Annotated in this window: 102 protein-coding genes (2 of these 102 cut by a window edge); 55 read left to right on the top strand and 47 right to left on the bottom strand. The window is 68.4% G+C overall.

Features of this window, described 5'->3' with window-relative positions:
- Together BLT45_RS00465 and BLT45_RS00470 are read right to left on the bottom strand one after the other, a co-directional pair.
- On the bottom strand, window positions 1-2,713 hold the 5' end (the start) of the coding sequence (locus BLT45_RS00465) for a DUF7507 domain-containing protein (RefSeq protein ID WP_139187839.1). The gene continues 3,035 nt to the left of window position 1, outside the view; the window shows 2,713 of its 5,748 coding nt (coding positions 1-2,713); the start codon lies at window positions 2,711-2,713; its stop codon lies off the left edge, out of view.
- Window positions 2,714-3,155: 442 nt separating this feature from the next.
- A complete protein-coding gene (locus BLT45_RS00470) occupies window positions 3,156-3,905 on the bottom strand; it encodes a GntR family transcriptional regulator (protein ID WP_056879880.1) in 750 nt (249 codons plus the stop codon).
- 123 nt (window positions 3,906-4,028) lie between these two features.
- On the opposite strand from BLT45_RS00470, the gene zwf reads away from it, so the two are divergent.
- From zwf to BLT45_RS00490, 4 genes are all read left to right on the top strand, one after another.
- The gene (zwf, locus tag BLT45_RS00475; protein ID WP_093293723.1) at window positions 4,029-5,507 is read left to right on the top strand and encodes a glucose-6-phosphate dehydrogenase; all 1,479 of its coding nucleotides are present in this window, start codon (window positions 4,029-4,031) and stop codon (window positions 5,505-5,507) included.
- 89 nt (window positions 5,508-5,596) lie between these two features.
- A complete protein-coding gene (pgl, locus tag BLT45_RS00480) occupies window positions 5,597-6,310 on the top strand; it encodes a 6-phosphogluconolactonase (RefSeq protein ID WP_093293726.1) in 714 nt (237 codons plus the stop codon).
- 167 nt (window positions 6,311-6,477) lie between these two features.
- A complete protein-coding gene (locus BLT45_RS00485; RefSeq protein WP_093293731.1) occupies window positions 6,478-6,996 on the top strand; it encodes a c-type cytochrome in 519 nt (172 codons plus the stop codon).
- A gap of 339 nt (window positions 6,997-7,335) precedes the next feature.
- Window positions 7,336-9,057, top strand: a complete 1,722-nt coding sequence (locus BLT45_RS00490; protein ID WP_093293735.1) for an ExeM/NucH family extracellular endonuclease — start codon at window positions 7,336-7,338, stop codon at window positions 9,055-9,057.
- Window positions 9,058-9,082: 25 nt separating this feature from the next.
- Here the strand turns inward: BLT45_RS00490 and BLT45_RS00495 are convergent, their stop codons facing one another.
- The 7 genes from BLT45_RS00495 to BLT45_RS00525 form a co-directional block, all read right to left on the bottom strand.
- Entirely contained in the window at window positions 9,083-9,628 is a 546-nt protein-coding gene (locus BLT45_RS00495) for a DUF1697 domain-containing protein (RefSeq protein ID WP_175455668.1), read from the bottom strand.
- Window positions 9,629-9,691: 63 nt separating this feature from the next.
- The gene (locus BLT45_RS00500; protein WP_093293745.1) at window positions 9,692-10,117 is read right to left on the bottom strand and encodes a hypothetical protein; all 426 of its coding nucleotides are present in this window, start codon (window positions 10,115-10,117) and stop codon (window positions 9,692-9,694) included.
- Window positions 10,118-10,121: 4 nt separating this feature from the next.
- Complete coding sequence (locus BLT45_RS00505) at window positions 10,122-10,352, bottom strand: DUF1653 domain-containing protein (RefSeq protein ID WP_175455669.1); 231 nt, start codon at window positions 10,350-10,352, stop codon at window positions 10,122-10,124.
- 118 nt (window positions 10,353-10,470) lie between these two features.
- Complete coding sequence (locus tag BLT45_RS00510) at window positions 10,471-10,902, bottom strand: hypothetical protein (RefSeq protein WP_093293749.1); 432 nt, start codon at window positions 10,900-10,902, stop codon at window positions 10,471-10,473.
- 9 nt (window positions 10,903-10,911) lie between these two features.
- The gene (locus tag BLT45_RS00515; RefSeq protein WP_093293753.1) at window positions 10,912-11,145 is read right to left on the bottom strand and encodes a hypothetical protein; all 234 of its coding nucleotides are present in this window, start codon (window positions 11,143-11,145) and stop codon (window positions 10,912-10,914) included.
- A gap of 10 nt (window positions 11,146-11,155) precedes the next feature.
- Complete coding sequence (ggt, locus tag BLT45_RS00520) at window positions 11,156-12,886, bottom strand: gamma-glutamyltransferase (protein ID WP_093298297.1); 1,731 nt, start codon at window positions 12,884-12,886, stop codon at window positions 11,156-11,158.
- A 54-nt stretch (window positions 12,887-12,940) separates the two neighbouring features.
- Window positions 12,941-13,555 carry a tetratricopeptide repeat protein gene (locus tag BLT45_RS00525; RefSeq protein ID WP_093293758.1) on the bottom strand — a complete coding sequence of 205 codons (615 nt, stop codon included), beginning with the start codon at window positions 13,553-13,555 and terminating at the stop codon, window positions 12,941-12,943.
- A gap of 180 nt (window positions 13,556-13,735) precedes the next feature.
- On the opposite strand from BLT45_RS00525, the gene BLT45_RS00530 reads away from it, so the two are divergent.
- A complete protein-coding gene (locus BLT45_RS00530) occupies window positions 13,736-17,443 on the top strand; it encodes an indolepyruvate ferredoxin oxidoreductase family protein (RefSeq protein ID WP_093293763.1) in 3,708 nt (1,235 codons plus the stop codon).
- 48 nt (window positions 17,444-17,491) lie between these two features.
- Here BLT45_RS00530 and BLT45_RS00535 read toward each other — a convergent pair whose 3' ends face one another.
- Complete coding sequence (locus BLT45_RS00535) at window positions 17,492-18,331, bottom strand: hypothetical protein (protein ID WP_093293768.1); 840 nt, start codon at window positions 18,329-18,331, stop codon at window positions 17,492-17,494.
- Window positions 18,332-18,542: 211 nt separating this feature from the next.
- On the opposite strand from BLT45_RS00535, the gene BLT45_RS00545 reads away from it, so the two are divergent.
- Together BLT45_RS00545 and BLT45_RS00550 are read left to right on the top strand one after the other, a co-directional pair.
- Window positions 18,543-19,265 (top strand): iron-containing redox enzyme family protein, encoded by a 723-nt coding sequence (locus BLT45_RS00545; RefSeq protein WP_093293776.1) that lies wholly within the window; start codon window positions 18,543-18,545, stop codon window positions 19,263-19,265.
- Window positions 19,262-19,693, top strand: coding sequence for a VOC family protein (locus BLT45_RS00550; RefSeq protein ID WP_254771755.1), 432 nt, complete (start codon window positions 19,262-19,264; stop codon window positions 19,691-19,693). Before BLT45_RS00545 ends, BLT45_RS00550 begins: the two co-directional genes overlap by 4 nt.
- 3 nt (window positions 19,694-19,696) lie before the next feature.
- On the opposite strand, the gene BLT45_RS00555 is transcribed toward BLT45_RS00550, so the two are convergent.
- Both BLT45_RS00555 and BLT45_RS00560 read right to left on the bottom strand, forming a co-directional pair.
- Window positions 19,697-20,296, bottom strand: coding sequence for a DUF938 domain-containing protein (locus BLT45_RS00555; RefSeq protein ID WP_093293779.1), 600 nt, complete (start codon window positions 20,294-20,296; stop codon window positions 19,697-19,699).
- Entirely contained in the window at window positions 20,296-21,132 is an 837-nt protein-coding gene (locus BLT45_RS00560; RefSeq protein WP_093293785.1) for an NYN domain-containing protein, read from the bottom strand. The genes BLT45_RS00555 and BLT45_RS00560 overlap by 1 nt, the downstream gene beginning before the upstream one ends.
- Window positions 21,133-21,256: 124 nt before the next feature.
- Between BLT45_RS00560 and BLT45_RS00565 the strand changes: the two genes are divergently transcribed.
- The 12 genes from BLT45_RS00565 to BLT45_RS00620 all read left to right on the top strand — a co-directional run bounded on the left by BLT45_RS00565 (window position 21,257) and on the right by BLT45_RS00620 (window position 40,536).
- Window positions 21,257-22,885 carry a TldD/PmbA family protein gene (locus BLT45_RS00565; protein WP_175455671.1) on the top strand — a complete coding sequence of 543 codons (1,629 nt, stop codon included), beginning with the start codon at window positions 21,257-21,259 and terminating at the stop codon, window positions 22,883-22,885.
- 183 nt (window positions 22,886-23,068) lie between these two features.
- Window positions 23,069-24,703, top strand: a complete 1,635-nt coding sequence (locus tag BLT45_RS00570) for a TldD/PmbA family protein (protein ID WP_175455672.1) — start codon at window positions 23,069-23,071, stop codon at window positions 24,701-24,703.
- Window positions 24,704-24,726: 23 nt separating this feature from the next.
- Window positions 24,727-26,061, top strand: coding sequence for a TldD/PmbA family protein (locus BLT45_RS00575; protein ID WP_093293790.1), 1,335 nt, complete (start codon window positions 24,727-24,729; stop codon window positions 26,059-26,061).
- Between the two features lie 47 nt (window positions 26,062-26,108).
- Window positions 26,109-26,819, top strand: coding sequence for a DUF4159 domain-containing protein (locus tag BLT45_RS00580; protein WP_175455673.1), 711 nt, complete (start codon window positions 26,109-26,111; stop codon window positions 26,817-26,819).
- Window positions 26,820-26,919: 100 nt separating this feature from the next.
- Window positions 26,920-27,912 (top strand): AAA family ATPase, encoded by a 993-nt coding sequence (locus tag BLT45_RS00585; RefSeq protein ID WP_093293796.1) that lies wholly within the window; start codon window positions 26,920-26,922, stop codon window positions 27,910-27,912.
- 13 nt (window positions 27,913-27,925) lie between these two features.
- Window positions 27,926-28,816, top strand: a complete 891-nt coding sequence (locus BLT45_RS00590) for a DUF58 domain-containing protein (RefSeq protein ID WP_093293801.1) — start codon at window positions 27,926-27,928, stop codon at window positions 28,814-28,816.
- Window positions 28,813-29,976: a BatA domain-containing protein gene (locus BLT45_RS00595; RefSeq protein WP_093293807.1), complete on the top strand. Its 1,164-nt coding sequence runs from the start codon at window positions 28,813-28,815 to the stop codon at window positions 29,974-29,976. Before BLT45_RS00590 ends, BLT45_RS00595 begins: the two co-directional genes overlap by 4 nt.
- Window positions 29,973-32,141, top strand: coding sequence for a hypothetical protein (locus BLT45_RS00600; protein WP_093293812.1), 2,169 nt, complete (start codon window positions 29,973-29,975; stop codon window positions 32,139-32,141). The genes BLT45_RS00595 and BLT45_RS00600 overlap by 4 nt, the downstream gene beginning before the upstream one ends.
- A complete protein-coding gene (locus BLT45_RS00605) occupies window positions 32,138-33,961 on the top strand; it encodes a hypothetical protein (RefSeq protein ID WP_093293817.1) in 1,824 nt (607 codons plus the stop codon). Before BLT45_RS00600 ends, BLT45_RS00605 begins: the two co-directional genes overlap by 4 nt.
- 58 nt (window positions 33,962-34,019) lie before the next feature.
- The gene (locus tag BLT45_RS00610) at window positions 34,020-34,385 is read left to right on the top strand and encodes an I78 family peptidase inhibitor (protein ID WP_093293821.1); all 366 of its coding nucleotides are present in this window, start codon (window positions 34,020-34,022) and stop codon (window positions 34,383-34,385) included.
- 239 nt (window positions 34,386-34,624) lie between these two features.
- Window positions 34,625-39,097, top strand: a complete 4,473-nt coding sequence (gene gltB / locus BLT45_RS00615) for a glutamate synthase large subunit (protein WP_093293824.1) — start codon at window positions 34,625-34,627, stop codon at window positions 39,095-39,097.
- A complete protein-coding gene (locus tag BLT45_RS00620) occupies window positions 39,094-40,536 on the top strand; it encodes an FAD-dependent oxidoreductase (protein ID WP_093293830.1) in 1,443 nt (480 codons plus the stop codon). Before gltB ends, BLT45_RS00620 begins: the two co-directional genes overlap by 4 nt.
- Window positions 40,537-40,609: 73 nt before the next feature.
- Here BLT45_RS00620 and BLT45_RS00625 read toward each other — a convergent pair whose 3' ends face one another.
- A complete protein-coding gene (locus tag BLT45_RS00625) occupies window positions 40,610-41,665 on the bottom strand; it encodes an NAD(P)-dependent alcohol dehydrogenase (protein ID WP_093293836.1) in 1,056 nt (351 codons plus the stop codon).
- Between the two features lie 148 nt (window positions 41,666-41,813).
- Between BLT45_RS00625 and BLT45_RS00630 the strand changes: the two genes are divergently transcribed.
- The 3 genes from BLT45_RS00630 to BLT45_RS00640 all read left to right on the top strand — a co-directional run bounded on the left by BLT45_RS00630 (window position 41,814) and on the right by BLT45_RS00640 (window position 44,563).
- Window positions 41,814-42,725 (top strand): methylglyoxal synthase, encoded by a 912-nt coding sequence (locus BLT45_RS00630; RefSeq protein ID WP_093293841.1) that lies wholly within the window; start codon window positions 41,814-41,816, stop codon window positions 42,723-42,725.
- 86 nt (window positions 42,726-42,811) lie between these two features.
- Window positions 42,812-43,981: a benzoate/H(+) symporter BenE family transporter gene (locus BLT45_RS00635; protein ID WP_175455788.1), complete on the top strand. Its 1,170-nt coding sequence runs from the start codon at window positions 42,812-42,814 to the stop codon at window positions 43,979-43,981.
- A gap of 126 nt (window positions 43,982-44,107) precedes the next feature.
- The gene (locus tag BLT45_RS00640) at window positions 44,108-44,563 is read left to right on the top strand and encodes a PepSY domain-containing protein (RefSeq protein ID WP_093293851.1); all 456 of its coding nucleotides are present in this window, start codon (window positions 44,108-44,110) and stop codon (window positions 44,561-44,563) included.
- Between the two features lie 55 nt (window positions 44,564-44,618).
- Here BLT45_RS00640 and BLT45_RS00645 read toward each other — a convergent pair whose 3' ends face one another.
- The 4 genes from BLT45_RS00645 to BLT45_RS00660 form a co-directional block, all read right to left on the bottom strand.
- Complete coding sequence (locus BLT45_RS00645; protein ID WP_093293854.1) at window positions 44,619-45,899, bottom strand: TCR/Tet family MFS transporter; 1,281 nt, start codon at window positions 45,897-45,899, stop codon at window positions 44,619-44,621.
- A 151-nt stretch (window positions 45,900-46,050) separates the two neighbouring features.
- Complete coding sequence (locus tag BLT45_RS00650) at window positions 46,051-46,917, bottom strand: D-hexose-6-phosphate mutarotase (RefSeq protein ID WP_093293856.1); 867 nt, start codon at window positions 46,915-46,917, stop codon at window positions 46,051-46,053.
- Window positions 46,914-48,221, bottom strand: a complete 1,308-nt coding sequence (locus BLT45_RS00655) for a lytic murein transglycosylase (RefSeq protein WP_254771756.1) — start codon at window positions 48,219-48,221, stop codon at window positions 46,914-46,916. Before BLT45_RS00655 ends, BLT45_RS00650 begins: the two co-directional genes overlap by 4 nt.
- 46 nt (window positions 48,222-48,267) lie before the next feature.
- Window positions 48,268-48,687, bottom strand: a complete 420-nt coding sequence (locus tag BLT45_RS00660) for a protease inhibitor I42 family protein (RefSeq protein WP_139187841.1) — start codon at window positions 48,685-48,687, stop codon at window positions 48,268-48,270.
- Window positions 48,688-48,756: 69 nt separating this feature from the next.
- Here BLT45_RS00660 and queF point away from each other — a divergent pair, with 69 nt between their 5' ends.
- From queF to BLT45_RS00680, 4 genes are all read left to right on the top strand, one after another.
- Window positions 48,757-49,572 carry an NADPH-dependent 7-cyano-7-deazaguanine reductase QueF gene (gene queF, locus BLT45_RS00665; RefSeq protein WP_093293860.1) on the top strand — a complete coding sequence of 272 codons (816 nt, stop codon included), beginning with the start codon at window positions 48,757-48,759 and terminating at the stop codon, window positions 49,570-49,572.
- 109 nt (window positions 49,573-49,681) lie between these two features.
- The gene (locus tag BLT45_RS00670) at window positions 49,682-49,981 is read left to right on the top strand and encodes a LysM peptidoglycan-binding domain-containing protein (RefSeq protein WP_093293862.1); all 300 of its coding nucleotides are present in this window, start codon (window positions 49,682-49,684) and stop codon (window positions 49,979-49,981) included.
- Between the two features lie 34 nt (window positions 49,982-50,015).
- The gene (locus BLT45_RS00675) at window positions 50,016-50,498 is read left to right on the top strand and encodes a hypothetical protein (protein WP_093293864.1); all 483 of its coding nucleotides are present in this window, start codon (window positions 50,016-50,018) and stop codon (window positions 50,496-50,498) included.
- 240 nt (window positions 50,499-50,738) lie between these two features.
- On the top strand, window positions 50,739-52,970 hold the full coding sequence (locus tag BLT45_RS00680; protein ID WP_093293866.1) for an NADP-dependent isocitrate dehydrogenase: 2,232 nt from the start codon (window positions 50,739-50,741) through the stop codon (window positions 52,968-52,970).
- A 139-nt stretch (window positions 52,971-53,109) separates the two neighbouring features.
- On the opposite strand, the gene BLT45_RS00685 is transcribed toward BLT45_RS00680, so the two are convergent.
- Window positions 53,110-53,349, bottom strand: a complete 240-nt coding sequence (locus BLT45_RS00685; RefSeq protein ID WP_093293868.1) for a hypothetical protein — start codon at window positions 53,347-53,349, stop codon at window positions 53,110-53,112.
- A gap of 109 nt (window positions 53,350-53,458) precedes the next feature.
- Between BLT45_RS00685 and BLT45_RS00690 the strand changes: the two genes are divergently transcribed.
- From BLT45_RS00690 to BLT45_RS00700, 3 genes are all read left to right on the top strand, one after another.
- Window positions 53,459-54,337 carry a LysR substrate-binding domain-containing protein gene (locus tag BLT45_RS00690; protein ID WP_093293871.1) on the top strand — a complete coding sequence of 293 codons (879 nt, stop codon included), beginning with the start codon at window positions 53,459-53,461 and terminating at the stop codon, window positions 54,335-54,337.
- A gap of 30 nt (window positions 54,338-54,367) precedes the next feature.
- Window positions 54,368-56,077 (top strand): bifunctional isocitrate dehydrogenase kinase/phosphatase, encoded by a 1,710-nt coding sequence (gene aceK, locus BLT45_RS00695; RefSeq protein WP_093293873.1) that lies wholly within the window; start codon window positions 54,368-54,370, stop codon window positions 56,075-56,077.
- Window positions 56,078-56,144: 67 nt separating this feature from the next.
- Window positions 56,145-58,850: a bifunctional acetate--CoA ligase family protein/GNAT family N-acetyltransferase gene (locus BLT45_RS00700; protein WP_093293876.1), complete on the top strand. Its 2,706-nt coding sequence runs from the start codon at window positions 56,145-56,147 to the stop codon at window positions 58,848-58,850.
- Window positions 58,851-58,865: 15 nt separating this feature from the next.
- Here the strand turns inward: BLT45_RS00700 and BLT45_RS00705 are convergent, their stop codons facing one another.
- On the bottom strand, window positions 58,866-59,894 hold the full coding sequence (locus BLT45_RS00705; protein ID WP_093293879.1) for an NADP-dependent oxidoreductase: 1,029 nt from the start codon (window positions 59,892-59,894) through the stop codon (window positions 58,866-58,868).
- Between the two features lie 143 nt (window positions 59,895-60,037).
- Here BLT45_RS00705 and BLT45_RS00710 point away from each other — a divergent pair, with 143 nt between their 5' ends.
- The gene (locus tag BLT45_RS00710; RefSeq protein WP_093293883.1) at window positions 60,038-60,907 is read left to right on the top strand and encodes a class I SAM-dependent methyltransferase; all 870 of its coding nucleotides are present in this window, start codon (window positions 60,038-60,040) and stop codon (window positions 60,905-60,907) included.
- Window positions 60,908-60,964: 57 nt separating this feature from the next.
- The gene (locus BLT45_RS00715) at window positions 60,965-61,501 is read left to right on the top strand and encodes a pseudouridine synthase (RefSeq protein ID WP_093293886.1); all 537 of its coding nucleotides are present in this window, start codon (window positions 60,965-60,967) and stop codon (window positions 61,499-61,501) included.
- 12 nt (window positions 61,502-61,513) lie between these two features.
- Here BLT45_RS00715 and BLT45_RS00720 read toward each other — a convergent pair whose 3' ends face one another.
- Together BLT45_RS00720 and hrpB are read right to left on the bottom strand one after the other, a co-directional pair.
- Window positions 61,514-61,891: a hypothetical protein gene (locus BLT45_RS00720; protein ID WP_093293893.1), complete on the bottom strand. Its 378-nt coding sequence runs from the start codon at window positions 61,889-61,891 to the stop codon at window positions 61,514-61,516.
- Between the two features lie 146 nt (window positions 61,892-62,037).
- Complete coding sequence (gene hrpB, locus BLT45_RS00725) at window positions 62,038-64,524, bottom strand: ATP-dependent helicase HrpB (protein WP_093293897.1); 2,487 nt, start codon at window positions 64,522-64,524, stop codon at window positions 62,038-62,040.
- A gap of 161 nt (window positions 64,525-64,685) precedes the next feature.
- Between hrpB and BLT45_RS00730 the strand changes: the two genes are divergently transcribed.
- Window positions 64,686-65,483 carry a TatD family hydrolase gene (locus BLT45_RS00730; RefSeq protein ID WP_093293900.1) on the top strand — a complete coding sequence of 266 codons (798 nt, stop codon included), beginning with the start codon at window positions 64,686-64,688 and terminating at the stop codon, window positions 65,481-65,483.
- Window positions 65,484-65,520: 37 nt separating this feature from the next.
- On the opposite strand, the gene BLT45_RS00735 is transcribed toward BLT45_RS00730, so the two are convergent.
- Together BLT45_RS00735 and BLT45_RS18245 are read right to left on the bottom strand one after the other, a co-directional pair.
- Window positions 65,521-66,774 (bottom strand): vanadium-dependent haloperoxidase, encoded by a 1,254-nt coding sequence (locus BLT45_RS00735; RefSeq protein ID WP_093293902.1) that lies wholly within the window; start codon window positions 66,772-66,774, stop codon window positions 65,521-65,523.
- A 100-nt stretch (window positions 66,775-66,874) separates the two neighbouring features.
- Window positions 66,875-67,198: a hypothetical protein gene (locus BLT45_RS18245; RefSeq protein ID WP_175455674.1), complete on the bottom strand. Its 324-nt coding sequence runs from the start codon at window positions 67,196-67,198 to the stop codon at window positions 66,875-66,877.
- Between the two features lie 181 nt (window positions 67,199-67,379).
- On the opposite strand from BLT45_RS18245, the gene BLT45_RS00740 reads away from it, so the two are divergent.
- On the top strand, window positions 67,380-69,329 hold the full coding sequence (locus BLT45_RS00740) for a winged helix-turn-helix domain-containing protein (protein ID WP_175455675.1): 1,950 nt from the start codon (window positions 67,380-67,382) through the stop codon (window positions 69,327-69,329).
- A 4-nt stretch (window positions 69,330-69,333) separates the two neighbouring features.
- On the opposite strand, the gene BLT45_RS00745 is transcribed toward BLT45_RS00740, so the two are convergent.
- The 4 genes from BLT45_RS00745 to BLT45_RS00760 all read right to left on the bottom strand — a co-directional run bounded on the left by BLT45_RS00745 (window position 69,334) and on the right by BLT45_RS00760 (window position 72,580).
- Complete coding sequence (locus BLT45_RS00745; RefSeq protein WP_093298311.1) at window positions 69,334-69,849, bottom strand: hypothetical protein; 516 nt, start codon at window positions 69,847-69,849, stop codon at window positions 69,334-69,336.
- Between the two features lie 66 nt (window positions 69,850-69,915).
- Window positions 69,916-70,845 (bottom strand): 2-dehydropantoate 2-reductase, encoded by a 930-nt coding sequence (gene panE / locus BLT45_RS00750; RefSeq protein WP_093293906.1) that lies wholly within the window; start codon window positions 70,843-70,845, stop codon window positions 69,916-69,918.
- A complete protein-coding gene (locus tag BLT45_RS00755; RefSeq protein WP_093293909.1) occupies window positions 70,845-71,615 on the bottom strand; it encodes an ABC transporter permease in 771 nt (256 codons plus the stop codon). The genes panE and BLT45_RS00755 overlap by 1 nt, the downstream gene beginning before the upstream one ends.
- Entirely contained in the window at window positions 71,612-72,580 is a 969-nt protein-coding gene (locus BLT45_RS00760; RefSeq protein ID WP_093293912.1) for an ABC transporter ATP-binding protein, read from the bottom strand. The genes BLT45_RS00755 and BLT45_RS00760 overlap by 4 nt, the downstream gene beginning before the upstream one ends.
- A gap of 100 nt (window positions 72,581-72,680) precedes the next feature.
- Here BLT45_RS00760 and BLT45_RS00765 point away from each other — a divergent pair, with 100 nt between their 5' ends.
- The 4 genes from BLT45_RS00765 to BLT45_RS00780 all read left to right on the top strand — a co-directional run bounded on the left by BLT45_RS00765 (window position 72,681) and on the right by BLT45_RS00780 (window position 77,030).
- Window positions 72,681-73,448 (top strand): ferredoxin--NADP reductase, encoded by a 768-nt coding sequence (locus BLT45_RS00765; RefSeq protein ID WP_256385782.1) that lies wholly within the window; start codon window positions 72,681-72,683, stop codon window positions 73,446-73,448.
- A 105-nt stretch (window positions 73,449-73,553) separates the two neighbouring features.
- A complete protein-coding gene (locus BLT45_RS00770; protein ID WP_093293917.1) occupies window positions 73,554-75,062 on the top strand; it encodes an alpha/beta hydrolase in 1,509 nt (502 codons plus the stop codon).
- Window positions 75,063-75,105: 43 nt separating this feature from the next.
- Window positions 75,106-75,852: an ABC transporter ATP-binding protein gene (locus tag BLT45_RS00775; RefSeq protein ID WP_093293919.1), complete on the top strand. Its 747-nt coding sequence runs from the start codon at window positions 75,106-75,108 to the stop codon at window positions 75,850-75,852.
- Complete coding sequence (locus BLT45_RS00780; protein WP_093293922.1) at window positions 75,849-77,030, top strand: ABC transporter permease; 1,182 nt, start codon at window positions 75,849-75,851, stop codon at window positions 77,028-77,030. Before BLT45_RS00775 ends, BLT45_RS00780 begins: the two co-directional genes overlap by 4 nt.
- Window positions 77,031-77,148: 118 nt before the next feature.
- On the opposite strand, the gene BLT45_RS00785 is transcribed toward BLT45_RS00780, so the two are convergent.
- The 5 genes from BLT45_RS00785 to rpmH all read right to left on the bottom strand — a co-directional run bounded on the left by BLT45_RS00785 (window position 77,149) and on the right by rpmH (window position 82,207).
- Window positions 77,149-78,144: an energy transducer TonB gene (locus BLT45_RS00785; RefSeq protein WP_093293925.1), complete on the bottom strand. Its 996-nt coding sequence runs from the start codon at window positions 78,142-78,144 to the stop codon at window positions 77,149-77,151.
- Window positions 78,145-78,379: 235 nt separating this feature from the next.
- Entirely contained in the window at window positions 78,380-79,720 is a 1,341-nt protein-coding gene (gene mnmE / locus BLT45_RS00790) for a tRNA uridine-5-carboxymethylaminomethyl(34) synthesis GTPase MnmE (RefSeq protein WP_093293928.1), read from the bottom strand.
- 88 nt (window positions 79,721-79,808) lie between these two features.
- Entirely contained in the window at window positions 79,809-81,521 is a 1,713-nt protein-coding gene (gene yidC, locus BLT45_RS00795) for a membrane protein insertase YidC (RefSeq protein ID WP_093293931.1), read from the bottom strand.
- Between the two features lie 13 nt (window positions 81,522-81,534).
- Window positions 81,535-81,975 carry a ribonuclease P protein component gene (gene rnpA, locus BLT45_RS00800; RefSeq protein WP_093293934.1) on the bottom strand — a complete coding sequence of 147 codons (441 nt, stop codon included), beginning with the start codon at window positions 81,973-81,975 and terminating at the stop codon, window positions 81,535-81,537.
- Between the two features lie 91 nt (window positions 81,976-82,066).
- Window positions 82,067-82,207, bottom strand: a complete 141-nt coding sequence (gene rpmH / locus BLT45_RS00805) for a 50S ribosomal protein L34 (RefSeq protein ID WP_027083663.1) — start codon at window positions 82,205-82,207, stop codon at window positions 82,067-82,069.
- A gap of 279 nt (window positions 82,208-82,486) precedes the next feature.
- Here rpmH and dnaA point away from each other — a divergent pair, with 279 nt between their 5' ends.
- The 12 genes from dnaA to BLT45_RS00865 all read left to right on the top strand — a co-directional run bounded on the left by dnaA (window position 82,487) and on the right by BLT45_RS00865 (window position 95,267).
- On the top strand, window positions 82,487-83,821 hold the full coding sequence (gene dnaA, locus BLT45_RS00810; RefSeq protein ID WP_093298313.1) for a chromosomal replication initiator protein DnaA: 1,335 nt from the start codon (window positions 82,487-82,489) through the stop codon (window positions 83,819-83,821).
- Between the two features lie 313 nt (window positions 83,822-84,134).
- Window positions 84,135-85,235: a DNA polymerase III subunit beta gene (dnaN, locus tag BLT45_RS00815; RefSeq protein ID WP_093293937.1), complete on the top strand. Its 1,101-nt coding sequence runs from the start codon at window positions 84,135-84,137 to the stop codon at window positions 85,233-85,235.
- 199 nt (window positions 85,236-85,434) lie between these two features.
- Window positions 85,435-86,538 carry a DNA replication/repair protein RecF gene (gene recF / locus BLT45_RS00820; protein WP_093293940.1) on the top strand — a complete coding sequence of 368 codons (1,104 nt, stop codon included), beginning with the start codon at window positions 85,435-85,437 and terminating at the stop codon, window positions 86,536-86,538.
- Window positions 86,539-86,650: 112 nt separating this feature from the next.
- Window positions 86,651-89,116, top strand: a complete 2,466-nt coding sequence (gyrB, locus tag BLT45_RS00825) for a DNA topoisomerase (ATP-hydrolyzing) subunit B (protein WP_093293943.1) — start codon at window positions 86,651-86,653, stop codon at window positions 89,114-89,116.
- A 10-nt stretch (window positions 89,117-89,126) separates the two neighbouring features.
- Complete coding sequence (locus BLT45_RS00830) at window positions 89,127-89,948, top strand: CPBP family intramembrane glutamic endopeptidase (RefSeq protein ID WP_093293946.1); 822 nt, start codon at window positions 89,127-89,129, stop codon at window positions 89,946-89,948.
- A gap of 69 nt (window positions 89,949-90,017) precedes the next feature.
- Entirely contained in the window at window positions 90,018-90,824 is an 807-nt protein-coding gene (locus BLT45_RS00835; RefSeq protein ID WP_093298315.1) for a M48 family metallopeptidase, read from the top strand.
- A 132-nt stretch (window positions 90,825-90,956) separates the two neighbouring features.
- Window positions 90,957-92,162 (top strand): tetratricopeptide repeat protein, encoded by a 1,206-nt coding sequence (locus BLT45_RS00840; protein WP_343123872.1) that lies wholly within the window; start codon window positions 90,957-90,959, stop codon window positions 92,160-92,162.
- Window positions 92,163-92,322: 160 nt separating this feature from the next.
- Window positions 92,323-92,997 carry an energy transducer TonB gene (locus BLT45_RS00845; RefSeq protein WP_093293949.1) on the top strand — a complete coding sequence of 225 codons (675 nt, stop codon included), beginning with the start codon at window positions 92,323-92,325 and terminating at the stop codon, window positions 92,995-92,997.
- Window positions 92,998-93,075: 78 nt separating this feature from the next.
- Window positions 93,076-93,825, top strand: coding sequence for a TonB-system energizer ExbB (exbB, locus tag BLT45_RS00850; RefSeq protein WP_093293952.1), 750 nt, complete (start codon window positions 93,076-93,078; stop codon window positions 93,823-93,825).
- Window positions 93,826-93,871: 46 nt separating this feature from the next.
- Window positions 93,872-94,297 (top strand): ExbD/TolR family protein, encoded by a 426-nt coding sequence (locus tag BLT45_RS00855; protein WP_093293955.1) that lies wholly within the window; start codon window positions 93,872-93,874, stop codon window positions 94,295-94,297.
- Window positions 94,298-94,300: 3 nt separating this feature from the next.
- Window positions 94,301-94,711, top strand: coding sequence for an ExbD/TolR family protein (locus BLT45_RS00860; RefSeq protein ID WP_093293957.1), 411 nt, complete (start codon window positions 94,301-94,303; stop codon window positions 94,709-94,711).
- A 157-nt stretch (window positions 94,712-94,868) separates the two neighbouring features.
- A complete protein-coding gene (locus BLT45_RS00865; protein WP_093293962.1) occupies window positions 94,869-95,267 on the top strand; it encodes an ExbD/TolR family protein in 399 nt (132 codons plus the stop codon).
- Window positions 95,268-95,289: 22 nt separating this feature from the next.
- Here BLT45_RS00865 and BLT45_RS00870 read toward each other — a convergent pair whose 3' ends face one another.
- The 3 genes from BLT45_RS00870 to cls all read right to left on the bottom strand — a co-directional run bounded on the left by BLT45_RS00870 (window position 95,290) and on the right by cls (window position 97,875).
- Entirely contained in the window at window positions 95,290-96,066 is a 777-nt protein-coding gene (locus tag BLT45_RS00870; protein WP_093293965.1) for a pyridoxine 5'-phosphate synthase, read from the bottom strand.
- 22 nt (window positions 96,067-96,088) lie between these two features.
- On the bottom strand, window positions 96,089-96,355 hold the full coding sequence (locus BLT45_RS00875) for a hypothetical protein (protein ID WP_093293967.1): 267 nt from the start codon (window positions 96,353-96,355) through the stop codon (window positions 96,089-96,091).
- A 65-nt stretch (window positions 96,356-96,420) separates the two neighbouring features.
- Window positions 96,421-97,875 (bottom strand): cardiolipin synthase, encoded by a 1,455-nt coding sequence (cls, locus tag BLT45_RS00880; RefSeq protein ID WP_093293970.1) that lies wholly within the window; start codon window positions 97,873-97,875, stop codon window positions 96,421-96,423.
- A 60-nt stretch (window positions 97,876-97,935) separates the two neighbouring features.
- On the opposite strand from cls, the gene BLT45_RS00885 reads away from it, so the two are divergent.
- Window positions 97,936-99,024, top strand: a complete 1,089-nt coding sequence (locus BLT45_RS00885; protein WP_093298319.1) for a PA0069 family radical SAM protein — start codon at window positions 97,936-97,938, stop codon at window positions 99,022-99,024.
- Window positions 99,025-99,106: 82 nt separating this feature from the next.
- Window positions 99,107-99,646 (top strand): nucleoside 2-deoxyribosyltransferase, encoded by a 540-nt coding sequence (locus BLT45_RS00890; RefSeq protein WP_254771757.1) that lies wholly within the window; start codon window positions 99,107-99,109, stop codon window positions 99,644-99,646.
- Between the two features lie 9 nt (window positions 99,647-99,655).
- On the opposite strand, the gene BLT45_RS00895 is transcribed toward BLT45_RS00890, so the two are convergent.
- Genes BLT45_RS00895 through BLT45_RS00905 form a run of 3 tightly spaced genes read right to left on the bottom strand, consistent with a single transcriptional unit; the run spans window position 99,656 to window position 101,989 of the window.
- Window positions 99,656-100,354 (bottom strand): 2OG-Fe(II) oxygenase, encoded by a 699-nt coding sequence (locus BLT45_RS00895; protein WP_093293972.1) that lies wholly within the window; start codon window positions 100,352-100,354, stop codon window positions 99,656-99,658.
- 16 nt (window positions 100,355-100,370) lie between these two features.
- On the bottom strand, window positions 100,371-100,901 hold the full coding sequence (locus BLT45_RS00900; RefSeq protein ID WP_139187843.1) for a hypothetical protein: 531 nt from the start codon (window positions 100,899-100,901) through the stop codon (window positions 100,371-100,373).
- A 56-nt stretch (window positions 100,902-100,957) separates the two neighbouring features.
- A complete protein-coding gene (locus BLT45_RS00905; protein ID WP_093298323.1) occupies window positions 100,958-101,989 on the bottom strand; it encodes a class 1 fructose-bisphosphatase in 1,032 nt (343 codons plus the stop codon).
- A 98-nt stretch (window positions 101,990-102,087) separates the two neighbouring features.
- On the opposite strand from BLT45_RS00905, the gene BLT45_RS00910 reads away from it, so the two are divergent.
- A complete protein-coding gene (locus BLT45_RS00910) occupies window positions 102,088-103,323 on the top strand; it encodes an MgtC/SapB family protein (RefSeq protein ID WP_093293976.1) in 1,236 nt (411 codons plus the stop codon).
- Window positions 103,324-103,428: 105 nt separating this feature from the next.
- Here BLT45_RS00910 and BLT45_RS00915 read toward each other — a convergent pair whose 3' ends face one another.
- From BLT45_RS00915 to phhA, 8 genes are all read right to left on the bottom strand, one after another.
- The gene (locus BLT45_RS00915) at window positions 103,429-104,058 is read right to left on the bottom strand and encodes a response regulator transcription factor (RefSeq protein WP_093293978.1); all 630 of its coding nucleotides are present in this window, start codon (window positions 104,056-104,058) and stop codon (window positions 103,429-103,431) included.
- The gene (locus BLT45_RS00920; protein WP_093293980.1) at window positions 104,055-105,161 is read right to left on the bottom strand and encodes a sensor histidine kinase; all 1,107 of its coding nucleotides are present in this window, start codon (window positions 105,159-105,161) and stop codon (window positions 104,055-104,057) included. Before BLT45_RS00920 ends, BLT45_RS00915 begins: the two co-directional genes overlap by 4 nt.
- Window positions 105,162-105,228: 67 nt before the next feature.
- A complete protein-coding gene (prpF, locus tag BLT45_RS00925) occupies window positions 105,229-106,422 on the bottom strand; it encodes a 2-methylaconitate cis-trans isomerase PrpF (RefSeq protein ID WP_093293982.1) in 1,194 nt (397 codons plus the stop codon).
- A 19-nt stretch (window positions 106,423-106,441) separates the two neighbouring features.
- Window positions 106,442-107,038, bottom strand: coding sequence for a hypothetical protein (locus tag BLT45_RS00930; RefSeq protein WP_093293984.1), 597 nt, complete (start codon window positions 107,036-107,038; stop codon window positions 106,442-106,444).
- A 9-nt stretch (window positions 107,039-107,047) separates the two neighbouring features.
- Window positions 107,048-107,512, bottom strand: a complete 465-nt coding sequence (locus tag BLT45_RS00935; protein WP_093293986.1) for an SRPBCC family protein — start codon at window positions 107,510-107,512, stop codon at window positions 107,048-107,050.
- A gap of 43 nt (window positions 107,513-107,555) precedes the next feature.
- Window positions 107,556-110,171 (bottom strand): Fe/S-dependent 2-methylisocitrate dehydratase AcnD, encoded by a 2,616-nt coding sequence (acnD, locus tag BLT45_RS00940; protein WP_093293988.1) that lies wholly within the window; start codon window positions 110,169-110,171, stop codon window positions 107,556-107,558.
- Between the two features lie 152 nt (window positions 110,172-110,323).
- The gene (gene azu, locus BLT45_RS00945) at window positions 110,324-110,779 is read right to left on the bottom strand and encodes an azurin (RefSeq protein WP_093293990.1); all 456 of its coding nucleotides are present in this window, start codon (window positions 110,777-110,779) and stop codon (window positions 110,324-110,326) included.
- Between the two features lie 45 nt (window positions 110,780-110,824).
- On the bottom strand, window positions 110,825-111,709 hold the full coding sequence (phhA, locus tag BLT45_RS00950) for a phenylalanine 4-monooxygenase (RefSeq protein ID WP_093293992.1): 885 nt from the start codon (window positions 111,707-111,709) through the stop codon (window positions 110,825-110,827).
- 129 nt (window positions 111,710-111,838) lie between these two features.
- On the opposite strand from phhA, the gene BLT45_RS00955 reads away from it, so the two are divergent.
- The 3 genes from BLT45_RS00955 to BLT45_RS00965 all read left to right on the top strand — a co-directional run bounded on the left by BLT45_RS00955 (window position 111,839) and on the right by BLT45_RS00965 (window position 113,422).
- Window positions 111,839-112,318: an Lrp/AsnC family transcriptional regulator gene (locus BLT45_RS00955; RefSeq protein ID WP_093293994.1), complete on the top strand. Its 480-nt coding sequence runs from the start codon at window positions 111,839-111,841 to the stop codon at window positions 112,316-112,318.
- A gap of 61 nt (window positions 112,319-112,379) precedes the next feature.
- Window positions 112,380-112,682, top strand: coding sequence for a putative quinol monooxygenase (locus BLT45_RS00960; protein ID WP_093293996.1), 303 nt, complete (start codon window positions 112,380-112,382; stop codon window positions 112,680-112,682).
- 128 nt (window positions 112,683-112,810) lie between these two features.
- A complete protein-coding gene (locus BLT45_RS00965) occupies window positions 112,811-113,422 on the top strand; it encodes an HD domain-containing protein (RefSeq protein WP_093293999.1) in 612 nt (203 codons plus the stop codon).
- 9 nt (window positions 113,423-113,431) lie between these two features.
- Here the strand turns inward: BLT45_RS00965 and BLT45_RS00970 are convergent, their stop codons facing one another.
- Window positions 113,432-113,562: the final stretch of a patatin-like phospholipase family protein gene (locus BLT45_RS00970; RefSeq protein WP_093294002.1), read on the bottom strand. The gene runs 901 nt beyond the window's last position; only the last 131 of its 1,032 coding nucleotides appear in the window; its start codon lies off the right edge, out of view; it ends in the stop codon at window positions 113,432-113,434.

Raw genomic sequence — 113,562 nt, forward strand, 5'->3', positions numbered from 1 at the left:
TGCTGTTCGGGGTGATCAGCGCATCGCTCATCACCACGTTGGCCAGGGTCGTGTTGCCCGTATTGGTCATCGTGACCGTGTAGGTCAGCACGTCGCCCACCGCGACCGCACCACCGGTGCTATCGGCGGTCATCGCCTTCACCAGGCTTTGGCCCGGCGTCTGCGTCGCCGTCACCGTCACCGTGTCCGTCGGCGAGGTCGTGGTGCCATCGCTGGCGCGGGCGATGTTCGTCACCGTGCCCGCATCCAGGTCCGCCTGCGTCACCGTGTACGTCGCCGAACACGTGATCGACTGCGTCGGCAACAGGCCACCGGCCGGCAGCGCCGGGCACGTCACCGTCGCGATCCGGTCGTCGACCACCGTGATGGCCGAGGTGATCGTCGTGTTGCCGCTATTGGTCACCAGGTAGCTGTACGACAGCACCTGGCCCACCGACGCATACGTCGGCGTGGTCGTGGTCTTGTCCAGCGTCAGCGCACGCGTCTGCGTCGCCGTCACCGTCACCGTGTCCGTCGGCGAGGTCGTGGTGCCATCGCTGGCGCGGGCGATGTTCGTCACCGTGCCCGCATCCAGGTCCGCCTGCGTCACCGTGTACGTCGCCGAACACGTGATCGACTGCGTCGGCAACAGGCCACCGGCCGGCAGCGCCGGGCACGTCACCGTCGCGATCCGGTCGTCGACCACCGTGATGGCCGAGGTGATCGTCGTGTTGCCGCTATTGGTCACCAGGTAGCTGTACGACAGCACCTGGCCCACCGACGCATACGTCGGCGTGGTCGTGGTCTTGTCCAGCGTCAGCGCAGGTGCCGACTGGAACGTATTGACGATCGTGCAGGTCGCGGTCTGTCCGTTCGCAAGCACCACCCGGTTGCCCGATAGGGTTCCGGCCGTGCAGTTCCAAGCGCCAGCGACGTAGTCGGCGGGGCCTGCGGATTCGGACAACGTATAGCTACCCGCGGAAACCTGCCCGGTTGCACCACCCGCTCCACTGATGGAAGTCGGTCCGGTCGCGGTCAACGTCCAGCTTGCCGGAGTCGCGGTGCCGCCCCCCGTATTCACGACCGTCTTGACCAACGTCAGCGTGGCGGCCTGATCATTGTTGGTGATCGAGCAGCTCGCGCTTTGGCCATTGGAAAGGGTCAGCTGATTGCCGGACAAGGTGCCAGCCGTGCAACTCCAGCTGCCGGCGGTGTAACCGGCCGCGGTCACTTCTGACAGCGTGTACACACCGGCGTTGACCGAAGCATTGGTCACGGCGGCCGCACCGGACACGCCAGTAATCGTCGTCGGACCGGTCGCCGTCAGCGGGAAGTTGCTGATCGTGGCGGTACCGCCGTTGTCGTTGATGACCGTCTTGACCAGCGTCAGCGTGGCGGCCTGATCATTATTGGTGATCGAGCAGCTCGCGCTTTGGCCATTGGCCAGGGTCAGCTGATTGCCGGACAAGGTGCCAGCCGTGCAGCTCCAGCTGCCGGCGGTGTAACCGGCGGCTGTCACTTCCGACAGCGTGTACACACCGGCGTTGACCGAGGCATTGGTCACGGCCGCACTACCGCTCACACCCGTGATCGTCGTCGGACCGGTCGCCGTCAGCGGGAAGTTGCTGATCGTGGCGGTACCGCCGTTGTCGTTGATGACCGTCTTGACCAGCGTCAGCGTCGCCGCCCGGTCGTTGTTGGTGATCGAGCAGCTCGCGCTTTGGCCATTGGCCAGGGTCAGCTGGGTACCGGACAGGGTCCCAGCCGTGCAGCTCCACGAACCTGCCGTGTAGCCTGCCGCGGCCACTTCCGACAGCGTGTACACACCGGCATTGACCGAGGCATTGGTCACGGCGGCCGCACCGGACACGCCAGTAATCGTCGTCGGACCGGTCGCCGTCAGCGGGAAGTTGCTGACCGTGGCGGTACCGCCGTTGTCGTTGATCACTGTCTTGACCAGCGTCAGCGTGGCGGCCCGGTCATTGTTGGTGATCGAGCAGCTCGCGCTCTGGCCATTGGCCAGGGTCAGCTGGGTGCCGGACAAGGTACCGGCCGTGCAGCTCCAGCTGCCGGCGGTGTAACCGGCGGCTGTCACTTCCGACAACGTGTACACGCCCGCGTTGACCGACGCATTGGTCACGGCGGCCGCACCGGACACGCCGGTAATCGTCGTCGGACCGGTCGCCGTCAGCGGGAAGTTGCTGACCGTGGCCGCGCCACCATTGTCATTGATGACCGTCTTGACCAGCGTGAGTGTGGCCGCTTGGTCGTTGTTGATGATGGTGCAGGTCGCGACATCGTTGCCGACCAGGCTGATGCTGTTCGCAGAGACCGCCGCAGCCCCGTTCTTGACGCAGCTCCAGGTGCCCGCCGTATAGCCCGCGGCTCCTCCGGTCTCGGAGAGGGCGTACGTACCCGCAGGAACCGTCGCATTGGTGACCGCCGCCGTGCCCGTGGCGCCTGAAATGGTGGTCGATGCTCCCGCCGCCACCAGCGTCCATGCCGCGGCCGCGGCCGCGCCCCCGTTGTCGTTGACGACCTGCTTGACCAGCGTCAGGCGGGGGAGCGCAAGCACTCCAACCGTGGCAGTGGACGTGTTGTTCGCAGGATTGCTGTCGACGACCGGTGCACCCGGGGGCAGCGCCACCGTGGCGGTGTTCTGGACCGACGTCTGCGCATGGGCGGGTGCAAGGAACGCCAATGCGGCAAGGAACAGACCTGATGCGGTCGCCACGCGGCGGCGGCGGAAAGCCGCTTTGAAGAAATGGGTCAGGCCGTGCACGGTGGTCCCTTGCGACTGGATCAGGAATAGCCAGCCAGGGACTGCCTCCCCCAAGGCTGTCTTGAAGTTGCTGCCCTCGTCCGCGCCGCCAGCGCGCGGATCAACGGGTCAAAGTCACAGCTCGCATCCGTGTGGTTAAAGCGGACATAGGTCCAGATAAATCGTGACGTTCACCCCAATTCACGTGATATTAACGTCAAGAAGTCGGCGCAGGCAACTACACGCGCGTACATCATCGCCCCAATAAGCGGGCGGGCGTCAAGATTTTGGCGTCCCGGGACGGCTTAGGGCACGCAAACGGCCCACCGGGCTGCAGCGCGGCGGGTTGGAACTCAGCGTCAGGGGGTCTTGCGTCGGCTCGGCCGGGCCGGCCGGGGCCGGTCGGGGCCGGTGTTCAGTCGCTCTGCAATTCAGCGACGAAGTCGTAGGCATCGCCGCGGTAGTAGGAGCGGGTGGATTCGACGACCCGCCCGTCCTCCAGGAAGGCGCGCCGCTCGACCAGCAAGCCCGGGGCACCCACGGGCAATTCGAGATGGCGGGCTGCCTCTTCATCCAGGGCGACCGCCCGCAGACGCTGCAAGGCCCGCTTGGGCCGGTGGCCGTAGGCGTCCAGCGCCTCGTACAGCGAGGTGGTGACGCTGTCGGGGTCCGGCAGCAGGGCGTAGGGCACGAGGGTGCGCTCGATGGCGATCGGCGACCCGTCCACATGGCGCAGGCGGTACATGCGCACGACGCCGCTGCCAGGCGACAGATTCAGCGCCATGGACTCTTCCGGGGTCACTTCACCCACCGTGCGCTCGAGGAACTTCACCTGCGGGTTGAGCCCCCGCTCGCGCAGGTCGTCGGTGAAGCTGGTCAGGCGGGAGAACTGCCGAAGGATCCGCTCGGCCACGAAGGTACCGGCACCCTGCCGCTGCACGAGCAGACCACTTTCGATCAACCCCGCCAGCGCCTTGCGAATGGTCACCCGCGACAGATCGAGCAACTGGGCCAGGTCGCGCTCGCTGGGAAGCGCCTGTCCGGGCCGCAGCACGCCGGCATCCATCAGGTTCTGCAGCGCGCGGCGCAGGCGCAGGTAGGCCACTGCCCGGGTGGACTCACCGGTCTGCAGCCGCTGGTATTCCTCGAGCAGGTTCGTTTGCATGACAAACAAGATACCAGTGACGTACCAATACCGCAACAATCCCTTCACGTTGCGGACCTGTTGGCATCACGTGGTACCGCGGTGGTATTGTGGCGGCTCTTTCCCGCTGCACCGAGATACCCCGTGACTGCGAAGACCTTGCCCGTCGACACCTTCGATCTCGTCATCTTCGGCGGCACCGGTGACCTGGCGTTGCGCAAGCTGCTGCCGGGCCTGCTGCGGCGCTATGCCGACGGTCAGATTCCGGAAGAGAGCCGCATCATCGGCGTGGCCCGCGACAAGCAGGGCGATGCCGAATACCGCGCGAAGGTCGGCGAAGCACTGGCCCGCGTCGCGGCCAACGACGACACACTGAAGGCCAAGCTGCCCGCATTCCTGGAGAAGCTGGGCTATGTGGCGCTGGATGCCACCAAGGACGAGGGCTGGGACGAATTCGCCGCTCGCCTGCAGACCAGCGGCGATCGCATCCGCGTCTTCTATCTGTCCACCAGCCCCACCCTGTTCGTGAACATCTGCGACCGCCTGCGCGCGCACGGCCTGAATACCGGCAACGCCCGCGTGGTCATCGAGAAGCCGATCGGCCACGACTCGGCCAGCGCCGCGGTGATCAACGACGCCGTCGGCAGCGCGTTCGCGGAAAGCCAGATCTTCCGCATCGACCACTACCTGGGCAAGGAAACCGTCCAGAACCTGCTGGCCCTGCGGTTCGCCAACATCCTGTTCGAGCCGCTGTGGAACGCCAGCCGCATCGATCATGTGCAGATCACCGTGGCCGAGACCGTCGGCCTGGAGAAGCGCGCCGGGTACTACGACACCTCCGGCGCCCTGCGCGACATGGTCCAGAACCACCTGTTGCAGCTGCTGTGCATGGTGGCGATGGAACCCCCGGCCGCCCTGCAGGCCGATGCCGTGCGCGACGAGAAGCTGAAGGTGCTGCGCTCGCTCAAGCCGATCCGCGGCGAAGACGTGGGCCATCTCTCCGTGCGCGGCCAGTACCGTGCCGGTGCCAGCAGCGGTGCCGCCGTGCCCGGCTACCTGGAGGAACTGGGCAAGCCCGATTCGCGCACCGAGACCTTCGTGGCGCTGAAGGCCGAAGTCGACAATTGGCGCTGGGCCGGCGTGCCGTTCTACCTGCGCACCGGCAAGCGCCTGTCCGAGCGCGTGTCCGAGATCGTCATCGCCTTCAAGCAGATCCCGCACTCCATCTTCGACGACAGCGCGGGCCCGGTTATGGGCAACAAGCTGGTGCTGCGCCTGCAGCCGGACGAAGGCGTGAAGCTGTGGATCATGATCAAGGATCCGGGCCCGGGTGGCCTGCGCCTGCAGCACGTGCCGCTGGACATGAGCTTCGCCGAGGCCTTCGGCGTGCACCAGCCGGAAGCCTATGAGCGCCTGCTGATGGACGTGGTGCGCGGCAACCAGACCCTCTTCATGCGCCGCGACGAAGTCGAGGCCGCGTGGGCCTGGATTGACCCGATCCTCGCCGCCTGGGAGGCCGGGCGCGAGACGCCCAAGGCCTACACCGCCGGCTCCTGGGGCCCCAGCGCCGCCGTGGCACTGGTCGAACGCGACGGCCGCACCTGGCACGAAGACACCGTCTGACGTCGCCGGCCCCGCCTTGCGGGGCCTTCACCCGGCACCCCCACGCCGGCCTGCCTTCCCCCGGGAAGCCCCCACTCCCGAGCCGCACCATGCCCCCCACCGATCTCTCGCTGCAGATCCAGCTGCACCCCTTCCCGGACGGCGACGCCGTCGCCCAGGCCCTGGCCCAGGCAGTAGCCGACGATCTGCGCGCTGCCGTCGCCCTGCGTGGGCAGGCCAGCGTGGCCCTGTCCGGTGGCACGACGCCGCGCCGCTTCCTGCAAGCCTTGTCCCGGCAGGTGCTGGACTGGGCGAACGTCACCGTCACCCTGGTCGACGAACGCTGGGTGGACGGCGCCCACGAACGTTCCAACGCCCGCCTGGTGAAGGAGTACCTGCTGCAGGACGCCGCCGCCAGCGCGCGCTTCGTCCCGCTGTACCGTGCCGCCGCCACGCCCGACGAGGCCCTGGCCGAGGTCGCCGCCGCCCTGCCGGCCACGCTCGATGTCGCCGTGCTGGGCATGGGCGGCGACGGCCACACCGCCTCGTTCTTCCCCGGCGGTGACCGCCTGGCCGAGGCGATGGATCCGGAAACCGCCGCGACCGTGCTACCGATGCGCGCCGCGGGCGCCGGCGAACCCCGCATCACCCTGACCCTGCCGGTGCTGCGCGATGCCGGCCGCCTGTACCTGCACATCGAGGGCGGCGAGAAGCGGCAGGTGCTGCAGCAGGCGCTGTCCGGCCAAGGTGCTGGTGCGGGCTATCCGATGCGCGCGGTGCTGCAGGCCCTGCATGCGCCGTTGCAGGTCTATCTGGCGCAGTGAGCCCGGATGCGCCGGTGTTGAGGCAAAGACGGCCTCACTGCTTATAATGTGCCCTTGCCCGCGGCGTCCCGGCGCCCGGTCCCGCCTGGAACGCGCATCGCGCGGACCGTCGGCCCCCGTTTTCGTAGCCATGCGCGGCCCCGCGGCCGTGCTGCCAAAGGTGGAAAGTGCGTAACTACGACCTCGAATTCCTCAAGCATTTCTCGATGGTGATCGGCTTCCTGGTGCTGGTCACCGGTGGTCTGATCGTCGGTGCGCATTTCCTGCATGACGCGATTCCGCCGGAAGTGAACCCGAAGACCGTCCAGATCACCGAGGGCCGCATCGCCCCGGCCGGCGCGGTCTATGCCGGCGAGACCGGTGCCGCGGCCCAGGCCGCCGCGGCCCAGGCCGCCAAGGCCGCCGCCGCCTCGCAGGTCGCCTACGGCGGCACCACCGACGGCAGCGTGATCTACCAGAACCTCTGCGGCGCCTGCCACACCAACGGCGTGGGCAAGGCCCCCACCCTGACCGCCGCCGGCATGGGCGCGCGCGCCAGCAAGGGCAAGGACACCCTGTACAAGCACGCCATCGAAGGCTTCACCGGTCCGGACGGCGGCATCATGCCCCCGAAGGGCGGCAATGCGTCGCTGACCGACGAGCAGGTGCATGCCACCGTCGACTGGATGCTGGCCAACATCAAGTAAGGCCTCGCGCCTTCCGCAGAAACGCCGCCTCCGGGCGGCGTTTTTGTTTTCGCGAAGAAGCTTCGGGGAGATTCCCTTCTCCCCGCCTGCGGGAAGAAAGTGCCTGGAGAGCGAATGAGGGACGAACGAAGTTCCATTCCCATGGTCGAAAGCGGCCCCCTGACGATCCAGACACCGCGGTCGCGAGGCCGCCGCGGCGACGTCGCCCCTCACCCGCCTTCGGCACCCTCTCCCCGTGGAGACGGGGAGAGGGAAGACCTGCATCCTGCCTCGCGACGAAAACCTGCCCGTCACCCAATCCGTTTACCCTTGCCGCCTCGATTTCCCGGTCGCCTCCCGATGACGCCTTCCCGCTCGCTGCTCACCCTCGCCCTGCTCGCCCCCCTCGCGCTGCCCGCCTGCGCGGCCACACCGAAGGAGCGCGTCACGCCCATCGGCGAGGTACAGGGTGAGGGCGCGCGCAGTGCACTCGACGGCCAGACCGTCACCGTCGAAGGCGTGGTCACCGGTGTCTTCGCCGATCTCGGCGGCTTCTTCGTGCAGGACGCCGGCGATGGCCAGGCGGCGACCTCCGACGCGGTCTTCGTCGCCTTCGAAGAGGGCGCTCCCGCGCCTTCCGTCTCCGTGGGCGACCGCATGCGCGTGCGCGGCATCGTCGGCGAGCGCAAGGCCGGCAGCGACGACACGCTGACCGCGCTGCATGCGCCGGTGGTGCAGGCACGCGGCAAGGGCACCATCGCGCCCCTCGTGCTCACCGCGCAGCCCGACGCCTGGGAACGCTACGAAGGCATGCTCGTCCGCATCGACGCCCCGCTCACGCTGAGCGGCACCGATGCGCTGGGCCGTTTCGGCGAACTCACCACCAGCTTCGGCGGCCGCCTGTGGCAACCCAGCGAAGTGGCCGCGCCGGGCAGTGCCGAGGCCAAGCGCCTGGCCGCCGACAACGCGCGCCGCACGCTGGTGCTGGACGACGGCAGCGCGAAGCGCGATCCCGCCACCGTCTGGTACGTGAAGCAAGGCCAGCCGCTGCGCACCGGCACCGTGCTGACCGGCGTGCAGGGCATCGTCGATGCGCGGCACGGCGGCTGGCGCCTGCAGCTCACCGTCGCGCCGACGATCGCCGCGCCGGAACGCCCGGCCGCGCCGCAGGTCGCGGGCAACGTGCGCGTGGCCGCGTTCAATCTGGAGAACCTGTTCAACGGCGACGGCAAGGGTGGCGGCTTCCCCACCGAGCGCGGCGCCAAGACGGCCGCGCAGTACCAGGCGCAAATGCACAAGCTGGTTGGCACCATCCGCGGCCTGAACCCCGACATCGCCGCGCTGATGGAACTGGAGAACGACGGCTACGGCGCCGACTCCAGCCTCGCCCAGCTCGTCACTGCGTTGAACGCCGGCGGCGGCACGTGGCGCTTCATCGATGCGAAACAGGGTCCGGGGCCGGACACCATCCGCGTGGGCATCATCTACCGCAGCGACAAGGTGAAGCCCACCGGCAAACCCGCCACGCTGCAGGAAGGCCCGTTCGGCGAACGCAGCCGCAGCCCGCTGGCGCAGGGGTTCGTGCACGGCAAGGGCGCAACCTTCGTCGTGGTCGCCAATCACTTCAAGTCGAAGGGCTGCTCGGAAGCCGCTGGCCCGGACACCGACCAGAAGGACGGCGCCGGTTGCTGGAACGCGCTGCGCCTGGATTCGTCCAAGCGCCTGGATGCGTGGCTGAAGTCCGATCCCACCCGCACCCGCAGCGATCGCATCGTCATGCTCGGCGATTTCAACGCCTATGCGATGGAAGCGCCGGTGCGCTGGCTGCGCGACGACGCCGGCTGGGTGGATGCCTTCAAGCAGGCCGGCATCGAACAGCCCTACAGCTACGTCTACAGCGGCCTCAGCGGCCGCCTCGACCATGCCCTGCTCAGCCCGACGTTGGCGAAGCAGCTGCGCGGCGCGGCCGAGTGGCACATCAACGCCGACGAACAGGACGCGCAGGGTTACGCCGACGGCGATCCGGCCGTGCCCTACCGCAGCTCCGACCATGATCCGCTGCTGCTGGGCTTCGATCTTTAAGCGGTAGGGACGCGCCCGCGAAGCGTCAGCCGTGGACCTTGTCCACCAAGGCCTGCAACTTCAGCACCGTGGCCCAGTTGCGGGTGGTGGCGGCCTTGCCGGCCTTGCCGACCAGTGCCTCGCCCGCCTTGCTTTCGAGGATGCCGCGCGCGCAATGCAGGTAGGCGGCTTCGCGCCCGACGAGGAATTGTTCCGGCGGCACCACCAGGGGCGCGATGGCGGACAGCGCGGGTAGCGCACCGGCTTCCTGCACGAACGCGACCAGCAGACGCGAAGGATCGTCTGCCGTTTCGGCCAGCGCGTTGCCGTCGAGGATCGTGGCCAGGTCCTTCGCCGACTTCACGATGACGGGCACGTCGATCTTCAATTGCGCGGCGATGGCCGCTGTGATCTCCACCGCGAGCTTGGCGGATGCCTTCTTGCTGGAGCGGAACACCACGTTGCCACTGTTGAGCAGCGTGGCGACGTCGGTATGGCCGAGCCCTTCCAGCAGCGCGCGCAGGTCCGCCATCGCGATGCGCTTGGCCTTGCCGACGTTGATGCCGCGGAGCAGGGCGATGTAGGTGGTCATGGACATGTTTCGGCGTGAGGTAGGAGCGACTTGCAACAAGGCGAGGACGCCCTTGATGAGCCATCAGCTGCCCAGCACATACACCCTCGCGCCCTTGGATGCGAAGGACACTCTATAGCCCCGCAGGTGCCTCATGAATTCTTCCGCCGCGATGCTTATTTCTGAGCGCGGCGATGCGCCCAGTGACTCGATACACACACTGTAAAGCTTGCTGCCGCGACGAGTCCGCTCGAGCGTCCCTAGGAACCGTCCGAGGGCATCGCACGAGGCTTTGCTCTGGTCGTCGCCAGGCGCATCTATGTCGAGAACGTCCCAACCACAGCCACATCCCGTATGCGGCTCGAGGTAGTAGACGTACCGGGAGCCGAGCACTGAACGAACCGCCTTCGCCTCGGGCGACGCTGACGGGACGAGGGTCAAAGAGAAGTCATGCGTTCTCACCTCGTCGAGTTGCTTGTCCACGCCAACGTAGAGCTGCGAGCAGTTCACGCGCTCACCCAACCGGTGCGAAGCGACGCACCGACTGCCCATCCACGATCACCTCCTCGCAGAACATCGCGTACGGCCGCACCCACAAGCCGCCTTCGCCATACAGCGCGCGATAGACCACCACCGGCTCCAGCGTCTCGCTGTGCCGCGCCACCGCGACCACTTCGTAATCGTTGCCCTTGTAGTGGCGGTAGAGACCGGGGGTGAGTTCGGGGAGGGCGGGGAGTGTGGCCATGTGTATCCCTGTTCGTGTTTCGTAGGATGGGTTGAGCGAAGCGATACCCATCATGTGTTTGAGGGTGAAGCTCCGGTGGGCCCGCTTTCTCTTTGAAGGCTGTTTCGCTCAATCCATCCTACACAGTCGTTCCGTCCCGGTTAGCGACTCGCCTGGCGGGCAACCCCGCCTCAATGGCGTCGCGCAGGCGCTCCAACGGGGGGCTTTGCAGGCGTGCCAGCAGTTGGTGCTCGGTGCGTCCCGTCTCCGGGAACAAGGGTGTCGCTCGCCTTGCCCAGGCGAGTAGTTTCGGCAGCGCTGGATAGCGTGTGGTGAGACGTGCCACCTCGATCCAGCCGTCGGCGTAGGGCTGGACATCCAGAGCCTGGCGGATTCCGCCCTCCCACCACCAGAGCTGCCAGTTGCCGGCGTCGTAATGGGTGTCGTGGGCGACAGAGATTCCGCGCTCGCGGGCGATGGACTCGATAAGCGGGCGGAGGGAGGGCGCGTTTTCCACAGTGCTCCATGAAGCGTCAACCGAAATGATGGGTGTCGCCTGCGGCTCAGTCATCCTATGCGACTAAAGGTTGTGACGCGGATACCACACGCCGCGGATCACCAAAGGCCCAGCGTTGGGCATGACGTGGGAGGCATCCAGAGCGTCCACGGCAACATCCTCGATGACGCCCGTGATCCTTTCATCGCTACGCGGATAACCGTACTTCGTGAGCAAGCCGCGCGCATCATCGACCGATAGCGCGGTCACGCCGTATCCAAGGCCACGGTCAACCTGGAACCAATAGCGTCTCAGCATCGTGAATCCCTCAATACCCCGCCGCCTGCCCGTCCTTGCGGCTCTCGCTGGCGCCGTAGTACACGCCGGTCTTCGGGTCGCGCTTGATGGCCTGATAGCCACCGTAGGGGCCGAGGGCCCATTCGACGTGGTGACCCTTGTCCATCAGCGCGCGGATGGTTTCGTAGGGATAGCCGGATTCCAGCTGCACCACGCCGCCATCAGTCATCGCGGTGGCGCTGCCGACCGGTTCGGTGGAACCGTCGTGCTGGATGCGCGGCGCATCGCCGGCCTCCTGCAGGGTCATGCCGAAGTCGACCAGGTTCATCACGATCTGCACGTGTCCCTGCGGCTGCATGGCGCCGCCCATCACGCCGAAGCTGACCCACGGCTGCCCGTCCTTCATGATGAAGGCGGGAATGATCGTCTGGAACGGCCGCTTGCCCGGCGCGTAGCAGTTGGGGTGCGGCGTGGCGCCTTCGCAGCCCTGCAGCACGAACATCTCGCCGCGGTCCTGCAGGATGAAGCCCAGGCCGGTCGGCGTCATGCCGCTGCCCATGCCGCGGTAGTTGGACTGGATCAGCGAGACCATCATCCCGTCCTCGTCGGCCACGGTCATGTAGATGGTGTCGCCTTCGTCCAGTTCCTTCGGCGTGCCCGGCTGCACTTCGCGCAGCACCTTGTCCGGCGAGATCAGCTTCGCACGCTCGCGCGCATACGGCTTGGAGATCAGGCGCGCGACGGGCGCCGGCTGGAACGCCGGATCGGCATACCAGCGGGCGCGATCGGCGAAGGCGAGCTTCTTCGCTTCGACGAACAGGTGCACGTGCTCGGCGCTGCCGAACGGAATCTTGCTGAAGTCGTAGCCTTCCAGCACGTTGAGCATCTGCAGCGCGGCGATGCCCTGCCCGTTCGGCGGCAGTTCCCACACGTCGACCCCGCGGTAGCGCGTGCTGACCGGCTCGACCCATTCGCCGCGGTGCGCCGCCATGTCCTCATACGCGAGGAAGCCGCCATTGGCCTTGAAGTACGCATCGATCGTGCGCGCGATGTCGCCGGTGTAGAACGCGTCGCGACCGCCGTCGGCGATCTTCTGCAGCGTGTTGGCCAGATAGGGGTTCTTCCACATCTCGCCGGTGCGGGGCGCGCGCCCGCCGATCGTGAACTGCTCGGTGAAACCGGGGAACTTCGACAACCGCGGCACCGAGCGATCCCAGTAATAGGCGATCGTCTGGTGGACCGGGTGGCCCTCGCGCGCATAGCGGATCGTGGGCGCCAGCAGGTCCTTCACCGGCAGCTTGCCGAAGCGGTCGTGCAGTGCGAACCACGCATCGACGGTGCCCGGCACGCTGACCGGCAACGGCCCGTGCGCGGGGATGTCCGTGATGCCGTGCTGGGTGAAGTAACCCAGCGTCAGCGCTTTCGGCGACCGGCCCGAGCCGTTGTAGCCGTGCAGTTTCTTCGTCTTCGGGTCCCAGACGATGGCGAACAGGTCGCCGCCGATGCCGTTGCCGGTGGGCTCCATCAGGCCGAGCGCGGCATTGGCGGCGATGGCCGCGTCCATCGCGGTGCCGCCCTGCTTCATCACGTCCAGCGCGATCTGCGTGGCCAGGGGATGCGAGGTGGCCGCCATCGCATGCGGCGCGATGACGTCCGAGCGGGTGGCGAACGCGCGGCCGGCGATGCGGTCGGCGGCGACGGCGGGCAACGCGGCGGCGACGGCTAGGGCCATCGCCACGCAGGACACAAGGCGGGTGCGCATCATCGACAGGCGATGGCGCGCGGCAGGCGCGCCTTCATCCGCCGATGGTACGCGTTACGGCCAGCGCGGCGGATTGGCCTGCCAGGCGCCGAGCACTTCGGCCAGCGTGTCGCGGTCTTCCTGCCGCCAGCCGGGCAACAGGCTGTCGTAGTTGCGGGCATCGGTCCACAGCAGCGGCTCGGTGCGCACGGCGGCGCCGTACCACGCCACCGCTTCGGCCTTGCGATCCAGCTTCCACATCGCCAGCGCCATCGTCGGCGGTATCCACGAAGGCCCGCCCGTCGTGCCCAGCAGGGTCGCCCACTGGCCCAGCGCGGCCTGGGGCTCGCCGTTGCGATAGAGGTCCCAGCCGTAGTTCCACCGGACGGCGCGGCCGAGGTTGCCGTTGGCGTCGCTGCTGCCCAGCAACTGCTGGTAGAGCTGCTTGCCCAGGTCCACGCGGCCCTCGGTGAAGGCCACGTGCGCCAGCTGCGCCGTGGCTTCGGTCGACTTGCGCCCGCGTTCGCGTTCGCGCACCAGCGCCTGCACGAGCGCCTCGCCCTCGCCCTGCACCACGACGATCTCTCGCGTCGCGGCCTTGTCCTCGTCGAAGTAGAACTCCTTCGGCTTCGGCACCGTCTGCGCGTGCGCGGACAACACCGCGGAGGCCAGCACGGTGGCCAGCAGCATGTTCTTAGCGAATTTCACGACATCCCCCGACACTTGCAATGGATTCCCCGGCCCCATCCTAACCGCTGCAATGCACAACGGCGAAGTGACCGGCGTCACACAAAATGCCCGCTGTTACAATGCGCGCCTTCACGCCCGAGGGGTTTATCGGGCCACGCCAGCCGCTTGCACGGGCCCGCCATGACCAGCACCGCCGAACTCACCTCGCCCTCGTCCGCCAACACGCCGCAGATCGGGGTGATCGACAGCGACTACACGCTGGAGCACAAATACACCCGCACCGACGGCCGCATCTACCTGAGCGGCGTGCAGGCGCTGGTCCGGCTGCCGCTGATGCAGCGCCTGCGCGACCAGGCCGCGGGCCTGAACACGGCCGGCTTCATCAGCGGCTACCGCGGCAGCCCGCTGGGTGGCTTCGACCTGGAGCTGTGGCGCGCGCGCAAGCACCTGGAGACGGCGGGGGTGAAGTTCACCCCCGGCCTGAACGAGGACCTGGGCGCCACCATGGTGTGGGGCACGCAGCAGACCAACCTGTTCCCCGGCGCCAAGGTCGATGGCGTGTACTCCATGTGGTACGGCAAGGGCCCCGGCGTGGACCGCTGCGGCGACGTGTTCAAGCACGGCAACGCCGCGGGCACTTCGAAGTTCGGCGGCGTGCTGGCGCTGGCGGCGGACGACCACAACTGCCGCAGCTCGACGCTGCCGCACGGCTCGGAAGACGAGTTCGTCAGCGCGATGATGCCGATCCTCAACCCGGCCGGCGTGCAGGACATCCTGGACCTCGGCCTGGTGGGCTGGGCGATGAGCCGCTACACGGGCCGCTGGATCGGCTTCAAGACGATCGCCGAGACGGTGGAGTCGTCGGCCTCGGTGCAGGTGGATCCGTTCGCGCGCGAGATCGTGCTGCCGGAGGATTTCGCGATGCCGGCGGGCGGGCTCAACATCCGCTGGCCGAACCCGCCGCTGGACCAGGAGATGCGCCTGCACAAGTACGCGGTGGCGGCGGCGCAAGCCTTCGCCCGGGCGAACAAGGTGGACCGGATCGTGCTGGATTCGCCGCGCGCACGGCTGGGCATCGTCACCACCGGCAAGAGCTACCTGGACGTGCTGCAGGCGCTGGAATACCTGGGCCTGGACGAACAGGCCTGCGCCGACATCGGCATCCGCGTCTACAAGGTCGGCATGACCTGGCCGCTGGAGCCGGTGGGCATCACCGAATTCGCCCGCGGCCTGGAGGACATCGTCGTGGTGGAGGAGAAGCGCGCCTTCATCGAGCGGCAGATGAAGGAGTACTTCTACAACTGGCCCGGCAGCGCGGGCACGCGTCCGTCCATCGTCGGCAAGTACGACGAAGCCGGCGAATGGATCCTGCCGAGCACCGGCGAGCTGACCCCGGCCACCATCGCGGGCGTGATCGGCAAGCGCATCCAGCGCTTCTTCACGACGGAGTCCATCGAACAGCGCCTGCGCTGGATGGAGGACAAGGAAGCCGAGATGGCGCTGCCGCGCGCGAACTTCCCGCGCGTGCCGCACTACTGCTCGGGCTGCCCGCACAACACCTCGACGGTGGTGCCGGAAGGCTCGCGTGCGCTCGGCGGCATCGGCTGCCATTACATGGTCACGTGGATGGACCGCGACACCGACACCTTCACCCACATGGGCGGCGAAGGCGTGACGTGGTCCGGGCAGGCGCCGTTCACCGAGACCGAGCACGTCTTCCAGAACCTGGGCGACGGCACGTTCTTCCACTCCGGCTCGCTGGCGGTGCGCCAGTCGGTCGCCACCGGGGTGAACATCACCTACAAGATCCTCTACAACGACGCGGTGGCGATGACCGGCGGCCAGCCGGTGGACGGCACGCTGTCGGTGCCGCAGATCGCGCACATGATGCGCGCCGAGGGCGTGGACACGATCGTCGTGGTCAGCGACGAAGTCGGCAAGTGGAGCAAGCGCGAGATCTTCCCGTCGGGCGTGGAGTTCTTCGACCGCAAGGAGCTGGACGACGTACAGCGTCGCCTGCGCGAGGTGAAGGGCGTCTCCATCCTGATCTACGACCAGGTCTGCGCCACCGAGAAGCGCCGCCGCCGCAAGCGCGGCAAGCTGCCGGACCCGGCCAAGCGCACGATGGTCAACACGCTGGTCTGCGAAGGCTGCGGCGACTGCGGCGTGAAGAGCTTCTGCGTGTCGGTGCTGCCGAAGGAGACCGAGTTCGGCCGCAAGCGCGAGATCGACCAGTCGAACTGCAACAAGGACTTCCGCTGCGTCGACGGTTTCTGCCCCAGTTTCGTCACCGTGCACGGCGGCAATCCGCGCAAGGGCAAGAAAGCCAATGCGGCCGACCTGCTCGCCGCGTTGCCGGCGCCGACGTTCAAGTCGGACCTCGATCAGCCCTGGAACATCCTCATCACCGGCGTCGGCGGCACCGGCGTGGTGACCATCGGCGCGTTGCTCGGCATGGCCGGCCACCTGGAAGGAAAGGGCGCCAGCGTGCTCGACCAGACCGGCCTGGCCCAGAAAGGCGGCGCGGTGACCACGCACATCCGCATCGCCCGCACGCCGGAGGACATCCACGCCGTGCGCATCGCCGCCGGCGAAGCCGACCTGGTGCTCGGCTGCGACATGGTGGTGGTCAACGACTACTGGGTGCTGTCGAAGGTGCGCGGCGAACGCTCGCAGGTGGTGTTGAACACCTACGAAGCGATGCCGGGCACGTTCACCACGCATCCGGACATGCAGTTCCCGGCCACCGACATCATCGCCGGCGTGAAGGTCGCCCTCGGCGGTCGCGACCCGCTGCTGGTCGATGCCACCCAGGTGGCGACCGCGCTGATCGGCGACGCCATCGGCAGCAACCTCTTCATGCTCGGCTACGCCTGGCAGCAGGGCCTGGTGCCGATCTCGTTCGACGCGATCATGCGCGCGGTGGAGCTCAACGGCGCCGCCATCGAGATGAACAAGACGGCGTTCGCCTGGGGCCGGCTGGCGGTGGTCAATCCGCAGGCCGTGCAGGAAGCCGCGGGCCTGATCCGCAATGCGCAGACCGAGAGCGAGCGCACCCCGCGCGCCCTGCAGGTGCTGCCGCCGGGCGAATGGGAAAGCACCGAGTGGGGCGCCAACGCCGCGCCGCGCAACCCGGGCAACGAAAGCGAACTGCGCGGCCTGCCCGAAGACGGCGCGCAGGGCGGCGACGTGGCCTTCCTGCCGCTGGACGACCTGCGCCTGTCGCGCTCGCTCGACGAGCTGATCGCGCGCCGCAAGGACTTCCTCACCGAGTACCAGGACGTGGCCTACGCGGCACGCTACACCGACCTGGTGACGAAGGTGCGCAACGCCGAGAACACCCGCGCGCCGGGTTCGACCGCGCTGACCGAAGCGGTGGCCCGCTATTTCTTCAAGCTGATGGCGTACAAGGACGAGTACGAAGTGGCGCGCCTGTACACCAGCGGCGAGTTCCAGCGCCGGCTGGAGCAGCAGTTCGAGGGCGACTTCGAAGTGCGCTTCCATCTGGCACCGCCGCTGTTCGCCAAGAAGGACGCGCAGGGCCGCCTGATGAAGAAGGAATACGGCCCGTGGGTGTTCAAGGCCTTCGGCCTGCTGGCGAAGCTGCGCTTCCTGCGCGGCGGCGCCTTCGACGTGTTCGGCTACACCGACGAACGCAAGGGCGAGCGCCAGCTGATCGCCGAGTACGAACGGACCATCGCCGAGCTCGTGGCTGCGCTGGACGGCGGCAAGCTGGGCCTGGCGGTGGAGATCGCCAGCATCCCCGAACACATCCGCGGCTACGGTCACGTCAAGGAAAAGCACCTGCACGACGCCAAGGCGCGCGAGGCCGAGCTGCTGGGCCTCTGGCGCAACCCGAAGGCCCTGCACATCGTGCAGGCCGCCTGACCGGAAACCCCGCTTCGGCTGGGTTTCTACTTTCAAGCGCGCGCGTGCCTACGCGCGGCTTCTTCGCAGCGACGTCCACGCCATGCGCAACGGCGGCTTGAGCGGCCGCGCGAGCAGCCGGTAGACGAACGACAGCACGCGACGCGTACGCGGCACCCGTCGGGCGAGCCCCTCCTCGATGGTGTAGACGCAGGGCGCGCAGAGCCCGCAGGGCCTGCCGCGCAGCGGCCGATGGCAGAACCACGTCATCTCCATCAGCGGCCCCCATCCGGCGAGGTGCGCTTCCCGTTCCATCGCGCGCTTGTCGATCGAGAACAGCGGGAAGCTGAAATAGCGGAACAGTGTGTGCTCAGGCGTGCCCGCCTGGCCCGGCGCCACGCGCACGCTGCGGTAGGCGTCGGCCTGCTGGAACGCGACCACGCGCGACGACAGCAGCGCCTGCACCTTGTCGTCCACGTGGACGCTCATCTCGATGCCGTCCACGCCGTGCTGCTTGCAGAACATCGGCAGCCACGCGTACTGGCTGCCGATGTACATCCGCGTCCGCACCTCGCGCAGGGCGTCGACGATGCCCGCATCGGGCTCCAGGTCGGCGACGCGGAAGCGGCGCAGCGGATGCAACAGGGCACGCGTATGCGGGTACTGCGCATGCAGGGCCGCAGTGATCCGCGCGATCGCGTCCAGCTCGGTGGCGGTGGAGGCGCGCGTCGCATCCTCGAGGTAATAAGGCGTTACCGGCAGGCGATGCAGCAGCACCACGCGCAACAGCTGGAACGTCGAATCCCAGCCGCTGGTCCACAACAGCCGGACACCGTCGTCGGCATGCGCCTCCGACGGTGGGCGTGCCCGCGGCGATACGCGCGCGGCGGCGGAGGACGGTCGCGTCATGGGCAAATGCTAGCAATCACACCGCCATGGGAACGGCGCTTCTCTTCACATCCATGAGCCCCGGCGCACACGTGCCGCGCAAGCGGATGTGCGGCGCCCCCTTCATCGGCACTGTGCACGCTCTACTCACGCCAGCCGTCTCCATCATCGTGACGACGGCGTGCACGCGCGTTTCCGCCGCGTCCGCCGCGCCCACCCCCAGGAGCGAGCAATGCAAGAACAACCCACGACCCGGGAGCAATTCTGGCGCTTCGCCGACGCCGCCAAGGAAGCGACGGAAGCGCTGGCCGCGCAGCGCATGCGGATCCTTCCCAGCCTCGACATCGCCGACCTGCGCGGGTTCTGCGTGCAGTACCGGTTCTTCACCATCGACTACATCACCGACCTCGCCCTGCTGGTCTCGCGGCTCCCGTTCGGTGGCCTGCGCAGCCTGCTCGGCCAGATCCTCGCGGAGGAACTCGGCGAAGGCGATCCGGCGCGCGCACATCCGACGGTCTACGACCGCTTCCTGGCCAGCATCGGCGTGGACGAACGCGACATCGAACATCCGCTGCCGGCGAACGCGCGCATCCTGCAGGGGCTGACCCGCGACATGACCCGCAACCCGGTTGCCTACGGCGTGGGCCTGCGCGGGATGGGAGGCGAATGCCTGTGCCAGACCTACCTGTCGGTGATGTTCGACCACATGCGCACGCATCCCTACCTGCGCGCGAACGAGGACCGGATCGATTGGGAGTTCTGGACCATCCACACCGGCGAGGAGGACATCGTGCATGGCGAGCTGACCCGTGCCGCCATCGATGAGTACCTGCGCCAGGATCCGAGCGTGCTGCCCGAGCTGGCGCGCGGCTACGAACGCAGCATCAGCGCGTGGAACCTGTTCTGGCAGAACATCCTCGATGCGCACGCGCCGCGGCTGGAGGTCGCCTCGTGAACGCGGTGGCCGCCGCGATCAGCCAGTTCCACCTCGCGTTCCCCGTGCGCGACCTGGACGAGGCGCGGCGATTCTACGGGCACACGATGGGCTGCCCGATGGGACGCAGCGACACGTCCTACCAGGACTTCGATTTCTTCGGCCACCACCTGGTCGCGCATATCGGCGGCGACGGGCAGCCGCTGCACGACGGGCGCTTCGACGGCGAGGCCGTGCCGGTGCCGCACTTCGGCATGAATCTGGACCGCGCCGCATGGGAGGCGCTGGCGATGCGCCTCAAGGCCGCCGGCATTCCGTTCCACGAGGAACCGCACCTGCGGCTCAAGGGGAAACCGGGCCAGCACGTCACCATGTTCCTGTTCGATCCCTCGGGCAACGCGCTGGAGTTCAAGTCGTTCGACGATCCCGAACAGACCTTCATCCCGTAAGCGTCAGGCCGCCCGCTGCCAGACGAGGCAGCGGTTGTTGGCCGGCATGGCGTTGTCCTCGATCAGGCGCAGGCCGATGCTGCGCGCCAGCGCATCGACGGCTTCGATATCGCGGATACCCGACGCGGGATCGCGGTCCTTCAGCCATTGCTCGAACGCGCGATTGCTCTCGCTAGTGAACTCGCCGCCGTAGTTGAAGGGGCCGTACACCACCAGCAGACCGCGCGGTTCCAGCACCGCGTCGACCCCGGCGAAGAACGCCTCCACCTGCGGCCAGCCCATGATGTGCAGGCTGTTCGCAGTGAACACTGTATCGAACGCCGCACGCGGCCAGGGCCCGTCGACATCCAGCACGATCGCTGGCGGCGTGTTCGGCAACGCCGCATCCTCAAGCCAAAGCGAGATGCCGGGCAGAAACTCCGCGCGATCGCTGCACTGCCAGGTCAGCCACGGCATCGCCGCCGCGAAATGCACCGCGTGCTGCCCCGTGCCGCTGCCGATTTCGAGGACGCGCCGCGCATCGCCGAGGTGGCGCTGCAGGACCTCCAGGATCGGGCCTTGGTTACGCTCGCACGACGGCGCGAAGGGCTTCTCCGCGGACATCAGCCCGCCGAACGCACGTAGATCCGCTTCACGCCGTTCTCGCCACCGCGCTCTTCCACGGTGAAGTGGCGCGGATGCGCCTTCAGCAGGTCGCTGAGCTTCTTGTGGCCGTACAGGCGCGTGTCGAAGTCCGGGCGCACCTTGTTGAGGTAGCTGCCCACGCTGCCGAGGAAAGCCCAGCCCTGGTCGTCGCTGGCTTCCTCGATGGCCTGGCGGATCAACCGCAGCGGCAGCGATTCATGCCGGCCGGCGTCCGCGGCGGGTGCTGCAGTGGGCTCGGCCTGCGCCGCCGGTTTCTTGGCGGCGGGCTTGGCGGCCTTCTTCGCCGGCTTCGGCGCCGGCGGCAACGACGGTTGTGCGGCGACTTCGCTGCGCAGCACTTCCACGTAGATGAACTTGTCGCAGGCCTGCACGAAGGCATCCGGCGTCTTGCGCTCGCCGAAGCCGTACACAGTGAGGCCTTCTTCGCGCAGGCGCTGGGCCAGGCGGGTGAAGTCGCTGTCACTGGAGACCAGGCACACGCCATCGAAGCGCCGCGTGTACATCAGGTCCATCGCATCGATGATCAGCGAGCTGTCGGTGGCGTTCTTGCCGCTGGTGTAGGCGAACTGCTGCACGGGATTGATCGAATGCTTCAGCAGCGCCTGCTTCCACTGGGTCATCCGCGTGCTGGTGAAGTCGCCGTAGATCCGCTTCACGCTGGCCACGCCGTACTTGGCCACTTCCTCCAGCAGGCCGCCGATCACCGCGGGCTGGGCGTTGTCGGCATCGATCAGCACCGCCAGGCGCGGTTGTTCGTCGTCGTACTCGGGCTTGGCGACCGGGCGGGATTTCATGCGCGCCGACTCCTGCGGGGAATGGTCCGCATTGTGCACCACGTCACCGGGCCATGACCGGCGTCACTTGACGCTGCGCGGCACGCCGACGACAGTCCGGTGCTTCCTCCGGCCGGACATGCGCATGCAGCGACGCGACTTCCTGACCCTCGGCGGCCTGGCGTTTGCCGGCCTGGCGCTGCCGGGCACCCGCGTGATCGCCGCCGAGGCCCTGCTCGAACCGGGCGACGTGGCGAAGAAGAAGCGCCTGGCCGAAGCCGCGCTGTCGGCCGCCACCGCGGCGGGCGCGAGCTACTGCGACGTGCGCGTCGGCCGCTACCTGCGGCAGTCGCTGATCACCCGCGAGGACAAGGTACAGAACGTGGTCAACACCGAATCCTCCGGCGTCGGCGTACGCGTGATCGCGCAGGGCGCATGGGGATTCGCGGCGACGAACGACCAGACCCCCGACGGCGTCGCCGCCGCCGCGCGCCAGGCCGTGGCGATCGCCCGCGCCAATGCGCGCATCCAGGGCAAGCCCGTGCAGCTGGCGCCCCTGCAGGGCGCCGGCGAGGTGGCCTGGCGCACGCCGATCGTGAAGAACGCGATGGCGGTGCCGGTGAAGGAGAAGGTCGGCCTGCTGCTCGACGCCAACGCCACCGCGCTGGCCGCGGGCGCCAGCTTCGCCGCCTCGCGCATGTTCGTGATCAACGAACAGAAGTACTTCGCCAGCACCGATGGCTCCTTCATCGACCAGGACGTGCACCGCATCTGGGTGCCTTTCACGGTGACCGTGGTGGACAAGGCCACCGGCAAGTTCAAGACGCGCGACGGCCTGTCCGCCCCGATGGGCATGGGCTACGAGTACCTGGATGCCGACGCGGCCGACAAGTTCGCCCTGCCCGGCGGCGTGGTCGCCTACGGCGCCTCGTACGACCTGCGCGAGGACATCGTCGCGGCCGCGAAGCAGGCGCGCGCCAAGCTGACCGCGCCCTCGGTGAAACCGGGCAAGTACGATCTGGTGCTGGACCCGTCCAACCTGTTCCTGACCATCCACGAGAACGTCGGCCACCCGCTGGAGCTGGACCGCGTGCTCGGCTACGAGGCCAACTACGCCGGCACCAGCTTCGCCACCCTGGACAAGCGCGAGCAGCGCTTCCAGTGGGGCAGCCCGATCGTCAACTTCACCGCCGACAAGACCGAGCCGCGCAGCCTGGGCGCGGTGGGCTTCGACGACGAGGGCGTGAAGACGCGGCGCTGGGACCTGGTGAAGGACGGCGTGCTGGTGAACTACCAGGCGACCCGCGACGAGGTGCACATCCTCGGCGAGGACGCCTCGCACGGCTGCAGCTACGCCGATTCGTGGAGCAGCGTGCAGTTCCAGCGCATGGCCAATGTGTCGCTGGCGCCCGGCAAGGCGCCGCTGACGGTGGCGGAGATGGTGAAGGATGTCGAGAACGGCCTCTACATCCACGGCCGCGGCTCGTACTCCATCGACCAGCAGCGCTACAACGCGCAGTTCGGCGGGCAGCTGTACTTCGAGATCAAGAACGGCCAGGTCACCCGGCAGGTCGAGGATGCGGCCTACCAGATCCGTACGCCGGAATTCTGGAACGCCTGCGCGGCCATCTGCGATGCGCGCGACTTCCGTCTCGGCGGATCGTTCTTCGACGGCAAGGGGCAACCCAGCCAGGTGTCGGCGGTGTCGCACGGTTCGGCCACCACGCGGTTCAACGGCATCAACATCATCAACACCGCGCGCAGCCTGGGCTGATCCGGGTCCGGTGGCGTTTTCCGGCAACGGACCACGCCACCCATGCCGAAAGTCATTTGACGCTGTCTCCACGCGGGCGCAAGAATCCGGGACGACCTGCGCGGCGGTGAAGACGCGGGCCGGAATGCTTCCGTCGCAGTGCCCCGCCTGCCCTCCGGCAGGCCCAACCGGTGGAGAATTGCCTTGCAACGTCGTGACTTCCTGGCCATGACCGGCCTCAGCCTGGGCGGCCTGATGGTGCCGTCCTTCCTCGGCAAGGCGATCGCCGCCGAGCAACTCCAGTCCACCCTCGACGTCGCCTTCAAGAAGCGCCTCGCCGATGCCGCGCTCGCTGCGGCCAAGCAGGCCGGCGCGACGTACTGCGACGTGCGCATCGGCCGCTACCTGCGCCAGTTCGTGATCACCCGCGAGGACAAGGTGCAGAACGTGGTGAACACCGAGTCCACCGGTGCCGGCATCCGCGTGATCGCCAACGGCGCCTGGGGCTTCGCGGCCACCAACACGTTGACCGCCGACGGCGTCGCCGCCGCCGCGCGCCAGGCCGCCGCGATCGCCAAGGCCAACAGCAAGACCCAGACCGCGCCGGTGCAGCTGGCCAAGGCGCCGGGCTTCGGTGAAGTGTCCTGGAAGACGCCGATCAAGAAGAACGCCATGGACGTGCCGATCAAGGACAAGGTCGACCTGCTGCTGGGCGTCAACGCCGCGGCGATCAATGCCGGCGCCGACTTCGTCAACTCGATGATGTTCCTGGTCAACGAGCAGAAGTACTTCGCCAGCACCGACGGCTCCTTCATCGACCAGGACGTGCACCGCATCTGGGTGCCGATGACGGTCACCGCCATCGACAAGGCCAGCGGCAAGTTCCGCACCCGCGACGGACTGTCTGCGCCAATGGGCCTGGGCTACGAGTACCTGGACGGCGACGCCGCGCAGAAGTTCACCTCGCCCAACGGCGTGATCAACTACGGCCTGTCCTACGACATGAAGGAAGACGCCATCGCCGCGGCCAAGCAGGCGCGCGCGAAGTTGACTGCGCCCTCGGTGAAGCCGGGCAAGTACGACCTGGTGCTGGATCCCTCGCACACCTGGCTGACCATCCACGAATCGGTCGGCCATCCGCTGGAGCTGGACCGCGTGCTCGGCTACGAAGCCAACTACGCCGGCACCAGCTTCGCCACGCTGGACAAGCGCGAGCAGCGCTTCCAGTACGGCAGCGAGCTGGTGAACCTGTTCGCCGACAAGACCCAGCCCGGTAGCCTGGGCGCGGTCGGCTACGACGATGAAGGCGTGAAGACCAAGCGCTGGGACCTGGTGAGCGCCGGCAAGCTGGTGGACTACCAGACCATCCGCGACCAGGCCCACATCCTGGGCAAGACCGAATCCGACGGCTGCTGCTACGCCGACTCGTGGAGCAGCGTGCAGTTCCAGCGCATGGCCAACGTCTCGCTGGCCGCCGGCAAGACCAAGCTGTCCGTGGCCGACATGGTCAAGAACGTCGAGAACGGTATCTACATCATCGGCGACGGCTCGTTCTCGATCGACCAGCAGCGCTACAACGCGCAGTTCGGCGGTCAGCTCTTCTACGAGATCAAGAACGGCAAGATCACCCAGCAGATCGAGGACGTGGCCTACCAGATCCGCACGCCGGAATTCTGGAACGCCTGCACCGCCGTCTGCGACGAGAGCGACTACCGCCTCGGCGGCTCGTTCTTCGACGGCAAGGGCCAGCCCGGCCAGGTGTCCGCGGTCTCGCACGGATCGTCCACCGCGCGCTTCAACGGCATCAACGTCATCAACACCGCCCGCTCGCTCGGCTGATCGGCGCAAGGAGACCCTAGAACATGAGCATCCTCACCGAAGCGCAGGCCAAGGCCATCCTGGACAAGGTCATCGCGCTCTCCACCGCCGACGAGTGCACCGCGTCCCTCACCGGTTCCGTCGACGGCAACATCCGCTTCGCCCTGAACAACGTCTCCACCAGCGGCATCGTCAGCAACACCGACCTGGGCGTGCAGGTGGCGTTCGGCAAGCGCGTGGGCATCGCGACGATCAACGAGTTCGACGACGCCGCGCTGGAACGCGTGGTCCGCCGCGCCGAAGACCTCGCCCGCCTGGCCCCGGAGAATCCCGAGTTCATGCCGGCCGTCGAGAAGCAGACCTACAAGGCCAGCGCCACCTTCAGCGAATCCACCGCCGCCATCACACCGGAGTTCCGCGCCCAGGTCGCCGCCGATTCGATCGGCCCCTGCAAGGCGGAGAAGCTGATCGCCGCGGGCTTCCTGGAAGACGGGCAGAGCTTCGTCGCCTTCGCCAACAGCAAGGGCAACTTCGGCTACCAGCGCGCGACCGGCTTCAACTACACCTGCACGGTACGCACCGAAGACGGCCGCGGTTCCGGCTGGGTCGGCCGCAACCTCGGCAACGCCAGCGACTTCAAGGCCGGCAGCGACATCCGCACGGCGATGCGCAAGGCCAGCGAATCGGCTGAAGCCAAGGCGCTGGAGCCGGGCAAGTACACGGTCATCCTGGAGCCGGCCGCGGCCGCGGGCCTGATCTCCTTCATGATGAACTTCTTCGACGCGCGCCAGGCCGATGAGGGCCGCAGCTTCCTGTCCAAGAAGGGCGGCGGCAACAAGCTGGGCGAGCAGGTCTACGACCCGCGCGTGAACATCAGCGCCGACCCGTGGCACCCCGGTGCGGAAGTGATGCCGTGGGACGGCGAAGGCCTGCCGCGCGAGAAGATGGCCATCGTCGAGAACGGCAAGGTGGCCAACCTGGAGTACTCGCGCTTCTGGGCGCAGAAGCAGGGCAAGCGCGCGATCGGTTCGCCCGGCAACCTGCTGGTGGCCGGTGGCACGAAGTCCACGGCCGAACTGGTCGCCGGCACCCAGAAGGGCATCCTGGTCACGCGCACCTGGTACATCCGCATGGTCGACCCGCAGACCGTGCTGCTGACCGGCCTGACCCGCGACGGCACGTTCTACATCGAGAACGGGCAGATCAAGCACCCGGTGAAGAACTTCCGCTTCAACGAATCGCCGGTGATCATGCTCAACAACATCGAGGAACTGGGCAAGCCGGTGCGCGTGGCCGGCGACGAGTCCAGCTTCGTGATGATGATCCCGCCGATGAAGCTGCGCGACTTCACCTTCACCTCGCTGTCCGATGCCGTCTAAGCGCGCCTGAGGATCCGCCCTCCCGCACGCCGGGAGGGCACCCCCCCATGAACCTCACGCGCGCGCAGTTCCTCCGCCTGATGACCGGCGGCCTGGCTGGCGCCCTGCTGGCCGGGCCCGTGCGCGGCGCACGCGCTGCCGGCGCCTACGACTTCTGGTTCACCCGCCTGAAGTACGACTCCGGCGACTGGGACGTGGACGCGCGGATGCCGTCCAACCTCATCACCTCGCTGATCGATTACACCAGCCTGCGCGTGGACCCGAAGGAGCACGTGCTCGCGTTGTCCGACCCGCGCATGCTCGCCGCGCCGTTCTGCTACCTGGCCGGGCACAAGCTGGTCGAGTTCAACCCGGTGGAACGGCGGCATTTCGAGCGCTACGTGCGCAACGGCGGCTTCGTGTTCGTCGACGACTGCAACCACGACATCGACGGCCTGTTCGCCAAGTCGTTCGAGGCGCAGATGGCGTCGATCTTCGGCGCGAAGGCGATGAAGCGGCTGCCGAACACGCACGCCGTCTACTCTTCGTTCTTCAAGTTCGACGGCCCGCCGGCCACCAGCTTCGAACTCAACGGCTGGGGCGACGACCTGGTGCACGAGTACCTGCAGGGCATCGAGATCAACGGCCGCCTCGGCGTGCTCTACAGCAACAAGGACTACGGTTGCGAGTGGGACTACGACTGGCGCAACAAGCGCTTCCTGGCCGAGGACAACACCAAGTTCGCGGTCAATCTCGTGATCTACGCGCTGACGACATGATGCCCCTTCCCCGTAGAGCGGAGCGTGCTCCGCCGATCCCCGCGACACGAACAGAACAGCAGCGGAGCACGCTCCGCTCTACGACCTCCATGGAACCCGCATGAACGCCATCACCGAATCCGACCTCCAGCACCAGCTCGCCAAGCTCGGCGAACTCCGTGCCGCCATAGGCCAGGCCATCGTCGGCCAGCAGGACGTGGTCGAGCAGTTGCTGATCGGCTTGTTGGCCGGCGGCCACTGCCTGCTCGAAGGCGTGCCCGGGCTCGGCAAGACGCTGCTGGTGCGTTCGCTGGGCCAGGCGCTGCACCTGCAGTTCCGCCGCGTGCAGTTCACGCCGGACCTGATGCCCAGCGACATCCTCGGTACCGAGCTGCTGGAAGAGGACCACGGCACCGGGCATCGCCATTTCCGTTTCCAGCCCGGTCCGATCTTCACGAACCTGTTGCTGGCCGACGAGCTCAACCGCACGCCACCGAAGACCCAGGCCGCGCTGCTGGAAGCCATGCAGGAACGCACCGTCAGCTATGCCGGCACCACGCATGCGCTGCCTTCGCCGTTCTTCGTGCTGGCCACGCAGAACCCGCTGGAGCAGGCCGGTACCTATCCGTTGCCGGAAGCGCAGCTGGATCGCTTCCTGCTGCACATCCGGGTCGACTATCCGACCGAGCAGGAAGAGCACGACATCCTGGCCCAGACCACCGGCCGTGCCGGCGGCGACGTGCCGCGGGTGATGGAAGGCGAGTCCGTGCTGGTGCTGCAACGGTACGTGCGCGACGTGCATGTCAGCGACGACCTGCTGCGCTGGATCACCCGACTGGTGCGCGCGAGCCGGCCCGGCGACGGCGTGCCCGAGGAGATCCGGAAGTACGTGCGCTGGGGCGCGGGACCGCGCGCCGGCCAGTCGCTGGTGCTGGCCGCGAAGGCGCGTGCGCTGCTGCACGGTCGCCTGGCGGCGACGCGCGAGGACATCCTCGCCCTGGCCAAGCCGGTGATGCGCCATCGCCTGTTGCTGTCCTTCGCCGCCGAAGCCGAGCAGGTCAGCGCGGACGACGTGATCGCCGCGCTGCTGCGCGGCGTGCCGCTCACCAGCTGAGCCCGCCCTGCCGATGGCGCACGACCTGATCCCCGCCGATGTCCGCAGCCGGTTGAAGGACCTGCGGCTGACCGCGCGCCGCGCGATCGGCGCGCAGGGGATCGGCGTGCACCACAGCCGCAGCCGCGGCGCGGGGCTGGAGTTCGCCCAGTACCGCGCCTATGAGCCCGGCGACGAGCTGCGCCAGATCGACTGGAAGCTGTATGCCCGCTCGGATCGTTTCTTCGTGCGCGAAGCCGAACGCGAAAGCCCGCTGACGGTGTGGATCGTGCTAGACGCGACCGCCTCGATGGCGCAGCGCGATGGCGTGCGCGGCACACGTTTCGACGCTGCGCGCAGCCTGGCGGCCTGCGTCGCCGAGCTTGCGCTTCGCCAGGGCGATCGCTTCGGCCTGCTGGTGCTGCACGGCGAGGGCGTACGGCTGGTGGCGCCGGGCAATGGCGCGCGCCAGCGCGACCAGCTGCTGCTGGCACTGCATGGTCTGCGCGCCGATGGCGCGTTCCCCGTACAGGACCGGCTGGGTCCGGTGTTCGAACGGATCGGTGCCGGCGACCTGGTGCTGGTGCTGAGCGACTGGTTCGACGACGCGATGCCGGCGCTGGCCGAACGCCTGGCATCCGCACGGCGCGAGGTACTCGCGATCCAGCTGCTGACGGCGGAGGAACGCGACTTCTCCTACACCGGCGGCCACCGCTTCCGCGATCCCGAAACCGGCGAGGAGCTGCTGGGCGATGCGGCGGCCCTGCGCGCGGACTACCTGCGCCGCTTCGCTGATGCGCTGCGCATGTTGGATGCGCGCCTGGACGCCGCCGGCATCCGCCACGCGCGCCACTACACCGACCAACCGCTGGACCTGCCGCTGCGCCGGCTGTTCGGCGCGCGCGACGCGGCGGAGTACGCATGAGCCTGGCGTTCCTGCTGCCGGCCGGCCTGGCCGCGCTTGCGGCCCTGTTGCTGCCGTTGCTGCTGCACCTCGCGCGCCGACACGAACAGACGCCGACCGATTTCGCCGCGCTGCGCTGGCTCCGGCAGAAGCCCAAACCCCGCCATCGCATCCGCTTCGACGAATGGCCGTTGCTGCTGCTGCGGTTGCTGCTGCTCGCGCTGCTCGCACTATGGCTGGCGCGACCGGTGCTGTCGGGCCTGGACGATGACAGGCCCTGGCAGGTCGTCGTGCCGGGCGTCGACGCCGGCCTCGCGCGGACGCAGGCCACCGATCCGCGCACGCGCCTGCACTGGCTGGCACCCGGCTTCCCGTCGTTGGACGCACCCGCACCTACCGACACGCCTGCCATCGGCAGCCTGCTGCGCCAGCTGGATGCCGAACTGCCACCGGGCGTGGCGTTGACCGTCGTGGTGCCGAGCACGCTGCAGGGCGCCGATGCCGAGCGCCCGACGTTGTCGCGCGACGTCGCCTGGAACATCGTCGACGGTGCGATGCCGGCGACGAACGCGGCCCCGCCTTCGCCGCTCGCCCTCGTGGTTCGCCAGGCCGCCGGCGATGAACGCGGCCTGCGCTACCTGCGCGCCGCGGCCCGCGCCTGGCAACCGGCGAACGCGACCGCCGCGCCGCTGCAGGTCGGCACGCCCGACGCGCCGCTGCCGGCGCCCACGCATCCGTTGGTATGGCAGGTTCCCGGTCCGGTGCCGTCGACGGTGATGCAGTGGATCGCCGCGGGCGGCACCGCGCTGCTGGACAGCGATGCCACGCTGGACGGTGTCGCGATGACCTCGGTGGCGTGGCGCGATGCCGACGGCACGCCGCTCGTCGAAGCCACGGCGCATGGCCGCGGTCGGGTAATGCGCTTCACCCGGCCGTTGCGGCCGGATGCCATGCCGGTGTTGGTCGACGCGGATTTCCCGCATCAATTGCGTGCGCTGTTCGACCCGCCGGCGGACGCACCGTCACGCGTGTCGGCTGCCGACTATGCCCCGGTCGGTGGCGGCGCGTCCTATCCGGTCGCGCCACGCGACCTGCAGCCCTGGCTCGCACTCCTGATCGCACTGCTCGCGCTGATCGAACGCTGGATGGCGACACGACGGACGCGGAGCGTGGCGCCATGACGCGCTCGGCCTTCGATCGCCTTGCCCAAGCCAGGCGCCACGCCGGCATCGGCCAGCTGCTGTTGGGCGTGGCGATGCCTGTCGCCGTGGGTGGCGTGCTGTGGCGTATCGCATCGCCCGCGCCCGCCCTCATCGTGGCCCTGGCTGGCATCGCGGTGTTGGCCGCGCTCGCCTGGCGGCGGTCGCGCGCCTTCGATACCGCCTGGCTGGTGCGCCAGCTGGACGCGCAGCGCAGGGATCTCGACGACAGCAGCGACCTGCTGCTTGCGCCACCCGCCACCCTGACCCCGCTGCAGCACCTGCAGCAGGCGCGCATCCGCGAACGGCTGCGCACCCAGCCCGCTCCCGACCTGCGTGCACCCTGGCCGTGGCCCCGCATCGTGGCCATGTGGCTCGCCGCCGCCGTGGTGGTCGCTGCCGCCGCCCTGTGGCCGGCACGCACATCGGATCCCGGCACGCTGGCACCCGCGGACGAGGACACCCCCGTCGTTCCCGGCGTGCCGCGCCTCATCGCGCAGCGGCTGCACGTGGCGCCGCCGGCCTACACGGGACAATCGCCGCGCGACGAGGCCACGCTGGATGCGAAAGCGCCTGCCGGTTCGCGCCTGGCCTGGACGCTGCGTTTCGTGCCGCAACCGACGCGGGCGGATCTCGTCTTCCACGACGGTCAGCGCATCGCCCTGGTCCGCGACGGCGACATCTGGCAGGCCACGCACGTGCTGGTGAAGTCCACGCTGTATCGCGTCGTCGCCGCCGGCACCGAAACGCAACCGCCCGCGAAGTTGCGCCGGCTCGATGCGGTACCCGACCGCGTGCCGCAGGTGAAGGTGCTGGCCCCCGACCGCGGCCTCAGCCTGGTGGCGGTCGGACAGACGCGCTGGGCCTTGGCCTTCGAGGCGCGCGACGATTACGGCGTCGCCTCGAAGGCCACGCTGAAACTGACGCTGGCGCAGGGCAGCGGCGAAAACATCGCGTTCAAGGAACAGGTGATGACGCTGCACGGCACCGGCCCGGCGACCGCGCGCCGCTTCGCCGCCTCGCTCGATCTGAAGGCGCTCGGCATGGCCGTGGGCGACGACCTGATTGCGCAGCTGACGGTGCACGATACGCGTGCGCCCTCGCCGCAGACCGCGCAAAGCCCCGGCTTGATCCTGCGTTGGCCGGCGGACCTCGGCCAGGAAAGCACGGGGCTGGAAGGGCTGGTGAAGAAGGTGATGCCGGCGTACTTCCGCAGCCAGCGCCAGATCATCATCGACGCCGAAGCGCTGCAGAAGCAGAAACGCGGTCTCGCCGCGGACACGTTCGTCACGCGGTCGGACGGGATCGGCGTGGACCAGCGCATCCTGCGCCTGCGTTACGGCCAGTTCCTCGGTGAGGAAGCCGAAGGCGAACCGCAGCCGCCCCCGACCAGCGACACCGATGACGACCACGCGGACGACGACGGGCACGACCACGCGAGCGAAACGCCCGCCGCGCAGGACGACCACGACCATGCGACATCGGCGACCGGCACGGGGTTCGGCCGCGAAGCCGACGTGCTCGAAGCCTACGGCCATACCCACGACCACGCCGAAGCGGCGACGCTGCTCGACCCCGAGACGCGTGCCACGCTGAAGAAGGCGCTGGACCAGATGTGGCAGTCGGAACTGCACCTGCGCCAGGGCCAGCCGGACCGCGCCCTGCCGTTCGCCTACAAGGCGCTGGAGTACATCAAGCAGGTGCAGCAGGCCACGCGCATCTACCTGGCGCGCGTCGGGCCGGAGCTGCCGCCGATCGACGAGACGCGCCGGATGGGCGGCGACCGCAAGGGCATCGCTTCCCGCGCGCTCGGCCCGCTAGCCCCGATGCCCGACGATGCGGATGCGGCGCCCGCACGCGCATGGCGCGCGCTGGCCGATGACGGTGCGCCGGCGGACGTGGCGGACCTGGATGCCTTGCAGGCGTGGCTGCACACGAACGAGGCGCGCGTGCCGGATGCGCTGGACCTGTTCGCCGCCATCGACGAAGTCCGTGGCGATCCGGCGTGCGCCTCCTGCCGTGCACGCCTGCGCGCAATGCTGTGGTCGGCCTCGCCCCAACCGCCAGCGCGGGTACCGCGCCGCAGCGCACCGGATGACGCCGGCCGCCGGTACCTCGATGCCCTGCAGCAGGAGCCCGCGCGATGAATCTGCACGCTTCCCTGCCCCTGCTGCTGGCCGGCCTGCTCGCCCTCGGCGTGCTGCTCGCCGGGACGCGACTGATCTTGCGTCGCCGTGCCGCAGCGCCCGGGCTGCGCGGGCCTCTCACGCGCTTCCTGCTGCTGTGTGCACTGCAGCCGGTCTGCGCGCTGCTGCTGTACTTCACCCTGCTGCCGCCACGCCAGGCGTCCACCGCCGGCACCCTGGTCGTGATCACGGCGAACGCCGGGCAGGTCGCCCTGCCTGTCGCGCTGCAGGGCCAACCCCGCGTCGCGCTGCCTGAGGCGCCCGCCTCCACCGGCGTCGAACGCGTGCCCGACCTGGGGACCGCATTGCGCCGGCATCCCGGCGTGCGCACGCTGCATGTCGTCGGCGACGGACTGGAAGCGCGCGACCGCGATGCGCTGGGCGGTCGGCATGTCGTGTTCTCGCCCGGCGCCCTGCCACGCGGCTTCGTCGAAGTGGCCGCGGTGGATGTCGTCGCCCCCGGCGACACGTTCGTCGCGAGCGGCCGCGTGAACGCGGTACCGCGGGCGACGGCCGTGCTGCGCGATCCCGCGGGCCAGCGCATCGATGCCGGACCGGTGGATGCGCAGGGCCGTTTCCGTCTGGGCGGCGTCGCCCGCCTGCCCGGCCCCGCGCTGTTCCGGATCGACGTGCAGGACGCGGGCGGCGCGGTCGCCGCTACCGTGTCGTTGCCGGTGTGGACGGAACCGGCGCCGCCGCCGCGCGTGTGGGTGCTCGCGGGTGCGCCGAACGCCGAAGGCAAGTACCTGCGCCGCTGGGCGATGGATGTGGGCATTCCGCTGCATCTCCAGGTCAGCCTGGGTGGTGGCATCCAACTGGGCGACGCGCCATTGCCCATGACCGCCGATACCCTGCGCCGCTTCGACCTGGTGGTGCTGGACGCCCGGAGTGCCGCGGGGCTCGGCGAAGGGCAGCGCGCCGTGCTGGGCGCCGCGGTGCGCGAGGGGTTGGGCGTGCTGGTGCGCGCGGATGGGCCGCTGCCGCTTCCCTTGCAACGCACGCTGGGCCTGTCGTCCGTCGGCAATGACGAGGCCGAGTTCCGCCTGCCGCGTCCCGCACCGGACGACGACGCCTGGCGCGCGCGACGGGGCGCGGGTACCGCCGACCTGCCGGTGGACGCCGATGCCGTGCCCGGTGGCGTGCCGGTCCTGACGCGCCGGATGGCGCGGATGCCGATGGGCGACCAGGTGCCGCTGCTGCGCGACGCCGGCGGCGTGCCGGTCGCGTGGTGGCATGCGATGGGCCGGGGCCGCGTCGGCCTGTGGACGCCCGGCGACACCTACACGCTGGTGCTGGCAGGCCATCCCGACCTGCATGCGGGGCTGTGGTCGCGGGCCTTCGCCACGCTGGCGCGCGTGGGCGCGCAGGGATCGGTTGCGGTGCCCGAGGGTGCGCGCGTCGGCGAACGTGCCTCCCTGTGCGGCATCGTCGACGTGGCCCGCATCATCGCGCCCGATGGCACCGCCGCACGGGTGCAGCACGATCCGGCAACGCGCGCACGCTGCGCCGGCTTCTGGCCGCGGACCGCGGGCTGGCATCACCTGAGGACGGGCGGAAGCGCGACGCCCTTTTTCGTCCGCGCGGGCGACGATGCCCCGTCGCTGCATCGCGCCGACGTGCGCGCGCAGACCCTGCAACGCGCCACGCGGGTGACCCCGCCCGAGCCGCCCCAGCCCGCCACCGAAGGGGCGCGGGGGCCGGCATGGCCGTGGTTCCTCGCCTGGCTGTCCGCGACCGCCCTGCTCTGGTGGCTGGAACGCCGGCGCACCGCGGCCGATTAACGACTCTCGAATGTCCGGTGCGTAATCCTCTCCTTCATCTCATCTTCCGGAGTTACGCATGATCCGAACGGCGATCCCCGCCCTGCTGCTGACCCTCTCGCTGGCCGCCTGCTCGTCGCCCGACACCGACGAACAGACCGCCGCCGCCGAACAGTCCCAGGCCGCCGCAAGCGAAGCCGCCACGCCGCCCGCCGCCGAACCCGCGCCGGCCGAGCTCGCGGGCACGTGCGACGACACCCAGGCGCAGTGGATCATCGGCAGGACGCCGGCCGAGAAGGACATCGAACAGGCGAAGAACGACAGCAAGTCCGAGGCCGTGCGCGCGCTGAAGCCGGGCGACGCCGCGACGATGGACTTCAATCCGAATCGCCTGAACATCATCCTCGACGAGAAGGGCGCGGTCGCCTCCGTCAACTGCGGCTGAGGCTTCGCGAAGACACCGCAGCACCCTGAAACGCCCGCGGCAGCGCGGGCGTTTTTTTGTTACCTGACGCACGCGTTTTTGCCGCGCGAAAAGTTGCCTTTGCAACCAATAAGTGGTGCGCCAGAGGTGTTGTTGCGGCGTCGCAGCATCTATGGTCTAGTCGGATTTCCGGTGACATTTCGAAGTGCCGCTGCGCGGGCAGGGCACGGTGTCGCCGTCACTCCGGTTTGAGGCAAGACATGGCCCCTCGCAATCGCCAAGGCGGCTCTGACCAGGGTCTCTACGACCCCAATGACGAACGCGACGCCTGCGGTTTCGGCATGATCGCGCAGCTCGACGACCAGCCCTCGCGCGCGCTCGTCGATACCGCCATTGCCGCGCTCTCGCGCATGACCCATCGCGGCGGCGTCGCCGCCGATGGCCTCACCGGCGACGGCTGCGGCCTGCTGATCCGCAAACCGGACGCCTTCCTGCGCGCGCTGGCCGCCGAATCCGGCATCGCGCTGGGCGAGCGCTTCGCTTCCGGCCTGGTGTTCCTGCCGCACGACGACGCGCTGGCCGCGCAGTGCCGCGCCACCCTGGAGGCGGAACTGTTCCGCACCGGCGTGGCAGTGAAGGGCTGGCGCGTGCCGCCGACCAACGACGCGGTGTGCGGCCAGCTGGCCAAGGACACCCTGCCGCGCATCGAACAGCTCTACGTCGAGGCCGGCGACGGCCAGAAGGACGAGGCGTTCGCGCTGGCGCTGTTCCTCGCCCGCCGCCGCAGCGAACAGCAGCTGCGCGCGTCGGTGCCCGACTTCTACGTGGTCACGCTGTCGCCGCACGCCATCGGCTACAAGGGCATGGTGCTGCCGGACAAGCTGGCGACGTTCTACCCGGACCTGCAGCGCAACGAGCTGGCCAGCAGCGCGGTGGTCTTCCACCAGCGCTTCTCCACCAACACGCTGCCGCGCTGGCCGCTGGCGCACCCGTTCCGCCTGCTGGCGCACAACGGCGAGATCAACACGATCGAGGGCAACCGTCGCTGGGCACAAGCGCGCAGCAAGGTGTGGAAGACGCCGCGCTTCGACATCGGCGAGTTCGACCCGGTCATCTCGATGCACGGCTCCGATTCGCAGAGCCTGGACAACATGCTGGAGCTGCTGGTCGCCGGCGGCATGGAGCTGATCCAGGCGCTGCGCATCCTGGTGCCGCCGGCCACGCAGTCGCTGGAATTCAAGGACGCCGACCTGGCCGCCTTCTACGAGTTCTACGGCCTCAACACCGAGCCGTGGGACGGTCCGGCTGGCATCGTGTCGATGGACGCGCGCTACGCGGCGTGCACCCTCGACCGCAACGGCCTGCGCCCCGCGCGCTGGATGCTGACCAGCGACCGCCATTTCATCGTCGCCAGCGAAGCGGGCGTGTGGGAAGTGCCCGCCGAACGCGTGACCCGCAAGGGCAAGCTGGGCCCCGGCGAAATGATGGCCATCGACCTGCGCCGCGGCGACCTGCTCGATAGCGAGGCGGTGGATCGCATCAACCGCGGCCGCGCGCCGTACAAGCAGTGGCTGCATCAGGGCGTCACCTACCTGCAGACCGAGTTGATCGATCCGTCGCTGGTCGAAGAACCGTTCGACGAACGCACGCTGCGCGGCTACCACAAGCTGTTCCAGCTCTCGACCGAGGAAGTGGAGCAGGTGCTGCGCCCGCTCGCCGAGACCGAGCAGGAAGCCACCGGCTCGATGGGCGACGACACGCCGATGGCCGTGCTCAGCCGGCAGACGCGTCCGCTGTACGACTACTTCCGCCAGGCGTTCGCGCAGGTCACCAACCCGCCGATCGATCCGCTGCGCGAAGACTGCGTGATGTCGCTGACCACCCAACTGGGCCGGGAGACCAACATCTTCCACGCCGGGCCGGAGACGGTGAACCACGTCATCCTCAACTCGCCGGTACTGAGCCAGCGCAAGCTGCGGCAGCTGCTGAAGATGCCGCAGTACGTCGAGAAGAATCGTCTGATCGATCTGTCCTATTCGCACGAGGAAGGCCTGAAGGCCGGCCTGGAGCGGATCTGCCGCGAGGCCGAACAGGCGGCGCGCGACGGCGACGTCATGCTGCTGCTGTCCGACCGCTACCCGCAGCCGGGCCGGCCGATGGCGCACGCGCTACTCGCCACCGGCGCGGTGCACCATCATCTCTGCCGCGTCGGCCTGCGCTGCGACGCCAACCTGATCGTCGAAACCGGCACCGCGCGCGATCCGCACCACATGGCCTGCCTGATCGGCGTGGGCGCCACTGCGGTGTATCCGTACCTGGCGTACCAGACGCTGTTCGACCTGGGCCGGCGCGGGATTCTGCAGATCAAGAAGGGCGGCGAGCAGACGCAGATCGGCCGCAGCTACCGCAAGGGCATCTACAAGGGCCTGTCGAAGATCATCTCGAAGATGGGCATCTGCACGATCAGCAGCTATCGCGGTGCGCAGTTGTTCGAGATCGTCGGCCTGGATCCGGACGTGGTCGACCTGTGCTTCGCCGAGACGCCGTCGCGGATCGGCGGCGTGGGCTTCGAGCGCCTCGACCTGGAGGCGCGCCAGTTGGACGCGCGCGCCTGGAACGACCGCGAATCGCCCGAAGTCGGTGGCCTGCTGAAGTACGTGCACGGCGGCGAGTACCACATGTACAACCCGGACGTGGTGATGACGCTGCAGCGCGCGACGCGCACCGGCGACGCCCGCGACTGGCAGGCCTATGCGGACGCGGTGAACTCGCGGCCGCCGTCGGCGCTGCGCGACCTGCTGCAGTTGAAGAAGGCCGAGACACCGACGCCGCTGGACGAGGTGGCCGATGCGACCGACCTGCTGCGCCGTTTCGACACCGCGGCGATCTCGCTGGGTGCGCTGTCGCCCGAGGCGCACGAAGCGCTCGCCATCGCGATGAACCGCCTCGGCGGCCGCAGCAACTCCGGCGAAGGCGGCGAAGACCCTGCGCGCTACGGCACGGAGAAGCGCAGCAAGATCAAGCAGGTCGCGTCCGGCCGCTTCGGCGTGACACCGGAATACCTGGTCAACGCAGAAGTGCTGCAGATCAAGGTCGCGCAGGGCGCCAAGCCCGGCGAAGGCGGCCAGCTGCCGGGCCACAAGGTCAACGAGCTGATCGCGCGCCTGCGCTACGCCAAGCCCGGCATCGGCCTGATCTCGCCGCCGCCGCACCACGACATCTATTCGATCGAAGACCTCGCCCAGCTGATCTACGACCTTAAGCAGATCAACCCGACCGCGCTGGTGTCGGTGAAGCTGGTCAGCCACGCGGGCGTGGGCACGATCGCCGCCGGCGTGGTGAAGGCAGGCGCGGACCTCATCACCATCTCCGGCCACGATGGCGGCACCGGCGCCAGTCCGGTGAGCTCGATCCGCTATGCCGGCGTGCCGTGGGAACTCGGCGTCGCCGAAGCGCACCACGCGCTGGTCGTGAACCAGCTGCGCGACCGCACCGTGCTGCAGACCGACGGCGGCCTGAAGACCGGCCTGGACGTGGTCAAGGCCGCGCTGCTCGGCGCCGACAGCTTCGGCTTCGGCACCGGCCCGATGATCGTGCTCGGCTGCAAGTACCTGCGCATCTGCCACCTCAACAACTGCGCCACCGGCGTGGCCACCCAGGACGAGCGCCTGCGCACGCAGTACTTCACCGGCCTGCCGGAGCGCGTGGAGAACTTCTTCCGCCTGCTGTCCGAGGAAGTGCGGCAGTGGCTGTCGTACCTGGGCGCGCGTTCGCTCGACGAGATCGTCGGCCGCACCGACCTGCTGCAGCAGCTGGACGTGTCGCCGCGCGAGGGCGTGAACGTCGACCTGTCGCGCCTGCTGAAGGGTGCGCAGTTCGACAGCAGCAGCTGCGCCGCGCAACGCCTGTACGAATCGCCGGACAGCCTCGCCACGCAACTCGACGGCTTGCTGGCGGAACCGATCCGCAAGAAGAGCGGTGGTGACCACCGCTTCCTGATCCACAACACCGACCGCAGCATCGGCACCCGCCTGTCCGGCGCCATCGCACGCCAGCACGGCAACCAGGGCATGGCCGATGCGCCGCTGACCCTGCGCTTCCGCGGCACCGCCGGGCAGAGCTTCGGCGCGTTCAACGCCGGCGGCCTGCAGATGGAACTGGAAGGCGAAGCCAACGACTACGTCGGCAAGGGCATGGCCGGCGGCCGCCTGGTGGTGCGTCCGCCGCGCGGTGCGCGCTTCGAGGCGCGCAACACGCCGATCATCGGCAACACCTGCCTGTACGGCGCCACCGGCGGCGAGTTGTTCGCGGCCGGTCGCGCGGGTGAGCGCTTCGGCGTGCGCAACTCCGGCGCGCTGGCCGTGATCGAAGGGGCGGGCGACCACTGCTGCGAGTACATGACCGACGGCATCGTGCTGGTGCTGGGCAAGGTGGGCCTGAACTTCGGCGCCGGCTTCACCGGTGGCCTGGCCTACGTGCTCGACCTGGACCGCGATTTCGTGGACCGCTACAACCACGAGCTCATCGACATCCACCGGATCAGCCCGGAAGGCTTCGAGAGCCACCGCCAGCACCTGCACACGCTGATCAGCCGCCACCGCGAACTGACCGGCAGCATCTGGGCGCAGCAGATCCTCGACGAGTTCCGCGACTACGTGGGCAAGTTCTGGCTGGTGAAGCCGAAGGCCGCGAGCATCGACTCGTTGAACGAAACCTTGAGGCGAGCGGCATGAGCAAGAAGCAGGTATTCCAGTTCCTCGATCTGCCGCGGACGATGCCGCAGCGCATTCCGCTGGAACTGCGCACGGGCGGCGATTGGGGCGAGCTGTACGGCAAGTTCGGCAAGGAGGAAGCGCAGTACCAGGCCGGTCGTTGCCTCGACTGCGGCAATCCCTATTGCAGCTGGAAGTGCCCGGTGCACAACGCGATCCCGCAGTGGCTGCAACTGGTGCAGGAGAACCGCATCGAAGAAGCCGCCGCGCTCTGCCATTCGACCAACCCGTTGCCGGAAGTCTGCGGCCGCGTCTGCCCGCAGGACCGCCTGTGCGAAGGCAGCTGCACCCTGGAGGAATTCGGTGCGGTCACCATCGGCGCGGTCGAGAAGTACATCGTCGACACCGCGTTGGCCAAGGGCTGGCGGCCGGATCTGAGCGACGTGCAGCCGACCGGCAAGCGCGTGGCCGTGATCGGCGCGGGCCCGGCCGGCCTCGGCTGCGCCGACCGGCTGGCGCGTGCCGGCATCCAGGCCGTGGTCTACGACCGCTACGAGCAGATCGGCGGACTGCTGCAGTTCGGCATTCCCAGCTTCAAGCTCGACAAGAGCGTCATCGCCACCCGCCGCGAGGTGCTGGAAGGCATGGGCGTGGAATTCCGTCTGGGCGTGGAAGTCGGTCGCGACGTGACCCTCGCGCAACTGCTTGAGGACTACGACGCGGTCTTCCTCGGCACTGGCGCGTACCGCTACACCGACGGCGGCCTGCCCGGCCAGGACCTGGACGGCGTGCTGCCGGCCCTGCCCTTCCTGGTCCAGAACGGCCGCATCGTCAGCGGCAACGATCCGTGGGGCCGCGCGATCGCCGGCTGGGAAGACAAGCTGCAACTGCCCGACCTGCACGGCAAGCGCGTCGTCGTGCTCGGTGGCGGCGATACCGGCATGGACTGCGTGCGCAGCGCGATCCGCCTGGGCGCGGCCAAGGTCACCTGTGCCTACCGTCGCGATGAGGCGAACATGCCCGGTTCCGCACGCGAAGTCGCCAACGCCCGCGAGGAAGGGGTGCGCTTCCTGTTCAACCGCCAACCACTCGGCGTCGTCGCGGGCGAGGACGGCACCGTCGCCGGCGTGCAGGTGGTGGAGACGAAACTCGGCGAGCCCGACGAACGCGGCCGCCAGAGTGCGGTGGCGATCGAAGGCAGCGAATCGGTGCTGGACGCGGACGTGGTGATCATCGCGTTCGGTTTCTCGCCGACGGTGCCGGCATGGCTGGCCGAAGTCGGCGTGGAAGGCACGCCGAACGGCCGCATCGTCGCCGGTGGCGGCGACCGCCTGCCGTTCCAGACCACCCACCCGAAGCTGTTCGCCGGCGGCGACGCCGTGCGCGGCGCCGACCTGGTGGTCACCGCGGTCGCCGAAGGGCGCGACGCGGCGGGCAGCATCGTCACCCTGCTCTCGTAGAGCGGAGCTTGCTCCGCTGCTCTTGCCCTTGAAATGATGCAGAGCCGAGCAAGCTCGGCTCTGCAGAGGGCGATCAGGCCTTCAGCGTCGCCATGTCGATGACGAAGCGGTACTTCACGTCGCCCTTCAGCATGCGCTCGTAAGCATCGTTGATCGCATCCATCCGGATCATCTCGATGTCCGACACGATGCCGTGCCTGGCGCAGAACTCCAGCATCTCCTGGGTCTCGCGGATGCCGCCGATCGCCGAGCCTGCCAGCGATCGGCGCTTGAGCATCAGGCCGAACACGTTCGGCGACGGATGCGGCGTGGCCGGCGCCCCCACCAGCACCATGGTGCCGTCGCGCGCGAGGGTGTTGAGCAAGGCATCCAGGTCGTGCGGCGCGGCCACCGTGTTGATGATGAAATCGAGCTTGGCCGCCTGCGCCGCCATCTGATCCGGATCGCGCGAGACCACCACCTCCGAGGCACCCAGGCGGAGCGCGTCCTCGCGCTTGTTCTCCGAGGTGGTGAAAAGGACGACGTACGCACCCATCGCCTTGGCGATCTTCACCGCCATGTGGCCCAGCCCGCCCAGGCCGACCACGCCCACCTTGCTGCCCGGACCGACCTTCCAGTGCGCCAGCGGCGAGTACGTGGTGATGCCGGCGCACAGCAGCGGTGCCACGGCGGCCAGCTGGTCTTCGTCGTGGGTGATGTGCAGCACGTACTTCTCGTCGACGACGATCTGGTCCGAGTAACCACCGTACGTGTTCTCGGTGCCGCCGAAGATGGACCCGTTGTAGGTGCCGGTGAAGCCGGTCTCGCAGTACTGTTCGTCACCTGCGCGGCAGGAAGCGCACTCGCGGCAGCTGTCGACGATGCAGCCGATGCCGGCCAGGTCGCCGACCTTGAAGCCCTTCACCGCATTGCCGATCGCACTGACGCGGCCGACGATCTCGTGGCCCGGCACCGACGGATACAGCGTGTTGTGCCATTCGTTGCGCGCGGTATGCAGGTCCGAATGGCAGACGCCGCAATACAGGATTTCGATGCGCACGTCGTGCGGGCCGGGTTCGCGCCGCTCGAAAGCGAACGCGGTCAGGGGCTGGTCGGCGCTCTGCGCCGCATAACCGTGAGCAGCACTCATGGGATTCTCCGGTCGGGGGATTGGGCTGGCCATTCTAGGTGGCTCCCTGTTACGGACAATGCCGAATTCCGGCGTGTCCTTGCCTGATCCTGCACGCCCCGCGGAGCTTGGCTTAGACTGACGCGGTCCCTCTCAACGACGTCGCCGCATGCGCCTGGGCCTGGCCGCCAACCGTCTGCACCACCATACCGAGGACGCGGCGCTGTTCCGCTGGCTGCGCGCCTGCGAGCCCGGCATCCGCGACCTGCAGCTGGCCTTGCATGCGGTCGGCCGCACCCACGACGCGATCGCCGCCGCTGGCATGCTCCGCGGCTACGACGGACTCAAACGCTATCCGTACGGCCGCGATGGCGGGCTGATGAAGCTGGTGGCGGAAGTCGTCGGCCTGGAAGGCGCGGAGCGCAGCCTGGACGGTGCGATCTACTTCATCGATCCCGTCGATCCGTCCTCGATCTTTCCCGAAGCCACCGCGCTGAAGCGCCAGTGCGTGATCCACGGCAAGCCGTTCCTGTCGACGGTGGCTTCGGCGCGCGACTGGGTCGAGATGGAGCGCATCCACGCCGGCTTCGCACCCGACCGTGGTGCGGACCACTTCCATGCGCTGGAATCGCAGACGCTGGCGCTGATCGCGCACGATGCGATGAAGCCCGAGATGCTGGCCTTCGCCGATACCCATTTCGACGTGCTCTCCCGTTTTGCCCACCGCATGGCGACCGGCACGACCGGCCTGCGCCTCAACGAACTGGCGTGGAGCCGCGGCTGGCCGCAGGACGTCCCGTGGGTGGAGCGTTTCCAGAGCGGTCCGCTCGGTGGCGACGCGCAGATCGCGGACCGCGTGCTCGAGCACCGCTGCCAACGCGTGATCTTCTTCGAGGACCCGCACGTGGCGCGCCAGCACGAGGCGGACATCCAGCTGCTGGAGCGCGCGGTCACCACGGTCACCGACGAGGCCGTGTGCACGACGTCGCTGGCGGTGGCGAAGCGCTGGTGCGAGGCGGTCGGCAAGCGCCTCGCCTTTGTGGGAGCGACGTCAGTCGCGAAAGCACAGGTGAAAGATTGAGGCCGACGTTGAGTGCGATCGAGACTCGGTGAGAAAGCGTTCGCGACTGACGTCGCTCCCACAGCACAGATGACCGCATGAACCCCATCCCATCCCGCCACCTCCTCAAAGACCTCTCCCTCTCCGCCATCGCCGCCGGCTTCGTCACCGTGCTGGTCGGTTTCGCCAGTTCGGCGGTGATCGTGTTCCAGGCGGCGCAGTCGCTGGGCGCGTCGCCGGAGGAAATCAGTTCGTGGATGTGGGCGCTCGGCCTGGGCATGGGCCTGACCTGCATCGGCCTGTCGCTGCGCTACCGCATGCCGGTGGTGACCGCGTGGTCGACCCCGGGCGCCGCGATGTTGATCAGCAGCGCGGCCGGCCTGCCGTTGTCGGATGCGATCGGCGCGTTCCTGCTGTCGGCGCTGCTGATCGTGGTGTCCGGCTTCTCCGGCTTCTTCGAGCGGATGATCAGCCGCATCCCCGTCTCGCTGGCTTCCGGCATGCTGGCAGGCGTGCTGCTGCGCTTCGGCATCGAGGCGTTCGCGTCGATGAAGACGCAGCTGGGCATGGTGCTGACGATGTTCGCCGTGTACCTGCTCGCGCGCCGGCTGCTGCCACGCTACGCGGTGATCCTGACGCTGCTGGTCGGCATCGCGATCGCCGGTGCGCTCGGCTTGCTGCGCGTGGATGGCCTGACGTTGCAATTGGCGAAGCCGATCTTCACGACGCCGACGTTCTCGTTCGCCGCCGTCATCGGCATCGCCCTGCCTCTCTTCATCGTGACGATGGCCTCGCAGAACGTGCCGGGCGTGGCGGTGATCCGCGCATCGGGATATCCGATCCCGATCTCTCCCGTCGTCGGCTGGACCGGCGCGGTCAACCTGGTGCTGGCGCCGTTCGGCGCGTTCGCGCTCAACCTGGCGGCGATCACCGCCGCGATCTGCATGGGCCGCGAGGCGCACGAGGACGCCGCGCGCCGGTACGTCGCGGCCATCGCGGCCGGCGTGTTCTATCTGATCGTGGGGCTGTTCGGCGCCACGGTGGCCGCATTGTTCGCCGCGTTCCCGAAGGAGCTGATCCTCGCGATCGCCGGCATCGCCCTGCTCGGCACCATCGGCAACAGTCTCGCCGCGGCATTGCGCGAGGAAGCGGAGCGCGAACCGGCGCTGGTGACGTTCCTGGTGACCGCATCGGGCCTGTCGCTCGCGGGCATCGGATCGGCGTTCTGGGGCTTGCTGGCGGGCGTGGTGACACTGCTGGTGCTGCGGCGCACGTAGTCCCCATTCGCGTACGGCTCATGCAGGTGAACACGGCGTGGAGTGTTCAGTTTCGAGGGCGCGGATTCACTTGCGGGTGATGGAGGCGTGGGCAGGATCGGCCCACCACCCTCACAGGAGACTCCCATGACTGTTCGCAACCGCCATCGCCTGCTCACCCTCGCCGCCCTCGCTGCGTTGTCGGGCGCTGCTTTCGCGCAGGCGCCTGCCCCGACGGCCGGCAAGGACGCGCTGAAGGAGCCGCAGGTGCGCGCGCTCCTCACCGAAAAGGGCTACACGAACATCGACGACCTCGACTTCGAGGATGGCCAGTGGGAGACGGATGCGACCAGCGCCAACGGCGAGCGTGTCGACGTGCGCATCAACCCGGCCAGCGGCGACATCGTGGCCGAGAAGCTGGTGTCCAACCTCAGCGAGAACGACGTCAAGGCCAAGCTGGCCGCCGCGGGTTACTCCAAGATCCATGACGTCGACTTCGACGACGGCGTGTGGAAGGCCGAGGCCGAGCGCGCCGACGGCAACGACGTCGAGATCCACCTGGCCGCCAACACCGGCGAGATCATCCACGTCGAGAACGACTGATCCATCGCGCATGCTGCGCAACGAAGAAGGCCGCCCGAGGGCGGCCTTCTTCTTTTCAGCGTGCCGATGCAGGCGATCTCGCGAATCGCCAGCCCACCAGCCATCCAATGGCCAGCAGCAGCGCCGCCAGCAGCCACGGCGCGCCGGGCAGATGCGCGGGCGCGGTCTTCCCGATGAACAGGGCGAACGTGCCCGCGAACATCATCGGCCCCACGATGCCGGCCAGGCTGACCAAGCTCATCAGCGCGCCCTGCACGCGGCCTTGCACGTCGGCCCCGACCTGCTGCGTGATCAATGCCTGCGTGGCCGGACCCGCGAGGCCCCACAGCGCGCTGATCGGCAAGCCGATCAGGAACATCCAGCCCAGGTCGGCCATGCCGTAGATGCAGAAGCCGAGCACGCCGCAGGCCAAGCCGAACAGCAGCGTGCGCCGCTCGCCGAACTTCGGCACGACGCGGCCGACAAGCCCGGCCTGCACGATCACGCTGCAGACACCGACCGCCGCCAGTACCCATGCCACCTGCTGTTCGTTCCAGCGGTATTGGTACTCCGCGAAGAGGACGAACACGCTGGGATAGACGTAGTGCGCGAGGTTGGCGATCAGCACCACCGCCGCCAGGCCGAACACCTGCGGGTAACGCTTCAGCAGCGCCATCGAGCCGATCGGATTGGCATGCGACCAATCGAACGTCGGCGTGCGGCGCTCCTTCGGCAACGACTCAGGCAGCACGAACCAGCCGTACAGGAAGTTCAGCAGCGCGAGTCCGGCCGCGAACCAGAAGGGCAGCCGCAGGTCGATGGCGCCGAGCTGCCCGCCGATGATCGGACCGATGATGAAGCCCACGCCGAACGCCGCCCCGATCATGCCGAACGCCTGTGCGCGCTTCTCCGGCGCGGTGATGTCCGCGATGTAGGCATTGGCGGTGGTGAAGCTCGCCGAGAACACGCCGGAGAAGATGCGGGCGACCAGCAGCCATGGCAGCGACTGTGCCAGCGCCATCAGCACGAAGTCGATGCCCAGGCCCAGGCACGACAGCAGGATGACCGGCCGGCGCCCGAAGCGGTCGGATAGCGCGCCCTGGATCGGCGTGCAGACGAACTGGATGGCGGCGAACAGCATGCCGAACGTGCCGACCCACCAGGCGGCCTCCACGAAATCGCCGCCGGTGAACTGCCGGACCAGGCCCGGCAGGACCGGAATGATCACGCCGAACGACAGGATGTCGATCAGCACCGTGACGAAGATGAAGACCAAGGCGGCGCGACGGCCGGCGTGTGCGGGAGCTTCGGCGTTCACGGAGCGGGACCGGCGAAAAGGTGCGCAAGTGTAGGGCATCGCCGGCGGGCCCGCCCCCCCTGTAGGAGCGGCGTCAGTCGCGACCGCGCACCACGACGGCCCTTGGTGTTCGATGGCCGCGGCCTCGACTCACCACCACGCTACCGGCGCCATCAAGGCGGCAAGCGTACGGTCGCGACTGACATCGCTCCTACAACGGAGCTGCGGAGATCACGTGGCTCAGCCGGTGGCGTTGGCCCGGTTCCAGTTCGATCGCATCCTCGCCGGCGTTGGCGGCTTCCAGGCAGACGAAGCTCCGCCAACCGTCGTCGGGCAGGTCCGCGATGGCGGCGGCACCGGCCTCACCCGGATTCCACACCACCAGCGAACGGCTGCCGAAGGTGTCCAGGCGGATGCGTCGGCCGCCGGCCGGATCGACCAGGTCGAACCGATGGCCGGTGCCGGTGTAGATGCGGTCGCTGCGGCCGGGATCGCGTGGATCGTGCAGTGTCCAGTCGCCGGCGTGCATATGCGTGCCACCGTCGAACTTGTCGGCATAGCGCAGGCCATCCAGCCCGGTGACTCGCACCTGCGTCGCATCGGCGACCCGGAAGTAGGTGTGCAGCGCCTGGGTCAGCGTGACCGCGGACTCGCCGCGGTGCACGGTATCCAGGCTTTGGCGCAGATCGCGACCGACGTGCACGGTCTGGACCAGCTCCAGCGGCACGCCATCGCGCAGCGGCAACGCCAGCTTGAGCACGACACTGCCGTCGGCTTCGCGCTTCGCGTCCGTCAGCGGCCAGCGCGACGTGCGCGCGTGACCGTGTTGCGGCACGCCATCAGGCTGCCCCTGGCGGCCGAAGTAGGGCCAGCACACCGGCACGCCACCGCGGATCGCGTTCGGCGGCATCGCGCTTGTCGGCGACAGCCAGAGCAGGTCGTCCGAGCCGGCCGGCACGAACGAGAGCACCTGCCCGCCCTGCAGGCTCACGCGTGCGGTGGAGAATGGCGTCTCCACCTGCAGCACGTCGATGCCCTGCCAGGTCTCTCGGGTCACGCCTTCGGGAAGTGCACTCACGGCTTGCGGGGCTCCGGCGGCGCGACGGGTGGCCCTTCCGCCTTCAACGCGGCGAGTATTTTCGCACCCGCGCGACCGTCCGCGGGTTGCAGGCCCAGGCGTTGCTGTTCGACGACGATCGCGCGTCGGGTTTGCGTCCCGATCATGCCGTCCGCAGCGCCGATCGCGTGTCCACGCGCGAGGAGCAGCGTCTGCAGTTCGCGTCGCTGCGGTCGGCCGAGGCCCGGATCGTCGGTGGGCCACGCGGTGATCAGGCCGGCACCACCGCGCAGGCGATCGGCCAGCAACGCGATCGCCAGCGCATAGCTTTCGGCCGCGTTGTACGAATAGATCGCGTCGTAGTTCTTGAATACGAGGAAGGCGGGGCCGGTGAAGCCGGTCGGCACCAGCACCGCGGCATTGCGATCGTCGACGGACAGCGGCTGCCCATCGACGCGGGCGATGCCTTGCGCGATCCACTGGGTCAGCGGCTTGCGACTGGTGCGCCCGGCCTGTCCGACATCGAAGCCCGGCGGCAGCGTCACTTCGTAGCCCCAGGGCTCGCCCGTGCGCCAGCCGGATTTCACCAGGTAGTTCGCGGTGGAGGCCAAGGCATCGGGAATGCTGTCGATGAGGTTGCGCCGCCCGTCGGCATCGAAGTCGACGGCGATGCGCTCATAGGTGCTGGGCATGAACTGCGTGTGGCCGAAGGCGCCCGCCCAGGAGCCGGTCAAGCCTTCGGCGCGGATGTCGCCGGCCTGCAGCAGCTTCAGCGTGGTGAGGAACTCGCCGCGGAAGAACGCCTGCCGCCGGCCGAAGCAGGAGAGTGTCGACAACGACACCAGCAACGGCCGCTTGCCGAACACGCGCCCGTAGTCGCTTTCCACGCCCCACACCGCGACCACGGTGGCGGCGTCCACGCCGTACGCCAGCGCCACCCTGTCCAGCAGGTCGCGATGGGTGGCCAGCATCGCCTGGCCATCGGCGACGCGCTGCTCGTCCACCAGCGCCGCCAGGTAGTCCCACAGCGGCGTGGTGAATTCGGGTTGCGCATCCAGCAGGTCCATCACGCTCATGTCGGCGGCGAGGCCCTGCGTGTAGGCATCGAAGCTGGCCGGCGTGACGCCCTGCTTTTCGGCCACGGTGCGCAGATCGGCGAGGCAGGCGGCGTAGACGGGATCGCGCACCGGCGCGACGACCGGAGCCGGCACCCCTGGCGACGCGGGTGCGACGGGAGGCGTCTCGCGGGTGGGCGGCGGCGTCTGTGCGATCACCGGGCCTGCCACCATCATCGACAGCAGCAGGCAGGACGCGGTGTGTTTCATGGCGGCCTCCCTGGCCTGTGGGGGAGGCTTCACTTTGCCTTGCGCGTCAGCGGACGTCGACCTCGTACTCCACCACTTCCACCGGCGGCACCGTCTCCCACGGCCTCCGGTAGACCATCCGCACGGTGGTCTTGCCCGCCTTGTCCGCACGGAACCACCAGCGCGCGATCGAGGACGCACCGGGCATCGGCGGCTGCGTGTCCATCGGCGGCGGCGTGGCGGGACCGGTGGTGCGCGACAGGACGGGCGCTCCGTCCTCGGTGAATTCCCATTGGTAGCCGGTGCTGGCATTGGCCGTCAGGGCGATCTCCAGTACCTGGCCGATGCGCATCTCGACCGGCGCCTTGCCCTCGGGGCGGACGATGCCATCGTCCGGCAGGGTCTCGGACGGGGGTCCGCCGGCGGCCGGTCCACTGGCGCAGGCCGACAGCAGCACGCACAAACCGGCAGCCATCCATCGCTTCATCGTCGCGTCCTCGTTGGAGACGGGCGAGTTATACACCGCCGCTTTAGGCGCCGTCCGTAGAATGGCGGCATGAGCACTCCCCAGGATTCCTCGCTCGGTCGCGAGGTCGCGTACCCGACGCAGTACGACCCCACTTTGCTGTTTCCCATCCCGCGCCAGGGCGCGCGCGATGAGATCGGCATCGCCGCCGACACCCTGCCGTTCGTCGGCCACGACCGCTGGCATGCGTACGAACTGAGCTGGCTGGACGCCCGCGGCAAGCCGCGCGTGGCCACCGCCACACTGACGGTGCCGTGCACGTCGCCGTGCCTGATCGAATCCAAGTCGCTCAAGCTCTACCTCAACTCGCTCAACAGCACCCGCTTCAACAGCGATGCCGCGGTGCTGGAGCGCATCGTCACCGACCTGTCGGCGCGCGCCGGCGCGGACGTGGGCGTCGCGTTCGGCCTGCCGCCGATGGCGGAGGCGCCGGAGGGCGAATCGCTCGATGGGCTGGACGTGGAGATCGACCATTACGGGCCGCCGCGCGCCGAGTTCCTGGCTGCCGATCCGGAGGAGCAGGTCGACGAGGTCCTCTCGTCCGAACTGCTGAAGTCCAACTGCCCGGTCACCGGCCAGCCGGACTGGGCGACGGTGGTTATCCGCTACCGCGGCCCGCGCATCGACCGGGTCGAACTGCTGCGCTACCTGGTGAGCTTCCGCGACCATGCGGAGTTTCACGAACAATGCGTCGAACGCATCTTCCACGACGTGCTCGCGCACTGCCGCCCGGCCTCGCTGTCGGTGGAGGCCCGCTACACCCGGAGAGGCGGCCTGGACATCAATCCGTGGCGCGCCACCGGCGACATGAATGTCCCGCTCATGAAGCGCGATATACGACAGTAATGTTGCTCATCTAACAATTGAGGCGATTTCACGCGCGCGCTATGGTTTCTTAACAACGCGCGTGCAACGCTTGCGCTCATCCCACAGCCCGCCAGGAAGGGTGGTTGCAATGAGCACAGAGAAGAAGGCCGACTTTTCGGACGTCACCGCGAAGGTGGACTCGACGGCCGAAAAGGCTGCGGATTTTTCCGACGTCACCGCGCGCGTAGACAGCACTGCCGAAATCATCGGTGAGCAGAGCTACACCATCGAGAAGGGCGACACGCTCTCCAAGATCGCCAAGGCGCACTACGGCAGCGCCAATGCCTGGAAGCAGATCTTCGAAGCGAACCGCGACGTCATCGAAGATCCGGACCGCATCTTCCCGGGGCAGGTGATCAAGCTGCCGCCGAAGCCCGCCGACGCCTGATCGCCCCTCCACTTCATCCACAAGGACCGAACCCATGAAGCAGAACCGCATCTCCTACGCCCTGGCCGCCGCGCTCGTCGGCACCGTTGCCCTGGTCGGCTGCAAGAAGAAGGAAGAACCCGTTGCCGCGCCGCCGGCGGTCGTGGAGCCTGCGCCTGCACCGGCCCCGGTCGAACCCGCACCGGCCCCGGTCAGCGCGACCAGCGTGACGGTCGGCAACACCGCCGCTGCCGACAAGTCCGTCGCGGCCGTCAGCAGCTTCGGCGTGAAGGACAAGATCATCGTGTCGGTGAAGACTGACGCCGCGACCCCGGCCAACGCCGCGATCGATGCCAAGCTGACGTATCAGGACGGCCAGGTGGCCGGCCAGCAGACGGCGAATGTCGTCGCGGGCGGCGTGGACACCACCAACGTCGAGTTCACCAAGGCGACCGACTGGCCCGCCGGCAAGTACAAGGTCGACGTGACCTTGAACGGCCAGCCGGTGGGCATGACGCAGGAAATCGAAGTCAAGTAATCGGCAGGAAAAGTCTCTCTCCCACGTGTGTGGGGCAAGCTCGGGCGTGGAGCGATCCACGCCCGCTTTTTTTGTCCGGAAGACGCGCCTGACGGTTCGACCCGCAACCGTCCGTGCGCCTGGCGTGTCCCGGGACACCCCGGCGGCATCCATACCCCCTCGTTTTGCCCTGCGTGCGGCGACACGCGACAATGGCGCGCTGAGTTCCCCCATCGCCCCTTGTCGAGAGTCCTGATCCCCATGTCGGATACGCCCCGCATCATCTACACCCTCACCGACGAAGCCCCGTTCCTCGCCACCCAGTCGCTGCTGCCGATCGTCGAGGCGTTCACCGCCCCCGCCGGCATCGCCGTGGAAACCCGCGACATCTCGCTGGCCGGCCGCCTCCTGTCGCAGTTCCCCGAATACCTGGCCGACGCGCAGAAGATCAACGACGACCTGGCCGAGCTGGGCCGGCTGGCGACGCAGCCGGAAGCCAACATCATCAAGCTGCCCAACATCAGCGCCTCGGTGCCGCAGCTGAAGGCCGCCATCAAGGAGCTGCAGGCCCAGGGCTACCCGCTGCCGGACTACCCGGACGAGCCGAAGGACGAGAAGGAAAAGGACGCCAAGGCGCGCTACGACAAGGTCAAGGGCAGCGCGGTGAACCCGGTGCTGCGCGAAGGCAATTCCGACCGCCGTGCACCGCTGTCGGTCAAGAACTTCGCCCGCAAGCACCCGCACCGCATGGGCGCGTGGAGCGCGGACTCGAAATCGCACGTGGCGCACATGACCGCCGGTGATTTCTTCGGCAGCGAGCAGTCCGCCACGCTGGCCGCCGACGGGGCGCTGAAGATCGAGCTGGTCGCCGCCGACGGGACCGTCACCGTGCTCAAGGACAAGGTGAAGGTGAAGGCCGGCGAGATCGTCGACGCCGCCTCGATGAGCCGCAAGGCGCTGGCTACGTTCGTCGCCGCCGAGATCGCCGATGCCAAGGCCAAGGGCGTGCTGTTCTCGCTGCACCTCAAGGCCACGATGATGAAGGTCTCCGACCCGATCATGTTCGGCGTGGTCGTCAACGAGTTCTACAAGGCCGCGCTGGCCAAACATGCCGCCGTGCTGGATCAGATCGGCTTCGACGCCAACAACGGCATCGGCGACCTCTACGGCCGCCTGGGCGCGCTGCCGGCGGACCAGCAGGAAACGATCAAGGCCGACCTGCAGGCCGTCTATGCCGACAGTGCGGCCGTGGCGATGGTGAATTCCGACAAGGGCATCACCAACCTGCACGTGCCCAGCGACGTGATCGTCGACGCCTCGATGCCGGCGATGATCCGCGACTCCGGCAAGATGTGGAACGCCGAAGGCAAGCTGCAGGACACCAAGGCCGTCATCCCGGACCGTTGCTATGCCGGCATCTACCAGGCCGTCATCGACGACTGCCGCGCGCATGGCGCGTTCGACCCGGCCACGATGGGCAGCGTGCCCAACGTCGGCCTGATGGCGCAGAAGGCCGAGGAGTACGGCAGCCACGACAAGACCTTCCAGATCCCGACCGACGGCACCGTGCGCGTCAGCGACGACGCCGGCAAGGTCGTGTTCGAGTCGAAGGTGGAGGCGGGCGATATCTGGCGCATGTGTCAGACCAAGGACGCGCCGATCCAGGATTGGGTGAAGCTGGCCGTGGGCCGCGCGCGCCTGAGCAAGACGCCGGCGATCTTCTGGCTGGACAAGGCCCGCGCGCACGACGCGCAGGTGATCGCCAAGGTCGAGCAGTACCTGAAGGACTACACCATCGACGCGCTGGACATCCGCATCCTGCCGCCGGTCGAGGCGATGAAGGTGTCGCTGGAGCGCACCCGCAAGGGCGAGGACACCATCTCGGTGACCGGCAACGTGCTGCGCGACTACCTGACCGACCTGTTCCCGATCATGGAGCTGGGCACCAGCGCGAAAATGCTGTCGATCGTGCCGCTGATGGCCGGTGGCGGCCTGTTCGAGACCGGCGCCGGCGGGTCCGCGCCGAAGCACGTGCAGCAGTTCCTGGAAGAGGATTACCTGCGCTGGGATTCGCTGGGCGAGTTCCTCGCGCTGGCGGCCTCGCTGGAGCACCTGGGCCAGCGCTACCTCAACACGCCAGCGAAGGTGCTGGCCAACGCGCTGGACGTGGCCAACGGCCGCATCCTCGACGAGAACCGCTCGCCCGCGCGCAAGGTTGGCGAACTCGACAACCGTGGCAGCCACTTTTACCTGGCCCTGTACTGGGCGCAGGCGCTGGCCGCGCAGGACGAGAACGCCGAACTGAAGGCGAAGTTCGCGCCGCTGGCGAAGGCGCTGGCCGACAACGAAGCCACGATCATCGGCGAGTTGAACGGTGCGCAGGGCAAGGCGCTGGATATCGGCGGCTACTACCACCCCGACATCGCGAAGACCGCCGCGGCGATGCGTCCCAGCAAGACCTTCAACGACGCACTGGCGACGCTGTCGGCCTGACCTCGACGCACCTCCTGCCGCATCCGACGCCCGGCCTCGCGCCGGGCGTTGTGTTTCCGGCCTCCATCACGCCTGTTGCCGTCCAGCCGTAGGCGCTACGACGGACGCCGTCGCGCCCCGGGATGCGGGAACGCGCGCGTCAGGGCGTAGGCCGCTCGGCGGACAGCAACGCAACGATCACCCGGAGGCGCCGTGCGCCCAGCCGGTGCACCGCGCGCTGATGCCTCGCCTGGCCCGCCGCGTCGTGCACGTGGTGCTGGCGCGCTTCCTGCGTTGTCGCCGCCTCGACGGGATGGACGACATGGCCCTGCAGGAACAGCATGCCCTGGCTCATTCCACCCAGCTGCTGCCACCACTGCTTCTTGGTTTCGGTTTGCATGGGATTGCTCCGTGGCGCCGGCATCCGGCTTGAAGGACTCCCAAGGTAGGCGCATGATCGGCGCCGAAAAAGCGAAAGCTGCGCAACCCAGCCTTGAGGTGGATTCAAGATGAGCCGACTGCCGCTGGACCAGGTGGACGCCTTCGTCACGGCCGCGCGGCTGCGCAACCTGACCCGCGCCGCCGAGGCGATGCACCTCACCGTCAGCGCGTTGAGCCACCGCATGCGGCTGCTGGAACAGCGGCTCGGCCACAAGCTGCTGGTGCGGGGCCCCCGGGGCGTGGAGCTCACGCCGGACGGCCAGCGGCTGTTCGATACGATCTCCGGCCCGCTCGACACCATCGAGCACGCGTTGCGCCGCGCCACGCTGCGCAACGACCACACGGTCACGCTCAGCCTGATCCCGTCGATGGCCACGGCGTGGCTGGTGCCGCGGCTGCCGGCCTTCCTGGCCCAGCATCCGGAACTGGGGCTCAACCTGCAGTCGAGCACCCACGTGGTGGACTTCGAGCGCGAACCGGTGGATCTCGCACTGCGGCTCGGGGGTGGACGCTGGCCGAACGTGCACGCCGAGTTCCTCTTCCACGAATGGATCACCCCGGTCGCCAGTCCCGCGCTGCTCAAGCAGCACGGCCGGCCCGCACCGGACCAGATGGCCAGGCTGCCGCTGCTCGGCGATCCGGCCAACCGCTGGAAGGACTGGTTCGACCATTTCGGTGGGCAGCCGCCGGCGCGCTACGTGACGCAGTTCGACGACACCGAAACCCTGCACCAGGCCGCCGCACAGGGCGTGGGCGTGGCGCTCGCCCGCTGGACGCTCGCCGAGCCGCTGGTGAAGGCCGGCCGGCTGGTGGCGCTGACGAAGAAGCGGCTGCAGGCCGACTTCGCGCACTACCTGGTCTATCCCGAGCGGAGCCTGGGCCATCCCGGCTTCGGCAAGGTGCGCAGCTGGCTGCTGGAGCAGGCCGGCGTCGCGGTGGAGCGATGACTCCAGCGCGCGCCGGCTAACATCGCGCGCATGGTCACCGCCGACGCCATCGCCCGTCTCGTCCACGACGCCTTCGCGGACTACCACGCACGGTTCGCCGAGATCACGCAACGGGCGAAGGTCCGCTTCGAAACGCAGGATTGGACGTTGGCGCGCGCCGATGCCGTCGAGCGCATCGAACTCTACGACCAGTGCATCGCCGAATGCGCGCTGCGCCTGCAATCGGCGCTGCTGGGCCAGGCCCACGACCGCACGCTCTGGATCGCCGCGCGCACGGCGTTCGAGGCGCTGATCGCCGGACAGATCGACCGCGAGCTCTACAAGACCTTTTACAACACCCTCAGCCGGCGCTTCTTCCGCATCCGCGGCGTGGATCCGGCGCTGGAATTCGTCGCGCTCGACGTCGAGCCCACCGACGCGATCACCCACCCCGTGGCGCGCCACAGTTATGCGGTGTCGGAGCAGCGGCCGACCGACACCTTCGCGCGCGTGCTGGCCGACTACGGCTTCGACGTGCCCTATGCGCACCGCACCCGCTGCGCCGCCGCCATCGCGGTGCGGCTGCAGGACGACCTCGCGCACTGGGGCGCGCACCCGGTGCGCGGCATCGAACTGCTGGATACCGTGTTCTATCGCGAGCGGCGTGCCTACCTGGTCGGCCGCGTGTTCGGGGAGCACCGGTTCTCGCCGTGCGTGATCGCACTGGTCAACGATGGCGGCCGCCTGAAGGCGGAAGCCGTGCTGACCCACCGGGCCGACGTGGCGCACCTGTTCGGCACCTCGCGCAGCTACTTCCATACCGACCTGGCGACGGTGGGCGATGCGGTGGTGTTCCTGCGCTCGCTGCTGCCGGGCAAGCCGATCGACGAGATCTACACCGTGCTCGGCCGTGCCAAGCAGGGCAAGACCGAACGCTACCGCACCTTCTTCCACCACTTCGCCGCGCACCCCGACGAACAGCTCGTGCATGCGGAAGGCACCCCCGGCATGGTGATGGCGGTGTTCACCCTGCCCAGCTACCCGCTGGTCTTCAAGGTGATCCGCGACCGCTTCGCCTACCCCAAGGCGATGAGCCGGCAGGACGTGGAGGACAAGTACGACCTGGTCTTCCACCTGGACCGCGTCGGCCGGCTGCTGGACACCCAGGCGTTCCGGTTCCTGCGCTTCCCGCGCGCGCGCTTCGCGCCCGCGCTGCTGGAGGAACTGCGCGAGCGCTGCGGGCAGAGCCTCACCGAGGACGGCGACGACCTGGTCATCCACCTGTGCTACGTGCAGCGCCGGTTGCGACCGCTCAACCTGTACCTGCGCGAGCAGAAGGCCGAGGCCGCGCGCGCCGCCGCGCTCGAATACGGCCAGGCCATCCGCGACATGGCGCGCAACAACATCTTCCCCGGCGACATGCTGCTGAAGAACTTCGGCGTGTCGCGGCATGGGCGCGTGGTCTTCTACGACTACGACGAACTGCGCCTGGTCACCGACTGCCGCTTCCGCGACTGGCCGCAGGCGACGACATATGAGGAGCAGATGGCCGATGCGCCGTGGTTCCACGTGGACGCCGGCGACGTGTTCCCCGAACGTTTCCCGCAGTTCCTCGGCCTGCCCGACGCGCAGGCCCGCGCATTGAAGGCCGCGCATGGCGAGCTGTTCCGCGCAGACTGGTGGCGCGACCTTCAGTCGCATCTCGCCGACGGCGACTACCCGGATACTCCGCCCTATCCCGATGCGCTCAGGCTCGCATGACGCGGCGCATGCCGTCGCAACCGGCATCGCGTTACCCTAACCGTCACGAGGAGACCGTCGCCCCGCCATGAGCACCTACCGCCTCGACTCGATCTTCCGCCCACGCGCCGTCGCGGTGGTCGGCAGCCAGTCGCGCCCGCGTTCGGTCGGCCGCGCGGTGGTGGAGAACCTGCTCGGCGCGGGCTTCAGCGGCCCCATCGGGCTGGTCAACAAGCACCCCTCGCCGATGGACGGCGTGACCACCGTCCGTCACCTCCGCGATCTGCCCTGGATACCGGACCTGGTGGTGATCGCCACGCCGGCGGCGACGGTGCCGCAACTCGCCGCTGAAGCGGCCGAGAAAGGCGCGGCCGCCGTGGTCGTGCTGACGGCCGCGATGGGCAGCGGCCCCGGCTCGCCCGCCGCGCAGCTGGAGGCATTGACGCGCGAGAAAGGCCTGCGCGTGCTGGGCCCGAATTGCCTGGGCGTGATCGCGCCGCACGCGCGACTCAACGCCAGCCTCGCCAGCCGCTTCCCGAAAGCCGGCGACCTGGCGCTGATTTCCCAGTCCGGTGCGATTTCCGGAGGCCTGGTGGAATGGAGCATGAGCCAGCCGGTAGGCTTTTCCGCCGTCGTCTCGCTGGGCGATGCGCTGGACGTCGACTTCGCCGACCTGCTGGACTACTTCGCCACCGACCACCGCACGCGCGCGATCCTGCTGTACGTGGAAACGATCCGCGATGCGCGCAAGTTCATGTCCGCCGCACGCGCCGCCGCGCGCACCAAGCCGGTGGTCGTGGTGAAGTCGGGCCATGGCGTGACGGCACGGCCCACGCCGGCGGGCAGCACGCACACGCAGAACCTCGCCAAGCCCAACGCGGTGTACGGCGCCGCCTTCCGTCGCGCCGGCCTGCTGCGCGTGCGCTCGCTGCATGAGTTGTTCGCCGCCGCGCGCACGCTGGGACAGGTACGCCCCTTCCACGGGCGACGGCTGGCGATCCTCACCAACGGTGGCGGCGTCGGTGCGCTGTCGGTGGACCATCTGCACGAACAGGGCGGCACGCTGGCGACACTGTCCGACGCCACGCGCGATGCGCTCGATCGCATCCTGCCGGTGGGCTGGTCGCGCACCAATCCGGTGGACCTGCTGACCGACATCGACGCCGAGCGCTATGCCGCGACGATCGAGGCGCTGCTGGCGGACCCCGAGAACGACGCGCTGCTGGCCGTCAACGTGCCCACCGTGCTGTCGTCCTCCGCGGAGGCCGCCGACGCCGTGGTCGGCGTGCTGGGTACCGGCACAGCCGCCTCGTCGCGCAAACCGGTCTTCACCGTGTGGCTGGGCAATGATCCGCAGGCCGAAGCCGTGCTCGATGCCGCGCACGTACCGCGTTATCCGAACGAATCGGACGCGGTCGCCGGCTTCATGCACCTGGTCCGCCATCGCGAGGTGCAAGCGGCGCTGATGGAAACGCCGCCGAGCCTGCCGGAAGATTTCAGTCCGGACGTGGCGATGGCGCGCGCGCTGGTCGAGACCGCGCTGGATGCCGGCCAGGCCTGGCTGGATCCGCTCGCCACCACGCAGCTGCTCGCTGCCTACGGCATCCCGATGGCGCCGCTCTGGCGCGCGACCGACGCGGAAGACGCCGCGCGGATCGCGGCGCCGCTGCTGGCCGAAGGCAGGACGGTGGCGGTGAAGATCCTGTCGCCCGACATTCCGCACAAGTCCGACGTGGACGGGGTACGGCTCAACCTGCCGAACGCGCACGCCGTGCGCGAAGCCGCCGCAGGCATCCTGCAGCGCGCGCGCGAACGCCGTCCCGAGGCGCGCATCGAAGGCGTGCTGGTGCAGCCGACCATCTTGCGGCCAAAAGCACGCGAACTGATCGCCGGCATCGCCGACGATCCGGTGTTCGGCCCGGTCATCGCCTTCGGTCGCGGCGGGACCGCGGTCGAGGTGATCAACGACCAGGCCGTCGCCCTGCCGCCGCTGGACCTGCGCCTGGCCCACGAACTGATCGCGCGCACGCGGGTCTCGCGCGTGCTGAAGGCCTACCGCGACGTGCCGGCCGCCGACGAGCGCGCGGTCGCGCTTGTGCTGGTGAAGCTGGCACAACTCGCCGCGGACATTCCCGAAATCCAGCAACTCGACATCAACCCGCTGCTCGCCGACCGCGACGGCGTGGTCGCGGTGGACGCGCGCATCGCCGTGGCGCGTGGGCGCGCGCTGCACAAGGGTCGCGGGCATCCGCGCTTCGCGATCTTCCCGTATCCGACCGAGTGGGAGCGGCAGATCGAACTGGCCGATGGCCAGCCCGCCCTCGTGCGCCCGGTGCGGCCTGAGGACGACGCGATGTTCCGCGAATTCTTCACCCACATCACCGACGAGGACCTGCGCCTGCGCTTCTTCCAGTCGGTGCGCCACTTCAGCCACGAATTCATCGCGCGCCTGACCCAGCTCGACTACGCGCGCTCGATCGCGCTGGTCGCCGTGCACCCCGGCACGCACGAGATGCTCGGTGCGGTGCGCCTGCATGCGGATGCCAACTACGAGAAGGGCGAGTACGGCATCCTCGTGCGCTCGGACCTCAAGGGCCACGGCATCGGCTGGAAGCTGATGCAGATCATGATCGAGTACGCGCAGTGGCAGGGCCTGAAGGTCATCGAAGGCCAGGTGCTGCGAGAGAACCGCACGATGCTCGCGATGTGCGAAAGCCTCGGCTTCGCGGTGAAGCTGGATCCCGACGATCCCACCCTGATGAACGTCACCCTGCCGGTGCCCGCCTCCGCTTGAGGCAAGGGGCATTGCTCAGAGCTTCACCACCACCTTGCCGAAGTTCTCCCCTCGCAGCAGGCCGATCAGCGCGCGTGGGGCGTTTTCCAGGCCTTCGACCAGATCTTCGCGGTAGCGGATCTTCCCGTCGGCCAGCCAGCCACCCATCTCCCTCAGGAATTGCGGGTACAGCGTGATGAAGTCGTGCTGGATGAAGCCGCGCAAGGTGAGGTGACGGGTCAGGATCTGGCTCATCAGCAGCGGCATCCGGTCCGGCCCGGACGGTAGCGACGTGTCGTTGTAGTGCGCCACCAGGCCGCAGACCGGGATACGGGCGAAGTCGTTGAGCAGCGGCAGCACGGCATCGAACACGGCGCCGCCGACGTTCTCGAAATACACATCGATGCCGTCCGGACTGGCGGCGCGGAGCTGGTCGGCGAAATCCGGCGCGCGATGGTCGAGCGCGACGTCGAAGCCGAGCGCATCGCGCAGGTAGGCGCGCTTGGCTTCGCCGCCGGCGATGCCGACCGCACGCGCACCCTGCAGCTTCGCGATCTGGCCGACGGTCGCGCCCACCGGGCCGCTGGCGGCCGCCACCACGACGGTCTCGCCGGGCTGCGGTTTGCCGATCTCGTGCAGGCCGACATATGCGGTGAAGCCCGGCATGCCGTAAACGCCGAGCGCCGTGGTGAGCGGCGCTACGCGTGTGTCCAGCTTGCGCTTCAGCGTGCCGCCGGCTGCGAGCGCATGGGTCTGCCAGCCGCCATGCGCGAGCACGAGGTCGCCCGGCTGCAGATCGGGATGGCGCGAGACGATCACTTCGGAGACCGTGCCGCCGTCCATCACCTCGCCGATCTCCACCGGCTTGGCGTACGAGCGGCCCGCGTTCATCCGGCCGCGCATGTACGGGTCCAGCGACAGGTAGCGGTTGCGCAGCAGCACCTGGCCGTCGGCGGGCACCGGCAGCGGCGCGTGCTCGAGGCGGAAGTCGTCGGCGGCCGGCTCGCCGCGCGGCCGTGCCGCCAGGACGATGCGGGTGTTCTGGAGGGTGTCGTGGGTGGTCATGCCATGTCTCCGAGCGGCCGATGCCGGGCAGTCTAACGATGGCGCGCACGAATGCGATGAAGCGTGCCCGCGGCGCGACGACGGCCATACGGCCTGAACATGCCGCGTGCTAGGCTCCGCGCACCTTTCTGGAGGGCTGACGCATGACGACCCGCATTCCGCTGTCCCTGGCGCTCGTGGCCGCACTCGCCGCATCGCAACCGCTGTTCGCCGCGTCCCCGGCCAAGGCCGCCGATGCCGCGCAAGCACCGTCCGCCACCGATGCCGCAGCGCTGGATACCGCGCTGAAGGGCGACTGGCGCGATCCCAAGAACACCGCGCGCGACATCTACCGCCATCCGAAGGAAACGCTCGCGTTCTTCGGCGTGAAGCCGACGCAGACCGTCGTGGAGATCACGCCGGGTGGCGGCTGGTATTCCGAAGTGCTCGCGCCCTATCTGAAAGCGAACGGGCGCTATGTCGCCGCCGTCGTCGACCCGGGCGCAGTGGCCGAGAAGAGCCGCAACTACTACCAGCGCGGCATCGATGGCCTGCAGAAGAAGTTCACTGACGGTCCGGCGCAGTTCGACAAGGCGGTGACGGTGAAGTACGACCCGGCCGCGCCGGTATTCGGCGCCGCCGGCTCGGCGGACGTCGTGCTGACCTTCCGCAATGTGCACAACTGGCGCAAGGCCGGCCAGGCCGAGGGCATGTTCAAGGGCTTCTACGACGTGCTCAAGCCAGGCGGCGTGCTGGGCGTCGTCGAGCATCGCGCGAAGGCCGATGTGTCGGCCGACGACGACACCGGTTACGTGGGCGAAGCGCAAGTGATCGCGCTGGCCGAGGCCGCGGGCTTCCGCCTCGCGGCGAAGAGTGAGGTCAACGCCAACCCGAAGGACACCAAGGACCATCCGAACGGCGTGTGGACACTGCCGCCGTCCAACAACCACCCGGAAGCGGACCGTGCGAAGTATCAGGCGATCGGCGAAAGCGACCGCATGACCCTGCGCTTCGTCAAACCGGCCGCCAAGTAATCCGGATCGCGCGCCGTCGCGGCCTGCAGGGTCGCGGCGGCGTTATTGTCTTCGTCGATGCTCATCGCGTTCAACAAGCCGTTCAACGTGCTCTGCCAGTTCACCGACCGCAGCGTTCCGCCGCGGCGGACGCTGGCGGAGTTCGGCTTGCCGCCGCGCGTCTACGCGGCGGGACGGCTCGACTACGACAGCGAAGGCCTGCTGCTGCTCACCGATGACGGCGCCCTGGCGAACCGACTGACGGATCCGCGCCACAAGCAGCCGAAGACGTACTGGGTGCAGGTCGAAGGCACGCCGACGGAGACGCAGCTCGATGCGCTGCGCAACGGTGTGGTGTTGAACGATGGGCCGACCCGGCCAGCGCAGGTCGCGCGGCTCGATCCTGCCCCCACCCTGTGGGAACGCGACCCACCCGTGCGCTTTCGCAAGACGGTGCCGGATGCCTGGCTTGCGATCACGATCACCGAAGGCCGCAATCGGCAGGTGCGGCGCATGACGGCCGCGGTCGGGCTGCCGACGCTGCGCCTGGTGCGCGCCGCCATGGGCGACGTGCAGCTGGATGGACTGGCGCCCGGCGCATGGCGGGCGCTCTAGTCGCTCGATCGATCAGCTTTCCGCGGAGCGCGACGCGGTGCTGCGCGGACGACGCGGCGTACCGGTCTTGCGCGCGGACGAACCGTTCCCGTTGACCTTGCGCGCTTCCACACGGCGGGACTTGCCTTCGATCGGCGCATTGGCCTGGTCGCGCTTGCGCTTGCGGTAGGCGACCAGGGCCAGCAGGCCCACGCCGATGCCGGTGGCCACGGCGACAGCAGGATTGCGGCGCACGAAGTTCACGGCCAGCCTGCCGCCGGTCTTCGCCACACCCAACGCGGCGCCGGTCTGCAGCAGCTTGTCGGCGCTCGGCACGGCGTGCTTGATGCTGCTGCCGGCTTGGCTCGCCAGTTCCAGTGCGCGGTCGGTGATGGTGGTCAGCTTGCTCATGGGGCCGTCCCTGTGGGGTGGGTAGGTCGCCAGTGTCCCGTCGTGGATGTTTACGCGATGTTAGTTCCGCGGCCCGCCGCTGGCCGAGGGCTGAACGGCACTCAGGCGCCGCGCGGCTTCGCGCCGCGGCAGGCGATAACGACGCGTCAGGTACCGCGCGGCTTTGCCCGATGCGTTGCCTGGGCGCTCCATGGGTCGTCGGGCCACGGATGCTTCGGATACCGCCCCTTCATCTCCTTCTTCACCTCGGCATAGGTCGAGTTCCAGAAGTTGCGCAGGTCGGAGGTCACCTGCAGCGGCTTGCCACCTGGCGACAGCAAATGCAGCAGCACCGGCACGCGGCCGTCGGCCACGCGCGGGGTATCGGCCAGGCCGAACAGTTCCTGCAGCTTCACCGCCAGCACCGGAGGATGACCGTGCGCGTACTCGATGCGGCGCTCCATGCCTGAGGGCACGGTGATGCGGGTGGGCGCGAGCTGATCGATGCGCTGGCGCAACGCCCAGTCGAGGCCCGACTTCAGCGCGTTCGACAGATCATCCTCGCCCAGCGCATCCAGCCGCGTCTTGCCGGCGAACGCGGGCTTGAGCCAGTCGTCGAGCGTGGCCATCAGGGCGTCGTCGGACAGGTCCGGCAGGCCGAGGTCCTGCATCCAGTCGCGCAGGCAGCGCACGCGTTCGCGCCATTGCTGCAAGGACTCGGGCCACGGCAACGCTTCCAGGCCCAAGTCGCGCACCGCGTCGGTCAGCGCGGCGGCGGCGAGCGCGGGATCGACGCGGCCAGCCGGGCGCGCATCGAAGACGATCTGGTCGAAGCGCGATTCGCGCTGCGCCGACAGCGCGCGACGGGCCGCATCCCAGCGCACGGTGTCCTCGGTGACGAAGCGGTCGGCGAAGTCGCGCCGCAGACGGCGTTCGTCCAGCGGCGCCGCGCGTTGCACCAATGCGTCGCGCGCCTCGTGGCGCAACTCGCTGACCACGATCCAGGGCTCGCCGACCAGGGCGCTGTCGTCGAACAGGCGCGCGCTACGTCCGTTCGCCAGCAGGTAGCGGCGCGCATCCTGCGGATGCTGGAAACCGATGCGATCCGGGAAGGCGTGCATCAGCACGTCGCCCAAGCGATGCGCTTCCACCGAGGACGGCGGCGATGACGTCTCGCGCACGCGGCGACGCCATTGCTTGGCGGCGGCCTCGATGGCGGCCAGGCCGGAGCGGTTCGCCTCCTGCGGCGCGCGTCCGCCGCGGAACGCCGCCAGCGCCCGCCAGCGCGCGGCCATCGCGTCGCCGCCCATGCGCAGCGGATCCCGCGCCTCGACCAGCGCCGCGAGATCGCAGGCCAGCGCACGGTCTTCGCCCTCGCCCGCCGACAGCAACATCGCCGCCAGCCGCGGATGCGTGCCGAGCGCGAGCATGCGCTTGCCCAGCGGCGTGATCGCATGCGACGCAGTGAGCGCGCCCAGCCGGCGCAGCAGGTCGCGTGCGGCGCTCATCGCGCCCGGCGGCGGTGCATCGACGAAGCGCAGATCGTCGCTGCCCCATGCGGCGAGCTCCAGCGCCAGCGCGCCGAGTTCGACCAGCGCGATCTCCGGACGACGTTGCGGATCCAGCCGCTGCGACTGCGGCCACAGCCGATACGCCCAGCCATCGGCGACGCGGCCGGCACGACCGGCGCGCTGGTCGGCGGACGCCTGCGAGATGTTCGTCACTTCCAACCGCGAGAAGCCGCTGTTCGGATCGTAAGAGGGCTCGCGCGCCAGGCCGCTGTCGACCACCACGCGCACACCTGGCAGCGTCACCGACGACTCGGCCACGTTGGTGGCCAGCACCACGCGGCGGCGTCCCTGCGGGTCAGGTTGTAGAGCCTCGGACTGCTTCTCCACCGGCAACTCGCCGTGCAGGGCGAGCACGGCGATGTCCGGCGGCAGCACGCCTGCCAGCATCGCTTCGACACGCATGATCTCGCGTTGGCCTGGCAGGAATACCAGCACGTCCCCGGGATGTGTCAGCACGGCGTGTTCGATCGCACGGCGCGCCTGCACGTCGGTGGCTTCGTCGCGGCGTGCCGGGAAATGGGCGACCTGGACCGGATGGCTGCGGCCCTCACTGCTCAGGCGGGGCGCATCGAGGAAGCGCGCCAAGCGGTCACCGTCGAGCGTGGCCGACATGACGACCAGGCGCAGGTCCTCGCGCAGCTGCGCCTGGATGTCCAGCGCCAGCGCCAGGCCGAGGTCGCCGGCCAGGTGGCGTTCGTGGAATTCGTCGAACAGGATCGCGCCGACGTCATCCAGCATCGGGTCGTCCTGGATCATCCGGGTCAGGATGCCCTCGGTGACCACCTCGATCCGGGTGCGCGGCCCGACCTTGTTTTCGAAGCGGATGCGGTAGCCGACCGTCTCGCCGACGGCGTCGCCGCGTTGCTGGGCCATGAAGCCGGCCGCGGCGCGCGCGGCCACGCGGCGTGGTTCGAGCACGACGATCTTCCTGCCCGCCATCCACGGCGCATCGAGCAGCGCCAACGGCACCTGCGTGGTCTTGCCCGCGCCAGGCGGAGCCTCCAGCACCAGGCGCGGATGGTCGGACAGGCTGCGGACGATGTCCGGCAGCAGCGGCGTGATCGGGAACGTGGGCGACGGCATGCGGCGGAAAGGATAAGGCCAACGCGGATCAGATCATGAACATCGGTGTGGGAGCGACGTCAGTCGCGATGGGGCTTTACCGGCGATCTTTCGCGACTGACGTCGCTCCCACGCCCGACATCGCGGCTCCAACCGACGGCTGTGCGGGCTTAAAATGCGGCATGGATCTCATCGACATCGGCGCCAACCTCACCCACGAAAGCTTCGACCACGACCGCAACGCGGTGCTCCAGCGCGCACGCGAAGCCGGCGTGGTGCAGCAGGTGGTCACCGGCGCCAGCCGCGAGCACTCGCCCACCGCCCTGCGCCTGGCGCAGGCGCATCCGGGCGAGCTGTACGCCACCGCCGGCGTGCACCCGCACCACGCCACCGAGTACACCGACGAATGCGATGCCGAGATGCGCGCGCTGCATGCGCATCCGGAGGTCGTGGCCGTCGGCGAATGCGGGCTGGACTACTTCCGCGACTTCTCGCCGCGGCCGGCGCAGCGCAAGGCCTTCGAGCGCCAGCTGCAGATCGCGGTCGACACCCGCAAGCCGCTGTTCCTGCACCAGCGTGACGCGCACGACGACTTCGTGGCGATGATGAAGAATTTCGACGGCAAGCTCGGGCCGGCCGTGGTGCACTGCTTCACCGGTACGAAGAAGGAGCTGTTCGACTGCCTGGACCAGGACTGGCACATCGGCATCACCGGCTGGCTGTGCGACGAACGCCGCGGCCTGCACCTGCGCGAGCTGGTGAAGAACATCCCGGCGAACCGGCTGATGATCGAGACCGATGCGCCCTACCTGCTGCCGCGCACGGTGAAGCCGCAGCCCTCGCATCGCCGCAACGAACCGATGTACCTGGCCCACATCGTCGCCGAGCTGGCGCGCGACCGCGGCGAGGACATCGAGGTCACCGCGGCCGCGACCACCGCAACGGCGCGCGCCTTCTTCCGCTTGGTGACACCGCGCTGAGGCGCCGCCGCGCAGCGGCGCCCCGGGAGATCCCGCATCAGCGCCGGCGCGGCCGCAGATAGTGGCGGACCACGTAGTTGCCGACCTTGGTGCCCTGTTTCAGGCCGTCCGTGCACGCGCTGCGGAAGTGGATGCCGGCGTACACGCGCGACATCGCCGCTTCATTTTCGGCCTGCGACAGCGTGTCGAAGTGGCGCTCGATGCCGGCGGCCGTGTACGTGTAGGGCAAGGCATCGGTGCCCAGCAGGCGGCGCATCACTTCCATCGCGCTGGCGGTCAGGCCCGACAGGCCGCTGGCATAGTCCGGGTACGGCGGCGATACCAGGTACGACATCCATTGCGTGTTGCCGGACGCATGGATCGCGGTGATCGGGCGCCAGAAGGCGTACTGGTACTTGCCGTAGAACAAGCCGAAGGACGCATCGGCCTGCGCCATGTTCATCAGCGCGAACAGGCGCGCGTGCTGCCACCTGTCCAGGCCGCGGCCGGCGACGACCCGCTGGGCGATGGCATTGGCGTTGGCGCCGCCCCCGGCCCAGTAGCGCGCCGCACGGCTCTCGTACGAATCCACGTTTTCGGGCGCGCCGCGGACGGCCGCACTGCCGACGGCCATCACTTCCTGGTAATCGCGCCGGTAGGTGCCGCTGCGCAGGTTCATCAGCGGTGACGGTCCGGCAGCGAACTGGCTGACGCGATTCAATGCGAACGGCTTCACCCTGCCCCAGTTGCCGAATTGCGGCGCGGCGAAGTTGGGTGCGGTCGGCTGGTAGACGCCCGGCAACAGCGGGGCCGAATACGGCGCATGCGGCGTGGCGGCACCGTCGTTCGCACGCAGCGCCAGGATCGCCTCGGCCGCCGCCGCGCCGACGGCGATCCCATCGCTCACGCAACCGGGAAATGCGGCCGGGCACGTAAGTCCGGCCAGGTAGGTGTCGTACGTCGTCTCCAACGCGGCGGCCTGCGAAGGCACCGTGATCGACAGCGTCATGTAGGCCGCGGTGGCGATGGCGGCGTCCGGCGATGCCCCGCGTGCGGCGGGATGCGTGCCCGCGTAGGGCTCGTACCGCAGTTCGATCGAATTGAGCGCATCGTGGATCGCCAGATGGGTGATCGTGTTGATGCGCGTCTGGATCGGCGGCCCGCCCGCGGCGGTCGCGGCCTGCCAGGCGGTGGTGTTCCAGTCGATGACGGCATCGGCCTGGGCCAGGCCCGGCACGAGCGCGGCGATCAGCAGGACGGAACGGCGCCGACGGGCGAACACGCGCCGGGCCGCGGTGGAGATCAGGTTCATGGTGGACTCCCGTCGGGGTGGTGAAGGGCCGCCCTGCAGGGCAGCGGTCGGTCCGCGTCGGAGGATGCGCCGCCGGCACGGGCATTCGGGGCGGCATGCGTCAGTCGCTGCGCCGGTTGTCGGCCATGCGGCGCGTCTCCGACGGACGGAGCGGCGCGCGTTCGAAAACGACGCGCTGCGGGCGCGCGTCGGCACGGCGGCAGGTACGGCGCGCCTCGGCCATCAACGCTGCGCGGCTGGCATAGACCTGACCGATGTTGTGTTGGCCGAGCAGCGCGCCGACCTCGTGCTGCGGCGGCAGGCGTGGGTGGGCGCAGTCGATCACGATGCGGGCAGCGGTCGGCTCTTCGGCGGCCGATCCTGCGGTTGCCGGCGCGGCGGCCGACAGCACGACCAGGGCGATGAGGGGGGCGTACAGGTGCATGGCGTTCTCCTCGGCCCGGGGATCGGGCGTCGGCGGCCAGCGTCCGCTCCATGGCCTGCGGGGTCTTGAGGAGGCGCTGAGGCACTCGCGGGAATACCGCCCGAAACCTTGGGGAATGCTTAGGCCGAACCGCCGCGTGCGTTGCGTTGGAGGAAGACAGACCCCGGGGATGCCACGCCGCATGTCCTCGCCCGCCCAGGAACTCCGCTTCGGCGACACCACGATCGACTTCGCCGGTCGACGCCTGTGGCGTGCGGGCGAAGAGCAGGCGCTGGAGCCGAAAGCGTTCGCCGTACTGGCGCTGTTGGCGGGCGAGCCCGGTCGCGTCTTCACCCGCGATGAGATCCTCGACGCGGTCTGGGGCCACCGGCACGTGACGCCCGGCGTGCTGAACCGGATCGCCACCCTGCTGCGCCACGCGCTGGGCGAAGACGCCCACCATCCCCGGCTGCTCCACACCCTGCACGGCGTGGGCTACCGCTTCGACCTGCCGCCGGCGGACGCACCGCCCCCCTCCGAGCCCGTCGCGGCATCAGCGGTCACGCACGCACCACGCACCGCCCCTGCCGTGCTCTGGTACACCGGACTGCTCGTCGCCGTGATCGCTGTCGGCGCGGGCGGATGGTGGTGGTCGAGCGGCAGGAAGGCGGACCGGGTGCGCGACGCAGCGCCCTCATCGCATGCGATCGCCACTGCGGTGCCGCCGACACTGGTCGTGATGCCGTTGAAGCCCATCGGCGAGGGCGACAGCGTGCGGATCATCGCCGACGGCCTGGGCGAGGAACTGATCTGCAGCCTGGCGCAGGTGGAAGGCCTGCGCGTGATCGCGCGCGATTCCACCCGGCTGGCCACCGATGCCTCGGCCGACCCGGCCACGCTGGTGCAGCGGCTCGGCATCACCCATGCGCTGGAAGGCAACCTCCAGCAAGCCGGCCAGTCGCTGCGCGTGCGCTTGCGCCTGGTCGACGCGCAGGGCGGCGGCACCTTGTGGACGCGGGATTTCGATCGCGACGCCTCCGAGGTGCTGCTGCTGCAGCGGGACATCGCGGAGACCGTCGCGAGCTCGCTGGCGCTGCGCCTGGGCCTGAGCGAAGCGCCTTCGCGCAGCGGCGACGCCGAGTTCCTGCGTCGCTACCACATCGCGCGCGCGCTGGTCAGCCTGCGGGACCTGCCGCCCGAAGCATCGACCGAGCGCGCCGAACGGGAATTCCGTGCCCTGCTGAGCGAACGCCCGGACGATGCCCGTGCCCACGCCGGCCTCGCCCTGGCACTCGAAGTGCGTGCCCAACGGCGTCCGACGCTGGCGGCCACCCTGCGCGAGGAAGCCCTCCGCGAGGCGACGCTGGCCCAGCGCCTGGACGCGACCCTCGCCGAGCCGTACTTCGTGCTCGCCGCCAATGCCTGCATCGCCGACGACTGGGAGCGCTGCCTCTCGCTGCAGGAGCGCGCGTTGCGCGTGAACCCCAGCAACGCGGAGATGGCCTACGGCATGACGCTCTCGCTGGCGCGGCTGGGCTACCTCGATCGCGCCGAAGCCCGGGCGCGCGAACTGCAGGCGCGCGATCCCCTGGGCCGCAGCGGCGGCTTCATGCTGGCACGGGTGCTGGATACGCGCGGGCGGCACGACGAGGCGCGGCGCCTGCTGGAGCCGCTGCCGGCCTATGCGGCCTACGCACGCTGGTTCAACGCCGTCTGGCGCAAGGACTATGCGGGCGCATTGCGGATCGCGAAGGTGGATATCGACGGACCGAACCACCCCGATGCGTACGCCAAGCAACTCGCGCCGGGCTACATCGCCGCGTCGGAGGCCCTGATCGATCCTTCCCGGTGGCCGCGGGCCATCGCCGCGTTCGATGCCTACGAGAAGGCCACCGGCATGGGCAACTTCTCGCGCGTCCTGGCGCCCACCGCGCCGCAGAACGCCGCGCCCTTGATCGACGAACTCAACCGGGTACGCCAACGCGGCTATTCCACGTGGGACCTGCTGCTGTGGACGAAGGACCTGGCCTACCTGCGGCGCGATCCCGCCTTCCAGCGATTCCTCCACGACAACGGCATCCTCTCCTACTGGCGGGCGCACGGCTTTCCGAGCCAGTGTCGCGCGGAGGGCGACGGCGCGGTGTGCGAATGAGGCGTCAGTCGACCTTGCGGTCTTCCGATTTGGCCTGCTCCATCGCTTCGGGTTCCAGCTCTTCGGCGCTGCGGTTGAGGCGCACGAAGCCGCCCCACGCCAGCAGCAGCATCGCCGCCGAGCCCCCGATCGCGGCCACGTACGGCAGCTTCGTCGGGTCCTCGTGCATCAGCTCGAACGTGGCGACCAGCGTCTCGATGGACAGCGCGATGACGATGACGACCAGGAAACGCGACAGGTAACGGCGCACGCGGGTGGGACCGCTGACTTTCACGTCGCGCTGCACTTCCTCTTCGAAGACCGTCTGCGCCAACTCCAGCGCCACGAGCCCGATGGTGAGCATGCCGATGGCTTCCAGGATGCTGTCGAAGCGGATGCGCAGGCCGGCATCGGTGCCCGCGCGGAGCACGCCGTGCCACAGTTCGCTGCCCGCCAGCACGACCAGCGCCAGGGCACTGCAGAAGAACAGGGCCACGATGACGAGATGGCCGGCGAGGAAGAGTTTCTGCAGATGCTTCATGGCGGCGCCACCGGGAAGGTGGCGCAGCATGGAGGCAGGCGCCGTCAGCGCCGCGTGAAACGCGGCTCAGGCCGCGCGCTGCGCTTCGTAAGCCTGCAGGTGCACCCAGGCCGCCTGCAGGTGGGGCGTGGCGAGGCCATGCGCGGACGCGCGGTCGACCATGTCGCCGACGATGTGCGCCGCTTCGACGCGCTGCCCCGCTTCCAGGTCGCGCAGCATCGAGGCCTTCATCGGCGAGCCGGCCGTGGTCAGCGTGTCGCGCGCGGACGCCTGCGCCGATGCCGGCACCGGTTGTCCCGAAGCGGCGGCGACCGCCAGGCATTCGTCATGCAGCGCCGCCATGAAGGCGGTGCCGGCGTCGCCCGCGACGATCGTGCCGATCGGGGCGCGCATCAGGCAGGTGCCGGCGGCGAGCGCGGTGAGGAAGCTGTACTTCACCCACTGCGCCTGCGCGATGTCCGGCGCGTGCAGGTGATCGATGCCGGCCTGCGCACAGGCTGCGGCGAGCGCCTGCAGGCGGCCGTCGGGCGATTGGCCGTCGCGTTCGCCGAAGGTCATCGACGCCGGCTTGCCCAGGTGCAGGATCTCGCCGTCGGCGCCCAGCGTCGCGCTGATGAAGCACAGCCCGCCCAGCACGCTGGCGAAGCCGAAGCGTGCATCCAGCGCATCGTAATGACGCAGGCCGTTGAGCAGCGGCAGCACGCGCGCGCCCGCGGCGACCGCCGGTGCGATGGCATCCATCGCGCTGTCCAGGTCGTAGGCCTTGCAGCTCAACAGGACCAGGTCGAACGGCGCGGCATCGGCCAGCGCATCGGCCGTGGTCACCTGCACCGGGACATCGGCATCGCCGAGCGGGCTGCGGATGCGCAGGCCGCGTTCGCGCAGCAGCGCCGCGCGCGCGGGACGCACCAGGAAGCTGGCGTCGATGCCGGCCTGCGCGAGGCGGCCGCCGAAGTAACCGCCGGTACCGCCGGCGCCGAGCACGAGCAGGCGCATCAGCTGCGCAGCCCCACGCCCTTCTTCAACAGCCACAGGCCGAGCGTGGCCAGGCCGACGACGAAGGCCAGCATCAGCGCGTAGGCGATCCACAGCGGCACGTCGCTGGTGCCGAGCAGGCCGTAGCGGAACGCGTTGACCATGTAGAAGATCGGATTGGCGTGGGTCAGTGCTTCCGCCCACGGCGGCAGCAGCGTCACCGAATAGAACACGCCGCCGAGATAGGTCAGCGGGGTGAGGATGAAGGTCGGGACGATGGCGATGTCGTCGAACTTCTTGGCGTAGGCCGCATTGACGAAGCCGGCCAGCGAGAAGATCGTCGCGCCCAGCAGCACGGTGGTGATCGTCACCAGCGGATGCGGGATGCGCACCTGGGTGAAGAACATCGCAATCACCAGCACGATGGCCCCGACCATCAGCCCGCGCAGCACCGCGCCGGCCACGTAGCCGAGCAGGATCACCCAGTTCGGCATCGGGCTGACCAGCAGTTCCTCCACGTGGCGACCGAACTTGGCGCCGAAGAACGAGGAGGAGATGTTGCCGTAGCTGTTCTGGATGATGCTCATCATCACCAAGCCGGGGACGATGAACTCCATGTAGGTGTAGCCGCCCATGTCTCCGATCTGGCGCCCGATCAGGCCACCGAAGATCAGGAAGTACAGCGTCATCGTGATCGCCGGCGGCACCAGGGTCTGGCCCCAGATGCGCAGGATGCGGGCGACTTCGCGGCGGACGATGGTGCCCAGCGCGACCATGTTCGGGGAACTCATGCCGCCTTCTCCTTGGCGCCATCGCCATTGCCGGTCATGCGCACGAACAGCTCCTCGAGGCGGTTGCTCTTGGTGCGCATCGAGCGCACGCGGATGCCGGCGTCGTTGAGCGCGGCGAACACGCGGTTGAGGTCCATCGCCCGCGGCATGTCCAGGTCCAGCGTATGCGCATCGGTGGCGACCAGCGTGGTGCCCTCGATCACCGGCAGCTGCGCCGGCAGGTCGCCATCGATGTCGAACAGGAAGCCTTCCACGTCCAGCTTGGCCAGCAGCGCGCGCATCGGGCCCTGCTCCACAATCACGCCGTGGTCGATGATGGCGAGGTTGCGGCAGAGGCTCTCGGCCTCCTCCAGGTAATGCGTGGTGAGGATGATCGTGGTGCCGGCGGCGTTGATCTCCTTCAGCGTCTTCCACATGCCGCGGCGGATCTCGATGTCCACGCCGGCGGTGGGTTCGTCCAGGATCAGCAGCTTCGGCCGGGTCATCATCGCGCGGGCGATCATCAGCCGGCGCTTCATGCCGCCTGACAGCGTGCGGCTCATGACATGGGCCTTCTCCCACAGCTGCGCGCGCTTGAGCTCCTCTTCGGCCCGCACCAGCGCTTCGGCGCGCGGGATGCCGTAGAAGCCCGCGTAGTTCACGCAGATGTCGAGGGGCTTCTCGAACATGTTGAAGTTGATTTCCTGCGGCACCAGGCCGAGCAGGCGCATCGCCCCGTCGCGGTCGCGGTCGATATCGACGCCGAACACGCCGACCTGGCCGCTGCTCTTGTTGACCAGCGAGCTGACGATGCCGATGAGGGTGGACTTGCCTGCGCCGTTGGGGCCGAGCAGGGCGAAGAAGTCGCCGGGTTCGACCTGCAGCGACACGCCCTTGAGGGCCTGCACGCCGGTGTCGTAGACCTTGCGCAGGTCGGCGATGGCCAGCGCGGGAGCAGCGGCGGAAGCCGCGGAAGGAGACGCCATGGGAGCCTTGCGATGCGCCGCGAGGGCGCGGTGGGAGGGCGAACGCTTATTATAGGCGTCCCGCCGGGTCTGCCCCGGGCCACACAGTGTTCCAGCCGCCTTGGCGATCGCGCCCGCTCGTTCCAGAACGTTCCCGTTGAAGCTCGTCGGCCGGCGCATGCTGGCGCCCAGCGTGGGCCACTACAGCTTCGTCCGCGACGATGGACAGCCGCTGGACTTCATACCCGGCCAGTTCATCCAGGTGCATTTCACCTACGCCGATGGCACGGAAACCAAGCGCAGTTATTCGCTGGCGACCATCCACGACCATGCGATGGGCCCGGGCGAAGCGGTCGAGATCGCGGTCAGCTACGTGCCCGGGGGCGCGGCGACCGCGTTGTTCGAGGGCCTGCCGGAAGGTGGCCACGTCGACGCCAGCGGTCCGTTCGGCCGCTTCTGCCTGATGCCGGGCGATCGCAATGCGCGCTATCTGCTGATCGCCACCGGCACCGGCGTCACGCCCTACCGCTCGATGCTGCCGCAGCTGGAAGCGCTGATGGCCGAACGTGGCGTGGACGTCGTGCTGCTGCAGGGCGCACGCACGCCGGCCGAACTCCTGTACGGCGACGAGTTCCGTGCCTTCGCCGACGCCCATCCCGGCTTCCGTTTCGTACCGTGTTTCTCCCGCGAACTGCCCGCCGACCCGCATCCCGATGTGCGCCAGGGCTATGTGCAACAGTTCCTGCCCGAGTTCGCGCCGGACCCCGCGCGCGACATCGCTTACCTCTGCGGCAACCCCAACATGGTGGACGCCTGCTTCGAGGCACTGAAGGAACACGGCCTGCCGATCCCGCAGATCCGGCGCGAGAAGTACGTCAGCAGCAAATGATCGATCGCGTGCCGGGGCACCGGCGCGCTGTCCCGTTCCTTTGGTCACATCCGGCCTGCCACATCGTCATGGCATGCTGGAACCAGCCTACAACGGGACAGATACATGGAATTCCAGTTTCGTCGAACACTCGCGCCGGCCCTGGGCGCCCTGATGCTGGCCGGCTGCAACGGCGCGGCCCCGGGCCCCGACCAGCAGGCCGTCCGCCACTACGGCGACCTCGCCTTCACGCCCTGCACGCTGACCGCGCCCTACCTGACCACGACGGTGGAAGCGCAATGCGCGACCTACGACGTGGCAGAGGATCCGGCCAAGCCGGCGGGACGCAAGGTCGCGCTCAACATCGCGTGGCTGCCCGCCACCAACGAGGGCGCCGCCACCGAGGATCCGGTGTTCTTCCTCGCCGGCGGCCCCGGCCAGTCGGCGGTGCAGGTCTGGCCCGCCATCGACGGCGCGTTCCGCGAGGTGCGCAAGTCGCGGCATATCGTGCTGGTGGACCAGCGCGGCACCGGCAAGTCGAACCCGCTGTCCTGCAAGGACGACGAAGGACGCAACGCCTACGGCGACGCCGAGGACATGAGCGAGGCCTCCTCGGTCGAGTTCGCCCGTGCGTGCGCCGCGTCGCTGCAGGCCGATCCACGCTTCTACACCACCACCGACGCCGTGCGCGACCTGGACAGCGTGCGCAAGGCGCTCGGCGCGGCGAAGATCAACCTGGTCGGCGGGTCGTACGGCACGCGGGTGGCCCAGCAGTATGCGATGCACCATCCGGACAGCACGCGCAGCGTGGTCATCGACGGGGTGGTGCCGAACGAACTCGTGCTCGGCAGCGAACACGCCCGCAACCTCGACGCGGCGCTGGCGCTGCAGTTCCAGCGCTGCCAGGCGGACGCGACGTGCAAGGGACGTTTCGGCGACGACCTGCGCGGCCAGTTGCGTGCGCTGATGACGCGCCTGGCGGCCACGCCGGTGAGCACCGAGTACCGAGATCCCTCGACCGGCGAGTTGGTCACCGGCGAGGTGACCGCAGGCACGGTCGCCGGCATCACCCGCATGTACTCCTACTACCCGCAGGGCGCGGCCCTGCTGCCGCTGGTGTTGAACGAAGCCCAGCAGGGTCGGTACGGCTCGCTGATGTCGCTGGCCAAGCTGCTGGAAACGCAGGTCGGCGACCAGTTCATGCATGGCATGCAGCTTTCGGTGATCTGCGCGGAGGATGCCGATCTGCTAAAGAAGGATCCGGCCGACGGGGACACGGTCCTGGGCAGTGCGCTGGGCGACACCCTGAAGGCGCAGTGCGGCGCCTGGCCGACCGGCACGCGGCCGGCGGACTTCCACACCGCATGGACCTCGGACATCCCGACGCTGGTGGCCTCGGGCGAAATGGATCCGGTGACGCCGCCGCGCTACGGCGAACAGGTGCTGCGCACGCTGTCGAACGGCCGCCACCTGGTGCTGAAGGGCCAGGGCCACGGCACGTTCGCCGTGGGCTGCATGCCCAAGCTGCTGGGCCGCTTCCTGGAGACGGCCGACGCCAAGGGCCTGGATGCGACATGCCTGGACAGCCTCGACTACGTGCCGCCCTTCACCCGCTTCAACGGCTGGGAGCCGTGAGCCGCGCCGCGCGCGCCCGCCCATTCTTCATGGACATGACCTCATGATCATCGCCAACGATCTCCACAAGACCTTCAAGACGAAGACCGGCACCGTCACCGCCGTGGACGGCGTCAGCTTCACCGCCCGCGACGGCCAGATCACCGGTCTGCTCGGCCCCAACGGCGCCGGCAAGACCACCACCATGCGCATGCTGTACACGCTGATGTCGCCCGACCGCGGCCAAGTGACCGTGGATGGCATCGACGCCACCCGCGATCCGGTCGCGGTGCGTCGCGCGCTCGGCGTGCTGCCGGATGCGCGCGGCGTATACAAGCGCCTGACCGCACGCGAGAACATCGCCTACTTCGGCGAGCTGCACGGCCTGTCGTCGGCGCAGATCGCCGCGCGGACGCAGGCGCTGTCCGACGCGCTGGACATGGGCGACATCCTCGACCGCCAGACGGAAGGCTTCAGCCAGGGCCAGCGCACCAAGACCGCGATCGCTCGGGCGCTGGTGCACGACCCGCGCAACGTCATCCTCGACGAGCCCACCAACGGCCTGGACGTGATGACCACGCGCGCGATGCGCGGCTTCCTGCGCCAGCTGCGCGAGGAAGGTCGCTGCGTGATCTTTTCCAGCCACATCATGCAGGAGGTCGCCGCGCTCTGCGACCGCATCGTCATCATCGCCAAGGGCACCGTGGTCGCCGCGGGCACCGCCGACGAACTGCGCGAACAGGCGGGCGAGGACAATCTGGAGGATGCCTTCGTCAAAGTGATCGGTTCGGAGGAGGGCCTGGTGGCATGAACATGTTCCGCACCGTTTTCACCGTGATGCGCAAGGAATTGCGCGACCTCTCCCGCGACCGCCGCACGCTGGCGCTCGCCCTGTTCCTCGGCCCGCTGCTCTATCCCGCCCTGATGCTGGGCATGGGCTACCTGACCGAGAACCGCATCCGCACGCAGGTGGACAAGACGCTGGAGATCCCGATGGTCGGCGCCGAACATGCGCCGAACCTGGTGAAGTTCCTCGCCACCAACGGCATCAATGCGGCACCCGCGCCCGCGAACCTGGATGCCGCGATCCGTTCGCAGGAGATCGACGCGGCGTTGCGCATCAGCCCGGACTACGCCGAAGACTGGCGCAACGGCCGCCCCGCACTGGTCGAGATCATCCGCGACAGCACCCGGCGCGACGCCGACATTCCCACCCAGCGTCTGCAGGCCGCGTTGAGTACGTACAGCCAGCAGGTCGGCGCCCTGCGCCTGCTCGCGCGCGGCGTGGATGCGTCGGTCGCGCGCCCGGTCAACATCGGCCTGCAGGACATGGCCACGCCGGAGGCCAAGCAGGGCATGCTGCTGTCGGTGCTGCTGCCCTACCTTCTGATCCTCACGTCCTTCATCGGCGGCGCGTACCTGATCCTCGATGCGACGGCCGGCGAGCGCGAGCGCCAATCGCTGGAGCCGCTGCTGGCCACGCCCGCGCCGCGCAGCGCCGTGGTCAGCGGCAAGATCGCGGCGGCGTGCGTGATCGGCCTGACCACACTGTTGTTGACCCTGCTCGCCTTCAAGTTCAGCGCGCAGTTCGCCGGCACGCTGGGACGGCAGTTGAACGTGTCGTTCCTCGCGATCGGCAAGATGTTGTTGATCCTGGTGCCGATGCTGTTCATCGGCACCTCGCTGCTCACCTACCTGGCGGCGTCGGCCAAGAGCATGAAGGAAGCGCAGAGCCACATGACCTGGCTGATGCTGCTGCCGATGATTCCCACCTTCGCGTTGATGGCGAATCCGCTGAAGAGCCAGCTCTGGCAGTTCGCCGTGCCGTTCCTGGCGCAGAACCAGCTGCTGCTCAAGGTGATCCGCAACGAGTACATCAGCGCGCAGACCTGGGGCATCTACGTGGCGGCGGCGTTCGGCGTGGCGGCCCTGCTGTGGTTCGCGGCCGTTCGCCGCTACCACCAGGAGAAACTGGCGATCGCCGGCTGACGAAGGCATCCGCGCACGCAGGAACGGCCACCGCGAGGTGGCCGTTCTTGTTTGGCATCCTGGAAAGAGAAACGCCGGCGCAAGGCCGGCGTTCCATCCTGCTCCGTAGCGGGGCGTATCAGGTGCCCGGGCTGAAGCCGATCGTGCGACGGGTCGTGACCGGCGCATCGACCGGCTCGAAGCGCCAGCGGCGCACGGCGTTCAGGGCTTCGCGATCGAACACACGCGCCGGCGTGGCGCGTACGACGCGCGCGTTGGTCACCGACCCGTCGGTGCCGACGGTGATCTCGACGAGCACTTCGCCTTGCGTGCCGGAACGCAATGCTTCCGGCGGATAGCGCGGGGCCGGCGTACTGACCGCGCGCAGTGCCTGCGAAGGTGCCGCGGCGGGTGCCGCCGCACGCGCCGCCGCCGCCTGACGCTCGGCGGCCTCGCGCTGTGCCGCCGCCTGGCGTTCGGTTTCCTGGCGCGCCGCTTCCGCCCGTGCGGTTTCCTGCTGCTGCGCGAGCTGCTGGGCCGCGGCGGCTTCGGTCGCACGCTGCTGCTCGGCTTGCTGGGTCAGGCGCTGCTGCTCCTTGAGCTTCGCGTCCTCGGTAGCCTTGGTCTTGGCGGCTTCGTCGGTGACGGCACGCTGGGCGACCGCCTGCTGGGCGGTCGTGATGCTCTGCTGCAGGCGGGGCAATGAAGGCTGCTTCGGGTCGGCCTTCTCGATGATGGCCGCCAGACGCTGGGCTTCGGGGAACTCCTCACGCGCGATGCTCTGTTCGGCGGCGATCACGGTGTAGGGCAGCAGGTCGGTCAGGGCGCTGGTGACACCCGGATCGTTCGGCAGCTTGTCGCGCAGCGCGAGGTAGTACTCCATCGCGTTGTCGCCGCCCGGCGCGTAGATGCGGTTCTCGCGCAGCGCCTTCGTGGCCGCTTCGCGCAGGGTGTCGGCATCCATCGCCTGGACCTCGGCGGACACCGCCGGGGGGGGCGGCGTGGCGGCCGGAGTGGTGGCGCTGGTGGCGGCGGGCGCGGCGGCTTCTTCCTGCTTCGAACAGGCGGCCACGGCGACGACCAGCAGCAAAGGCGCGGCGTAACGCAGGCGCCCGGTCATGCGGATCAAGGACATCGTTTCTACTCCCCCAAGGATGTTTCTAATGATGGCGATGCGCCGGTGCCGGTTCACGGCCTCGGATCGGTCGGTGCGGGCCCGCTCTCCGGACACCTCTTCCCGGCCGGAGGCCCCGTGGAGCGCGGTGCGATGCCTGTTTCGGGTACCCCTACCCGATGCTCAGGGTACGTCGACGCCTTGCCGACCACGCTTGACGCACGTCACACTTTTATCGCGATTCCGGGTACCAATGCTACTTGCCGATGCAGAAGGTCGAGAAGACATGGCCCAGCAGGTCGTCCGCGCTGATCCGGCCGGTGATCTCGCCCAGGGCGTCGTGCGCCAGGCGCAGCTCTTCGGCGGCCAGTTCCAGATGCTCATGCCCGAGATGGCGCCGGGCCGCGTCCGCGTGACCCGCTGCCCGGTGGAGCGCGTCGACATGGCGCGTGCGCGCCGAGAATTCGCCCTCCGCGCCTTCGACCGCATGGCCGGTGGCCAGGGCGCGCAGGCGCACATGCAGCGCGGCGAGCCCGATGCCGCGCGCCGCCGAGACGTGGACGACGTCGGCAGCGTCGGTCGGGACCCCGGGCAGCAGGTCGACCTTGTTGTGGATCCACAACACGGCGGGCACCCCCGCGATGTCGTCGGCGACGGCGGCCCGACCGGCGTCGGGATCGCGCGCATCGACCACCGCCAGCGCCACGTCGGCACGCTGGAGTTCGGCGCGCGCCCGGCGCATGCCCTCGCGTTCGATCGCGTCACCGCCTTCCCGCAGGCCGGCCGTATCGACCAGGTGCAGCTCCAGCCCGTCCAGGCGGATGGTTTCGCGCAGGGTGTCGCGGGTGGTGCCGGCGACATCGGTGACGATGGCGCGATCGCTTCCCGCCAGTGCATTGAGCAGCGAACTCTTTCCCGCATTGGGCGGACCGACGATCACCGCATGCACGCCATCGCGCAGCTTGCGCCCGCGCTCGGCATCGACGATCAACGCGGCCAATCCCTCTTCCGCCACCACCAGGCGCGCACGCACCTGCTCGCCGCCCAGCGTGTCCAGCGGCTCATCGGCGAAGTCGATCGCCGCTTCGACATGCACGCGCAAAGCCAACAGGTGTTCTCCCACCGCTTCGACGCGCTGGGAGAACACGCCGTCGAGCGAGCGCCGCGCCGCGCGTGCCGCGCGCATGTCCGCGGCGGCGATCAGGTCGGCGATGGCTTCCGCCTGCGCGAGATCGAGCTTGCCGTTGAGGAAGGCGCGCTCGGAGAATTCGCCCGGCCGCGCGGCGCGCGCGCCCAGCGAACAGGCGCGAGCGACCAGGTGCTGCAGGACCACGGGGCTGCCATGGGCCTGCAGTTCGACCACGTCTTCGCCGGTGAAGCTGGCGGGTCCGGGAAACGACAGCGCGATGCCGTCGTCGATCGCCCCGCCCGCCTCGTCGACGAAACGGACGTGGTGGGCGCGGCGCGGCTGCAGCGCGCGCGCGGCGATCGCCTGCGCGATGCGGCCGGCGTCGGGGCCCGACAGGCGCACGATGCCGACGCCGCCCGCCCCGGGCGCGCTGGCGATCGCGACGATGGTGTCCTGCGCTGGCGTCATGGGATATCGCGTGGGCAAGGACGTTTAGCGTAGCGGAAACACGAAGCCCGCCGGAGGGCGGGCTTCGTGGCGGATATGGCGTCGCGGATCACTTCGCGATGGCGGTCTTCGGCGGCGTGGCCGATTCGCCGTGGCGCTTGGTCATCCACCACTGCTGCAGCAGGCCGAGCGCGCCGTTGGTCACCCAGTACAGCACCAGGCCCGACGGGAAGAAGGCCATCATCACGCCGAACACGAGCGGCATGAACTGCATCATCTTCTGCTGCATCGGATCCATGCCCGGCGACGGCGTCAGCTTCTGCGTCAGCCACATCACCAGCATGTTGAGCGCCGGCAGGATGAAGTAGGGGTCGCGCGCGGTGAGGTCCTGGATCCAGGCGAACCACGGCGCCTGGCGCAGTTCGACGGATTCCACCAGCACCCAGTACAGCGCCAGGAACACCGGCATCTGCACGAGGATCGGCAGGCAGCCGCCCATCGGATTGATCTTTTCCTTCTTGTACAGCTCCATCATGGCGACCTGGAACTTCTGCTTGTCGTCGCCGTAGCGTTCCTTCAGCTGCTGGATGCGCGGCTGGAACTTGCGCATCTTGGCGAAGCTCTTGTACTGCGCCGCGGACAGCGGATACAGCGCCAGCTTCACCAGGATCACCAGGCCGATGATCGCCCAGCCCCAGTTGCCGATGAAGCCGTGCAGCAGGTTGAGGACGAAGAACAGGCCCTGGCCGATGAAGTCGAAGAGCATGAACTGGCTGTAGTCGACGACGCGGTGCAGGCCATTGACGTTCGCGGCCTTGATCTTGTCGACCAGCTTCGGCCCGACCCAGAGGCGTGCGCTCGTGGTGGCCTGCTGGCCCGGGCCGACATTCACGCCAGGGCCCATTTCGCGGATCAGCGCCTGCGTGTTGCCTGCCGGCGTGTCCAGCGAAATGGTGGTGGTGTCGGTGGACTGCGGGATCCACGCACTGAAGAAGTGGTGCTGCAGGATCGCGATCCAGCCATCCTTGACCTGCTTGTCGACGCGACCGTCTTCCAGATAGTCCTCGTTGAACTTGCGGCGCTGATAGCCGCCGTCCCACCAGGTCGCACCGTTGAAGCTGAAGGAGTCCGGGTTGGTCATGCCGCTCTTCACCTGCGGCGGCGTGCGCAGCAGTTGGCGGTAGACCGTGCCCTGCCAGTTGCCGGTGCCGGTGTTGACCACCTGGTCGCTGACTTCGATCGCGTAGCTGGCGCGCTTGAGCGTGTAGGTGCGGCGGATGGTCACGCCATCCGGGCCCTGCCACACGAACGGGACGCTGACGCTGTCACTGCCCTGGGCCAGCGTGGCGTCGCCCGCGCCGTTCTCGGGAACGAACGCATGGTGGTCCGGCGCCTTGGCGCCGCTGCTCACCCAACCGCTTTCGGCCACGTAGTAGTGCTGCGGGTCCTCACTGAACAACCGCACCGGACCGCTGCCGGGCGTCTTGCTGGTGGGGTAATGCAGCAGATCGGCCTGCAGCACGCTGCCGCCGTCCAGCACCAGGCGCAGCACGTCGTTGCTGACGGTCACCCGGGCCGCGGCGCGCGCAGTGGGCGCGGCGCCCGCGACGGCGGGCGCGGTGGTCGGTGCGGCCGGGACGGTCCCCGCCGGCGTTGCGGGCGCGGCGGTCGCCGCCGGCACCGTGCTGCCCGGCGTGGTGGTCGTGGTCTGCGCCGCAACGGCAGGCGCCGCGGGGGCTGCCTTCTCCCGGCTCCATTCGAACCACAACAGGGTCGCCACCATCAGCCAGGCGAAGATCAGGAATACACGGGTCTGGTTCATCAGGCAGGCAGTCTCAACCGGCGTCGGGTACCGGTTTGGTCGGAGAAGGAGGAGTGGGTGGCGGCGGCGGCGAATTCAAGCCCGGCGGCATTGTGCCGCTCGGTGCCGATGCGGGCAATGCGCCGGCGCGCGACAGGACGCGTTCGAAGGTGGTCCGCAGCAGGAGTCCGTCGGCCTTGGCCGCCGGCGCACGCGCGACCACGACGTAGTCGCCGCCCGGGAGACGGTCGCGCAGTCGACGGAAATGTTCGCGCAGTTGCCGCTTGATGCGGTTGCGCATGACGGCACGCGTATCCACCTTGCGCGACACGGCCAGGCCAAGACGCGCGGCGCCGTCGCCCGGCAGCCAGTGCAGGCTCATCAGGGGATCGGACGTGCGCCGCGCCGCGTCGAACACGCGCGCATAGTCGACGCGTGCGCGCACCCGCGCCGAACGCGGGAAGCCGGTGCTCATCTCAGCAAGAAGCCCGCTCGTGACCGGGCGGGCTTCTGGTGATGCAGGGAACGCATGGGTGCCTTGGCCGCGCGGTGCGGCCAAGCCGCCGTCAGGCGGTCAGGCGCTTGCGGCCCTTGGCACGACGACGGGCCAGGATCTTGCGGCCATCGGCCGTGGCCATACGGGCGCGGAAGCCATGGTCGCGCTTGCGCTTCAGGTTGCTGGGTTGGTAAGTGCGCTTGGTGGCCATGGGGCCCTCGGGCGTGTGCGGGTGGAAAGAACCGGAAATTCTATAGGAACCACCGGCTTACGGTCAACTCCCCAACCGGTTTGTCTTCGCGGCCGTCGTCATGGCCTTGCGGGACGCGCCGTTCGTCCTTTCATCCACATCTTATGCACAGGATCGTTGGCGGGTCCCGGTCCCGGTGGTAGTCTGGCCGACCCCATCGACACCCCCTCCGCGCTGCCGGCCACGGCATTGCGGGACGGCCTGTTCGACCCCAATACCTTTCGCGAGTTGTTCCACCTGATGGATGCCTGGCCCCGTTGCCTCGAACGCCTGGAAGCCGAACTGCCGGCCGAGGACGTACACACCTGGCTGAAGCCCTTGCAGGCCGAACAGCGCAGCAATGCCGTGGTGCTTTACGCGCCCAATGCCTTCATCGTGGAGCAGGTGCGCGAGCGCTACCTCGGCCGCATCCGCGAGTTGCTCGATCATTTCGCCGGACACGACGACGTGTCGCTGGAGATCGGCTCGCGCAACAAGCCGGCGGAGCCGGTGGCCGCAGCAGCGCCGGGTGCGGGCAACCTGCGCGCCACGACCGCACCGGTGGAGCCCTTCGACGGCAACCTGGACACGCACTACACCTTCGACAACTTCGTCGAAGGCCGCAGCAACCAACTGGGTCGCGCCGCCGCATGGCAGGCCGCGCAGAAACCCGGCGACCGGGCGCACAATCCGCTGCTCCTGTACGGCGGCACCGGCCTCGGCAAGACGCACCTCATGTTCGCCGCCGGCAACGAGTTGCGCCGGCAGAATCCGGCCGCTCGCGTGCTGTACCTGCGTAGCGAGCAGTTCTTCAGCGCGATGACCAAGGCGCTGATCGAAAAGTCGATGGACCAGTTCAAGCGCCGCTTCCAGCAGGTCGACGCGTTGCTGATCGACGACATCCAGTTCTTCGCCGGCAAGGACCGCACCCAGGAAGAGTTCTTCCACACCTTCAATGCGTTGTTCGACGGCCGCCAGCAGATCATCCTGACCTGCGACCGCTATCCGCGTGAAGTGGAAGGCCTGGAGCCGCGCTTGAAGTCGCGCCTGGCCTGGGGCCTGAGCGTGGCGATCGACCCGCCCGACTTCGAGACCCGCGCGGCGATCGTGCTGGCCAAGGCGCACGAGCGCGGCGCGCAGATCCCGGACGACGTGGCGTTCCTGCTGGCCAAGAAGATGCGCAGCAACGTGCGCGACCTGGAAGGCGCGCTCAACACGCTGGCGGCGCGGGCCAATTTCACCGGGCGCGCGATCACCACCGAGTTCGCCCAGGAGACCCTGCGCGACCTGCTGCGTGCGCAGCAGCAGGCCATCAGCATCCCCAATATCCAGAAGACCGTGGCAGACTACTATGGTCTGCAAATCAAGGACCTGTTGTCCAAGCGGCGCACGCGTTCACTGGCGCGTCCGCGGCAGGTGGCGATGGCCTTGGCGAAGGAACTGACCGAGCACAGCCTGCCCGAGATCGGCGATGCGTTCGCTGGCCGTGACCACACGACCGTGCTGCACGCCTGCCGCCAGATCCGGACTCTCATGGAGGCCGATGGCAAGCTGCGCGAGGACTGGGACAAGCTGATCCGCAAGCTCAGCGAGTGAAGCCTCGGGGTTTCGCGCCAAGCCTGCGGAAACCGTGGGGCCATTGTCGGAAACCCGATGGGCGGCCGCAACGCACAACTTCGTGGACAATCGGCGGGATGGGTTGTGGACAAGATGTGCAGGATTTTGGGGACGAAAGTTATCCACACGTTTCCGCACCACTTCGCGTCGCCCTGTCCACCGGGTTGCGGGTGGCATAAAAGCAAGCAGAATCAAGGTGTTAAGTAGGTTTTCCCGCGATTTTCGCCCTACCACCACCACCAGCTTTTAAGTTTTTAGTCCTAAAATCAAAAGCGAAGGGGCTCCCACACTCATGCGTTTCAGTCTGCAGCGCGAAGCTTTCCTCAAGCCCTTGGCCCAGGTGGTCAACGTGGTCGAACGCCGGCAGACCCTGCCGGTCCTGGCGAATTTCCTGGTGCAGGTACAGAACGGACAGCTGTCGCTGACGGGTACCGACCTGGAAGTGGAGATGATTTCCCGCAGTGCCGTCGATGATGCGCAGGACGGCGAGACGACGATTCCTGCGCGCAAGCTGTTCGACATCATTCGCGCGCTTCCCGACGGCAGCAAGGTCACCGTCAGCCAGACCGGCGACAAGGTCACCGTGCAGGCCGGGCGCAGCCGGTTCACCCTGGCCACCCTCCCCGCCAACGATTTCCCGTCGGTCGACGAAGTGGAAGCCACCGAGCGGATCGAAGTGCCGGAAGCCACGCTGAAGGAGCTGATCGAGCGCACCTCGTTCGCGATGGCGCAGCAGGACGTCCGCTACTACCTCAACGGCCTGCTGTTCGACCTCAGTGAGCGCACGCTGCGCTGCGTGGCCACCGATGGCCATCGCCTTGCGCTGTGCGAATCTCAGCTGGAAGGCGCGCCGGTCGGCAAGCGCCAGATCATCGTGCCCCGCAAGGGCGTGACCGAGCTCCAGCGCCTGCTGGAGGGCGGTGACCGCAGCCTGGAGCTGGAAGTCGGGCGCAGCCACATCCGCGTGAAGCGTGACGATGTCACGTTCACCTCGAAGCTCATCGATGGTCGTTTCCCCGATTACGCGGCGGTGATTCCGATCGGCGCGGATCGCGAAGTCCTGCTCGATCGCGAAGTGCTGCGGGCCGCCCTGCAACGTGCCGCCATCCTGTCGAACGAGAAATACCGTGGTGTGCGGGTCGAGGTATCGCCTGGCCAGCTGAAGATCAGCGCTCACAACCCGGAACAGGAAGAAGCCCAGGAAGAGATCGAGGCCGACACCAAGGTCGATGGGCTGGCGATCGGCTTCAACGTCAACTACCTGCTGGACGCCTTGTCCGCGCTGCGGGACGAGCACATCGTCCTGCAGCTCCGCGACGCCAATTCTTCGGCCTTGGTCCGCGAGGCCAGCAGCGAGAAGTCGCGGCATGTCGTGATGCCGTTGCGCCTCTGACCCATCTGTTCCACGTGGAACACAACGCATCGCCCGGCTCCTGCCGGGCGATGTCGTTTTCGACCCCCGCCCGCTCGCCGGACCTGATCGACGTGCACGCTAGAATCCCCGACATGCCCTCACCGTCCGCGCTTCGAGACCCATGCCCGCTACCCGCGGGTGCTGCATGGTGGGTGTTTTCAGACCGGGTTCCGTTCGCGTGGAAGTGACGCGCCTGGAAGCCAGCGGATTGCGGCGCTTCCCCCAGGTCTCGATGGCGCCGGAACCCGGCATCAACCTGATTACCGGCGACAACGGCGCGGGCAAGACCAGCTTGCTGGAGGCGCTGCATCTGATGGCCTACGGCCGAAGCTTTCGGGGTCGGGTGCGCGACGGGCTGGTCCGGACAGGCGCCGAGGCGGTCGAGGTCTTCGTGGAATGGCGGGAAGCCCGGGGCCGGCAGCGCCGGGCAGGTCTGCGGCATAGCGGTCAGGCATGGACCGGCCGGCTGGACGGCGAGAACGTGGCGCAGCTGGGCGACCTGTGCGCCGCCCTGGCCGTGGTCAGCTTCGAACCCGGCAGCCACGCCTTGGTGACCGGAGGTGGCGAACCCCGCCGGCGTTTCATGGATTGGGGCTTGTTCCACGTGGAACAGGGTCGTGAAGGTGGCTTTCTTCCGCTGTGGCGCCGGTACGCCCGCGCGCTGAAACAGCGGAACAGCCTGCTCAAGGCGGGCATCGGTGGCGCCCAACTGGATGCCTGGGACCACGAGCTGGCCGAAGCGGGCGAACCACTGACGGGCCACCGCCAGGGCTATCTCGATGCCCTCCAGGACGATCTCTCCGCCGTGGTGCAGGAACTGGCGCCCTCGCTGGGCACGGCGTCGCTGCAGTTCCAGCCCGGCTGGCGCCGGCACGACCTGTCGCTGGCCGACGCCTTGCTGCTGTCCCGGGACCGGGATCGGGCAGCCGGGTACACCACTGTGGGGCCCCACCGGGCCGACTGGCGGATCGACTACACCGCCCTCCCCCAGCGCGAAACGCTCTCGCGTGGCCAGGCGAAGCTGACCGCTTTGTCCTGCCTGCTCGCGCAGGCGCAGGACTTCGCCCGCCGGCGCGGGGAATGGCCGGTGATCGCGCTCGATGACCTGGCGTCGGAGCTGGACCGTCATCACCAGCGACGGATCCTGGGACGGTTGCTCGCAAGCGGTGCCCAAGTGTTCATCACGGGAACGGAAGCACCGGGCGGGCTGGGCGAAAGCGGGGCGCATCCCGCGTTGTTCCACGTGGAACAAGGGCAGGTCAGGCGGCAGCACGACGCCTGAAACCGGGTCTAAATGCCTACCGGTGCTATAATTCCGCATTGATTCCTTGGCTCGCGCAATGCGCCTACCGACCCGGTGGCGCGGCGTCCGCCATGCAGCCGAAACGAAGCGAATGACCGACGAAACGACCTCTTCTGCACCGAACGGCAACACGTACGACGCCAACAGCATTACCGCCCTGGAAGGCCTGGAGGCGGTCCGCAAGCGCCCCGGCATGTACATCGGCGACGTGCACGACGGCACGGGCCTGCACCACATGGTGTTCGAAGTCGTCGACAACTCGATCGACGAGGCCCTGGCGGGTCACGCGGACCACGTGGCGGTGACGATCCACGCAGACGGCTCGGTCTCGGTATCCGACAACGGTCGCGGCATTCCGGTCGGCAAGCACGCGCAGATGAGCGCGAAGTTGGGTCGCGAGGTCTCCGCAGCGGAAGTCGTCATGACCGTCCTCCATGCGGGCGGCAAGTTCGACGACAACAGCTACAAGGTATCCGGCGGCCTGCACGGCGTGGGCGTGAGCGTGGTCAACGCGCTGTCCGAGAAGCTCCAGCTGGACATCTTCCAGGGCGGCTTCCACTACCGCCAGGACTACAGCAACGGTGCCGCGCTCGGCCCGTTGAGCCAGATCGAAAACTCCACGAAGCGCGGCACCACGCTGCGCTTCTGGCCGTCGGTAACGGCCTTCCACGGCAACGTGGAATTCCACTACGACATCCTGGCCCGCCGCCTGCGCGAGCTCTCGTTCCTCAACTCCGGCGTCAAGATCGTGCTGGTCGACGAGCGGGGCGAAGGCCGTCGCGACGATTTCCATTACGAAGGCGGCATCCGCAGTTTCGTGGAGCATCTGGCGCATCTGAAGACGCCGCTGCACCCGCACGTGATCGCGGTCAGTGGTGAGCAGAACGGCATCACGGTGGAAGTCGCCCTGCAGTGGACCGACGCCTATCAGGAAACGATGTTCTGCTTCACCAACAACATTCCGCAGAAGGATGGCGGTACCCACCTGATCGGGTTCCGTGCCGCGCTGACACGCACGCTGACGAACTACATCGAACAGAACGGCATCGCGAAACAGGCGAAGGTCAACCTGTCGGGCGATGACATGCGCGAAGGCATGATCGCCGTGTTGTCGGTGAAGGTGCCGGACCCGAGTTTCTCGTCGCAGACCAAGGAGAAACTGGTCAGTTCCGACGTTAGGCCGGTCGTTGAGAGCACGTTCGGTGCACGTTTGGAGGAGTTCCTGCAGGAACACCCGCACGAGGCCCGTGCCATCGCCGGCAAGATCGTCGATGCCGCCCGTGCCCGCGAGGCCGCGCGCAAGGCGCGCGACCTGACCCGCCGCAAGGGCGCGCTGGATATCGCGGGCCTGCCCGGCAAGCTGGCCGACTGCCAGGAGAAGGATCCGGCGCTGTCGGAACTGTTCATCGTCGAGGGCGACTCCGCAGGCGGTTCCGCCAAGCAGGGCCGCAACCGCAAGAACCAGGCCGTGCTGCCGTTGCGCGGCAAGATCCTCAACGTGGAACGCGCGCGCTTCGACCGCATGCTGGCCAGCGCCGAGGTCGGCACGCTGATCACCGCGCTCGGCACCGGCATCGGCAAGGACGAGTACAACCCGGACAAGCTGCGCTACCACCGCATCATCATCATGACCGACGCCGACGTCGACGGTTCGCACATCCGTACGCTGCTGTTGACGTTCTTCTACCGGCAGATGCCGGAACTGATCGAGCGCGGCCACATCTACATCGGCCTGCCGCCGCTGTACAAGTTGAAGCAGGGCAAGCAGGAGCTCTACCTGAAGGACGATGCGGCGCTCAACGTCTATCTCGCGAACAACGCGGTGGAAGGCGCGTCGCTGATTCCCGCGAACGGTGAACCGCCCATTTCCGGCGAAGCGCTGGAGAAGCTGCTGCTCGTCTTCACGACGGCGCGCGACACCATCGCCCGCAATGCGCACCGCTACGATCCAGTGCTGCTGGAGTCGCTGATCGACTTCACGCCACTCGATGCCGAACACCTGCAGCAGAACATCGACGAGCGCCATGAACTGGCGGCGCTCGAGGCCAAGCTCAACCGTGGCAGCCTGGGCACCGCGCGCTATGCGCTGACCCTGCAGCCCGCGACCGAGCAACGCCCTGCCGCACTGCTGGCCACGCGCCGGCACATGGGCGAGGAACTGGTGCAGGTGCTGTCGCTGTCGGCGTTCGAAAGCGGCGAACTGCGACCGCTGCGCGAAGCCGCCGCGCTGCTGCACGGCCTGGTGCGCGAGGGTGCGCAGGTCGTCCGCGGCAACAAGGCGCAACCGGTGGCCACGTTCGCCGACGCGCAGGCGTGGTTGCTGGAGGAAGCCAAGAAGGGCCGCAGCATTCAGCGCTTCAAGGGTCTGGGCGAAATGAATCCCGAGCAGCTGTGGGACACCACCGTCAATCCGGATACGCGTCGCCTGCTGCAGGTGCGGATCGAAGACGCCGTCGCGGCCGACCAGATCTTCAGCACGCTGATGGGCGATGTGGTGGAACCGCGCCGCGAGTTCATCGAGGACAACGCGCTCAAGGTATCGAACCTCGACGTGTGACGCCTTGCGGATGACGACGAGCCCGAACGATCCGGTGCACGCCGGCGGCAGCGCATCGTTGCGCGCGGCGCTTCCCGCGTTCGCGCTGGATGTCGTCCTCGCCGTCGCCCTGTCGTTCTCGGTGATGATGTTGGGCGTGTTCGCGTGGTCCGCCTGGCGGGGGATCCAGCTCGCGCAACGCGGCGGTGATCTCGACGTCCAGCAGATGCAGGCCCAGCTGGGCACGCCACCCGTGTTGTTCCTGATCGTACTGACCCTCGTCAGCACCGGGGGCGCCGCGCTGGTGCTGTACTTCTGGCGTCGCCGCGCGACGCCCGTGGAGCGATCCGCTTCATGGGCGGCAACGCGCCGCTTCCGGACCTGGGGGCTGGTCACGCTCGCGGGCGTGACGACGTTCCTGCTCAGCACGCTCATGACCGGCCTGGGACGGGCACTCGGCCTGGATCTCACCCCCAGCAATCTGACCTTGATCGAAGCCGGGTTCGCCCGATACCCGGTGTTCCTGGCGCTGTTCGCCGTCGTCCTGGCCCCGCTGTACGAGGAACTGCTGTTCCGCCGCGTCCTGTTCGGCCGGCTCTGGGAGGCGGGCTGGCCGCTGCTGGGCCTGCTGCTGAGCAGCGTCGTCTTCGCCCTGGTCCACGAGATGCCCGGCCTCAACGGCAAGCCGGTCGCCAGCACGCTGTTCCTGCTCGCGGTATATGCCGCCATGGGCGCTGTCTTTGCCGCCGTCTACCGGGCCACCGGGACGCTGTGGGCGCCGATCGGGGCCCACATCCTGAACAACGCGCTAGCGCTCGCTGTCCTGCAGGTGTACGGCGGCGCCCAGGCTTAATGTGATTGACGAAAGTTTAAGACGCGCTTGCCCAGACTCTGGTGTCACGCAATGTCGCAGGGGGCGAGCATGAAACTCCGGATCCTCGGAACCGCCATGGTGCTGGGCCTGACCGCCTGCGCCACCACCACCTCGCCCACCGGCCGCACGCAGATGGTCGGCGGCGTCTCGCAGGCGCAGTTGGACCAACTCGGCGCACAGGCCTTCGCCGAGACCAAGGCGAAGGAAACCCTCAACCGGGATGCGAAACAGAACGCCTACGTCACCTGCGTCGTGAACGCCCTGGTGCGCCAGCTGCCGCCGGAACAACGCAACGTTGCGTGGGAAACCGCGGTGTTCACCGACAACGAGCCCAATGCGTTCGCGCTGCCGGGCGGCAAGGTCGGCGTGAACACCGGCATCTTCACCGTCGCCAAGAACCAGGACCAACTGGCCGCCGTGCTGGGGCACGAAATCGGCCACGTGATCGCTAGGCACCATGAGGAGCGCATCACCCGCCAGATGGGGGCGCAAACGGGCGTCGGCGTGATCAGCGCACTGCTGGGAGCACGCTACGGCCAAGGCGCCGCCAACACGGCCAACCAGATTGGCGGCATGACGGCGCAAACCGTCTTCCTGTTGCCGGGTTCCCGAGAGCAGGAAAGCGAAGCCGATGTGGTCGGTCAGCGCCTGATGGCGCAGGCCGGTTTCGATCCGCGCCAGGCCGTCGGACTCTGGCAGAACATGATGGCCGCGAGCGGCGGGCGCTCGCCGCAGTGGCTCTCGACCCACCCCGATCCCGCGAACCGCATCCGCGAACTCGACCGCGACGCGCCTTCCCTCGTACCCACCTACGAGGCGGCCAGGAAGGCCGGAAATGCCCCGAAATGCGGCTGACACACGGTCCGGTATTGTTGCTTAGCAACACATGGAACGGTTTCCGCCCCACCCCGGTTTCTGTTAGTTTTGCCGGCCCCGCACGTCGGCGGGATGCCACGGCATCCCCCGTAAGGCCCCACGAGGTTTGACATGAAGCTCCTGACCCCCAAGACCACTCTTCTCGGCCTCGCGTTGCTCGGCGCCGTCGCGGGCGGCTTCGCGCCTGAGGCCGAAGCGGCGCGCCGCAACGAGCAGAAGAAGGAAGAAGTGCTGTACCCCGACACCACGCGGGAAGAGCCGAAGGTCAAGGGTTCGCCCAAGGTGCAGACCAAGCTCAACAAGCTGATCGAGACCTACAACAAGGCGATCGAGCAGGATGACGACGCCAAGGCGCAGGAGGGCTATACCAATGCCCGCGCGCTGGCGGACGAGATCCTGGCCAACGCCTCCGCGACGGAGTACGACAAGGCGGTCGCCGCACAGATCGCGTCCCAGGCCGCGATGAGCACCGACGACGAGGCCGGTGCGGCGGCTTACCTGAAGCAGGCGATCGATGCCAATGCTCTGGGCAACAACCAGCATTTCCAGCTGCAGCTGCAGCTGGCGCAGCTGCAGCTGCAGAAGGACGACTACACCAACGGCTTCGTCACGCTGGACCAGTATTTCGCCGATTCCAAGAGCACGCGTCCCGCCGACCTCGCCTTCAAGGGCCAGTACCTGTACCAGGCCGAGCGCTACGCGGAGTGCGTGCCGCCGCTGAAGCAGGCCATCGAGACCTCGACGAATCCCGAGGACAAGGTCGACAACTGGACCCAGATCCTCATGGTCTGCTACCAGGAAGCCGGGCAGCTCGCCGAGGCCCTCAAGGTCGCCGAGGCGCTGGCCGCCAAATCGCCCAACGACAAGCGCGCCCAGATGAACCTGGCCACCATCTACCTCAACTCCGAGCAGGAGGCGAAGGCGGCTGCGGTCCTCGAGAAGATGCGCGCCTCCGGCCTGTTGACCGAGGAGCGGGATTACAAGCAGCTCTTCATCACCTACGCCAACATGGAAGGCAAGGAGAAGGACGTCATCTCCGTGGTGAACGAGGGCCTGCAGAAAGGTGTCCTGAAGCCGGACTACCAGACCCAGCTCGCGCTGGCCCAGGCTTATTACTATTCGGAGCAGATTCCGCAGGCGATCGATGCCTGGCAGAAGGCGGCGCCGCAAGGTACCAACGGCGACACCTACCTCAACCTGGCCCGCGTACTGTGGCAGGAAGGCCGCATCCCGGAGGCCAAGGTGGCCGCCCGGGCCGCGCTTGAGAAAGGTCTGAAGAAGCCCGAGGACGCGAAGAAGATCATCGCGCTCCCGTAACGGGATTCCGTGACACCGAGGGCCAAAAATCCGTACGGATGATGGCACCGGGGAGTGTGATTGGTATAAGCTGGGGGTTCCGCCGGTGAAAAGCTCTCCGGCAGGGCCCAGAACTAACGGGGCGCCCAGGCGCCCGTATCAACCTTGAGTTAATTGGCGCATGGCTGAACAACTGGTCATCAACAGGTACCGGGAAGAGGAAGAGGACAACAGCCTCAACTGGCCCCGTATCATCGGTATTGCCTTCGTGATCGCGTTGCACGCAGCCGCGCTGCTTGCACTGCTGATCCCGGCTGTCGCCCCGCCGGCGGAGAAGGAGCAGGAGCGTCGCACCTCCGTGGTGATCGTCGACGCCCCGCCGCCTCCCCCGCCGCCGCCGCCGCCGCCGCCGAAGCAGGACACGCCGCCGCCGCCGGTCAAGAACCTCGCGCCGCCCAAGACCACGCCGCTGCCGCCGCCGCCGGAAGCACCGCCGGTCGATATCGCCGAGCCGCGCCCGACCGACATCGTCACACCCCCGTCGCCTCCGGCCCCGCCGGCGCCGACGCCGGACATCGGCGCCAGCGTCGACATCTCGTCGAAGAACATGAACCCGCCCCGCTACCCGCCCGCCGCTGCGCGCGCCGGCATCGAAGGCACGGTCATCCTGATCATCGACGTGGACGCCAACGGCAACGTGACCAACGTGTCGGTGGAAAGGTCCAGTCGTAACCGCGACCTCGATCGCGCGGCCATGGAAGCCGCCCGCAAATGGCGTTTCAATGCCTCCGTGGTCAATGGCCAGAAGGCCGCAGGCCGCGTCCGCGTGCCGGTCGACTTCAACATGGGCGGTTGAGGGCGGTCGCCGCTCTCGTCCCCACTTCGTTCGTAACCCGCAACACCCTCAATCAACACTTATATAAAGGTAAGCGTCATGCTGCAGGAAACCCTTTTCGCCGCCGCCGCCGGGGGCACCAACGCCGCGAACGCCCTGTCGCAAATGGGCTTCGAGCACATGATCAGCGAAATGCTCAGCAAGCCCGGCGAGTTCATCGTCTCCTGGGTCGTGCTGCTCACCCTCGTCATCATGTCCGCCATGTCCTGGTACTGGACGGTCATCAACGTGCTGCGCAGCACCCGCCTCAAGGGCCAGGCTGACCGCGTCACCAGCGCCTTCTGGGAAACCCCGAATGCGCAGGACGCCATCCGCCTGATGGAAGAGCAGCCCAAGAACGAGCCGTTCTCCAAGATCGCCCTGGACGCCGCCCAGGCGGCCGCCCACCACCAGCGTTCGGAAGGTTCGGGCGAGACCCTGAGCCGTTCGGAGTTCGTGGACCGCGCCCTGCGCCAGGCCGTGACCCGCGAGAGCACCAACCTGCAGGGCGGCATGACGCTGCTCGCCACCGTCGGTGCGACCGCGCCGTTCGTGGGTCTGCTGGGTACGGTGTGGGGCATCTACGGCGCCCTGATCCGCATCGGTGCGACCGGCCAGGCCTCGATCGACGCCGTCGCCGGCCCGGTGGGTGAAGCGCTGATCATGACCGCCATCGGTCTGTTCGTCGCCATCCCGGCCGTGTTCGCCTACAACTTCTTCAGCAAGACGAACGCGGCCGTCATCGCCAAGTTCGACACGTTCGCGCACGACCTGCACGACTTCTTCGCCACCGGCTCGCGCGTTCGCTGAGCCGGCGGTACAAGCAGTCAACGCAACGTTCTAGACGGAGCCCGTCATGGCTTTCAGTAGTGGTAATAGCGGTGGCCCGATGGCCGAGATCAACGTCACGCCCCTCGTGGACGTGATGTTGGTGCTGCTGATCATCTTCATCATCACGGCGCCGCTGATGTCGCACAAGGTGAAGATCGAACTGCCCGAGGCGAACCTCGTCCAGGAAAAGGACAAGGAACCGCCGAAGACCCCGCCGATCACCATCTCGGTGAAGGAGAACGGGGACCTGTTCTGGGGCGATGAGCCGGTGTCCAAGGAAATCCTGGAGTCCCGCCTGTCCAGCGCCGCCCAGCTGCAGCCGCAGCCGAAGCTCAACCTGCGTGGCGACAAGACGACGAAGATGGGCACCATCGCCGACGTCACCAAGATCGCGCAGAGCCAGGGCATGCTGGACATCGGCTACGTGGCGACGAAAGAGAAGGGGCAGTAAGCCATGGCATTCAGTAGTGGTGGAAACAAGGGCCCCATGGCCGACATCAACGTCACGCCCCTCGTGGACGTGATGCTGGTGCTGCTGATCATCTTCATCGTGACCGCGCCGATCATGACGTACCCGATCGAGGTGGCACTGCCGCAGCGCGTGATCAACCCGCCGCCGCAGCTGCGTGAACCGCCGCCGCCGATCGACCTGCGCATCGAGGCCGACAACACGATCTACTGGAACAACAGTCCGGTGAGCGTGGCCGACCTGCAGCAGCGGATGGAACAGGAGGTCCAGCGCGACCCGACCAACCAGCCGGAGCTGCGCATCGAAGCCAAGTCGGAAGCGCACTACGACGTGATGGCCAAGGTCCTGGCTGCCGCGAAGAACGCGCAGATGATGAAGATCGGTTTCGTGCAGTAACCCTGACGCGTAATACCTTTCGAACGCCGCCCTCCCGGGCGGCGTTTTTCTTTGTGCGGACGGTGCGGCGGAGCCCGCCGGGCTCCGGGCGCCTCTTGCGGGCCGTGGGAGACCGGCGTAGCGTCGGAGGCGATTCCCGACGGTAAGGAGGTGTGCGATGGCGTTCTCCGCTCCTGCAGGTCGTTCGGAACTGGCCGAGATCAACATCACCCCGCTGGTCGACGTGATGCTGGTCCTGCTGGTCATCTTCATGGTCACCGCGCCGCTGCTGTCGCAGCCGATCAATGCGATGCTGCCGCAGCGCACGGACCGGCAGGTCGAGCAGCAGCCTCCCAACGATCTGGTGCTCAAGGTCGGCCTGGCAGGCACCTACACGCTGGATGACAGGCCCGTGACGCTGGCCGCGCTGCGCGGCCTGCTGGAAGACGCGCGCGTGTCGGATCCGAAGACCGTACTCCAGGTGGAGGCGGTGGAAGGGGCCGAATACCGGGCACTGGTGAGTGCGCTGGCGCAGGCGGATGCCAGCGGTATCCGCAACATCGTCATGCGGAACTGACCCGCAGCGCCGGACGGCGCGATCAGGGGTGGTGTGAAGCCGTCGCGGTCGCGTCGTCCAGGATGGCGAGGTAGGCCTGCACGGTACGCTGCAGGCCGGCGTAAAGCGCTTCGCCGATCAGGGCGTGGCCGATGGACACTTCCAGCACGTCCGGGACCGCCTCGAGGAAATCCTCCAGGTTCGCCTGGCTGAGATCGTGCCCGGCATTGACGCCCAGGCCCAGTGCGTGGGCCTCCTGCGCCGTGCGTATGCAGCGGGCGAGCTCCACGGAGGCATCGCCTCGTGCCGCAGCCTCGGCGAACGGCCCGGTGTAGATCTCGATACGATCCGCGCCGATCCGCGCAGCCGTTTCCAGGCCCTCGCAACCGGCATCGACGAACAGGCTCACGCGGCAACCGAGCGCCTTGAGCTCGGCGATCAGCGGCTGCAGGCGTTCGCCATCCCGGGCGAAATCGAAGCCGTGGTCCGAGGTGATCTGGCCATCGCCATCCGGTACCAGCGTGGCCTGCGCCGGCCGGGCGGCATCGCATAGTGCGATGAAGCCGGGATACCCATCGCGCGGCGGTGCGAACGGATTTCCCTCGATGTTGAGCTCGACTCCGCTATCGTCGGCCAGGGCGGCCAGCGCGAGGACATCGTCCGGGCGGATATGGCGTTGGTCCGGCCGGGGATGCACGGTGATGCCGTGCGCGCCCGCGTACAGACACGTGCGCGCGGCCCGCACGACGTCGGGCTCGCTGCCACCGCGCGAATTGCGCAGCACGGCGATCTTGTTGACGTTGACGCTCAGCAGGGTCATGGCGCCGTCCTTGGAGCGGAAGTCAGGCCGCGGGAGGCGGCTCGGAAGAAGAAACGGTGGCATTGCGCCGGGCTTCGGCCACTTCGCGCAGGCGGCGCAGCTCGGTCGGGTCGATCATCACCGACTGGTCGCGGCTGCTGTCGCCCACGCGACGGCCATACCAACCCACGATCCAGGCGACGAACAGGGCGAGCGAGACCAGCATCAGGGCGACCATCAGGCCCATCGAGGTCGTACGCATGGCCATGACCATGCTCGCGAGTGCCATCAACAGGAAGAGCCAGTGCATCGTCCACCCCCAGGGTTGCTGGCCGCATCTTACCGCCTACACCCCGGGGCAAAAAACGCCCTGCTTCACAGCAATGGCGACATCAGCCGGGCCAGCGCCTCGGGCAGCCGGTGCCGCCAGAGCGAGCGGTCCCGCTGGAGGCGCACCGGCTCGCTGGCGGCGATCTCCGATTCCAGCCACTGTCCCAGCGTGCCGGCCACGCCGCGGTCGCGGAACATCATCGAGATCTCGAAGTTCAGGCGGAAGCTGCGGTGGTCGAAGTTGGCGCTGCCGATGATGGCCATCGCGTCGTCGCAGAGCAGCGCCTTGCTGTGCATCATCCGCGGGCCGTACTCGTAGACCTTCACGCCGGCGGCGAGCAGCTCGTCGAAGTAGGAGCGCGCCGCCAGCGTGACGAGGCGCGAATCGCTGACCTTGGGGACCACCAGGCGCACGTCCAGCCCGCCCAGCGCGGCCGACGTCAGCGCCATGCGCGCGGCCTCACCGGGGACGAAATAGGGCGTGACCAGCCAGACCCGCTTCTTGGCTTCGTGGATGGCGGCCACCTTCATGCGGTGGATCGGCTCCCAGGCCGAATCCGGTCCCGACACCAGGGCCTGCGCGGCGATGCCCCCCTGCACGTTCGCGTCGCTCGCGCTCCAGAGCCGCGTGCCCTGGAAGTCCTTGCGCTGCTGGCCGGTGGCGTAGACCCAATCCTCGACGAAGACCTGCTGGATGCTGCGGACGACCTCGCCTTCCAGGCGCAGGTGCAGGTCGCGGTACGCGTCGTCCCGCAGCGATTCGTCCTCGTCGTCGGTGACGTTGATGCCGCCGGTGAAGGCGACGCGTCCGTCGACCACGACGATCTTGCGGTGCGTGCGAAGGTTGAGCCATGGCCGCGTGAAGGGCCGGAACTTGGTCGGATGGAACCAGGCGTACTCGCCGCCCGCCTCCACCAGCGGCCGCAGGAGGCGCTTGCGCAGCCGGTTGGAGCCCACCGCATCCAGCAGCAGCCGGACCTTCACGCCTTCGCGGGCCTTCGCCGCCAGCGCCTCCAGCACACGCACCCCGGTGCGGTCGCCGTTGAAGATGTAGTACTCCACATGGATGTGGTTCTCCGCCGCCGCGATCGCATCAACGATCGCCTGGTACGTCGCGCAGCCGTCGACGAGCATCTGCACCGAGGTGGCGCTGGAGGGCGGCAGGCCGGTGGTCTTCTGCGCGAGCATCGGAAGCTCTGCGCTGTTGCCGTCGGTCGGCGCGAAGACCTCGTAGCTTTCCAGTCCCTCGCGCGAGCGCGTGCGGCGCAGCTGGTGGCGCTTGATCCGTTGCGGGCCCAGCAGGAAGTAGATCAGGTAGCCCACGTACGGCAGCAGCGCCAGCGACAGCAGCCAACTGAGGGTCGCGACCGGCTCGCGCTTCTGCAGGACGATCCAGGAGCACAGCGGCACCAGGTAGAGCAACCAGGCAACCGTCACCCATACCTGCAGGTTGGGAATGGAACCGAGGGTATCCCAGAGGGCATTCAGAGCATCGCGCATGGGGCGATTCTATATGGCGTGTCGCGGCCGCTGCGACGCCACCGGCGTAAGCTCGCCGACATGGCGACAGCGCGACACCCCGGCATCAAGGGACGTGGATCCACCGGCTACCTGCCGGGCCGGTTCGCCGTGACCACGCCGGAAACGGTCGACGACGGCTGGCACGAGGCCGATACCGAAGGCGACATCGTATCGGCGCCTCAGACCGAACTACGCGAGGAAGCCGCGCGCAGCGTCATCACCCGCAACCAGTCGCCGGACATCCCGTTCGAGCAGTCGCTGAACCCGTACCGGGGTTGCGAGCATGGCTGCAGCTACTGCTTCGCGCGGCCATCGCACGCGTACCTCGATCTTTCGCCCGGGCTGGATTTCGAAACCAAGATCTACGCCAAGACGAATGCGCCGGAGGTGCTGCGCAGGGAGCTGTCCAAGCGTGGCTACCAGCCCAGTCCGATCTCGCTGGGCATCAATACCGACGCTTACCAGCCCGCCGAACGTCGCCTGCAACTGACGCGCCGGATTCTGGAGGTGCTGGCCGAAGCGAAGCATCCGGTCTCGCTGATCACCAAGAACGCGCTGATCGAGCGCGACCTGGACCTGCTGGCGCCGATGGCGCGCGAGAACCTGGTGCACGTCTACCTGTCGATCACCACGCTCGACAACGGCCTGTCGTCGCGGCTCGAGCCGCGGGCGTCCGCGCCGCATAGCCGGCTCAAGGCGGTGAAGCGCCTGAGCGAGGCGGGCGTGCCGGTCGGGGTGATGTTCGCGCCGGTGATTCCCTGGGTGAACGACCACGAGCTGGAAGCCGTGCTCGAAGCCGCGCACGATGCCGGCGCCACCGCGGCCGGCTACGTGCTGCTGCGTCTGCCGCACGAGGTCGCGCCGTTGTTCCGCGACTGGCTGCAGACCCACGTGCCCGACCGCGCAGCGCACGTGATGAGCACCATCCAGCAACTGCGCGGCGGCAAGGACTACGACAGCCGCTTCGGCACGCGCCTGCGCGGCGAGGGCGTCTATGCCGACCTGCTGTCGCGCCGTTTCGCGCTGGCGTTGAAGCGCTACGGCTTCGAAGGGCGTCGCCATCCGCCGTTCGACTGCACCCGCTTCATTCCGCCGCGCGAGTCGTCGCCGCAGGGCGAACTGTTCTGACCGTCCGCGGCCGCGCGCTGCGACGATCGGTCACGGGTCAAGGTGCGGCGAGGCGCCCACACTCCATTGTCCCCACTTGCGCATGCTGCCGATGATCCAGTCGCTCTATCTCGCCGGTCCCGACATCTTCCGCCCCGACGCCGCCGTGCACGGCGAGAAGCTCAAGGCCCTGTGCGCCGCGTACGGATTCGAGGGCCTGTTTCCGCTCGACGCGCAGGTGGCGCAGGCCACGGGCGATGCACTGGAAGCCGCACGCTGGATCTACCGAGCCGACATCGGCCTGCTCGATGCCGCCGACGCGGTGCTGGCTAATCTGGATTTCTTCCGCGGCGCCGAGCCCGACAGCGGGACCTGCTTCGAAGTCGGTTACGCCATCGCACGCGGCAAGCCAGTCTATGGCTACGTGCCGGAAGGCGGCAGCCTGGCCGAACGCATCCGCCGGCGCTGCCCGGAACACCTGGGCGCGGACGACGGCCACGATGCGCAGGGATGGCAACTGGAAGAGTTCGGCCTGCCGCTGAATCTGATGCTAGCGGTGCCCTGCACGGTGGTGGTCGGTGGGGCCGACGTCGCGCTGCGGCGGTTGCGCAGCGATCTGGATGCGCGGCGCATGTGCGCCTGAGCCACCGCGTCAGCGAGCGCCGTACAGCCGCTCCGCGCGCTGGAACAGGATCCAGCTGGTCGCGATGTACTTGTCGCCGCCCACTGGGCGGTTGCCGCGGTGCGTGTGGGTGAAGGCGGTGGGTGCGATCAGCAGGCTGCCGGGGCGCGGCACGATCTTGCGCTGCTGGTGGAAGAACTCGGTTTCCCCTTCCTCGAACCCATCGTTGAGGTAGAGCGTCCACAGCACGTGGCGGTGCAGCGACTCCGCATCGGGACCCTTCGGGAACAGCTCGCAGTGCCAATACGGATAACCGCCCTCGCCGGCGGGATAGCGCTGCAGGTTGATCCGGCCCGGCACGAACACGGCCATGATCAACCGCATCAGCGCATCGTCGTCCATGCTGGCGACGTCCTCGTAACCCAGGCGATGCAGCTGCCCGTCGGCACCCGGCTGTTGCAGCATCAGCGGTGCGATCAGGCTGAAGGGATACGTGCGCAGGTACTGCTTCAGGCCGGCGAGTACGGCGAGGTTGAGGCGCTGTTCCACGTCGCGCCAATCGGCCAGTCCGCTGATGCTGATGTCGCGGCTGTGCTTGAGGTCGGGATGGTGTCCCCCGCCGACCTGCCCCGGTTGGTCCTGTCGGCTGGCATCGAAGCGTTCCACGATGGCGCGGCACGTCGCCGCGTCCAGCGCGTCGTGATAGACCTCGATGAAGTCGGTGTTCATGCGGGCATGCTCGGCATCAGATGGAAGTGTCGCCGCTCGCCGAGGCGCCCTTGCCGCACGCCTGCAGGATGCGCGGCGCCAGTGTCGTCTCCAGCGTGCCGCGCTGCTCCGCCAGCGCCAGCGCATCGAACGCCGGGATCTGTGCGTCCTGACGGTCCATGCTGATTTCGGCATAGGCTTTCAGTGCGCTGCGTACGCCCGCGATCTGGGGAGCGACGGGATCCGTGCGCTGCCCGGGATGGGCGATCTGCCAGGCAGCGTTGCCGTAGAGGATCTGCACGAAGAGCATGCCCCCGTAGTACGAGTCCATCTCCAGCTTGGGCTCGAGGAAATCGCACGCCGTCACCACGAGGTCCGGTGTCTCGACGGCCCATTGCAGCAGCCAAGCGCGCATCGGCTTCGCGTCCGGATCCAGCGGAAACCGTTCCAGATGACGCGTCAGACGGATGAATTTCGCTTCGTCGGTCTCGGCCGCTGCTTGCGCGCCGGCCATGCCCGGCAGACAGGCCAGCAGGAGGATCGCGCATCGCATCTGCAGTCGCTTCACTCGTTGCTCCCGGCGGAGAGGACGCTCCGCTGCAGCCTGATTCTAGTCGCGTCCGCTCACGCCGCCGCCGTATCGTGCGCGCGGTGGTAGCCGACCGCGGCCTCGACTTCCCGCTTCGAGCCCAGGAACACCGGCACGCGCTGATGCAGCTGGGTCGGGCGCAGCGACAGGATGTCCTCGCGGCCGGTGCTGGCGGCGCCGCCAGCCTGTTCGACCAGCATGCCCATCGGGTTGGCCTCGTACATCAGGCGCAGCTTGCCGGCCTTGCCCGGGTCCTTGCGGTCCCACGGATAGATGAAGATGCCGCCGCGGGTCAGGATGCGGTGCACGTCCGCCACCATGCTGGCGATCCAGCGCATGTTGAAGTCCTTGCCGCGGGGACCTTCCCGGCCGGCGAGCAGGTCGTCGACGTAGCCCTGCATCGGCGCTTCCCAGTGGCGCTGGTTCGACATGTTGATGGCGAATTCCTTCGTTTCCTCGGGAATGCGCATGTCGCGCTGGGTCATCACGAACGCGCCCTGCTCGCGGTCCAGGGTGAACGCGTGCGTGCCGTTGCCGGTGGTCAGCACCAGCATCGTGCTGGGCCCGTAGATGCAGTAGCCGGCGGCGACCTGGTCGCGGCCGGGCTGGAGGAAGTGCTCGTCGCCCGGCGTGGTGACGCCATCGGGGCTTCGCAGTACCGAGAAGATGGTGCCGACGGAGACGTTGACGTCGATGTTCGAGCTGCCGTCCAGCGGATCGAACAGCAGCAGGAAGCCGCCGCGGGGATAGGCGTCCGGAATCGGTTGGCTGTGGTCCATTTCTTCCGAGGCGCACGCCGCCAGATGGCCGCCCCAGGCGTTGGCCTCCAGCAGGATGTCGTTGCTCAGCACGTCCAGCTTCTTCTGCGCCTCGCCCTGCACGTTGCCGGTGCCGGCGTCGCCCAGCACACCGCCCAACGCGCCCTTGCTGACTGCGATGGAGATGCTGGTGCAGGCGCGAGCGACCACGGCGATCAGCTGGCGCAGGTCGGCGCTGATGCGGCCGGCGCGCTGTTCTTCGATCAGGTAGCGGCTCAGCGAGACGGCGGACGGAGCGGGAGCGGGCATGATGGGGTCCACGGCGAAGGTGGCGCGCATTGTCCGGGTTGACGAGACCAATGCAAGACCATTCGTTATGCTCGCGGACCTGAACGAGGAAGGATGGGATGGACGAAGCGACCCCGCAGACCTGGCTGGCCCTGTCCTCGGCGCTGGGTCTGGGCCTGCTGGTCGGCCTGGTGCGCGAGCGCAGCCCGGGTCGCGGCCACCGGATCGCCGGCCTGCGCACCCACGCGCTGGTGGCGCTGGCGGCGGCGATCGCCGCGTGGCTGGGTCTGCCCGTCGTGCTGGTCGCCCTGGGCATCACCGGCGTACTGGCCGCGATGGCGTACCGGGCGACCCACCAGGACGACCCGGGCCTGACCAGCGAAGTCACCCTGGTCCTGACCTTCCTGCTGGGTGCGCTGGCGATGCGCCAGCCCGGACTGGCGACCGGCTTGGCCGTGGTGGTCGCCGTGTTGCTCTACGCCAAGCAGCCGTTGCACGAACTGACCCGCGAGACGCTCAGCGAGCGCGAAGTCTTCGACGGCCTGCTGCTGCTGGCGTCCGCGCTGGTGATCCTGCCGCTCCTGCCCGACCGCGCCATCGGCCCGTACGAAGCGATCAACCTGGCGACCATCTGGAAGCTGGTCGTGCTGGTGATGGCCGTGAGCGCGCTGGGCCACGTGGTGCTGCGCGTGGTCGGCAACCGCTGGGGCCTGGCGGTCGCGGGATTCTTCGCCGGCTACGTGTCGTCCACCGCGGCGACGATCGGCTTCGGCCAGCGGGCGAAGGAGACGCCGGCCTTACTGCGCTCGGCCGTGGCCGCGGCGCTGCTCTCCAACCTCGCCTCGCTGACCTTGTGCGTGCCCATCCTGTGGGCGGTGTCGCCGCCGCTGGTGCGCGACCTGTTGCCGGAGCTGTGCGCGATCGGTGCGGTGCTGCTGGCGGGTGGGCTGTTCGGCCTGCGCCGCGGGGATGACGATGCGGTGAAGCCACCGACTTCGGAGAGCCGCATGTTCCGCTTTGGCCAGGCGCTGGGCTTCGCGCTGCTGGTCGCGGTGCTGACCTTCGTTGCGGCAGCGCTGGCGGCGTGGATCGGTCCACGCGGGGCGATGGCGGCCGCCGCATTGTCGGCGGCGGCAGAGCTGCATGCGGCGGTGGCCACGCTGGCCAACCAGTTCGCACGCGGCGGCCTGGAAGCGGCCGAAGCACGCTGGTGGATGCTGGCCCTGCTGTCGGCCAGCCTGATCGCCAAGTCCGTCATCGCTTGGGTCAGCGGCGGTGCGGCGTACGGCCTGCGCGTGTCGGCAGGCCTGCTCACCGCGCTCGCTGCGGGCGCGGCGATGGTGTGGGTGTTCTGACGCGCATGTGATGCCGGGTGTGGGAGCGACGTCAGTCGCGATCGGCGCTCAGTAGAAAAGCATCGCGACTGACGTCGCTCCCACAGGAAACAGGGTTGGCGCCGTTCAAATGATCCGCAGCGTGATCGCCTTCAGCACGGCGCGCGTGCGGTCGCGCGTGCCCAGCTTGTCGAGGATGGTGGAGACGTAGTTCTTCACCGTGCCCTCGGCCAGAAACAGCGTGCGCGCGATTTCCTTGTTGGAGTAGCCGCCGGCCAGCAGCCGCAGGATCGCCACCTCGCGTTCGCTGAAGGTATCCGTTGGGGCGCCTTCGTCGTGGAAACGGTAGCGCGCGCGCACCGGATCGGTACTGACCGGCTGCAGCAGCGTCTCGCCGCCGGCGACGCGGCGGATCGCATCGTGCAGATCTTCAGGCGCCGCGTCCTTCAGCAGGAAGCCCTGTGCGCCGGCTTCCGTCGCCCGCAGCAGCAGGTCGCTGTCGTCGAACGTGGTCAACAGCAGCACCGGCGTGCGGTCGCCGCGTTCGCGCAGGCGGATGAGCGCATCGATGCCGTCCACGCCCGGCATGCGGATGTCGCTCAGCACCACGTCCACCGCTTGCGCCTCCAGCTTGGCGAGCAGGTCCGCGCCGTCGTCGGCCTCGAACACCACGTCCACCTGCTGTGCCTTCAACAACGCACGCAGGCCGGCGCGCACCAGGGCCTGGTCGTCGGCCAGGGCGACCCGCACGCTCATGCGGGCAGCCTCACGTCCACGCGCAGTCCGCCGGTGGCGCTGCTGCCCAGGCGCAGGTCGCCGCCGAGGGCCGCCACGCGTTCGCGGATGCCCGACAGGCCGTTGCCCTCGTGTATGCGGCCTTTGAGCCTGCCGTCGTCTTCGATGTGCAGGTGCATGCCCGCGTCCTCGTTCGTCAGTGAAACCGTCAGCGTGTCCGCGTTCGCGTGGCGCGCCGCGTTGGTCAAACATTCCTGCACGATGCGCAGCAGCGACTCCGCGACCACGGGATCGCCGATCTTCACGCCGTCGGCGATGTGCAGGTCCAGCGCGGGACGCGGCAACGGCGCGGCCAGGGCGCGGATCGCGGTCTGCAGGTCCAGCCCGCGCGAATCGCGCATGGCCTGCACCACGCTGCGGATGTCGTCCAACAGCTCAGTAGAGAGTTGCTGCGCGATGCGCACTTCCTCGCGCCCCGCCAACGCCGGGTCGCTGGCCAGCGCCCGCAGGTTGAGCTTCATCGCAGTGAGCTTGTGCCCGGCCACGTCGTGCAGTTCGCGCGCCACGCGCAGCCGTTCGGCATCGCGCGCGCTGTCGGCCAGCAAGGCGCGCGTGGCCAGCAGGTCGGCATTGACGCGGGCCAGCGCGTCACGGGAATCCTCCGCGCGGCGTGCGTAGTGCACGCACAGGCCGGCGAGCGCCTGGAAGCCCATGTTGATCAGCGTCATCGTGCCCGGGGCGCCGAATTCGTGGTGCACCATCAACGCATAGAACGCCGCATTCAACACCAGCGCGGCCGCGATGGCCCAGCGCGGCGACAGCACGTTGACCGCGCACGCCACCCAGACCACCAGCAGCACCTGCGCGGTGCCCACGCGCGGCGTCAGCCAGGCCAGCAGCAGGGCGAGCGAGGCCATCGCCACCAGGGCGACCCGTCGCGGCCGTTCCCAGGTATCCGGCGCCAGTGCGAACAGGAGGAATCCCAGTGCGTACGCGCCCAGCGCGGCGGCGGCGGCCGGCAGCACGTCCGCCGGCAGGAAACGCAAGCCTAGGGATACCGCGCCGATCGTAAATACGCCGGCGAGCGTCATGGGTTCGCGAAGTCGGGTCAGGGCCGTCCACATGCGCCCATGCTGTCGCGTGGGCGCGGCCGAGGCAATGGTTCCGGTGAAAGTGGTGACTTCCGGCAGGTCAGAATGCGTCGCCGGGGATACGCACCGTACCTTCCATCAGCACGCGCGCGCTGCGGCTCATCACCGCCTTGGTGACCACCCAGGTGCCGTCGACCTGGCCGACATCGGCACCGACGCGCAGCGTGCCCGACGGATGCCCAAACACCAGCACGTCGCGCGTGCCGCCGCCCGCTGCCGCGTTGACCACGGTGCCCGGCACGGCCGCCGCGGTGGCGATGGCGACCGACGCGGTGCCCATCATCGCGTGGTGCAGCTTGCCCATCGAGATCGCTCGCGCGAGCAGGCCGACATCCGCCGCGTGCACCGGCTTGCCGCTCGACGACACGTAATCCTTGGGCGGCGCGACGAAGGCGACCTTCGGCGTCAGCGGACGCTTCGCCGCGGCGTCCGCGCTGTCGACCAGGCCCATGCGCACCGCGCCGTGCGCGCGGATCGCTTCCAGCTTCGCCAGCGCGTCCTTGTCTTCGTTGATCGCGCCCTGCAGCTCGGTGCCGTCGTAGCCCAGCGCCGCGGCCTCGACGAAGACCACCGGTACGCCCGCATTGATCATCGTGGCCTCGAACACGCCCACACCGGGCACCTCGAGGTCGTCGACGAGATTCCCGGTGGGGAACATCGCGCCGCCACCGTCGCCATCGCCTTCGTCGGCCGGATCGATGAACTCCAGTTGCACTTCCGCTGCCGGGAACGTCACGCCGTCCAGTTCGAAGTCGCCTGTTTCCTGCACTTCGCCGTTCGTCACCTGCACATGGGCGACGATGGTCTTCTGGATGTTGGCCTGCCAGATGCGCACGGTGCACACGCCGTCGCGCGGTACGCGCGCGGGATCGATCATCCTGTTCGCGATCGCGAACGGCCCGACCGCCGACGACAGGTTGCCGCAGTTGCCGCTCCAATCGATGAAGGCCTCGTTGATCGGCACCTGGCCGTACAGGTAATCCACGTCATGCCCGGGCTGCGCACTGGGCGAAATGATCACCACCTTGCTGGTGCTCGACGTCGCCCCGCCCATGCCGTCGGTGTGCTTGCCGTACGGATCGGGCGAACCGATCACGCGGCACAGCAGCGCGTCGCGCGCCGGGCCCGGCACCCGCGCCCGCTCGGGCAGGTCCTGCAGGCGGAAGAACACGCCTTTCGACGTGCCGCCGCGCATGTAGGTGGCGGGGATGCGGATCTGGGGACGATGGGTCATGGCGGGGGTCGTTTGAGAATTAAGAGAAAAGGTCGGTCTGCACGACACGGGCCGGCGCTGGATCAAGCTGCCAGCGCGCCAGCGTGTTGTAGCGGTAGGGTCTTCCGCCACCTGCGACGAGTTCGAAGGCTTCGATCCGCCAAGGTACGGTCAACAGCGGATGCGACGAGATATCCGGGCCCTCGTAGCCGTAGTCAAGCGTGATATGAGGCGAGTGGTTTCCGCCTCGCGGCAGGCCCTGTGCCAGGGTGGCCACACCTATCGTGTCGATCAGTCTTTCCAAGCCCACCCAACGGCCGCGTGCACGGATTTCGGCATGGGCTCGAGCGCGCGCCTGATCCAGCTCGAGGTCGAAACCGGATGCCCTCACCTGATCGCCCGCGGCAATCAGCCGTTCCCGGATCCAAGGTTTGTCCGCATACCGATCACTGACAGACTGGTGCCAGCATTCCGGCGGCCAGCCCGGGACGAGCAGGGATCCAAGCCGCGCGCGCCGCATCGATCCTGCGATCGCGTCGCAGACCTCGCGCGATGGCCGCAGGATGAAGAGCAGGCGATTGCCGTAGCCCGGCCACCAGACCTGCTCCTCCTCAATCTGGACGCGTCCCAGTTTCACTTCGGTACCTCACGCCTCGTCCGGAATCTCCGGCTCCACCAACTTCGCCAACATCTCCAGCGATTCCTGCCAGCCTTGGTAGCAGAAGTCGACCGGGATCGCCGCGGGGATGCCTTCCTGCACGACGTTGAGTTCGGTGCCGGCGATGCTTTTCTTCAGCGTCACCGTCACGTGCATCTGGCCGGGCAGGCCCGGGTTGTCGAACTGGTCGGTGTAGCGCAGTAACTCATTCTCGACCAGCTCCACATAGGTGCCGCCGAACGAATGGCTGGACCCGGTGCCGAAGTTGGTGAACGACATCGTGTAACCGCCGCCCACGCGCGCGTCCATTGTGTGGACCTTGCCGGTGAAGCCGTGCGGCGGCAGCCACTTCACCATCGCGTCCGGATCGAGGAACGCGCGGTAGACGCGCTCGGGCGGGGCGCGCAGCACGCGGTGCAGGCGGACGGTACCGGGGGTGGTGTTCTCGGACATGATCGGACTCCTGTGCGGTGGGTGTACCGATACGACGAACGGGTCAGGCCGCTTTCGACGCGTCCAGGAAATCCTGGGCGAACCGCTGCAGCACCCCGCCCGCCTCGTAGATCGAGACTTCCTCGTCCGAATCCAGCCGGCAGGTCACCGGGACCTCCACGGTCTCGCCGCCGGCGCGGTGGATCACAAGCGTCAGGTCCGCGCGCGGCCGGCGCTCGCCGACCACGTCGAAGGTCTCGGTGCCGTCGATGCCGTAGGTCTTGCGGGTTTCGCCGGCCTTGAACTCCAGCGGCAGCACGCCCATGCCGATCAGGTTGGTGCGGTGGATGCGTTCGAAGCCCTCGGCCACGATCACTTCCACGCCCGCCAGGCGCACGCCCTTCGCCGCCCAGTCGCGCGAACTGCCCTGGCCGTAGTCGGCGCCGGCGATGATGACCAGCGGCTGCTTGCGGTCCATGTAGGTCTCGATAGCTTCCCACATGCGCACCACCTGCCCATCCGGCTCGATGCGCGCCAACGAGCCCTTCTTCACTTCACCGTCAACCACCGCCATCTCGTTGAGCAGCTGCGGGTTGGCGAAGGTCGCGCGCTGCGCGGTGAGGTGGTCGCCGCGGTGCGTCGCGTAGGAATTGAAGTCCTCCTCCGGCAGGCCCATCTTCGCCAGGTACTCGCCCGCCGCGCTCGAGGCGAGGATCGCGTTCGACGGCGACAGGTGGTCGGTGGTGATGTTGTCGCCCAGCACCGCGAGCGGGCGCATGCCGCGCAGCGTGCGCGCGCCGGCCAGTGCGCCTTCCCAGTACGGCGGGCGGCGGATGTAGGTGCTCTGCGGGCGCCAGGCGTACAGCGGATCGACCTTGCCGCCGTGCTCGACGCGCACGTTGAACATCGGCTCGTACACCTTGCGGAACTGCGCCGGCTTCACGCTGGCCTTCACCACCGCGTCGATCTCCGCATCGCTGGGCCAGATGTCCTTCAGCGTGACCGCGTTTCCGTCGGCATCGAAACCTAGGGCGTCCTTCTCGATGTCGAAGCGTACGGTGCCGGCGATGGCGTAGGCGATCACCAGCGGCGGCGAGGCCAGGAACGCCTGCTTCGCGTACGGATGGATGCGACCGTCGAAGTTGCGGTTGCCCGACAGCACGGCGGTCGCGTACAGGTCGCGGTCGATGATCTCCTGCTGGATCGCCGGATCCAGCGCGCCGCTCATGCCGTTGCAGGTGGTGCAGGCGAAGGCAACGATGCCGAAGCCCAGCTGCTCCAGATCCGGCAGCAGGCCGGATTCCTCCAGGTACAGCTGCACAGCCTTGGAGCCGGGTGCGAGCGAGCTCTTCACCCACGGCTTGCGCACCAACCCCTTTGCATTCGCATTGCGTGCCAGCAATGCGGCGGCGATCACGTTGCGCGGGTTGGACGTGTTGGTGCACGAGGTGATGGCGGCGATGATCACCGCGCCATCGGGCATCAGGCCTTGCGCTTCCTCTCCCCTGCCCGCTTCCAGCTTGGCGGCATCGGCGATGCCACGCTCGGCCAGCGCGCTGGTCGGCAGGCGCTTGTGCGGATTGGACGGGCCGGCCATGTTGCGCACCACGGTGGACAGGTCGAACTGCAGCGTGCGTTCGTACTGCGCGGTCTGCAGGTCGTCCGCCCACAACCCCGCGGTCTTCGCGTAGGTCTCGACCAGCGCCACCTGCTCGTCGCTGCGGCCGGTCAGGCGCAGGTAGTCCAGGGTGTTGTCGTCGATGAAGAACATCGCTGCGGTCGCGCCGTACTCGGGCGCCATGTTGGAGATCGTCGCGCGGTCGCCGATGGTCAGCGCCGCGGCGCCTTCGCCCCGGAACTCCAGATAGGCGCCGACCACCTTTTCCTTGCGCAGGAATTCGGTCAGCGCCAGCACCACGTCGGTCGCGGTGATGCCGGCAGCCGGCTTGCCGTGCAGCTCCACACCGACGATGTCCGGCGTGCGCATCCACGAGGCGCGGCCGAGCATGACGTTCTCCGCTTCCAGGCCGCCCACGCCGACGGCGATCACGCCCAGCGCGTCGACATGCGGCGTGTGGCTGTCGGTGCCGACGCAGGTGTCGGGGAAGGCGACGCCGTCCTGCACGTACACGACCGGCGACATCTTCTCCAGATTGATCTGGTGCATGATCCCGTTGCCCGGCGGGATCACGTCCACGTTGCGGAACGCGAGCTTGGTCCAGTCGATGAAGTGGAACCGGTCTTCGTTGCGACGATCCTCGATGGCGCGGTTCTTCGCGAATGCGTCCGGGTCGTAGCCGCCGCATTCCACCGCCAGCGAGTGGTCGACGATCAGCTGCACCGGCACCACAGGGTTCACCTGCGCCGGGTCGCCGCCCATGTCGGCGATCGCGTCGCGCAGGCCGGCCAGGTCCACCAGCGCCGTCTGCCCGAGGATGTCGTGGCAGACCACGCGCACCGGGAACCACGGGAAATCCAGGTCGCGGCGACGCTCGGTCAGCTGGCGCAGGTAATCGTCGCGACGCGCGGGTTCGGCGCGGCGCACGATGTTCTCCGCATGCACGCGGGCGGTGTACGGCAGCGTGGCCCAGGCGCCGGGCTGCAGGGCGTCGACCGCGGCGCGCGCGTCGAAATAGTCGAGCGTGGTGCCCGGGAGCGAGGTGCGGAAGTCGGTATTCATGGCGTGCCGTCAGCTGTGAACGAGGCGCGCCGCGGCGCAGGCCCGGCGCGTGATCACTATGCTACCGGAGGGCCCTGTTATCGACGGGCGATGGCGGCGCGTCGGCGGAAAGATTTCCGCGATGCGTTGACGGAGACCATCAACCTACGCGGTCATTCGAAGACCAGCGTGCCCTTCATCATGTTCCAGTGGCCCGGGAACGAGCAGAAGAACGTGTACGCCCCACCCTTGCGCAGCCGCGCGGTCGGGAACACGACCTCGGTGGTCTGGCCGCCGCCGATGACCGGCGTGTGCGCGATCACCCGGGCGTCGTTGCGCGGCAGGTAGTCGTCGGCGAGTTTCATGCGTCCGCCCGCCAGGCCCACGTCGCGGTGGTGGCGCGTTTCCGTCAGCACCCAGTTGTGCCCCATCGCCTGTGCCGGCATGCGGCCCACGTGCTTCAGCGTCACCCGCAGCTGGGCGCAATCGCCCGGCACGCGGATGGTCTTCAGGTTGAAGGTCATCATGTCCGTGGCTTCGACCGTGATCGCGCAGTTGCGGGCGAACGCGGCGCTGGAGACGGACAGCAGTGCACAAAGGGCGAACAGCGGGAGCAGGCGTCGGCGCATCGGGCATCCAGGGAATGGGGGATGCCCGCGATTGTACGGCGCGGGTCAGACGTCCCCGCCGTCCGCCCAACCTTCGCCCGTGCCGCGGTGGAACACGCGGTCGCCGTCGTGCACGTCGCCGGCCGGAACCGCGTCCTGCGCATCCAGCCGCGCATAGATCGGGGTGAAGTCCGGCGCAGTGGCCTTCATCAACTGCTCGAAGCTGTCGATGACGAAGTAGGTCTTCTGGAACGTGTCGATGCGGTAGCGCGTGCGCATGATCCGCTCCAGGTCGAAGCCGATCCGGTTGGGCGCATCCGATTCCAGCGAATACAGCGACTCGCCCTTCGAGGACACGATGCCGGCGCCGTAGATGCGCAGGCCGTCCTTCGTGTCGATCAGGCCGAACTCCACCGTGTACCAGTACAGGCGGGTCAGGTGCTGCAGCGCGTCCGGGCCGATCCCGTGCGCCTTCACGCCGCCCTTGCCGTACGCCTCCATGTAGTCGGCGAACACCGGGTTCATCAGCAGCGGCACGTGGCCGAACAGGTCGTGGAAGAGGTCCGGTTCGGCGATGTAATCGATCTGGTCCGGACGGCGGATCCACCAGGTCACCGGGAAGCGGCGGTTGGCCAGATGATCGAAGAACTCCAGCTCCGGCAGCAGGCCTTCCACGCCGACCAGGCGCCAGCCGGTCGTGGCGGCCAGCACCTCGTTCAGTTCGTCGAACCGGGGGATGCGATCCGGGCTCATGCCCATGGCGTCCTGCGCCTGCAGGAATTCGTCGCAGGCGCGGCCCACGAGCAGGGCGCGCTGGCGTTCGTACAGGGTGCCCCAGGTGGCGTGGTCGTCCGCCGGGTAATCGGCCGGCTGGTCGATTACGGCGGTGGTGTAGACCGGCACGTAGCCCTTGTCGGTCTGCTGGTGCTCGACGCGGCGCGGCTCGTTCATGGGACTCCCCGGGAAAACAGGCTGATCCGACGATCCTAGCCGCAGAACCGCGCAACAGGCTTGCGAAATTGCGCCTGCTCCGACGGATGGCGCAATGAAATTTCATGAATACGTTACGATACGCACGAAATGACCGAAGCCATCGCCCTCGACCGCACCGACCTGCGCCTGCTGGCCTTGCTGCAGCGCGAAGGCCGGGCCACCAACGCCGACATCGCCGCGCAGGTGAACCTGTCGCCGTCGGCCTGCCTGCGCCGCATCCAGCGGCTGGAGGCGACCGGCGTGATCGCCGGCTACGCCGCGCGGGTCGATCCCAAGGCGGTGGGCCTGGGCCTGCAGGCCTTCGTGCGCGTGCAGTTGGAGCGGCACGACCCGGCCAGCGTCCAGCAGTTCGGCGACCGCGTGCAGGCCTGGGACGAAGTGATCGCCTGCTATGCCCTGACCGGCGACATGGACTACCTGCTGCACGTCGTGGTGCAGGACCTGGAGCACTTCTCCCGCTTCCTGCTCGACAACCTGCTCAATGCCAGCGGCGTGGCGGACGTGAACTCCAGCTTCGTGTTGCGCGCGGTCAAGACCGACGGCGGCCTGCCGCTGCCGAAAGCCTGACGAGGACATCGGCTGTCCGCGACGCGTGCTACAACGCGCGCAGCTTCCACGAGGACCCGCCATGTACGGACTGATCGGCAAGATGCGCGCCACCCCGGGCCAGCGCGACGCGCTACTGGCGATCCTGCTGGAAGGCACGGAGGACATGCCCGGCTGCCTGAGCTACATCATCGCGCAGGATCCGGCCGATGCCGACGCGATCTGGATCACCGAAGTCTGGACCGATGCGGCGAGCCACAAGGCGTCGTTGTCGCTGCCGTCGGTGCAGCAGGCGATCGCGAAAGCACGACCGCTGATCGCAGGCTTCGACCGCCACATCGAAACGGTGCCGGTGGGCGGGCAGGGGTTGCCATCGGCGGGGTGATCGCACAGAACATGGATGTGGGAGCGACGTAAGTCGCGATGAACCGCCGCGGTGCCGTCATCGCGACTTACGTCGCTCCCACACCTGTACTCGCCGGCGCTTGCATCTCTTTCGTCCTAGACTGCGCCATGGACCTTTTCACCCCCTCCTGGCAACGCGCATGGACCGGCATCGGCGCGGTGGGCGAGGGCGCCGCGTTGTTCGCGCAGTTGATGGTGGCGTACGCGGAGCCGCAGCGCCATTACCACACGCAGCAACACCTCGGTGAATGCCTGTCGGCGTTCGACGGCGCGCGCGCGCTGGCCGAGCATCCGGACGAAGTCGAACTCGCGTTGTGGTTCCACGACGCGATCTACGACATCAAGGGCCATGACAACGAGCAGCGCAGCGCCGATTGGGCGCGCGATGCGTTGCTTGCAGCCGGTGTTCCGGGCGAGTCCGCGCAGCATGTGCACGACCTGGTGATGGCGACGCGGCATACCGCGGTGCCCGTGGGCCGCGACGAACAGCTGTTGGTCGACATCGACCTGTCCATCCTTGGCGCGGAACGCGCGCGGTTCGACGAGTACGAGCAGCAGATCCGCCAGGAGTACGCGTACGTGCCGGGCTTCCTGTTCCGGCGTAAGCGGCGCGAGATATTGAAGGGCTTCCTGGACCGGCCGGCAATCTACAGCACGCCGCAGTTCCACGACGTGCTGGAGGCGCGGGCGCGGGACAACCTGCGTCGCGTGACCGGCTGACCCGCGGGCTTACGGCTTGACCGGTTGGCCGGCGGCGTCGCACTTCACGTCGCGGCCGAACAGGCGGCCCAGCCGCGAGGGCTCTTCCAGGCAGCGTGGATCGGGCTTCGGCTGCGCGTGGCGGGCCGCGTGCGCGGCGT

The organism is Pseudoxanthomonas sp. CF385 (assembly GCF_900104255.1).
Taxonomy (GTDB): Bacteria; Pseudomonadota; Gammaproteobacteria; order Xanthomonadales; family Xanthomonadaceae; genus Pseudoxanthomonas_A.

Excerpts from the sequence above, each read along its gene's own strand:
- BLT45_RS00470 (WP_056879880.1), bottom strand. The coding sequence starts at position 3,905 with ATGCAAACGAACCTGCTCGAGGAATACCAGCGGCTGCAGACCGGTGAG.
- pgl (WP_093293726.1), top strand. The coding sequence starts at position 5,597 with ATGCCCCCCACCGATCTCTCGCTGCAGATCCAGCTGCACCCCTTCCCG.
- BLT45_RS00490 (WP_093293735.1), top strand. The coding sequence starts at position 7,336 with ATGACGCCTTCCCGCTCGCTGCTCACCCTCGCCCTGCTCGCCCCCCTC.
- BLT45_RS00495 (WP_175455668.1), bottom strand. The coding sequence starts at position 9,628 with ATGACCACCTACATCGCCCTGCTCCGCGGCATCAACGTCGGCAAGGCC.
- BLT45_RS00505 (WP_175455669.1), bottom strand. The coding sequence starts at position 10,352 with ATGGCCACACTCCCCGCCCTCCCCGAACTCACCCCCGGTCTCTACCGC.
- BLT45_RS00510 (WP_093293749.1), bottom strand. The coding sequence starts at position 10,902 with ATGACTGAGCCGCAGGCGACACCCATCATTTCGGTTGACGCTTCATGG.
- BLT45_RS00515 (WP_093293753.1), bottom strand. The coding sequence starts at position 11,145 with ATGCTGAGACGCTATTGGTTCCAGGTTGACCGTGGCCTTGGATACGGC.
- ggt (WP_093298297.1), bottom strand. The coding sequence starts at position 12,886 with ATGCGCACCCGCCTTGTGTCCTGCGTGGCGATGGCCCTAGCCGTCGCC.
- BLT45_RS00525 (WP_093293758.1), bottom strand. The coding sequence starts at position 13,555 with ATGCTGCTGGCCACCGTGCTGGCCTCCGCGGTGTTGTCCGCGCACGCG.
- BLT45_RS00530 (WP_093293763.1), top strand. The coding sequence starts at position 13,736 with ATGACCAGCACCGCCGAACTCACCTCGCCCTCGTCCGCCAACACGCCG.
- BLT45_RS00535 (WP_093293768.1), bottom strand. The coding sequence starts at position 18,331 with ATGACGCGACCGTCCTCCGCCGCCGCGCGCGTATCGCCGCGGGCACGC.
- BLT45_RS00545 (WP_093293776.1), top strand. The coding sequence starts at position 18,543 with ATGCAAGAACAACCCACGACCCGGGAGCAATTCTGGCGCTTCGCCGAC.
- BLT45_RS00555 (WP_093293779.1), bottom strand. The coding sequence starts at position 20,296 with ATGTCCGCGGAGAAGCCCTTCGCGCCGTCGTGCGAGCGTAACCAAGGC.
- BLT45_RS00560 (WP_093293785.1), bottom strand. The coding sequence starts at position 21,132 with ATGAAATCCCGCCCGGTCGCCAAGCCCGAGTACGACGACGAACAACCG.
- BLT45_RS00565 (WP_175455671.1), top strand. The coding sequence starts at position 21,257 with ATGCAGCGACGCGACTTCCTGACCCTCGGCGGCCTGGCGTTTGCCGGC.
- BLT45_RS00575 (WP_093293790.1), top strand. The coding sequence starts at position 24,727 with ATGAGCATCCTCACCGAAGCGCAGGCCAAGGCCATCCTGGACAAGGTC.
- BLT45_RS00580 (WP_175455673.1), top strand. The coding sequence starts at position 26,109 with ATGAACCTCACGCGCGCGCAGTTCCTCCGCCTGATGACCGGCGGCCTG.
- BLT45_RS00585 (WP_093293796.1), top strand. The coding sequence starts at position 26,920 with ATGAACGCCATCACCGAATCCGACCTCCAGCACCAGCTCGCCAAGCTC.
- BLT45_RS00590 (WP_093293801.1), top strand. The coding sequence starts at position 27,926 with ATGGCGCACGACCTGATCCCCGCCGATGTCCGCAGCCGGTTGAAGGAC.
- BLT45_RS00595 (WP_093293807.1), top strand. The coding sequence starts at position 28,813 with ATGAGCCTGGCGTTCCTGCTGCCGGCCGGCCTGGCCGCGCTTGCGGCC.
- BLT45_RS00600 (WP_093293812.1), top strand. The coding sequence starts at position 29,973 with ATGACGCGCTCGGCCTTCGATCGCCTTGCCCAAGCCAGGCGCCACGCC.
- BLT45_RS00605 (WP_093293817.1), top strand. The coding sequence starts at position 32,138 with ATGAATCTGCACGCTTCCCTGCCCCTGCTGCTGGCCGGCCTGCTCGCC.
- BLT45_RS00610 (WP_093293821.1), top strand. The coding sequence starts at position 34,020 with ATGATCCGAACGGCGATCCCCGCCCTGCTGCTGACCCTCTCGCTGGCC.
- gltB (WP_093293824.1), top strand. The coding sequence starts at position 34,625 with ATGGCCCCTCGCAATCGCCAAGGCGGCTCTGACCAGGGTCTCTACGAC.
- BLT45_RS00620 (WP_093293830.1), top strand. The coding sequence starts at position 39,094 with ATGAGCAAGAAGCAGGTATTCCAGTTCCTCGATCTGCCGCGGACGATG.
- BLT45_RS00625 (WP_093293836.1), bottom strand. The coding sequence starts at position 41,665 with ATGAGTGCTGCTCACGGTTATGCGGCGCAGAGCGCCGACCAGCCCCTG.
- BLT45_RS00630 (WP_093293841.1), top strand. The coding sequence starts at position 41,814 with ATGCGCCTGGGCCTGGCCGCCAACCGTCTGCACCACCATACCGAGGAC.
- BLT45_RS00640 (WP_093293851.1), top strand. The coding sequence starts at position 44,108 with ATGACTGTTCGCAACCGCCATCGCCTGCTCACCCTCGCCGCCCTCGCT.
- BLT45_RS00645 (WP_093293854.1), bottom strand. The coding sequence starts at position 45,899 with ATGCCCTACACTTGCGCACCTTTTCGCCGGTCCCGCTCCGTGAACGCC.
- BLT45_RS00655 (WP_254771756.1), bottom strand. The coding sequence starts at position 48,221 with ATGAAACACACCGCGTCCTGCCTGCTGCTGTCGATGATGGTGGCAGGC.
- BLT45_RS00660 (WP_139187841.1), bottom strand. The coding sequence starts at position 48,687 with ATGAAGCGATGGATGGCTGCCGGTTTGTGCGTGCTGCTGTCGGCCTGC.
- queF (WP_093293860.1), top strand. The coding sequence starts at position 48,757 with ATGAGCACTCCCCAGGATTCCTCGCTCGGTCGCGAGGTCGCGTACCCG.
- BLT45_RS00670 (WP_093293862.1), top strand. The coding sequence starts at position 49,682 with ATGAGCACAGAGAAGAAGGCCGACTTTTCGGACGTCACCGCGAAGGTG.
- BLT45_RS00675 (WP_093293864.1), top strand. The coding sequence starts at position 50,016 with ATGAAGCAGAACCGCATCTCCTACGCCCTGGCCGCCGCGCTCGTCGGC.
- BLT45_RS00680 (WP_093293866.1), top strand. The coding sequence starts at position 50,739 with ATGTCGGATACGCCCCGCATCATCTACACCCTCACCGACGAAGCCCCG.
- BLT45_RS00685 (WP_093293868.1), bottom strand. The coding sequence starts at position 53,349 with ATGCAAACCGAAACCAAGAAGCAGTGGTGGCAGCAGCTGGGTGGAATG.
- BLT45_RS00690 (WP_093293871.1), top strand. The coding sequence starts at position 53,459 with ATGAGCCGACTGCCGCTGGACCAGGTGGACGCCTTCGTCACGGCCGCG.
- aceK (WP_093293873.1), top strand. The coding sequence starts at position 54,368 with ATGGTCACCGCCGACGCCATCGCCCGTCTCGTCCACGACGCCTTCGCG.
- BLT45_RS00700 (WP_093293876.1), top strand. The coding sequence starts at position 56,145 with ATGAGCACCTACCGCCTCGACTCGATCTTCCGCCCACGCGCCGTCGCG.
- BLT45_RS00705 (WP_093293879.1), bottom strand. The coding sequence starts at position 59,894 with ATGACCACCCACGACACCCTCCAGAACACCCGCATCGTCCTGGCGGCA.
- BLT45_RS00710 (WP_093293883.1), top strand. The coding sequence starts at position 60,038 with ATGACGACCCGCATTCCGCTGTCCCTGGCGCTCGTGGCCGCACTCGCC.
- BLT45_RS00715 (WP_093293886.1), top strand. The coding sequence starts at position 60,965 with ATGCTCATCGCGTTCAACAAGCCGTTCAACGTGCTCTGCCAGTTCACC.
- BLT45_RS00720 (WP_093293893.1), bottom strand. The coding sequence starts at position 61,891 with ATGAGCAAGCTGACCACCATCACCGACCGCGCACTGGAACTGGCGAGC.
- hrpB (WP_093293897.1), bottom strand. The coding sequence starts at position 64,524 with ATGCCGTCGCCCACGTTCCCGATCACGCCGCTGCTGCCGGACATCGTC.
- BLT45_RS00730 (WP_093293900.1), top strand. The coding sequence starts at position 64,686 with ATGGATCTCATCGACATCGGCGCCAACCTCACCCACGAAAGCTTCGAC.
- BLT45_RS00735 (WP_093293902.1), bottom strand. The coding sequence starts at position 66,774 with ATGAACCTGATCTCCACCGCGGCCCGGCGCGTGTTCGCCCGTCGGCGC.
- BLT45_RS18245 (WP_175455674.1), bottom strand. The coding sequence starts at position 67,198 with ATGCACCTGTACGCCCCCCTCATCGCCCTGGTCGTGCTGTCGGCCGCC.
- BLT45_RS00740 (WP_175455675.1), top strand. The coding sequence starts at position 67,380 with ATGTCCTCGCCCGCCCAGGAACTCCGCTTCGGCGACACCACGATCGAC.
- BLT45_RS00745 (WP_093298311.1), bottom strand. The coding sequence starts at position 69,849 with ATGAAGCATCTGCAGAAACTCTTCCTCGCCGGCCATCTCGTCATCGTG.
- panE (WP_093293906.1), bottom strand. The coding sequence starts at position 70,845 with ATGCGCCTGCTCGTGCTCGGCGCCGGCGGTACCGGCGGTTACTTCGGC.
- BLT45_RS00755 (WP_093293909.1), bottom strand. The coding sequence starts at position 71,615 with ATGAGTTCCCCGAACATGGTCGCGCTGGGCACCATCGTCCGCCGCGAA.
- BLT45_RS00760 (WP_093293912.1), bottom strand. The coding sequence starts at position 72,580 with ATGGCGTCTCCTTCCGCGGCTTCCGCCGCTGCTCCCGCGCTGGCCATC.
- BLT45_RS00770 (WP_093293917.1), top strand. The coding sequence starts at position 73,554 with ATGGAATTCCAGTTTCGTCGAACACTCGCGCCGGCCCTGGGCGCCCTG.
- BLT45_RS00775 (WP_093293919.1), top strand. The coding sequence starts at position 75,106 with ATGATCATCGCCAACGATCTCCACAAGACCTTCAAGACGAAGACCGGC.
- BLT45_RS00780 (WP_093293922.1), top strand. The coding sequence starts at position 75,849 with ATGAACATGTTCCGCACCGTTTTCACCGTGATGCGCAAGGAATTGCGC.
- BLT45_RS00785 (WP_093293925.1), bottom strand. The coding sequence starts at position 78,144 with ATGTCCTTGATCCGCATGACCGGGCGCCTGCGTTACGCCGCGCCTTTG.
- mnmE (WP_093293928.1), bottom strand. The coding sequence starts at position 79,720 with ATGACGCCAGCGCAGGACACCATCGTCGCGATCGCCAGCGCGCCCGGG.
- yidC (WP_093293931.1), bottom strand. The coding sequence starts at position 81,521 with ATGAACCAGACCCGTGTATTCCTGATCTTCGCCTGGCTGATGGTGGCG.
- rnpA (WP_093293934.1), bottom strand. The coding sequence starts at position 81,975 with ATGAGCACCGGCTTCCCGCGTTCGGCGCGGGTGCGCGCACGCGTCGAC.
- rpmH (WP_027083663.1), bottom strand. The coding sequence starts at position 82,207 with ATGGCCACCAAGCGCACTTACCAACCCAGCAACCTGAAGCGCAAGCGC.
- dnaA (WP_093298313.1), top strand. The coding sequence starts at position 82,487 with ATGGATGCCTGGCCCCGTTGCCTCGAACGCCTGGAAGCCGAACTGCCG.
- dnaN (WP_093293937.1), top strand. The coding sequence starts at position 84,135 with ATGCGTTTCAGTCTGCAGCGCGAAGCTTTCCTCAAGCCCTTGGCCCAG.
- gyrB (WP_093293943.1), top strand. The coding sequence starts at position 86,651 with ATGACCGACGAAACGACCTCTTCTGCACCGAACGGCAACACGTACGAC.
- BLT45_RS00830 (WP_093293946.1), top strand. The coding sequence starts at position 89,127 with ATGACGACGAGCCCGAACGATCCGGTGCACGCCGGCGGCAGCGCATCG.
- BLT45_RS00835 (WP_093298315.1), top strand. The coding sequence starts at position 90,018 with ATGAAACTCCGGATCCTCGGAACCGCCATGGTGCTGGGCCTGACCGCC.
- BLT45_RS00840 (WP_343123872.1), top strand. The coding sequence starts at position 90,957 with ATGAAGCTCCTGACCCCCAAGACCACTCTTCTCGGCCTCGCGTTGCTC.
- BLT45_RS00845 (WP_093293949.1), top strand. The coding sequence starts at position 92,323 with ATGGCTGAACAACTGGTCATCAACAGGTACCGGGAAGAGGAAGAGGAC.
- exbB (WP_093293952.1), top strand. The coding sequence starts at position 93,076 with ATGCTGCAGGAAACCCTTTTCGCCGCCGCCGCCGGGGGCACCAACGCC.
- BLT45_RS00855 (WP_093293955.1), top strand. The coding sequence starts at position 93,872 with ATGGCTTTCAGTAGTGGTAATAGCGGTGGCCCGATGGCCGAGATCAAC.
- BLT45_RS00860 (WP_093293957.1), top strand. The coding sequence starts at position 94,301 with ATGGCATTCAGTAGTGGTGGAAACAAGGGCCCCATGGCCGACATCAAC.
- BLT45_RS00865 (WP_093293962.1), top strand. The coding sequence starts at position 94,869 with ATGGCGTTCTCCGCTCCTGCAGGTCGTTCGGAACTGGCCGAGATCAAC.
- BLT45_RS00870 (WP_093293965.1), bottom strand. The coding sequence starts at position 96,066 with ATGACCCTGCTGAGCGTCAACGTCAACAAGATCGCCGTGCTGCGCAAT.
- BLT45_RS00875 (WP_093293967.1), bottom strand. The coding sequence starts at position 96,355 with ATGCACTGGCTCTTCCTGTTGATGGCACTCGCGAGCATGGTCATGGCC.
- cls (WP_093293970.1), bottom strand. The coding sequence starts at position 97,875 with ATGCGCGATGCTCTGAATGCCCTCTGGGATACCCTCGGTTCCATTCCC.
- BLT45_RS00885 (WP_093298319.1), top strand. The coding sequence starts at position 97,936 with ATGGCGACAGCGCGACACCCCGGCATCAAGGGACGTGGATCCACCGGC.
- BLT45_RS00890 (WP_254771757.1), top strand. The coding sequence starts at position 99,107 with ATGCTGCCGATGATCCAGTCGCTCTATCTCGCCGGTCCCGACATCTTC.
- BLT45_RS00895 (WP_093293972.1), bottom strand. The coding sequence starts at position 100,354 with ATGAACACCGACTTCATCGAGGTCTATCACGACGCGCTGGACGCGGCG.
- BLT45_RS00905 (WP_093298323.1), bottom strand. The coding sequence starts at position 101,989 with ATGCCCGCTCCCGCTCCGTCCGCCGTCTCGCTGAGCCGCTACCTGATC.
- BLT45_RS00910 (WP_093293976.1), top strand. The coding sequence starts at position 102,088 with ATGGACGAAGCGACCCCGCAGACCTGGCTGGCCCTGTCCTCGGCGCTG.
- BLT45_RS00915 (WP_093293978.1), bottom strand. The coding sequence starts at position 104,058 with ATGAGCGTGCGGGTCGCCCTGGCCGACGACCAGGCCCTGGTGCGCGCC.
- BLT45_RS00920 (WP_093293980.1), bottom strand. The coding sequence starts at position 105,161 with ATGTGGACGGCCCTGACCCGACTTCGCGAACCCATGACGCTCGCCGGC.
- prpF (WP_093293982.1), bottom strand. The coding sequence starts at position 106,422 with ATGACCCATCGTCCCCAGATCCGCATCCCCGCCACCTACATGCGCGGC.
- BLT45_RS00935 (WP_093293986.1), bottom strand. The coding sequence starts at position 107,512 with ATGTCCGAGAACACCACCCCCGGTACCGTCCGCCTGCACCGCGTGCTG.
- acnD (WP_093293988.1), bottom strand. The coding sequence starts at position 110,171 with ATGAATACCGACTTCCGCACCTCGCTCCCGGGCACCACGCTCGACTAT.
- azu (WP_093293990.1), bottom strand. The coding sequence starts at position 110,779 with ATGCGCCGACGCCTGCTCCCGCTGTTCGCCCTTTGTGCACTGCTGTCC.
- phhA (WP_093293992.1), bottom strand. The coding sequence starts at position 111,709 with ATGAACGAGCCGCGCCGCGTCGAGCACCAGCAGACCGACAAGGGCTAC.
- BLT45_RS00955 (WP_093293994.1), top strand. The coding sequence starts at position 111,839 with ATGACCGAAGCCATCGCCCTCGACCGCACCGACCTGCGCCTGCTGGCC.
- BLT45_RS00960 (WP_093293996.1), top strand. The coding sequence starts at position 112,380 with ATGTACGGACTGATCGGCAAGATGCGCGCCACCCCGGGCCAGCGCGAC.
- BLT45_RS00965 (WP_093293999.1), top strand. The coding sequence starts at position 112,811 with ATGGACCTTTTCACCCCCTCCTGGCAACGCGCATGGACCGGCATCGGC.